Annotated in this window: 100 protein-coding genes, 4 tRNA genes and 1 pseudogene (2 of these 105 only partly in view); 62 read left to right on the forward strand and 43 right to left on the reverse strand. The window is 71.6% G+C overall.

Annotated features, from left to right (window positions below):
- The 8 genes from ACGFWJ_RS10355 to ACGFWJ_RS10390 all read left to right on the forward strand — a co-directional run.
- Positions 1 to 1,201 carry the 3' portion of a hemolysin family protein gene (locus tag ACGFWJ_RS10355; RefSeq protein WP_387643147.1) on the forward strand. It extends 137 nt beyond the left edge of the window, so only the last 1,201 of its 1,338 coding nucleotides appear in the window; its start codon lies off the left edge, out of view; it ends in the stop codon at positions 1,199 to 1,201.
- A gap of 115 nt (positions 1,202 to 1,316) precedes the next feature.
- Positions 1,317 to 1,559, forward strand: coding sequence for a hypothetical protein (locus ACGFWJ_RS10360; RefSeq protein ID WP_392947351.1), 243 nt, complete (start codon positions 1,317 to 1,319; stop codon positions 1,557 to 1,559).
- Positions 1,556 to 2,095, forward strand: coding sequence for a DUF4383 domain-containing protein (locus ACGFWJ_RS10365; RefSeq protein WP_387643149.1), 540 nt, complete (start codon positions 1,556 to 1,558; stop codon positions 2,093 to 2,095). Before ACGFWJ_RS10360 ends, ACGFWJ_RS10365 begins: the two co-directional genes overlap by 4 nt.
- Positions 2,096 to 2,180: 85 nt before the next feature.
- A complete protein-coding gene (locus ACGFWJ_RS10370; protein ID WP_387643150.1) occupies positions 2,181 to 3,167 on the forward strand; it encodes an aldo/keto reductase in 987 nt (328 codons plus the stop codon).
- Between the two features lie 158 nt (positions 3,168 to 3,325).
- Positions 3,326 to 3,679, forward strand: a complete 354-nt coding sequence (locus ACGFWJ_RS10375) for a cytidine deaminase (RefSeq protein WP_387643151.1) — start codon at positions 3,326 to 3,328, stop codon at positions 3,677 to 3,679.
- Positions 3,680 to 3,761: 82 nt separating this feature from the next.
- A complete protein-coding gene (locus tag ACGFWJ_RS10380; RefSeq protein ID WP_387643152.1) occupies positions 3,762 to 3,923 on the forward strand; it encodes a hypothetical protein in 162 nt (53 codons plus the stop codon).
- 48 nt (positions 3,924 to 3,971) lie between these two features.
- Positions 3,972 to 4,904 carry a GTPase Era gene (gene era, locus ACGFWJ_RS10385; RefSeq protein WP_380483267.1) on the forward strand — a complete coding sequence of 311 codons (933 nt, stop codon included), beginning with the start codon at positions 3,972 to 3,974 and terminating at the stop codon, positions 4,902 to 4,904.
- A 36-nt stretch (positions 4,905 to 4,940) separates the two neighbouring features.
- Positions 4,941 to 5,654, forward strand: a complete 714-nt coding sequence (locus tag ACGFWJ_RS10390) for an alpha/beta fold hydrolase (protein WP_392947356.1) — start codon at positions 4,941 to 4,943, stop codon at positions 5,652 to 5,654.
- Between the two features lie 19 nt (positions 5,655 to 5,673).
- On the opposite strand, the gene ACGFWJ_RS10395 is transcribed toward ACGFWJ_RS10390, so the two are convergent.
- Complete coding sequence (locus ACGFWJ_RS10395) at positions 5,674 to 5,940, reverse strand: protealysin inhibitor emfourin (protein ID WP_387643155.1); 267 nt, start codon at positions 5,938 to 5,940, stop codon at positions 5,674 to 5,676.
- Positions 5,941 to 6,278: 338 nt separating this feature from the next.
- Here ACGFWJ_RS10395 and leuA point away from each other — a divergent pair, with 338 nt between their 5' ends.
- The 4 genes from leuA (at position 6,279) to ACGFWJ_RS10415 (ending at position 10,878) form a co-directional block, all read left to right on the forward strand.
- Positions 6,279 to 8,063 (forward strand): 2-isopropylmalate synthase, encoded by a 1,785-nt coding sequence (gene leuA / locus ACGFWJ_RS10400; protein ID WP_392947359.1) that lies wholly within the window; start codon positions 6,279 to 6,281, stop codon positions 8,061 to 8,063.
- Positions 8,064 to 8,536: 473 nt separating this feature from the next.
- Positions 8,537 to 9,082 (forward strand): TerB family tellurite resistance protein, encoded by a 546-nt coding sequence (locus ACGFWJ_RS10405; RefSeq protein ID WP_387643157.1) that lies wholly within the window; start codon positions 8,537 to 8,539, stop codon positions 9,080 to 9,082.
- Between the two features lie 210 nt (positions 9,083 to 9,292).
- Complete coding sequence (gene recO / locus ACGFWJ_RS10410) at positions 9,293 to 10,039, forward strand: DNA repair protein RecO (RefSeq protein ID WP_387643158.1); 747 nt, start codon at positions 9,293 to 9,295, stop codon at positions 10,037 to 10,039.
- 2 nt (positions 10,040 to 10,041) lie between these two features.
- Positions 10,042 to 10,878, forward strand: coding sequence for an isoprenyl transferase (locus tag ACGFWJ_RS10415; protein WP_387643159.1), 837 nt, complete (start codon positions 10,042 to 10,044; stop codon positions 10,876 to 10,878).
- Positions 10,879 to 10,983: 105 nt separating this feature from the next.
- Here the strand turns inward: ACGFWJ_RS10415 and ACGFWJ_RS10420 are convergent, their stop codons facing one another.
- The 4 genes from ACGFWJ_RS10420 to ACGFWJ_RS10435 form a co-directional block, all read right to left on the reverse strand.
- Positions 10,984 to 11,403 (reverse strand): Fur family transcriptional regulator, encoded by a 420-nt coding sequence (locus ACGFWJ_RS10420; RefSeq protein ID WP_387643160.1) that lies wholly within the window; start codon positions 11,401 to 11,403, stop codon positions 10,984 to 10,986.
- Between the two features lie 35 nt (positions 11,404 to 11,438).
- Positions 11,439 to 12,428 carry a metal ABC transporter permease gene (locus ACGFWJ_RS10425; protein ID WP_392947363.1) on the reverse strand — a complete coding sequence of 330 codons (990 nt, stop codon included), beginning with the start codon at positions 12,426 to 12,428 and terminating at the stop codon, positions 11,439 to 11,441.
- Positions 12,425 to 13,252 (reverse strand): metal ABC transporter ATP-binding protein, encoded by an 828-nt coding sequence (locus tag ACGFWJ_RS10430; protein ID WP_387643161.1) that lies wholly within the window; start codon positions 13,250 to 13,252, stop codon positions 12,425 to 12,427. The genes ACGFWJ_RS10425 and ACGFWJ_RS10430 overlap by 4 nt, the downstream gene beginning before the upstream one ends.
- A gap of 139 nt (positions 13,253 to 13,391) precedes the next feature.
- Positions 13,392 to 14,357 carry a metal ABC transporter substrate-binding protein gene (locus ACGFWJ_RS10435; protein ID WP_392947366.1) on the reverse strand — a complete coding sequence of 322 codons (966 nt, stop codon included), beginning with the start codon at positions 14,355 to 14,357 and terminating at the stop codon, positions 13,392 to 13,394.
- A 320-nt stretch (positions 14,358 to 14,677) separates the two neighbouring features.
- Between ACGFWJ_RS10435 and ACGFWJ_RS10440 the strand changes: the two genes are divergently transcribed.
- The gene (locus tag ACGFWJ_RS10440; protein WP_380483249.1) at positions 14,678 to 16,060 is read left to right on the forward strand and encodes a glycine--tRNA ligase; all 1,383 of its coding nucleotides are present in this window, start codon (positions 14,678 to 14,680) and stop codon (positions 16,058 to 16,060) included.
- Between the two features lie 178 nt (positions 16,061 to 16,238).
- Here the strand turns inward: ACGFWJ_RS10440 and ACGFWJ_RS10445 are convergent, their stop codons facing one another.
- The 3 genes from ACGFWJ_RS10445 to ACGFWJ_RS10455 all read right to left on the reverse strand — a co-directional run bounded on the left by ACGFWJ_RS10445 (position 16,239) and on the right by ACGFWJ_RS10455 (position 20,311).
- Positions 16,239 to 17,000 (reverse strand): hypothetical protein, encoded by a 762-nt coding sequence (locus tag ACGFWJ_RS10445; RefSeq protein ID WP_392947369.1) that lies wholly within the window; start codon positions 16,998 to 17,000, stop codon positions 16,239 to 16,241.
- Between the two features lie 1,189 nt (positions 17,001 to 18,189).
- On the reverse strand, positions 18,190 to 18,765 hold the full coding sequence (locus ACGFWJ_RS10450) for an NADAR family protein (RefSeq protein WP_392947371.1): 576 nt from the start codon (positions 18,763 to 18,765) through the stop codon (positions 18,190 to 18,192).
- A 112-nt stretch (positions 18,766 to 18,877) separates the two neighbouring features.
- Positions 18,878 to 20,311 (reverse strand): MFS transporter, encoded by a 1,434-nt coding sequence (locus ACGFWJ_RS10455; protein ID WP_392947374.1) that lies wholly within the window; start codon positions 20,309 to 20,311, stop codon positions 18,878 to 18,880.
- 101 nt (positions 20,312 to 20,412) lie between these two features.
- Between ACGFWJ_RS10455 and ACGFWJ_RS10460 the strand changes: the two genes are divergently transcribed.
- Positions 20,413 to 21,264, forward strand: coding sequence for a helix-turn-helix transcriptional regulator (locus tag ACGFWJ_RS10460; RefSeq protein WP_392947376.1), 852 nt, complete (start codon positions 20,413 to 20,415; stop codon positions 21,262 to 21,264).
- A gap of 457 nt (positions 21,265 to 21,721) precedes the next feature.
- On the opposite strand, the gene ACGFWJ_RS10465 is transcribed toward ACGFWJ_RS10460, so the two are convergent.
- On the reverse strand, positions 21,722 to 22,222 hold the full coding sequence (locus tag ACGFWJ_RS10465; protein WP_387861477.1) for a hypothetical protein: 501 nt from the start codon (positions 22,220 to 22,222) through the stop codon (positions 21,722 to 21,724).
- A 135-nt stretch (positions 22,223 to 22,357) separates the two neighbouring features.
- Between ACGFWJ_RS10465 and ACGFWJ_RS10470 the strand changes: the two genes are divergently transcribed.
- The 8 genes from ACGFWJ_RS10470 to ACGFWJ_RS10505 all read left to right on the forward strand — a co-directional run bounded on the left by ACGFWJ_RS10470 (position 22,358) and on the right by ACGFWJ_RS10505 (position 31,581).
- Complete coding sequence (locus ACGFWJ_RS10470) at positions 22,358 to 23,629, forward strand: histidine kinase (protein WP_392947379.1); 1,272 nt, start codon at positions 22,358 to 22,360, stop codon at positions 23,627 to 23,629.
- On the forward strand, positions 23,617 to 24,264 hold the full coding sequence (locus ACGFWJ_RS10475; RefSeq protein ID WP_387643169.1) for a response regulator: 648 nt from the start codon (positions 23,617 to 23,619) through the stop codon (positions 24,262 to 24,264). The genes ACGFWJ_RS10470 and ACGFWJ_RS10475 overlap by 13 nt, the downstream gene beginning before the upstream one ends.
- Entirely contained in the window at positions 24,261 to 25,154 is an 894-nt protein-coding gene (locus ACGFWJ_RS10480; protein WP_392947382.1) for a hypothetical protein, read from the forward strand. The genes ACGFWJ_RS10475 and ACGFWJ_RS10480 overlap by 4 nt, the downstream gene beginning before the upstream one ends.
- A 317-nt stretch (positions 25,155 to 25,471) precedes the next feature.
- The gene (dusB, locus tag ACGFWJ_RS10485; RefSeq protein WP_387643841.1) at positions 25,472 to 26,578 is read left to right on the forward strand and encodes a tRNA dihydrouridine synthase DusB; all 1,107 of its coding nucleotides are present in this window, start codon (positions 25,472 to 25,474) and stop codon (positions 26,576 to 26,578) included.
- Between the two features lie 371 nt (positions 26,579 to 26,949).
- Positions 26,950 to 29,853 (forward strand): pyruvate, phosphate dikinase, encoded by a 2,904-nt coding sequence (ppdK, locus tag ACGFWJ_RS10490; protein WP_392947385.1) that lies wholly within the window; start codon positions 26,950 to 26,952, stop codon positions 29,851 to 29,853.
- A gap of 255 nt (positions 29,854 to 30,108) precedes the next feature.
- On the forward strand, positions 30,109 to 30,624 hold the full coding sequence (locus ACGFWJ_RS10495) for a ribonuclease (RefSeq protein WP_392947388.1): 516 nt from the start codon (positions 30,109 to 30,111) through the stop codon (positions 30,622 to 30,624).
- Positions 30,625 to 30,682: 58 nt separating this feature from the next.
- Positions 30,683 to 31,252 (forward strand): hypothetical protein, encoded by a 570-nt coding sequence (locus ACGFWJ_RS10500; RefSeq protein ID WP_392947391.1) that lies wholly within the window; start codon positions 30,683 to 30,685, stop codon positions 31,250 to 31,252.
- Positions 31,249 to 31,581, forward strand: a complete 333-nt coding sequence (locus tag ACGFWJ_RS10505; RefSeq protein ID WP_387643173.1) for a transcriptional regulator — start codon at positions 31,249 to 31,251, stop codon at positions 31,579 to 31,581. Before ACGFWJ_RS10500 ends, ACGFWJ_RS10505 begins: the two co-directional genes overlap by 4 nt.
- A 222-nt stretch (positions 31,582 to 31,803) precedes the next feature.
- On the opposite strand, the gene ACGFWJ_RS10510 is transcribed toward ACGFWJ_RS10505, so the two are convergent.
- On the reverse strand, positions 31,804 to 32,559 hold the full coding sequence (locus ACGFWJ_RS10510) for a GNAT family N-acetyltransferase (protein WP_392947395.1): 756 nt from the start codon (positions 32,557 to 32,559) through the stop codon (positions 31,804 to 31,806).
- A gap of 651 nt (positions 32,560 to 33,210) precedes the next feature.
- On the opposite strand from ACGFWJ_RS10510, the gene ACGFWJ_RS10515 reads away from it, so the two are divergent.
- The 3 genes from ACGFWJ_RS10515 (at position 33,211) to ACGFWJ_RS10525 (ending at position 37,999) form a co-directional block, all read left to right on the forward strand.
- Positions 33,211 to 34,152 carry a PAC2 family protein gene (locus tag ACGFWJ_RS10515; RefSeq protein WP_392947398.1) on the forward strand — a complete coding sequence of 314 codons (942 nt, stop codon included), beginning with the start codon at positions 33,211 to 33,213 and terminating at the stop codon, positions 34,150 to 34,152.
- Positions 34,153 to 35,094: an SGNH/GDSL hydrolase family protein gene (locus ACGFWJ_RS10520; RefSeq protein WP_392947401.1), complete on the forward strand. Its 942-nt coding sequence runs from the start codon at positions 34,153 to 34,155 to the stop codon at positions 35,092 to 35,094.
- Between the two features lie 232 nt (positions 35,095 to 35,326).
- Entirely contained in the window at positions 35,327 to 37,999 is a 2,673-nt protein-coding gene (locus ACGFWJ_RS10525) for a hypothetical protein (protein WP_392947404.1), read from the forward strand.
- 51 nt (positions 38,000 to 38,050) lie between these two features.
- Here ACGFWJ_RS10525 and ACGFWJ_RS10530 read toward each other — a convergent pair whose 3' ends face one another.
- Both ACGFWJ_RS10530 and ACGFWJ_RS10535 read right to left on the reverse strand, forming a co-directional pair.
- Complete coding sequence (locus ACGFWJ_RS10530) at positions 38,051 to 39,523, reverse strand: MFS transporter (protein WP_392947407.1); 1,473 nt, start codon at positions 39,521 to 39,523, stop codon at positions 38,051 to 38,053.
- Positions 39,520 to 40,143 (reverse strand): helix-turn-helix domain-containing protein, encoded by a 624-nt coding sequence (locus ACGFWJ_RS10535; RefSeq protein ID WP_392947410.1) that lies wholly within the window; start codon positions 40,141 to 40,143, stop codon positions 39,520 to 39,522. Before ACGFWJ_RS10535 ends, ACGFWJ_RS10530 begins: the two co-directional genes overlap by 4 nt.
- Before the next feature lie 137 nt (positions 40,144 to 40,280).
- On the opposite strand from ACGFWJ_RS10535, the gene ACGFWJ_RS10540 reads away from it, so the two are divergent.
- From ACGFWJ_RS10540 to ACGFWJ_RS10550, 3 genes are all read left to right on the forward strand, one after another.
- Positions 40,281 to 41,555, forward strand: coding sequence for a deoxyguanosinetriphosphate triphosphohydrolase (locus ACGFWJ_RS10540; RefSeq protein ID WP_392947413.1), 1,275 nt, complete (start codon positions 40,281 to 40,283; stop codon positions 41,553 to 41,555).
- Positions 41,556 to 41,621: 66 nt separating this feature from the next.
- Positions 41,622 to 43,532 (forward strand): DNA primase, encoded by a 1,911-nt coding sequence (gene dnaG / locus ACGFWJ_RS10545; RefSeq protein ID WP_387643181.1) that lies wholly within the window; start codon positions 41,622 to 41,624, stop codon positions 43,530 to 43,532.
- 178 nt (positions 43,533 to 43,710) lie between these two features.
- On the forward strand, positions 43,711 to 44,868 hold the full coding sequence (locus ACGFWJ_RS10550; RefSeq protein WP_387861464.1) for a sigma-70 family RNA polymerase sigma factor: 1,158 nt from the start codon (positions 43,711 to 43,713) through the stop codon (positions 44,866 to 44,868).
- A 19-nt stretch (positions 44,869 to 44,887) separates the two neighbouring features.
- Here ACGFWJ_RS10550 and ACGFWJ_RS10555 read toward each other — a convergent pair whose 3' ends face one another.
- The 3 genes from ACGFWJ_RS10555 to ACGFWJ_RS10565 form a co-directional block, all read right to left on the reverse strand.
- Entirely contained in the window at positions 44,888 to 46,297 is a 1,410-nt protein-coding gene (locus ACGFWJ_RS10555) for a glutamate decarboxylase (RefSeq protein WP_387861463.1), read from the reverse strand.
- Positions 46,298 to 46,397: 100 nt separating this feature from the next.
- Positions 46,398 to 47,837, reverse strand: a complete 1,440-nt coding sequence (locus ACGFWJ_RS10560; protein ID WP_387861461.1) for an FGGY family carbohydrate kinase — start codon at positions 47,835 to 47,837, stop codon at positions 46,398 to 46,400.
- Positions 47,838 to 47,978: 141 nt separating this feature from the next.
- Positions 47,979 to 48,272, reverse strand: coding sequence for a hypothetical protein (locus ACGFWJ_RS10565; RefSeq protein WP_387643185.1), 294 nt, complete (start codon positions 48,270 to 48,272; stop codon positions 47,979 to 47,981).
- 299 nt (positions 48,273 to 48,571) lie between these two features.
- On the opposite strand from ACGFWJ_RS10565, the gene ACGFWJ_RS10570 reads away from it, so the two are divergent.
- Together ACGFWJ_RS10570 and ACGFWJ_RS10575 are read left to right on the forward strand one after the other, a co-directional pair.
- A tRNA-Asn gene (locus ACGFWJ_RS10570) sits at positions 48,572 to 48,644 on the forward strand.
- Positions 48,645 to 48,649: 5 nt separating this feature from the next.
- A tRNA-Asn gene (locus ACGFWJ_RS10575) sits at positions 48,650 to 48,722 on the forward strand.
- 124 nt (positions 48,723 to 48,846) lie between these two features.
- Here ACGFWJ_RS10575 and ACGFWJ_RS10580 read toward each other — a convergent pair.
- Positions 48,847 to 49,605, reverse strand: coding sequence for a trypsin-like serine peptidase (locus tag ACGFWJ_RS10580; RefSeq protein WP_392947419.1), 759 nt, complete (start codon positions 49,603 to 49,605; stop codon positions 48,847 to 48,849).
- Between the two features lie 120 nt (positions 49,606 to 49,725).
- The gene (locus ACGFWJ_RS10585) at positions 49,726 to 50,640 is read right to left on the reverse strand and encodes a trypsin-like serine peptidase (RefSeq protein WP_392947422.1); all 915 of its coding nucleotides are present in this window, start codon (positions 50,638 to 50,640) and stop codon (positions 49,726 to 49,728) included.
- A gap of 242 nt (positions 50,641 to 50,882) precedes the next feature.
- Between ACGFWJ_RS10585 and ACGFWJ_RS10590 the strand changes: the two genes are divergently transcribed.
- Positions 50,883 to 50,956 (forward strand) — tRNA-Ile (locus ACGFWJ_RS10590).
- A 460-nt stretch (positions 50,957 to 51,416) separates the two neighbouring features.
- Here ACGFWJ_RS10590 and ACGFWJ_RS10595 read toward each other — a convergent pair.
- The gene (locus tag ACGFWJ_RS10595; RefSeq protein ID WP_392947425.1) at positions 51,417 to 53,693 is read right to left on the reverse strand and encodes a collagenase; all 2,277 of its coding nucleotides are present in this window, start codon (positions 53,691 to 53,693) and stop codon (positions 51,417 to 51,419) included.
- A 478-nt stretch (positions 53,694 to 54,171) separates the two neighbouring features.
- On the opposite strand from ACGFWJ_RS10595, the gene ACGFWJ_RS10600 reads away from it, so the two are divergent.
- Positions 54,172 to 54,798, forward strand: coding sequence for an ankyrin repeat domain-containing protein (locus ACGFWJ_RS10600; protein WP_392947428.1), 627 nt, complete (start codon positions 54,172 to 54,174; stop codon positions 54,796 to 54,798).
- Positions 54,799 to 55,053: 255 nt separating this feature from the next.
- Positions 55,054 to 55,965: a 1-aminocyclopropane-1-carboxylate deaminase/D-cysteine desulfhydrase gene (locus ACGFWJ_RS10605; RefSeq protein ID WP_392947430.1), complete on the forward strand. Its 912-nt coding sequence runs from the start codon at positions 55,054 to 55,056 to the stop codon at positions 55,963 to 55,965.
- A gap of 34 nt (positions 55,966 to 55,999) precedes the next feature.
- On the opposite strand, the gene ACGFWJ_RS10610 is transcribed toward ACGFWJ_RS10605, so the two are convergent.
- Both ACGFWJ_RS10610 and ACGFWJ_RS10615 read right to left on the reverse strand, forming a co-directional pair.
- The gene (locus ACGFWJ_RS10610) at positions 56,000 to 57,541 is read right to left on the reverse strand and encodes an LCP family protein (RefSeq protein ID WP_392947432.1); all 1,542 of its coding nucleotides are present in this window, start codon (positions 57,539 to 57,541) and stop codon (positions 56,000 to 56,002) included.
- A 221-nt stretch (positions 57,542 to 57,762) separates the two neighbouring features.
- The gene (locus tag ACGFWJ_RS10615) at positions 57,763 to 58,227 is read right to left on the reverse strand and encodes a MarR family winged helix-turn-helix transcriptional regulator (RefSeq protein ID WP_387643194.1); all 465 of its coding nucleotides are present in this window, start codon (positions 58,225 to 58,227) and stop codon (positions 57,763 to 57,765) included.
- 94 nt (positions 58,228 to 58,321) lie between these two features.
- Here ACGFWJ_RS10615 and ACGFWJ_RS10620 point away from each other — a divergent pair, with 94 nt between their 5' ends.
- Both ACGFWJ_RS10620 and ACGFWJ_RS10625 read left to right on the forward strand, forming a co-directional pair.
- Complete coding sequence (locus ACGFWJ_RS10620; RefSeq protein ID WP_392947436.1) at positions 58,322 to 59,341, forward strand: NADP-dependent oxidoreductase; 1,020 nt, start codon at positions 58,322 to 58,324, stop codon at positions 59,339 to 59,341.
- Between the two features lie 291 nt (positions 59,342 to 59,632).
- Positions 59,633 to 60,127: a DUF3145 domain-containing protein gene (locus ACGFWJ_RS10625; protein WP_387643196.1), complete on the forward strand. Its 495-nt coding sequence runs from the start codon at positions 59,633 to 59,635 to the stop codon at positions 60,125 to 60,127.
- Positions 60,128 to 60,236: 109 nt separating this feature from the next.
- Here ACGFWJ_RS10625 and fabF read toward each other — a convergent pair whose 3' ends face one another.
- The 5 genes from fabF to ACGFWJ_RS10650 form a co-directional block, all read right to left on the reverse strand.
- Positions 60,237 to 61,505, reverse strand: a complete 1,269-nt coding sequence (gene fabF / locus ACGFWJ_RS10630; RefSeq protein ID WP_392947439.1) for a beta-ketoacyl-ACP synthase II — start codon at positions 61,503 to 61,505, stop codon at positions 60,237 to 60,239.
- Between the two features lie 105 nt (positions 61,506 to 61,610).
- Positions 61,611 to 61,853 (reverse strand): acyl carrier protein, encoded by a 243-nt coding sequence (locus ACGFWJ_RS10635; RefSeq protein WP_073812203.1) that lies wholly within the window; start codon positions 61,851 to 61,853, stop codon positions 61,611 to 61,613.
- A gap of 79 nt (positions 61,854 to 61,932) precedes the next feature.
- Positions 61,933 to 62,961, reverse strand: a complete 1,029-nt coding sequence (locus tag ACGFWJ_RS10640; protein ID WP_387643198.1) for a beta-ketoacyl-ACP synthase III — start codon at positions 62,959 to 62,961, stop codon at positions 61,933 to 61,935.
- Positions 62,958 to 63,896, reverse strand: a complete 939-nt coding sequence (locus ACGFWJ_RS10645) for an ACP S-malonyltransferase (protein WP_387643199.1) — start codon at positions 63,894 to 63,896, stop codon at positions 62,958 to 62,960. Before ACGFWJ_RS10645 ends, ACGFWJ_RS10640 begins: the two co-directional genes overlap by 4 nt.
- Positions 63,897 to 63,986: 90 nt before the next feature.
- The gene (locus ACGFWJ_RS10650) at positions 63,987 to 65,183 is read right to left on the reverse strand and encodes a PucR family transcriptional regulator (protein ID WP_387643200.1); all 1,197 of its coding nucleotides are present in this window, start codon (positions 65,181 to 65,183) and stop codon (positions 63,987 to 63,989) included.
- Positions 65,184 to 65,430: 247 nt separating this feature from the next.
- Here ACGFWJ_RS10650 and ACGFWJ_RS10655 point away from each other — a divergent pair, with 247 nt between their 5' ends.
- On the forward strand, positions 65,431 to 66,255 hold the full coding sequence (locus ACGFWJ_RS10655; protein ID WP_392947443.1) for a pirin family protein: 825 nt from the start codon (positions 65,431 to 65,433) through the stop codon (positions 66,253 to 66,255).
- Between the two features lie 156 nt (positions 66,256 to 66,411).
- Here the strand turns inward: ACGFWJ_RS10655 and ACGFWJ_RS10660 are convergent, their stop codons facing one another.
- Entirely contained in the window at positions 66,412 to 67,242 is an 831-nt protein-coding gene (locus ACGFWJ_RS10660) for a serine hydrolase domain-containing protein (RefSeq protein ID WP_392947446.1), read from the reverse strand.
- Positions 67,243 to 67,351: 109 nt separating this feature from the next.
- Between ACGFWJ_RS10660 and ACGFWJ_RS10665 the strand changes: the two genes are divergently transcribed.
- Together ACGFWJ_RS10665 and ACGFWJ_RS10670 are read left to right on the forward strand one after the other, a co-directional pair.
- Positions 67,352 to 67,861 (forward strand): MerR family transcriptional regulator, encoded by a 510-nt coding sequence (locus ACGFWJ_RS10665; protein ID WP_392947449.1) that lies wholly within the window; start codon positions 67,352 to 67,354, stop codon positions 67,859 to 67,861.
- Positions 67,858 to 68,868, forward strand: a complete 1,011-nt coding sequence (locus tag ACGFWJ_RS10670) for an aldo/keto reductase (RefSeq protein WP_392947451.1) — start codon at positions 67,858 to 67,860, stop codon at positions 68,866 to 68,868. Before ACGFWJ_RS10665 ends, ACGFWJ_RS10670 begins: the two co-directional genes overlap by 4 nt.
- Before the next feature lie 7 nt (positions 68,869 to 68,875).
- Here ACGFWJ_RS10670 and ACGFWJ_RS10675 read toward each other — a convergent pair whose 3' ends face one another.
- The 7 genes from ACGFWJ_RS10675 to ACGFWJ_RS10705 form a co-directional block, all read right to left on the reverse strand.
- Positions 68,876 to 70,066, reverse strand: a complete 1,191-nt coding sequence (locus ACGFWJ_RS10675) for an alpha/beta hydrolase (protein ID WP_392947453.1) — start codon at positions 70,064 to 70,066, stop codon at positions 68,876 to 68,878.
- A 144-nt stretch (positions 70,067 to 70,210) separates the two neighbouring features.
- Positions 70,211 to 70,546 carry an MmcQ/YjbR family DNA-binding protein gene (locus tag ACGFWJ_RS10680; protein WP_387643206.1) on the reverse strand — a complete coding sequence of 112 codons (336 nt, stop codon included), beginning with the start codon at positions 70,544 to 70,546 and terminating at the stop codon, positions 70,211 to 70,213.
- A 51-nt stretch (positions 70,547 to 70,597) separates the two neighbouring features.
- Positions 70,598 to 71,806 carry an acyltransferase gene (locus ACGFWJ_RS10685; protein WP_392947456.1) on the reverse strand — a complete coding sequence of 403 codons (1,209 nt, stop codon included), beginning with the start codon at positions 71,804 to 71,806 and terminating at the stop codon, positions 70,598 to 70,600.
- A gap of 21 nt (positions 71,807 to 71,827) precedes the next feature.
- Positions 71,828 to 72,922 carry an alpha/beta hydrolase gene (locus ACGFWJ_RS10690; RefSeq protein WP_392947459.1) on the reverse strand — a complete coding sequence of 365 codons (1,095 nt, stop codon included), beginning with the start codon at positions 72,920 to 72,922 and terminating at the stop codon, positions 71,828 to 71,830.
- Between the two features lie 132 nt (positions 72,923 to 73,054).
- Positions 73,055 to 73,729, reverse strand: coding sequence for a response regulator (locus tag ACGFWJ_RS10695; RefSeq protein WP_392947462.1), 675 nt, complete (start codon positions 73,727 to 73,729; stop codon positions 73,055 to 73,057).
- Entirely contained in the window at positions 73,726 to 75,012 is a 1,287-nt protein-coding gene (locus tag ACGFWJ_RS10700; RefSeq protein WP_392947464.1) for a sensor histidine kinase, read from the reverse strand. Before ACGFWJ_RS10700 ends, ACGFWJ_RS10695 begins: the two co-directional genes overlap by 4 nt.
- A gap of 84 nt (positions 75,013 to 75,096) precedes the next feature.
- Complete coding sequence (locus ACGFWJ_RS10705) at positions 75,097 to 75,762, reverse strand: TetR/AcrR family transcriptional regulator (protein WP_392947467.1); 666 nt, start codon at positions 75,760 to 75,762, stop codon at positions 75,097 to 75,099.
- A gap of 127 nt (positions 75,763 to 75,889) precedes the next feature.
- On the opposite strand from ACGFWJ_RS10705, the gene ACGFWJ_RS10710 reads away from it, so the two are divergent.
- Positions 75,890 to 77,479: an MFS transporter gene (locus ACGFWJ_RS10710; RefSeq protein ID WP_392947470.1), complete on the forward strand. Its 1,590-nt coding sequence runs from the start codon at positions 75,890 to 75,892 to the stop codon at positions 77,477 to 77,479.
- Between the two features lie 148 nt (positions 77,480 to 77,627).
- On the forward strand, positions 77,628 to 79,151 hold the full coding sequence (locus tag ACGFWJ_RS10715) for a hypothetical protein (RefSeq protein ID WP_392947473.1): 1,524 nt from the start codon (positions 77,628 to 77,630) through the stop codon (positions 79,149 to 79,151).
- 94 nt (positions 79,152 to 79,245) lie between these two features.
- On the opposite strand, the gene aceE is transcribed toward ACGFWJ_RS10715, so the two are convergent.
- On the reverse strand, positions 79,246 to 81,996 hold the full coding sequence (gene aceE / locus ACGFWJ_RS10720; protein WP_387643215.1) for a pyruvate dehydrogenase (acetyl-transferring), homodimeric type: 2,751 nt from the start codon (positions 81,994 to 81,996) through the stop codon (positions 79,246 to 79,248).
- A 458-nt stretch (positions 81,997 to 82,454) separates the two neighbouring features.
- Between aceE and ACGFWJ_RS10725 the strand changes: the two genes are divergently transcribed.
- The 3 genes from ACGFWJ_RS10725 (at position 82,455) to ACGFWJ_RS10735 (ending at position 84,259) form a co-directional block, all read left to right on the forward strand.
- Entirely contained in the window at positions 82,455 to 82,892 is a 438-nt protein-coding gene (locus ACGFWJ_RS10725; protein ID WP_387643217.1) for a DUF3052 domain-containing protein, read from the forward strand.
- 203 nt (positions 82,893 to 83,095) lie between these two features.
- Positions 83,096 to 83,554: a peroxiredoxin gene (locus tag ACGFWJ_RS10730; RefSeq protein WP_392947476.1), complete on the forward strand. Its 459-nt coding sequence runs from the start codon at positions 83,096 to 83,098 to the stop codon at positions 83,552 to 83,554.
- Between the two features lie 129 nt (positions 83,555 to 83,683).
- Entirely contained in the window at positions 83,684 to 84,259 is a 576-nt protein-coding gene (locus ACGFWJ_RS10735; protein ID WP_392947977.1) for a TerD family protein, read from the forward strand.
- A gap of 102 nt (positions 84,260 to 84,361) precedes the next feature.
- Here ACGFWJ_RS10735 and ACGFWJ_RS10740 read toward each other — a convergent pair whose 3' ends face one another.
- The gene (locus tag ACGFWJ_RS10740; RefSeq protein WP_392947478.1) at positions 84,362 to 84,661 is read right to left on the reverse strand and encodes a hypothetical protein; all 300 of its coding nucleotides are present in this window, start codon (positions 84,659 to 84,661) and stop codon (positions 84,362 to 84,364) included.
- 689 nt (positions 84,662 to 85,350) lie between these two features.
- Between ACGFWJ_RS10740 and ACGFWJ_RS10745 the strand changes: the two genes are divergently transcribed.
- Together ACGFWJ_RS10745 and ACGFWJ_RS10750 are read left to right on the forward strand one after the other, a co-directional pair.
- Positions 85,351 to 85,926, forward strand: coding sequence for a TerD family protein (locus tag ACGFWJ_RS10745; protein ID WP_392947481.1), 576 nt, complete (start codon positions 85,351 to 85,353; stop codon positions 85,924 to 85,926).
- A gap of 48 nt (positions 85,927 to 85,974) precedes the next feature.
- Positions 85,975 to 87,063, forward strand: coding sequence for a DUF475 domain-containing protein (locus tag ACGFWJ_RS10750; protein ID WP_387643224.1), 1,089 nt, complete (start codon positions 85,975 to 85,977; stop codon positions 87,061 to 87,063).
- Between the two features lie 109 nt (positions 87,064 to 87,172).
- Here ACGFWJ_RS10750 and ACGFWJ_RS10755 read toward each other — a convergent pair whose 3' ends face one another.
- On the reverse strand, positions 87,173 to 88,279 hold the full coding sequence (locus ACGFWJ_RS10755) for a DUF2637 domain-containing protein (RefSeq protein WP_392947484.1): 1,107 nt from the start codon (positions 88,277 to 88,279) through the stop codon (positions 87,173 to 87,175).
- Positions 88,280 to 88,512: 233 nt separating this feature from the next.
- Between ACGFWJ_RS10755 and ACGFWJ_RS10760 the strand changes: the two genes are divergently transcribed.
- Entirely contained in the window at positions 88,513 to 89,253 is a 741-nt protein-coding gene (locus tag ACGFWJ_RS10760; protein WP_387643227.1) for a Tellurium resistance, read from the forward strand.
- Positions 89,254 to 89,337: 84 nt separating this feature from the next.
- On the opposite strand, the gene ACGFWJ_RS10765 is transcribed toward ACGFWJ_RS10760, so the two are convergent.
- Complete coding sequence (locus tag ACGFWJ_RS10765) at positions 89,338 to 90,453, reverse strand: TerD family protein (protein WP_392947487.1); 1,116 nt, start codon at positions 90,451 to 90,453, stop codon at positions 89,338 to 89,340.
- A gap of 277 nt (positions 90,454 to 90,730) precedes the next feature.
- Here ACGFWJ_RS10765 and ACGFWJ_RS10770 point away from each other — a divergent pair, with 277 nt between their 5' ends.
- From ACGFWJ_RS10770 to ACGFWJ_RS10780, 3 genes and pseudogenes are all read left to right on the forward strand, one after another.
- A complete protein-coding gene (locus ACGFWJ_RS10770) occupies positions 90,731 to 91,903 on the forward strand; it encodes an HpcH/HpaI aldolase/citrate lyase family protein (protein ID WP_392947489.1) in 1,173 nt (390 codons plus the stop codon).
- Between the two features lie 303 nt (positions 91,904 to 92,206).
- Positions 92,207 to 94,741: pseudogene (locus tag ACGFWJ_RS10775) on the forward strand (phosphoribosyltransferase).
- Between the two features lie 30 nt (positions 94,742 to 94,771).
- Positions 94,772 to 95,614 (forward strand): HAD family hydrolase, encoded by an 843-nt coding sequence (locus ACGFWJ_RS10780; protein ID WP_392947492.1) that lies wholly within the window; start codon positions 94,772 to 94,774, stop codon positions 95,612 to 95,614.
- 77 nt (positions 95,615 to 95,691) lie between these two features.
- Here ACGFWJ_RS10780 and ACGFWJ_RS10785 read toward each other — a convergent pair whose 3' ends face one another.
- Both ACGFWJ_RS10785 and ACGFWJ_RS10790 read right to left on the reverse strand, forming a co-directional pair.
- Positions 95,692 to 95,910, reverse strand: a complete 219-nt coding sequence (locus ACGFWJ_RS10785; protein WP_387643234.1) for a zinc ribbon domain-containing protein — start codon at positions 95,908 to 95,910, stop codon at positions 95,692 to 95,694.
- Positions 95,911 to 96,006: 96 nt separating this feature from the next.
- Complete coding sequence (locus ACGFWJ_RS10790) at positions 96,007 to 97,266, reverse strand: hypothetical protein (protein WP_392947495.1); 1,260 nt, start codon at positions 97,264 to 97,266, stop codon at positions 96,007 to 96,009.
- A gap of 175 nt (positions 97,267 to 97,441) precedes the next feature.
- Here ACGFWJ_RS10790 and ACGFWJ_RS10795 point away from each other — a divergent pair.
- Positions 97,442 to 97,513: transfer RNA gene (locus ACGFWJ_RS10795), tRNA-Val, on the forward strand.
- A 138-nt stretch (positions 97,514 to 97,651) separates the two neighbouring features.
- Here ACGFWJ_RS10795 and ACGFWJ_RS10800 read toward each other — a convergent pair.
- On the reverse strand, positions 97,652 to 98,302 hold the full coding sequence (locus ACGFWJ_RS10800) for a response regulator (protein WP_392947497.1): 651 nt from the start codon (positions 98,300 to 98,302) through the stop codon (positions 97,652 to 97,654).
- Entirely contained in the window at positions 98,290 to 99,540 is a 1,251-nt protein-coding gene (locus ACGFWJ_RS10805; protein ID WP_392947500.1) for a sensor histidine kinase, read from the reverse strand. Before ACGFWJ_RS10805 ends, ACGFWJ_RS10800 begins: the two co-directional genes overlap by 13 nt.
- 345 nt (positions 99,541 to 99,885) lie before the next feature.
- Here ACGFWJ_RS10805 and ACGFWJ_RS10810 point away from each other — a divergent pair, with 345 nt between their 5' ends.
- The 8 genes from ACGFWJ_RS10810 to ACGFWJ_RS10845 all read left to right on the forward strand — a co-directional run bounded on the left by ACGFWJ_RS10810 (position 99,886) and on the right by ACGFWJ_RS10845 (position 106,273).
- Positions 99,886 to 100,380, forward strand: a complete 495-nt coding sequence (locus tag ACGFWJ_RS10810; RefSeq protein WP_392947503.1) for a hypothetical protein — start codon at positions 99,886 to 99,888, stop codon at positions 100,378 to 100,380.
- A gap of 213 nt (positions 100,381 to 100,593) precedes the next feature.
- Positions 100,594 to 101,205, forward strand: coding sequence for a class I SAM-dependent methyltransferase (locus ACGFWJ_RS10815; RefSeq protein ID WP_392947506.1), 612 nt, complete (start codon positions 100,594 to 100,596; stop codon positions 101,203 to 101,205).
- 766 nt (positions 101,206 to 101,971) lie between these two features.
- Positions 101,972 to 102,325 (forward strand): hypothetical protein, encoded by a 354-nt coding sequence (locus ACGFWJ_RS10820; RefSeq protein ID WP_392947509.1) that lies wholly within the window; start codon positions 101,972 to 101,974, stop codon positions 102,323 to 102,325.
- Positions 102,326 to 102,425: 100 nt separating this feature from the next.
- Entirely contained in the window at positions 102,426 to 103,181 is a 756-nt protein-coding gene (locus ACGFWJ_RS10825; protein WP_392947511.1) for an ATP-binding cassette domain-containing protein, read from the forward strand.
- Positions 103,178 to 104,434 carry a hypothetical protein gene (locus tag ACGFWJ_RS10830; protein ID WP_392947514.1) on the forward strand — a complete coding sequence of 419 codons (1,257 nt, stop codon included), beginning with the start codon at positions 103,178 to 103,180 and terminating at the stop codon, positions 104,432 to 104,434. The genes ACGFWJ_RS10825 and ACGFWJ_RS10830 overlap by 4 nt, the downstream gene beginning before the upstream one ends.
- Positions 104,435 to 104,444: 10 nt before the next feature.
- Complete coding sequence (locus ACGFWJ_RS10835; RefSeq protein ID WP_392947517.1) at positions 104,445 to 105,053, forward strand: hypothetical protein; 609 nt, start codon at positions 104,445 to 104,447, stop codon at positions 105,051 to 105,053.
- 300 nt (positions 105,054 to 105,353) lie between these two features.
- Entirely contained in the window at positions 105,354 to 105,680 is a 327-nt protein-coding gene (locus tag ACGFWJ_RS10840; protein WP_392947519.1) for a hypothetical protein, read from the forward strand.
- A 125-nt stretch (positions 105,681 to 105,805) separates the two neighbouring features.
- On the forward strand, positions 105,806 to 106,273 hold the full coding sequence (locus ACGFWJ_RS10845) for an NUDIX hydrolase (RefSeq protein WP_392947521.1): 468 nt from the start codon (positions 105,806 to 105,808) through the stop codon (positions 106,271 to 106,273).
- 185 nt (positions 106,274 to 106,458) lie between these two features.
- Here the strand turns inward: ACGFWJ_RS10845 and ACGFWJ_RS10850 are convergent, their stop codons facing one another.
- Positions 106,459 to 107,214 carry an SDR family NAD(P)-dependent oxidoreductase gene (locus tag ACGFWJ_RS10850; protein ID WP_392947524.1) on the reverse strand — a complete coding sequence of 252 codons (756 nt, stop codon included), beginning with the start codon at positions 107,212 to 107,214 and terminating at the stop codon, positions 106,459 to 106,461.
- Between the two features lie 345 nt (positions 107,215 to 107,559).
- Between ACGFWJ_RS10850 and ACGFWJ_RS10855 the strand changes: the two genes are divergently transcribed.
- Genes ACGFWJ_RS10855 through ACGFWJ_RS10865 form a run of 3 tightly spaced genes read left to right on the forward strand, consistent with a single transcriptional unit; the run spans position 107,560 to position 109,036 of the window.
- On the forward strand, positions 107,560 to 108,132 hold the full coding sequence (locus tag ACGFWJ_RS10855; RefSeq protein WP_392947527.1) for a flavoprotein: 573 nt from the start codon (positions 107,560 to 107,562) through the stop codon (positions 108,130 to 108,132).
- On the forward strand, positions 108,132 to 108,479 hold the full coding sequence (locus ACGFWJ_RS10860; protein WP_392947529.1) for a DUF6193 family natural product biosynthesis protein: 348 nt from the start codon (positions 108,132 to 108,134) through the stop codon (positions 108,477 to 108,479). The genes ACGFWJ_RS10855 and ACGFWJ_RS10860 overlap by 1 nt, the downstream gene beginning before the upstream one ends.
- Positions 108,476 to 109,036: a class IV adenylate cyclase gene (locus ACGFWJ_RS10865; protein WP_392947531.1), complete on the forward strand. Its 561-nt coding sequence runs from the start codon at positions 108,476 to 108,478 to the stop codon at positions 109,034 to 109,036. Before ACGFWJ_RS10860 ends, ACGFWJ_RS10865 begins: the two co-directional genes overlap by 4 nt.
- Positions 109,037 to 109,115: 79 nt before the next feature.
- Here ACGFWJ_RS10865 and ACGFWJ_RS10870 read toward each other — a convergent pair whose 3' ends face one another.
- Positions 109,116 to 110,462, reverse strand: a complete 1,347-nt coding sequence (locus ACGFWJ_RS10870; protein ID WP_392947534.1) for an acyltransferase — start codon at positions 110,460 to 110,462, stop codon at positions 109,116 to 109,118.
- A 339-nt stretch (positions 110,463 to 110,801) separates the two neighbouring features.
- Here ACGFWJ_RS10870 and ACGFWJ_RS10875 point away from each other — a divergent pair, with 339 nt between their 5' ends.
- A protein-coding gene (locus tag ACGFWJ_RS10875; RefSeq protein ID WP_392947536.1) for an APC family permease crosses the window boundary here: on the forward strand, positions 110,802 to 112,116 show its 5' portion. It continues 251 nt past the right edge of the window; the window shows 1,315 of its 1,566 coding nt (coding positions 1-1,315); it begins with the start codon at positions 110,802 to 110,804; its stop codon lies beyond the right edge, outside the window.

Here is a 112,116-nt window from a genome sequence, read left to right on the forward strand (position 1 = left end):
CGGTTCGGACCGGCTGCTGACGCTGGCCTCGGACAACATCCGCTACCTGAACCTGGCGATGCTGATCCGGGTGGCCGCCGAGATGGCCGCCGCGGTGCTGGTCACCGTGGTGTGCGTGCGCAGCTTCCAGCAGACCTGGCTGGCCGTGCTGGTGGCGGTGGGTGTGATGGTGCTGGTGTCGTTCGTGGCGGTCGGGGTCTCCCCGCGCACGATCGGCCGTCAGCACCCGCTGAGCACCGTCACCGCGGCGTCCTACGTGCTGCTGCCGCTGGCCCGGATCCTCGGTCCGATCCCGCGGCTGCTGATCCTGCTCGGCAACGCGCTGACGCCCGGCAAGGGCTATCGGGAGGGCCCGTTCGCCTCCGAGGCGGAGCTGCGGGCGCTGGTGGACCTCGCGGAGAAGGACGACCTGATCGAGGACGAGGAGCGCCGGATGGTGCACTCGGTCTTCGAGCTGGGCGACACCATCGTCCGCGAGGTGATGGTGCCGCGCACCGACCTGGTGATGATCGAGCGGCACAAGACCGTCCGGCAGACGCTGACGCTGGCGCTGCGCTCGGGCTTCTCGCGGATCCCGGTGGTCGGCGACAACGAGGACGACGTGGTCGGCATCGTCTACCTGAAGGACCTGGTGCGGCGCACCCACATCAACCGGGACGCCGAGTCGGAGCAGGTGGACTCGGTGATGCGCCCGGCGGTGTTCGTGCCGGACTCCAAGCCGGCCGCGGACCTGCTGCGCGAGATGCAGCAGATGCGCTCGCACGTGGCGATCGTGATCGACGAGTACGGCGGCACCGCCGGACTGGTCACCATCGAGGACATCCTGGAGGAGATCGTCGGCGAGATCACCGACGAGTACGACCGGGAGATCGCCCCGGTCGAGGACCTCGGCGACGGCTCGTTCCGGATCACCGCCCGGCTCACCGTCGAGGACCTCGGCGAACTGTTCGGCATCGAGCTGGACGACGAGGACGTGGAGACCGTCGGCGGCCTGCTGGCCAAGTGCCTGGGCCGGGTGCCGATCCCCGGATCGTCCTGCGAGGTGCCGGTGCCGGAGGGCAGCGGGCTGGCCGCGATCAGCCTGACCGCGGAGAGCTCCGCGGGCCGCCGCAACCGGATCGGCACCGTGGTGGCCGCGCCGGTGCGCGCCGAGGAGTACGCGAAGCACGCCGAGGAACCGGCCGAGGAGCACGCTCCGTAGTCCGCCGTACCCGCAGCGGGCCCTGGACGGGCCGTCCCAACCGGCTTGCCGGGTCGGACGGTTCGGCCCGGGGCCCGTTTGCCTGACCGCCCCCGGCGTGCCGACCATGGGAGACATGGCACATCTACTGCGCGCGGAATACGGCCCCACCGGGCCGGCCGGCGGGGTGGCCAGGTGGCATGTGGTCCGTGACACCGACCTCTCGTACGGCATGTGCGGCGCCGAGATCGCCTCGGACGCCGAGAGCAAGCCGGAGGAGGCCTGGGGCACCGGGCTGCACTGCTGCCAGCAGTGCGGGTCGCTGTACCTGCACGAAGTGCCGTTCCTCCGGTCCGACCATGCGGGGAGGACCCGATGAGACTCCACGACGAACTCCCGGTCGACCACCGGCTGGGCCAGGTGTACCGCTACGGTGCCGGGCTGGGCGGAGTGTTCCTGGTGGTGTTCGGCATCCTCGGGCTCACCGGCGGCACCCCCGGCTTCATCGACACCACGGGCAAGCAGGTGCTGGGCATGTCCAGCAACGGCGCGCTGAGCGTGCTGTCGCTGGTGGCCGGCGGAATCCTGATCCTGGGTGCGATCATCGGCGGAAACTTCGCCTCCGACCTCAACATGATCATGGGCGTGCTGTTCGTGCTGGCCGGCTTCGTCGGCCTGATGGTGCTGGACTCCAGCGCCAACCGGCTCGCCTTCCACATCGGCAACGTCGTCTTCAGCTTCGTCTTCGGCTTCGTGATCCTGACCTTCGGCATGTACGGCCGGGTCAGCAGCCACCTGCCGCAGGACAACCCGTACTGGAAGCGGCGGCACGAGCACGACGCCGAGCGGCCCGACGGCCCGCCGGTGCTGGTGAAGGTTCTGCGTCCGGGGCCGCCGAACCCGACCGGGCACTGATCGTTCCGTCATAGAGTGAACCGCACTTGGCCCGACGGATCGTCAGATCCGTTGGGCCGCGGTCGGCTTGGAGGGGAAGAGGCACATGACGGAGCGCATGCTCGGGGCGCTGGCCAGTTCGCCGATCGGGTTCGGGGCGATGGTGCTCTCACCCGGCGTGTACGGCGAGATCGACGAGGCGCGCGGCCAGGGCGCGCTGCACGCCGCGATCGACGCCGGCGCCCGGCTCATCGACACCGCGGACGGCTACGGCCGCGGACACAACGAGGAACTGATCGGCCGGGCCCTGCGCGGCCGGCGCGACGAGGTGGTGCTGGCCACCAAGTTCGGCTTCCGGATCCCGGAGGGCGCCGAGGCGCATCGCTTCCCGGTGCACTTCGCGTTCGAGGAACTGGCGGTGAACTGCGAGCCCAAGTACGTGCGCGGCTACGCGGAGCAGTCGCTGCGCAACCTCGGCACCGATGTGATCGACCTGTACTACCCGCACTTCCCGGACCCGCAGGTGCCGTTCGAGGACACCGTCGGCGCGGTCGCCGAACTGATCGCCGACGGCAAGGTGCGGCACCTCGGGCTCTCCAACGTGACGGCCGCGCAACTGCGCGCCGCGCACGCGGTGCACCCGGTGGCGGCGGTGCAGGTGCAGTGGTCGATGTGGCAGCCGATCGACCCGGAGCTGCTGGCCGTCACCCGTGAACTGGGCGTCGGCGTGGTGGCCTGGAGCCCGCTCGGTGGCGGCTTCCTGACCGGCACCGTGCAGCAGGTCTCCGAGGGTGACTTCCGGCAGAACATCGCCCGGTTCTCCGCCGAGAACCTGGCCGCGAACAACGACCGGTACGCCCCGGTGCGCGCGATCGCCGCCGAACTGGGCGTCACCCCCGGCCAGTTGGCGCTGGCCTGGCTGCTGCGGCAGGACGAGCACGTGGTGCCGATCCCGGGCAGCCGCACCCCCGCGCACATCGCGGAGAACCAGGCCGCCGCCGAACTGGTGCTGGACGAGGCCGTGCTGGCCCGGATCGACGCCGCGCTGGCGGAGTTCGTGCCGGCGGGGGAGGGTGCGCTGCTCAAGGACTGAGCCTCCGGCGAGGGGCGGCTGTTCGGAGGGGTCCTGTTCAAGGGTTGAGCCGGTGAATGGCCGAGGGCCGGAGGGGTCCTGTTCAAGGGTTGAGCCGGCGAATGGCCGAGGGCCGGACGCCCGGGCCGGTGCGCCGGTGGGCGACCTATGCTCGGGCCATGACCGAGATTTCCGAGCTGGACCCCGAGGACAAGAAGATCATCACGCTGGCCCGCTCGGCCCGCGCCCGCAACGGCGTGGCCGAGGGCGCCGCGGTCCGCGACGAGACCGGCCGCACCTACGTGGCCGGGACGGTCGCGCTGGAGTCGCTGAAGCTGAGCGCCCTGCAGACGGCGGTGGCGATGGCGGTGGCCAGCGGGGCGAAGAGCCTGGAGGCGGCGGCCGTGGTCTCCGCGGCGGACGAGCCGGCGGCGGACGACCTGGCGGCGGTGCGGGACCTGGGCGGGGCCGGCACGCCGGTGCTGCTGGCCGGGCCGGACGGGACGCTGAAGGTGGCCGCCGAGGCGCGGTGAGGCGCTGAGTACGCCCCTCGACAATCCCTCGGCCGGTGCGATAATCGCCCCGGCCGAGGGATTTCCCGGCGGGGGAGGGGTCATGGGGATCGCCGCGTTCTTCTGCGGACTGCTGCTGTGCGTCATGGGCTTCGGCCGCTGGCACGAGACCGGCTCCGTGTGGTGGCTGGCCGGCACCCTGGTGCTGCTGGCACTGGTTCTGGTCGGCGGCATCATGGGCGGCGGGAAGAAGAAGGCGGGCTGAAACCCCCACTGGCCGGGTCGGCCCGGCCGATCGGGGACAATGGGTGCCATGAATGCCCCTTCCTCCCCGTACCGCTCCGGGTTCGCGTGCTTCGTCGGCCGTCCCAACGCGGGCAAGTCGACCCTGACCAACGCCCTGGTCGGGACGAAGGTCGCGATCACCTCCGACCGTCCCCAGACCACCCGGCACACCGTGCGCGGCATCGTGCACCGCCCCGACGCCCAGCTCGTGCTGGTGGACACCCCCGGGCTGCACAAGCCCCGCACGTTGCTCGGCGAGCGCCTCAACGACCTGGTCCGCACCACCTGGGCGGAGGTCGACGTGATCGGCTTCTGCGTGCCCGCCGACCAGAAGCTCGGCCCCGGCGACAAGTTCATCGCCAAGGAACTCGCCGAGATCAAGAAGTCCACCCCGAAGGTGGCACTGGTCACCAAGACCGACCTGGTGGACTCCAAGCGGCTCGCCGAGCAGCTGATCGCCGTCCAGCAGCTGGGCGCCGAACTCGGCATCGAGTGGGCCGAGATCATTCCCGTCTCGGCGGTCGGTGACAAGCAGGTGGAGCTGGTCGCGGACCTGCTGACCAAGCTGCTGCCCGAGGGCATGCCGCTCTACCCGGACGGCGACCTCACCGACGAGCCCGAGCAGATCATGGTCGCCGAGCTGATCCGCGAGGCCGCGCTGGAAGGCGTGCGCGACGAACTGCCGCACTCGCTGGCCGTGGTGGTCGAGGAGATGATCCCGCGCGAGGACCGGCCCGCCGACCGTCCGCTGCTGGACATCCACGCCAACGTGTACATCGAGCGGCAGAGCCAGAAGGCCATCGTGATCGGTGCCAAGGGCTCCCGGCTCAAGCACGTCGGCACCACCGCCCGCAAGCAGATCGAGGCGCTGCTCGGCACCCCGGTCTACCTCGACCTGCACGTCAAGGTCGCCAAGGACTGGCAGCGCGACCCCAAGCAGCTGCGTAAGCTCGGCTTCTGACGGAGCATCGAACAGGCGGACAGGGGCGGCCCGGTCGTGAAACTGCACACCCACGAGTGGAGCGGGGGCGACCGGACCGCCCTGCTGATCCACGGCCTCCAGTCCAACCACCACACCTGGCGGGTGATCGGCCCCGCCCTCGCCGAGCGCGGCTACCGGGTGATCGGCGTGGACCTGCGCGGCCACGGCGCCTCACCGGCCGGTGAGGGCGCCACCCCCGCCGACCGGTACGGCCCCGAGCAGTTCGCCGAGGACCTCGTCGACACGCTGCCCTCCGGGGCCGCGCTGGCCATCGGCCACTCGATGGGCGCGCTCGCGCTGTGGCGCGCCCTGGACCGGCTCAAGCCCGACCGGGCCGTCTACAGCGACCCCGCGTTCGTCTACGACCGGCCCGGGATCGGCCCGGAGCCGTTCGTCGACTTCAAGCGCTTCGGCACCCGGAAGTTCATCACCACCATGCACCCCGACTGGGCCGACGAGGACGTGGACGCCGAGCTGGCCGGCCTTGCCGCCTGGGACAGCGACACCGCGATCGGCCTGTGGGCGCACCCCGAACTCTCCGTGCTGCCGGGGCCCCCGGCCGTCCCCTCGCTGGTCCAACTCGCCGACCCGAGCGTCCTGGTGTCGCCCGAGGAGGCTGCCGAGCTGCGCCGCCGCGGCTTCGAGGTGCGCACCGTCCCGGGCGCCGGGCACTGCATCCACCGGGACGACCCGGCCGGGTTCCTGGCCTCGCTGGACGGCTGGATCTGAGCGGCCCGGGCGGTGGCCGTCAGGCGCCTTCGCGGAGCACCAGACTGACCAACTCGCGCTGGGAGTCGGACAGTTTGGGGTCGGCGCAGTGCACGGTGCGGCCGTCGACGGTGATCTCGTAGTGGAAGCCGTCGGGCACGCCGTACGCGGGCGCGCGCAGCCCGCCGGCCATCGCCTCGCGGGCCAGCGCGTGCACGTGCGGGGCGTCCGGGCGCTCCTCGGTGTCCATCTCGGCATACCGGAGCAGGCCGGCGAACCCGCCGGTGCGGGTGACCTGGATACGCATGGATGCCAGTGTGCAGGGCGGCGAACGGGTTTGCCGAGGCTTTCGCCAACTTGCCGCACCCGCCCGGCGGCCGGAGGCCGTCTCACTGGTTGGGATCGTGGCGGGGCTCACTGCGGCCGGGTCGCCGCCCGGGTTACAGTGACGGCATCATGCGTATCCGGCTGCTTCTTCTTAGCTGCCGCGGCGAGGGCCTGTAGTCCAGTGAAGGCCGGCCCCCTCGCCGCGGGGAGTCCTGTTGCGCCCAGCGTGATCCGCGGCGGTGCATCCAGTCGGCCGAGTCGGGTGTGTGTCCCCCGACCGCAGACCGCCTTCGACAAGGGAAGCCGAGAGCCCCAGCCATGACCGAACAGTCCTCCGTCGCCCGCGCGTTCGTCGACCGTCCCACCCCGATCACCGCCGCGACCGTGCAGCAGAAGACCTCGGGGATGCCGTTCCAGCGGTACGTACCCTTCGGTACCGTGGACCTGCCGGACCGCACCTGGCCGAGCAAGGTGATCACCCAGGCCCCGCGCTGGCTGTCCACCGACCTGCGCGACGGCAACCAGGCGCTGATCGACCCGATGTCGCCGGCCCGCAAGCGCAAGATGTTCGACCTGCTGGTGCAGCTGGGCTACAAGGAGATCGAGGTCGGCTTCCCGTCCTCCGGCGCCACCGACTTCAACTTCGTCCGCTCGCTGATCGAAGAGAACGCGATCCCCGAGGACGTCACCATCTCGGTGCTGACCCAGGCCCGCGAGGACCTGATCGAGCGGACCGTCGAGTCGCTGAAGGGCGCGCCGCGGGCCACCGTCCACCTGTACAACGCCACCTCGCCGATGTTCCGCCGGGTGGTGTTCAAGGCGAGCAAGGACGAGATCAAGGCCATCGCGACGGACGGCACCCGGCTGGTGATGGAGTACGCCGAGAAGATCCTGGGCGACGAGACCGTCTTCGGCTACGAGTACTCGCCGGAGATCTTCATCGACACCGAGCTGGACTACGCGCTGGAGGTCTGCGAGGCGGTGATGGACGTCTGGCAGCCCGGCGAGGGCCGCGAGATCATCCTGAACCTGCCGACCACCGTCGAGCGGTCCACCCCGAACGTCTACGCCGACAAGATCGAGTGGATGTCGCGCAACCTGTCGCGCCGCGAGTTCGTCTGCGTGTCCGCGCACCCGCACAACGACCGCGGCACCGGCGTCGCCTCCGCCGAACTGGCCATCATGGCCGGCGCCGACCGGGTCGAGGGCTGCCTGTTCGGCCAGGGCGAGCGCACCGGCAACCTGGACCTGGTCAACGTCGGGATGAACCTGTTCTCCCAGGGCGTCGACCCGATGATCGACTTCTCCGACATCGACGAGATTCGCCGCACCGCCGAGTACTGCAACCAGATGCCGGTGCCCGAGCGCCACCCCTACGCCGGTGACCTGGTCTTCACCTCCTTCTCCGGCTCGCACCAGGACGCCATCAAGAAGGGCTTCGACGCCCTGGAGGCCGACGCCGCCGCGGCCGGCGTCCCGGTCGGTGACTACACCTGGGGTGTGCCCTACCTGCCGATCGACCCCAAGGACGTCGGCCGCAGCTACGAGGCGGTCATCCGGGTCAACTCGCAGTCCGGCAAGGGCGGCATCGCCTACGTGCTGAAGAACGACCACAAGCTGGACCTGCCGCGCCGGATGCAGATCGAGTTCTCGAAGATCATCCAGGCCAAGACCGACGCCGAGGGCGGCGAGGTCACCCCCGGCGACATCTGGGCGGTCTTCCAGGACGAGTACCTGCCCACCCCCGCCAACCCGTGGGGCCGGATCTCGCTGAGCGGCTCGCGCAGCCTGACCACCGAGGACGGCCGCGACGCGCTGACCACCGAGGCGGTCGTCGACGGCACCCCCGCCACGCTGACCGGCACCGGCAACGGCCCGGTCTCCGCCTTCGTCAACGCGCTGGGCTCGATCGGCATCGACGTACGCGTGCTGGACTACGCCGAGCACGCGCTGAGCGAGGGCGGCGACGCGCAGGCCGCCGCGTACGTCGAGTGCGCCGTGGGCGACAAGGTGCTGTGGGGCGTGGGCATCGACGGCAACACCGTGCTGGCCTCGCTGAAGGCGCTGGTCAGCGCCGTCAACCGGGCCGCGCAGCGCGGCTGACGCGGGACGGCGGGCCGCTCTCCGGCGGCCCGCCCGGCCGGTGCCCGACGTGGCGTTTCGGCCGGTGTCCGACGTGCCGATCGAGCGGTGTCCGACGTACCGCTCGGCCGGTGCTCGATGTGGCGTTCGGCCGGTGCCCGACGTACCGTCAAGTAACGTGCGGGGCCATGCCTTTGGCGTGTGTCCCCGGTCACAAATTTTCCCCTCGGCACCCGTTCAGGGTGCTGACACGAGCCGGTAACCGTGGCAACATCGACGGACCGGAACCGGGGTCGGTGGGACGGCCGTGGCGTCCGGTCGCGTGACCTGCCCATTGATGTGCAGGCCGCCTGCCATGTCTGGGGAGTGGCGCCGTGACAGGGTTGTGGGGTGTCCGCCCTCGTTGGCGGACGGACGTTCTCGGTGAATTCTTCTGCCCGGGCTGCGGTGGGGACCGCAACTACCGTCGGCAGCACGGTCGGCGGTGGCTGCGGTTGTTCGGCACCCCGGTCCTGCCGCTCGGCGGCGTGGTCCGCAGCGTCCAGTGCACCTCCTGCCGCGGCCGCCACAGCACCGACACGCTGGAGGAGTTGACCTCGGTCCGGCTCGGCGCGATGCTCCGCGACGCCCAGTACACCATCGCCCTGGCCGCGCTCGCCGCCGGCGGCACCGGCAGCCGCAGCGGACGCGAAGCCGCCTGCACCGTCATCAAGGAAGCCGGCTTCGAGGACTGCGGCGAGGCCCAGGTACTGGCCGCGCTCGCCGCGCTCTCCGGACACAGCGGCGGTGAACCCCTCGACGTGGACGTCGAAGGCGGCGGACTGGCCGTCGAACTGCACGCCGCACTCGAACCGCTCGCCCCGCACCTGCTCGTCCAGGGCCGCGAACGCCTGGTCACCCTCGGCGCGATGGTCGCCCTCGCCGACGGCCGCTACCTCCCGCAGGAGCGGGCCGCGCTCGGTGTGGTGGGCCACTGCCTCGACCTCACCACCGCGCAGGTCGACCGGCTGCTGGAGGCCGCCACCCGCGCCCCGCACTGACGTTTTTCGCCGTTCTTCCCGAGCCGGGCCCGAACTCCCCCTCCCGGGCCCGCCGTGTCCCGCACCGCACGGGTGAAAGCCCCACCGCCCCGGTGCGGGTTCACGGCTGCGCGCCGCCGCCCGCTGCCGTCGTCCGCCGTCGTTCGCCGTCGTTCGCCGCTGTTCGCCGCCGCCGGGCTGTCGGTGGGGTACGGGACAATGGGAACCACCATGAGTCTCTTCCGCGACGACGGCATCGTGCTGCGCACCCAGAAGCTCGGCGAGGCCGATCGGATCATCACCTTCCTGACCCGCCAGCACGGCAAGGTCCGGGCGGTGGCGCGCGGCGTACGCCGGACCAAGTCGAAGTTCGGCGCGCGTCTCGAGCCGTTCTCGCACGTCGACATCCAGTTCTTCAGCCGCGGCAGCGACCTGGTCGGCCGCACCCTGCCGCTGTGCACCCAGGTGGAGACGCTCGCCCCCTACGGCGCCCGGATCGTCGACGACTACACCCGCTACACCGCCGGCACCGCGATGCTGGAGACCGCCGAACGCTTCGCCGAGAACGAGGGCCAACCCGCCGTCCAGCAGTACCTGCTGCTGGTCGGCGGCCTGCGCACACTGGCCGGCGGCACCCACCAGTCGCACCTGGTGCTGGACGCCTTCCTGCTGCGCTCGCTCGCCGTCAACGGCTACGGGGCGAGCTTCACCGACTGCGCCCGCTGCGGACTCCCCGGCCCCAACCGGTTCTTCTCCCTCCAGGCCGGCGGAGTGTTGTGCGGCGACTGCCGGGTACCCGGAAGTGCCGTACCCTCCCCTGAGACACTGGTACTGCTCGGCGCGCTGCTGTCCGGGGACTGGCAGACCGCCGACGCCTGCGAGCCGCGGTACTGGCGCGAGGGCAGCGGGCTGGTGGCCGCCTACCTGCAGTGGCACCTGGAGCGGGGCATCCGCTCGATGAGATACGTGGAGAAGTGAACATGGTCGCGCGACGCCTGTTCGGCAGCAAGCAGCGGACGTACGAAGTCCCGGCCCCGCACCCCAGCGGCGCCAAGCCGCCGAAGATCCCGGCCGAGCTGGTCCCCAACCACGTTGCCTGCGTCATGGACGGCAACGGACGCTGGGCCAAGGAGCGCGGCCTGCCCCGCACCGAGGGCCACAAGGTCGGCGAGGGCGTCGTCCTCGACGTGCTGCGCGGCTGCCTGGAGATCGGCGTCAAGAACCTCTCGCTGTACGCCTTCTCCACCGAGAACTGGAAGCGCTCCCCGGACGAGGTGAAGTTCCTGATGAACTTCAACCGGGACGTGATCCGCCGCCGCCGCGACGAGATGGACGCCATGGGCATCCGGATCCGCTGGGTCGGCCGGATGCCGAAGATGTGGAAGAGCGTCGTCCAGGAACTCCAGGTCGCCCAGGAGCAGACCAAGAACAACGACGCCATGACGCTGTACTTCTGCGTCAACTACGGCGGCCGGGCCGAGATCGCCGACGCCGCCCTCGCCATCGCCCGCGACGTGGCCGCCGGGAAGCTCAACCCGGAGAAGGTCAACGAGAAGCTGTTCGCGAAGTACCTGTACTACCCCGACATGCCGGACGTGGACCTGTTCCTGCGCCCCAGCGGCGAGCAGCGCACCTCCAACTTCCTGGCCTGGCAGTCCGCATACGCCGAGCTGGTGTTCCAGGACGTGCTCTGGCCCGACTTCGACCGCCGCGACCTGTGGCGCGCCTGCGAGCAGTACGCCCGCCGCGACCGCCGCTTCGGCGGGGCCATCCCCAACGACCCCGCCGGCGGGGCCGAGGTGCCGCCGCAGCGGTGACGCGAGGTTGACGCTGACGCACGAGGCCCGGATCGGACGGTTCCGATCCGGGCCTCGTGCGTGCGGCGGGCCGGGTGGCCCGAAGTGCTGCTGGGGGAGCTGCTGTTACGGGAGTTGCTGCTTCGCGGCGCATTCGCCGCAGGTGCCGAAGATCTCCAGGGTGTGCGCGATGTCGCTGAACCCGTGCTCGGCGGCGACCGAGTTGGCCCAGCGCTCGACCGCCGGACCCTCGACCTCGACGGTCGCCCCGCAGTGCCGGCACACCAGGTGGTGGTGGTGCCCGCTGCTGCACCGGCGGTAGACGGCCTCGCCCTCGGCGGTGCGCAGCACGTCCACCTCACCGGCCTCGGCGAGGGACTGGAGCGTCCGGTAGACGGTGGTCAGACCCACCGAGTCGCCCCGGTGCTTGAGCATGTCGTGCAGTTCCTGCGCGCTGCGGAAATCCTCGACCTCGTCCAGGACCGCTGAGACGGCGGTGCGCTGCCGAGTCGATCGCGCGCGCGGCGACGGGCCTGCGGTGGTCACCGGGGTCCTCCTGCTGATCGGCTGGGTTTCGCACATCATTGTGCCAGCCCCCGACTTGACAGCGTCTCCCCCGACAGCGGGGCCTTCGGCCGCGGGGCTTCCGCCGCGTCGTCCCCGTTCGGGCCCTGGGCGTTCGGGTCCTGGCCGTTCGGGTTTTGGCCGGGCAGGACGACGTCGCAGACCGCCGGGCCGTGTTCGGTGGCGGCCCGGTGGCGGCGCTTGGCCAACGGCGCGGCGATCGCGCTGAACAGGGCGAAGGCCAGGATCGCCAGGATCACGATGGTGGGGCCGGACGGCAGGTCGGCCTGGTACGAGGTGCCGACGCCGAGCAGGGCCGTCACCACGCCGACGCTCACCGCGGCGGCCTGGGTGGCCGCGAAGGAGCGGGTCAGCTGCTGGGCCGCCGCGACCGGGACCACCATCAGCGCGCTGACCAGCAGCAGGCCGACCACCCGCATGGCGACCGTCACGGTGACCGCGGCCATCACTGCCAGCAGCAGGTTGAGCACCCGCACCGGCAGGCCGGTGACCCGGGCGAACTCCTCGTCCTGGCAGACCGCGAACAGCTGACGGCGCAGACCGGCGGTGACCGCGACGACGACCGCCGCCAGCCCGCCGATCACCGCCAGGTCGCCGGGGGAGACGGTGAGGATCGAGCCCCACAGGTAGCTCTCCAGGCTGCCGGAACCGGCCTGGCTGCTCATCGAGACCAGCAGCTTGCCGCCGGCCATGCCGCCGTAGAACAGCATCGCCAGCGCGATGTCGCCGCGCTGGTTGCCGCGCGCGCGGACCAGTTCCATCACGATCGCGCCGAGGACGCAGACCAGCACGGCCATCCAGATCGGGTTGGCCTGGAACAGGAAGCCGAGGCCGACACCGGTCAGCGCGACGTGTCCGATGCCGTCGCCCATCAGCGCCTGGCGCCGCTGCACCAGGTAGATGCCGACCGAGGGGGCGGTGATGCCGACCAGCACGGCGGCGAGGAACGCCCGCTGCATGAAGTCGGGTTGGAACATCTCGATCATGCCAGCAGCCCCTGGGTGGTGCGGTGGTGGTGGTCGTCGGCGTGCGGGTGGACGTGGTCGTGGCCGGGCAGGGCGTGCTGGCCGACGCCGCGGGGCGGCGGCCCGTCGTGCGCGACGCAGCCGTCGCGCAGCACCACGGCCCGGTCGATCAGCGGCTCCAGCGGCCCGAGTTCGTGCAGCACCAGGAGCACCGCACAGCCGCGCTCCACCTCGCTGCGCAGGATGTCGGCGAGCACCTGCTGGCTGTCCACGTCGACGCCGGCCATTGGCTCGTCCATGATCAGCAGGTCGGGCAGGCCGACCAGGGCGCGGGCGATCAGCACCCGCTGGTGCTGCCCGCCGGACAGGTTGGTCACCCCGTCACCGGCCCGGTCCAGCATGCCGACGGAGGTCAGCGCCCGGTCCACCGCGGCGCGGTCCTTGCGGCGGAACGGCAGCAGCCCGTGCTGCGGCAGCCGCCCGGTGGAGACCACCTCGCGCACCGTGGCCGGCACGCCGCCCGCCGCGGTGGTGCGCTGCGGCACGTACCCGATCCGGTGCCAGGCCCGGAACTTGCGCAGCGGCCGCCCGAACAGCTCCAGGCTGCCCTGCTCCAGCGGCACCGACCCGATGACGCTCTTCACGGTGGTGGACTTGCCGGACCCGTTCGCGCCCAGCAGCGCCACCACCTCGCCCGGCCGGACGGTGAGATCGACACCGCGCAGCACCGGCCGTCCACCGACAGTGGCGACCGCGCCCCGGAGGCTGACGACCGCCGGCCCGGAGTCCTCACCGGAGGACGGCCGCAGCCGGTCGGAGTCTGCCGTGGAGATGACAGTACTCATGGTGTTCCTCGCTCGGCTCGTGCCGGTTGGTTCGGGTCGGGTGGGTGGTTCGGGTGGGTGGATCCGGTCGGGTGGGTGGATCCGGTCGGCCTGAGTGGTCGGGCCTGAGTGGTCGGGCCCGGTGGTCGGGGCGGGCTGATCAGCTCGCGCCGAGGGCGGCCTTCAGATTGTCGAGGTTCTGCCGCATGACGGAGAAGTAGTCGTTCTCGGCCTGATCCTTGACCCCCTCCAGGGGGTCGAGCACGGCGGTCTTCAGCCCGAGGTCGGAGGCCACGGTGTTGGCCAGCTTGGGACTGACCAGGGCCTCGAAGAACACGGTGGTCGCGCCGTTGTCCTTTGCGGCACGCTGGATCGCGGCCAGCCGGGACGGGGTGGGCTCGGCCTCCGGGTCGACGCCGTTGATCGCCACCTGGTTCAGGCCGTAGTGGTCGGCGAGGTAGCCGAACGCGGCGTGGCTGGTGATGAAGGTCTTGGTCTTGACGTTCTGCAGACCGTCCCGGAACTCCTGGTCCAGGGTGGCCAGTTGGGCGACCAGAGTGTCGGTGTTGCGCTGGTACTCGGCGGCGTTCGCCGGGTCGACCTCGGCGAGTTCGGCGCCGACGCTCTTCGCGACCGCCGCGTACCGGGTCGGGTCCAGCCAGATGTGCGGGTCGCCGGCGGCATCGGTGTGCTCGTGGTCGTGCTCGGCGCCGTGGCCGTCGGGCTCGGTGGTGCCCTCGTCCAGGTGGTGGTCCACCAGGGGGGAGGCGGCGGTGGCGTCCACCACGTGCTTGGGGTGGGTCTGCGCCACCGCCTTGTCCACGGTCGGCTGCAGGCCCTTGAGGTAGATCACCGTGTCGGCCCGCTGCACCGCCGCGACCTGCTTGGCCGTGAGCTCCAGGTCGTGCGGCTCGACGCCGGCGGCGGTCAGGTCGGTGACCTTGACGTGCTCGCCGCCGATCTGCCGGGCCAGGAATTCCATCGGGTAGAAGGACGCCACCACGTTCAGCTTTCCGCCGTCCTTGCCGGCCGCGCTGCTGGTGCCGCCGCAGGCGGAGAGCAGGAGTGCGCCGACCGTGGCCGTGGCGGCGAAGGCTATCGAGGTCGACAGGCGGCGAATCTTCATGACAACCATTCTCATCTTATGTGGAAATGATTGTCAACTTGCTTTCGGGGGGATCGGGGTCACACTGCGGCCCCGGCGACCTCCCGCGAGCGGGTGTCAGCAGCCCCGCGCGCCGCTGTCCGCCGGCCGTGCGCCGGGCGTCGGGCCGGTCGCCAACACGCCGGGACGTGTACGGCCGTTCACTCCGGCAGGGCCGCCCGGCCGCCCGTCCTTGCCACTATCGAGTTGAATCCCGCCCCTGCATCCCCGGTACTCTGAGTTTCTTCGGGCGCGCGCAACCAGCCGTGCCCTGACCGCGCCGTCGTACTGAAGAGAGCACTGTGGCCGCCGACAAGATCGACACGATCGTCAGCCTGAGCAAGCGCCGTGGCTTCGTCTACCCCTGCAGCGAGATCTACGGCGGTACTCGCGCCGCCTGGGACTACGGTCCGCTGGGAGTCGAGCTGAAGGAGAACATCAAGCGCCAGTGGTGGCGTGCGATGGTCACCGCTCGGGAGGACGTCGTCGGTATCGACTCCTCGGTGATCCTCGCCCGCGAGGTCTGGGAGGCCTCCGGCCACGTCGCGACCTTCAACGACCCGCTGACCGAGTGCCTCTCCTGCCACAAGCGCTTCCGCGCCGACCACCTGGAAGAGGCCTACGAGGCCAAGCACAAGAAGCTCCCGGCCAACGGCCTCGCCGACATCAACTGCCCGAACTGCGGCAACAAGGGCGCCTTCACGGAGCCCAAGGAGTTCTCGGGCATGCTGAAGACGCACCTCGGTGTCACCGAGGACGCGTCCGGCCTGGCCTACCTCCGCCCGGAGACCGCGCAGGGCATCTTCACCAACTTCCGCGCCGTGCAGACCACTTCGCGCAAGAAGCCGCCGTTCGGCATCGCCCAGGTCGGCAAGAGCTTCCGCAACGAGATCACGCCCGGCAACTTCATCTTCCGCACCCGCGAGTTCGAGCAGATGGAGATGGAGTTCTTCGTCAAGCCCGGCGAGGACGAGACCTGGCACGAGTACTGGCTCGAGCAGCGCTGGAACTGGTACGTGGACCTCGGCCTGCGCACCGAGAACATGCGCTTCTTCGAGCACCCCAAGGAGAAGCTGTCCCACTACGCCAAGCGCACGGTGGACATCGAGTACCGCTTCAACTTCGGTGGCAGCGAGTTCTCCGAGCTCGAGGGCGTCGCCAACCGCACCGACTACGACCTGACGGTGCACAGCGAGGCCTCCGGCCAGGACCTGAAGTACTTCGACCAGGACGCGAACGAGCGGTACTACCCGTACGTCATCGAGCCTGCCGCCGGCCTCAACCGCGCCATGCTGGCCTTCCTGATCGACGCCTACTTCGAGGACGAGGCGCCGAACGCCAAGGGCGTCATGGAGAAGCGCGTCGGCATGCGGCTCGACCCGCGCCTGGCCCCGGTCAAGGTCGCGGTGCTCCCGCTGTCCCGCAACGCCGACCTCTCCCCGAAGGCCCGCGGCCTGGCCGCCGACCTGCGCTCCGCCTGGAACGTCGAGTTCGACGACGCCGGTGCGATCGGCAAGCGCTACCGCCGCCAGGACGAGATCGGCACGCCGTTCTGCGTCACCGTCGACTTCGACACCCTCGAGGACAACGCGGTGACCGTCCGCGAGCGTGACACCATGGCGCAGGAGCGAGTGTCGCTCGACCAGGTGAAGTCCTACCTGGGCGCCCGCCTGATCGGCTGCTGACGCCGCAACACCCGGTGAAGCACCACTGGCTGAGTCTCACCGGCTGAGCATCAACCCCGGCTCCCGGCCCGCGAATTCGAGTTCGCAGGCCGGGAGCCGCGGTTTTGCGGCGGGCGGTGGTTCTGCTGGCGGCGTTCGGGTTCGGTGTTCCCCTGCGCGCGGCCGGCCCGCAGGGGAGTCAGCGGCGCTGGCGGGACCGGGACCGGGGGCGTGGTGTCAGCTCGGTCGGCAGTCCGCCGGTGCGCAGCGCCGTGAACACGCTGCGGGCCCGGCTCTCCTCCAGGTCGTCGGCGGCGAACAGCAGGGTGTCGTACAGCTCGCTCGACCCCTGGATCGCGGCACCGAACCGGCTGATGTCGCTCGCGGACCGGATCCGTGCCAGTTCGCCGATCAGCTCCGCGGCGGTCTCCTCGCTCAACGCGCCCACGATCGCGGCGACTTCGTTGATCGGCCGCCCGGCGGCCTGCCGCAGCAGGTGGCGTACGTCGGCGGTCCGTCCGGCGGCCTTCAAGTGCTGCGCCAGCTCGGCGAGTTCCTCGGCCGGCGCGGAGGCGCGTTCCCACAGCAGGGTCTGGCCGTCGGCCGACTGGCCGGACTGCTCCAGGGCGGCCAGCAGCGCCGGCAGGGCCGCCGAACTCGCCGACCACAGGGTGTGGAAGAGGTCGGCCGCCTCGTTGATCATCCCGTCGCGGCGCAGCACCGCGAGGGTGGCCGCCGCGTGCTCCGGTGCCCCGGTGGAGGCCGAGCGGGCCAGGTAGGTGGAGGAGCCCGCCGGACCGTTCTGCTGCAGCATCGCGGCCAGCCGGGCCACGTCCTCCGGTGTGATCATCACGGCCACCTGGCGCACGATGGCCGCCGACTCGTGTGTCGCGCCCTGCTGGTGCAGCCCGCTGATGCGCTGCACCAGGGCCACCAGCTCCACCGTCGTCCGCGCCCGCATCTGGCCGGGCGCCTGCGTGGCGTCCTCGACACCGTGGGCCCCGCCCCGGTGCGGCGTGGCGGGGCCGCGCCCCGAAGCGGCCGAGCGGAAGCGCTCGCCGTTGGGGCCGCCGACCTGCGGGGCTTGCCGGGCCTGCTGGGCCTGTGCGGTCGGGGCTGATGGCCTGTCGGCTGGGGCGGTGCCCGGTGCGGCAGTGCCGGGCCGGGTGTTCCAGGCGCTGGTTGTGCCCTGGTGCGGACCAGGGCGTTCTGTGCTGGGGCGTTCCGCGTGGGGGAGCCCTGGGCCGGGGCGCCCTGCACTGGTGGGCCGGGGGCCGTCGGCGGCCTGGCCCGGTATGCCTGTCCTGGCCCAGGAGGCCTGTCCCGGTGCGGTTTCGGGACGGCCGGCGCCGGAGCGGGTGCGGATCGGCAAGGGGCCGGCGGTCGAATCGGTGGGCGCCGGGCCCGGTCGTCCTGCGGGCGTGCTGCGGCCCGGGGGAGTGCCGTGTCCGATGGGCGTTCCGTGCTGGCTCGCGTCGAAGCCGGACGTGGGCGAACGCGGCCGCTGCGGGGGGATCGGGGCGGCGTCCCAGCCGACCGGGGGTTCCGTGCGGGCTGTCCCTGCGAAGCCCGCCGGGGCGTGGCCCTGGTGGCGGGGCGGCTCAGCGGCCGAGCGACTGGGCAGCAGGCGGTCCTCGGCGGCCAGCAGTCGGTCGCTCAGTTCGAGGCAGCGTGCGCCGAGGCCTTCGCGCAGGTTCTGGGCCTGGGCGAGTTGCCGGAGCAGTTCGGGGTCGGGCTGTCGGGTCGGGCGGCCGGATCCTGGGGCGTGGTCGGCCCGAAGTTCTTCGCTGAGTCGGCGCTCGCGTTGTGCGGCGAACTGCCGGGCCCGGAGCAGTTCGTCCAACTCCGCTCTGAGTGTTTGGACATCGGCCGACTCCGGCCCCCGATCGCGTACGGTCATCGCGCCCCGCCCTGGTTTCTCCACGGGGTCCCCCGATTGGCCCCCGACACTACGACTGGTGGCCATCCTGGTGCTGCCATACGGCGGCCACGTTACGGGAGTAAGTCATAACGTTTTCGAGACGGAAATGCGAGTGGCGACGCGGCGGGAGATCGACGGGTTTTTCGAGCGCGGGCCAATTCCCATCCGACTCGCCCTACTTGTGAGGGTACGGGGTGTTCGTTCCCGGTGGATGCGGGCTGATGGAGCGTCAATCTGCCAGTTGGGCCCGCGCTTCCATCAGCGCGAAGCCGAGCAGGTTCAGCCCGCGCCACTGCGTCGGCGAGTTCGCCAATTCGTTGTCGGCTGCCAGGCCGATGCCCCAGACCCGGTCGAGCGGGCTGGCCTCCACCAGGACCCGCTTCCCGGTGCGGAGCAAATAGTCGCGAAGCCGTTCGTCCTGCCCGAACTTGGCGACGTTGCCCGCCACTACCAGTTCGGAGCGGTGCGCCACCCAGGTGTCCTGGTCGAAGTCTTTGACCAGGCGGCCCAACTTCTTTGCCTCGGCGGGCGTTCGGGCCCGGAGGATGCGCGGGACGATCTCCTCGTCGCCGAACAGTCGCGCCTTGCCGGCCATCATCCAGTGCTCGGCGGTGGCGTACTCGACCCCGTCGACGGTGAACGGCGACGGCCACCACTGGCTGAGCGAGCCGGACCCGATCCGCCCGTCCCGTTCGGGCCGGTGACCCCAGAAGTGCAGGTACTTGGGGCTGCTCCCGGACGTGATTGCGGCCACCAGCTGCTCGCGGGAGCGGGTGTCGCTCGGAAGGATGGTCGGATTCGTCATGACGCCATCCTGTCAGTGTCCCTGGAGGCCGGGCCCGTCATTTTCCGCAGGCCGCGGCCTCCTCCGTTGCGGAGCTGTGTTTGCTCCGGGCCTGGTTGGCGGGATGTGGCCGTCATCCGACCGAGCGCGGCAGCCGGATGCTCAACCAGCAGATGATCAGGGAACCGAGCGCCTGGATGCCGAGCACCAGAGCCAGCGCGTTCGCCATTCCCAGGGTGGGGACGAGCCCGATGAAGAGGGTGCCGAGCGTGGCCACTCCCAGGGCCAGGCTGGACTGTTGGGTGGTCGCCAGCACGCCGCTGCCGACCCCCGCGCGTTCGGCGGGAACCCGGGAGAGCACCACCCGGAACAGGGGCATGCCCACCAGCCCCTGTCCGATGCCGGCGAGCGCGACGCCGGGAAGCATCCGGAGCAGGGAGAAGTGCGACCAGTCGCCCAGTGCGGTGGCGATCAAAGTGATCAGGCCGGCTCCCTGGACCACTGCGCCGGCCGTGATGACCCGGCTGCCGAAGAGGCCGACCAGCCGCGGCCCGGCCAGTGAGGCGCCGAAGTAACCGACTGCCATCGGCACCAGGGCCCAACCTGCGGCGACCGGACCCTGGTGCAGCCCGTTCTGCAGCAGCAGGGCGATCACGAACATGAATCCGCCGAATCCGGTGAAGTAGGGCACCGCCACGCCGAGGCCGCGCCGCATCTCGGGAATCCGCAGGAGCGAGAGCGGGACGAGGGGGACTCGCCCTTCCCGCTCGGCCCGTCGTTCCACCGCCACGAATGCCGCCGCGAGGGCGGGAAATGCTGCCAGGGACACCCAGGTCCAGAGCGGCCAGTCGACCGCCCGGCCCTCCATCAGGGGAACGAACAGGGCCAGCAGTGTCGCCGTGAGCAGCAGGGTGCCGGGCAGGTCCACGCCCGCGGCCCGCTCCGCCCGGCTCTCCGGGACATGACGTGCTGCCAGGACTGCGGTGAGCAGCGCGAAGGGGACGTTCAGCAGGAAGACGGCGCGCCAGCCGGTGCCGAAGAGGTCCGCCGAGACCAGGAGTCCACCGAGTACCTGGCCGATCACCACCGAGATGCCGCCGACGGCTCCGTAGATGCCGAGGGCTCGGGCGCGCTGCTGACCGCTGGTGGTGGCGGTGATGGTGGCGAGGACCTGGGGGAGCAGCAGAGCGGCGGAGGCTCCCTGGGCGACCCGGGCGGCGACCAGGGTCCAGGCGGTGGGGGCGGCACCGCAGGCGAGTGAGGTGAGGGTGAAGGCGACGGCTCCGGCGATGAACAGCCGCCGTCGGCCGAAGGCGTCGCCCAGCCGCCCGCCCAGGACGAGCAGGACGGCGAAGGCGATGCCGTAGCCCGCCGCCACGAGTTCCAGGACGGCGGGCCCGGCGACCAGATCGTGGTCGATGGTCGGCAGCGCGACATTCACTATGAAGAAGTCAAGCATCGGAAGGAAGGCGCCCAGAAGGACGGTGATCAGGCCGGCGGCACCCAGTTCGGGAGCCGCGGGCCGGACCGGCGACGAGATCTGCGGTAGCACTGTCTGCTGAGTCACGGGTACTACGATGAGGCTCCTCTCAGCCTGGTACCAGGCGGTCTTTATCCAGGTATAAGGAGTACCTGGCAACAGGATCTGCGGTGGTACACCCTGGTGCTATGGCTACCTCCACGGACCTTCACACCCCCGCCGACGATCGGCGGCGCGAACTGGCCACGTTCTTGCGCAGCCGCCGGGAGCGCATCTCGCCCGAACAGGTCGGCCTGCCTGCCGTCGGACGCCGCCGTACCCCAGGGCTGCGCCGCGAGGAGGTCGCCGGCCTCGCCGCGGTCGGAATCACCTGGTACACGTGGTTGGAACAGGGACGGGACATACAGGTCTCGGCCCAAGTCCTGGACGCGGTGGCCCGGGCCCTGCTGCTCGATCGCAACGAGCGGTCGCACCTGTTCACGCTGGCCGGTTCCGAGGACCCGGCGCCGGTGAAGGAGTACCCCACCGTCTCCCCGGCGATCGCGGCCATGGTGGACCAACTCGACCCGTTTCCGGCCGTGGTGATCAGCAGCCGGTTCGACATCCTTGCGAACAACCGGGCATACACCTGGCTGGCCGGGGACTTGGACACGATCCCCGAAGAGGACCGCAACGTCATGTGGATGATCTTCACTGACACTCCAATCGCGAGGAACCTGGCGGACCTGGCGGCCGCCAGAGCAGGGGTGGTGGCGCGCTTCCGGACCGTGATGGCCGACCATGCGGCGGAACCCGGGTGGAAGGCGTTGGTCGCCCGGCTGCGCAAGGCCTCTCCGGACTTCGAGGAGGCTTGGGAAAGGCACGAGGTGTCGGGGATGGTCAACGGGTTCAAACAGTTCGTGCTGCCCGAAGTCGGCCTGCTGCGCTTCGAGTACACGAACATGTGGCTGGGCCCCAGGAGCGGCACCCGACTGGTCGGATACGTGCCCCACGACCGGGAGACCCTGGACCGGCTCCACCAACTGGCCGGCGCCGCCTGACCGCTGACCGGGCGCCGACGCGCGGACGGCGATCCGGCCGGACCAGGGCCGGATCGTCCGAGCACTATCGACCAGCACAGGGCGGCGAGCGGAAGCTCCGCGCAGAGGGCCATCAGCAGGGCCACCACCAGCTCGGGCCCGCGCGCCGCTGTCGCCACGTCGCACCCGGCATCGACGACCAGCAGCACGGCAGCCAGCCCGGCCGTCCAGCGCGGACTCCTGCCCTGCCGCAGCAGCACGGCACTTGCCGACAGCGCAGCGGACTCGACCACATCGAGCACGGCCCAGGTCGTCCCGCCGGGCAGCGTGGCCAGCAGCGCCGCCCAGGGCAGCAGGACCAGCCCGCAGCCCAGGAACAGCAACCCCACCGGCACCGGCCCGACCCGCAGGCCCACCCGCCCGGACCGGACCGGACGCACCCCGCCGCCCACCCGGACGAGGGGCGAAGCGAGCACACTCATGCCGCCCTCCCCGACTCCGGGTGCTCCGTGCAGCCCGACGACCAGCACACCTGCGCCCAGCGGAACTCCCCGGCCACCGAGGCGAACCAGAAGCTGCCCGCCGTCCGCACCGCATCGGCCGGCACTGTGCGGCGGCGCAGTCCGCCCGGGCGGAACAGCACCGGCCGGGGTGCGGTGCCTGGTGGCCACCGGCCCCACGCGCAGGAGACCGGCCCTTCTCCCGGCCCACCGGCCCGGCCGCGCCGCGCACCGCGCAACCGGGTATCAGCCAGCGAGGACTCGACCACCACATCGAGCAACTCGCCGTACTCGTACACCTCCATGGCCGGGCGGCGGCCGGCGCGCAGGCGCACCGACCAAGGGCCGACCGAGGCGAGCAGGCCCACCATGCCCACGCCGTCGAGGAGTTCGGACCCGGCCATCGGGAACTCCAGGGCGGCGCCAGGGGTGGCAACGAGCGGGCTGCGGCCACAACGCATCAGGTTCGTATTCGTCATGCCGTCAAGAATCGTCAGCGGCAAGGATCTTGTCGGTAGCGCGCGGCTCCGTCTTTGGGGTGTAGCCAGCTACACCCCAAAGACGGAGGCCCAGGCCATGGAAGCTGAGATCGGCGCGGCCCTACGCTGTGCCGCATGTTCCAGTCGAAGATCCAGTCGCGCCCCGTCCGGGCGGCCGGCCCCGCAGCGGCCCGCCGCGCAGCGCTCCGTGCTGCGCTGGCGCATGCGCCGTGGTCCGCGGGCACTCGACGGGATTCGCTGTTCCTGGCAGCCGGCCTCCCGCTCGGCTTGCCCTGCATCATCGTGCTCAGCATTCCGGGCAAGTCGCTGATGGTCTGGCTGCTCTTGCTGGTGGTCCTGTTCGACCTGCTGACCACTGTCCAGCGCAGCCGGGTCCGCAGCCTGCGCGGCCTGGAGATCCCGAGCCGACTGGCGTCGGACGCAGCCTGGCTGCCCCGTCTCCGCGCCGGGTTGACGTGGCGTCAGGCTGTGTACCACCTCGTCATCGCCCCGATCCAGACCTTCTGCGCCGCCCTGGTCCTCAGTCTCTGGGGCACCGCCCTGGTGTTGTTCACCTTCTTCGGCTGGGTCTGGCTGCTTCCGATGGACAACCCCCTTCGTTCCGGCTTCGGTTGGACGGTAGACGGCACGGTGGCCACCCTCGGCGGCCTGCTCCTGCTGTTCCTCACCCCATGGCTGGTCGCCCTGCTCGCCGCGCTCGACCTCTGGACGGTCCGCGCCCTGCTCGGCCCCAACCGCGCGGAGGTGCTGGAGCGCCGCGTCGAGCACCTCACCCAGAGCCGGGTGGATGTGGTGGACGCCGCCGACGCCGAACGCCGCCGGATCGAACGGGACTTGCACGACGGCGCACAGCAGCGCCTGGTCTCGCTCGCGATGAACCTCGGCCTCGCCCGGCGCACCCTGAGGAACATTCCGCCCGAGGCGATGGAGGTCATCGTCACCGCGCACGAGGAGGCCCAGGCCGCCATCAAGGAACTCCACGACCTGGTCCGAGGCCTGCACCCCGCCGTACTGGAGGACCGCGGGCTCGACGCGGCGCTCTCCGGCATCGCCGCGCGCAGTCCCGTCCCCGTGCACCTCGCGGTCGACCTGCCGGGCCGGATAGCCCCCACCGTGGAGGCGGTCGCGTACTTCACGGTCTCCGAGGCACTGGCCAACGCTGCCAAGCACGCCAAGGCATCCCGGGTCGATCTCGCCCTGCGTCGGGTCTCCGACCGGCTACTCATCACCATCACCGACGACGGCATCGGCGGAGCGGACGCCACCCGCGGCAGCGGGCTCACCGGCCTGCGCAAACGGGCCGCGTCCGTGGACGGATCACTTGCCATCACCAGCCCCCGCGGGGGCCCCACCACTATCACCATGGAGCTGCCATGCGAGCTGTGATCGCCGAGGACTCCGTCCTGCTGCGGATCGGCATTGTCAAGGTCCTGGAGAGCGAAGGCTACGAGGTGGCCGCCGCCGTGGAGGACGCCGAGGCGCTGCTCGCCGCCGTGGAGGAGCACCGTCCCCAGATCGTCGTCGCGGACGTCCGGATGCCCCCCGGCTTCACCGACGAGGGAGTCCGCGCCGCCCTGATGATCCGCCAGCAGTGGCCGGGCACCGCGGTCGTGCTGCTCTCCCAGTTCGTCGAGGAGCGCTACGCAGCCGATCTGTTGGCCAAGAACACCAGCGGTGTCGGCTACCTGCTCAAGCAGCGGGTCGCCAACGTCGACGAATTCGTGGAGGCGCTCCAGCGAGTCGCCGAGGGCGGCACCGCCCTGGACCCCGAAGTGGTCGCGCAACTGCTGCTGCGCCGTGACAAGGATCCGCTGCACCGCTTGACGCCCCGCGAGCGGGACGTGCTGGCGCTGATGGCCGAAGGACGCTCCAACACCGCGATCGCCGAATCCCTGGTGGTCAGCGACAGCGCGGTCTCCAAGCACATCAACTCGATCCTCACCAAGCTCGACCTTCCACCCGCCGAGGACACCCACCGGCGCGTACTCGCGGTACTTCGCTTCCTGGAGGTCAGCCAATGACACGACGATCGACCACAGGGGCGGAGCCGGAGCTGCGGCCCGCCGGCAAGGGCCGGTTCGCCCGATGGCTGCCGAAACCCGGCCCGGACGTCCCGGCCGGCGAGCTGCGCACGGGAGAGCGGCGCATCTGGCGGGTCATCGGAGTGCTGGCACTCGCCTGCGCCATGGTGGGCGGAGCGGCAACCACCGGCGCTTCCCTGGTCCAGCGCGACAGTGTCCGTGAGAAGACGTTCTTCGAGGCGATCGACCGGCTCGACATCAACTCCGGTCCGGCCATGGTCACCGTGCGGGCCGGTGGCACCGATCGGGTGATCGTCACCGAACGCGTTGGCTGGGCCGTGCGCATGCCCGTTGTGAGCAAGCAGGTCGAAGCGGACACACTGTCGATATCCGTCGACTGCCCAGAAGCGAGCATGCTGTTCGGCTGCGCCGTCGCCCTGGAGATACAGGTCCCGGCAGCGACCGCGATCAAGTCCCGCAGCGGTTCCGGCTGGACGGAGATCCTCGGCATGTCCGGGGCCACCTCGGCGGAGACCGGTTCCGGGCAGATCGAGCTGAGCCGGGTCAGCGGCGCCATCTGGGCCAAGGCCGGCTCCGGTCAGATCGTCGGCACCGGGCTGACGTCCGCGGAGGCCAGAGTGGTCTCCTCCTCGGGCCAGATCACCCTTCAGTACGACCGGCCGCCGACCTTGGTGACGGCCCGATTGGCCTCCGGCAATTTCGTGCTGAAAGTCCCCGACGACGGCAGTCAGTACCGGATCGACCTCAGCGCCGCAGCCGCCGGCCTGGTGATGGATCCGTCCCTGCAGAACTCAGCCTCCTCGCGGGTGCTGGACATCCTCACTGCCTCCGGCGACGTCAACATCAATCGGACCGGCAGCCACCACTGACCGAGCGCCGCGCCGCCGCGCATCCGGCCGGCCCGCGCCGCAGTCGCTCCCGACCGCCAGCGCGCGACCGCTGGCGCGACCGCCAGCGCGCGACCGCCCGGCGCCCGACCAGCGCCCGACCAGCGTCCGACCGGGGCTGTCCCGCAGCGCGGGGCGGCCTGCCCGGTCGGTGGGGGAGAATAGAGAATCCGGAACTCCCGCCGTTGGGGCCCTACCCGTTTGAGGATCTGCCGCGCATGACCATCACGCCCGACTTCGCCCAGGCAACCCCGGCAGCGCCCGAAGCGCCCGAGTTCGCCCCGCTGAACATCGGGCCGATGCAGGTGTGGCCGCCGGTGGTGCTGGCCCCGATGGCCGGTATCACCAATGCCCCGTTCCGCACCCTGTGCAGGGAGCAGAGCGGCGGCCGCGGCCTGTACGTCTCCGAGATGATCACGACCCGGGCCTTGGTCGAGCGCAATGCCAAGACCATGCAGTTGATCAAGTTCGACGCAAGTGAGAAGCCTCGCTCGATCCAGCTGTACGGCGTGGACCCGGAGACCGTCGGCAAGGCGGCGCGGATGATCTCCGAGGAGGGCCTTGCCGATCACATCGACCTCAACTTCGGCTGCCCCGTCCCCAAGGTGACCCGCAAGGGCGGCGGCTCCGCGCTGCCGTACAAGCGCAACTTGCTGCGAGACATCCTGCGGCAGGCGGTCGGGAACGCGGGCGACCTCCCGGTCACCATGAAGATGCGCAAGGGCATCAACGACGACCACCTCACCTATCTCGACGCCGGCCGGATCGGCGCCGAGGAGGGCGTGGCCGCGATCGCCCTGCACGGTCGTACCGCCGCCCAGCACTACGGCGGCACCGCCGACTGGTCGGCCATCGCCCGGCTGCGTGAGTCCGTCCCGACCGAGATCCCGGTGCTCGGCAACGGCGACATCTGGTCCGCGGACGACGCGGTCCGGATGATGCGCGAGACCGGCTGTGACGGCGTGGTGGTCGGCCGTGGCTGCCTCGGCCGGCCGTGGCTGTTCAAGGACCTGGTGTCGATCTTCGAGGGCGACGTCGACTACGCCCGCCCCACCTTCGCCTACGTGGCCCGGGCCATGGTCCGGCACGCCCAACTGCTGGGGGAGTGGCTCGGGGACGAGGCCCGCGGCGTCATTGACTTCCGCAAGCACGTCGCCTGGTACACCAAGGGTTTCTCGGTCGGCTCCGAGCTGCGGGTAAAGCTCGCCAATTCCAGCTCGCTCACCGAACTCGCCGAAACCCTCGCGCTGGTCGACCAGGAACAGAGCTGGCCGATCGGCGCCGACGGTCCGCGCGGCCGAACCAGCGGCAACAACCGGGTGGTCCTGCCCGAAGGCTGGTTGGACGATCCGTATGAGTGCGCCCGACTCGGCGAAGATGCCGAATCGGACACCTCTGGCGGATGATCTGTACGGTTCGGCAGAAATGACCTCCACTGGCCGCTGGCCGAACTGGACCAGGCTAGTTATCCAAAGTGGACAGCAGGGCTCCTCAAAGGCGAAATTCCGCCACTCGGAGTAACCGACCGCTCAGCAGAAAGCGACGCGCGACGTAGAGTTCCCGGGCTCGACAGTTGAGATGCGCTCGTGACGCTGGCCACATATCGTGGCGGATGACGGCCAGTCAGCGGACTTCGCCAAGGTGTACAAGTCCGGATCGCTTCCCGAACGGGCTCCGGGGTGGATGGCTGCGGCTGGTTGCAGGAAATCAAGCCGGGGAAACGCGGCGGGGTCGATGCCGTCACTGTGTGTCCGGTTCGCATGAGCTTCACGTGGCGATGTCTTCACTTCTTGAAGGCTCGCTAGCGTCACCCGGACGATTTCAGCAACGCAGGCAAACGCCCATTCAGGCATTCGATCTGCTGGTCAATGACCCGCCTCGCAGCTCGTACGACCTATTCGCTCCCCTAAACAGCCTTCGAAATGGGTATGTTCTCCGGCGTCAGGGCAACCGTGTGCGAGGAGAACGACCCGTGGCGGCGCAGCAGAAGTTTGTTTACTCCTTCACCGAAGGAAACAAGGACCTCAAGGATCTTCTCGGCGGGAAGGGTGCGAACCTCGCCGAGATGACCAACCTGGGCCTCCCCGTCCCTCCGGGGTTCACCATCACCACCGACGCCTGCAAGGTGTTCCTCGAGACCGGCTCCGAGCCGGCCTCGCTGAACGAGGAGATCACCGGCCACCTGGTCGCTCTCGAGGCCCGGATGGGCAAGCAGCTCGGCCAGGCGGACAACCCGCTGCTGGTCTCGGTGCGGTCCGGTGCCAAGTTCTCCATGCCCGGCATGATGGACACCGTCCTGAACATCGGCCTCTCCGACGCCTCGGTGACCGGGCTCGTCGCCCAGTCCGGCAACGAGCGCTTCGCCTGGGACTCCTACCGTCGCCTGGTCCAGATGTTCGGCAAGACCGTGCTGGGCGTCGACGGCGAGCTGTTCGAAGAGGCGCTGGACGAGGCCAAGCACGCCAAGGGCACCGTCAACGACCTTGACCTCACCGCCGAGGATCTCAAGATCCTGGTCGAGACCTTCAAGGCGATCGTGCTCCGGGAGACCGGCCGCGAGTTCCCGCAGGAGCCGCGCGAGCAGCTGGACCTGGCGATCCACGCGGTATTCCACTCCTGGAACGGCGACCGGGCCCGCCTGTACCGTCGCCAGGAGCGCATCCCGAACGACCTGGGCACCGCCGTCAACGTCTGCACCATGGTCTTCGGCAACCTCGGCGAGGACTCGGGCACCGGTGTCGCCTTCACCCGCGACCCCTCCACCGGTACCCAGGGCGTCTACGGCGACTACCTGCAGAACGCCCAGGGCGAGGACGTGGTGGCGGGCATCCGCAACACCCTCCAGCTGGCCGACCTCGAACAGCTCGACAAGAAGTCGTACGACGAGCTGATGTCCATCATGCAGACCCTGGAGAACCACTACCGGGACCTGTGCGACATCGAGTTCACCATCGAGCGCGGCAAGCTCTGGATGCTGCAGACCCGCGTCGGCAAGCGCACCGCCGCCGCCGCATTCCGAATTGCCGTCCAGCTGGTCGACCAGGGCCTGATCGACCTGGACGAGGCGCTTCACCGGGTCACCGGCGGCCAGCTCGCCCAGCTGATGTTCCCGCGCTTCGCCCCCACCGCCGAGACCCGGCCGGTCGCCTACGGCATCGCGGCCTCGCCCGGCGCCGCGGTCGGCAAGGTGGTCTTCGACTCCTACACCGCTGTGAAGTGGTCGCGCTCCGGCGAGAAGGTCATCCTGGTCCGCCGTGAGACCAACCCGGACGACCTCGAAGGCATGATCGCCGCCGAGGGCATCCTTACCTCGCGCGGTGGCAAGACCTCGCACGCGGCCGTGGTCGCCCGCGGCATGGGCAAGACCTGTGTCTGCGGCGCCGAGGAGCTGGAGGTCGACACCAAGAACCGCAAGTTCACCACCGCCGACGGCCAGGTCGTCCAGGAGGGTGACCTGGTGTCCATCGACGGCGCCAACGGCAAGGTGTACCTGGGCGAGGTCCCGGTGCTGCCGTCCCCGGTGGTCGAGTACTTCGAGGGCACCCTGCACGCCGGCGCCGACGTCCAGGGCGGGCTGGTCCAGGCCGTGCACCGGCTGATGTCGCACGCCGACGGCCGCCGCCGCCTCGCGGTCCGCGCCAACGCCGACAACGCCGAGGACGCGAACCGCGCCCGCCGGTACGGCGCCCAGGGCATCGGCCTGTGCCGCACCGAGCACATGTTCCTCGGTGAGGAGCGCCGCAAGGAGGTCGAGCACCTGATCCTGGCGGACAACGACAAGGACCGCGAGGCCGCGCTGTCCAGCCTGCTGCCGCTGCAGAAGGGCGACTTCCTGGAGCTCTTCCAGTCGATGGACGGGCTTCCGGTCACGGTCCGCCTGCTCGACCCGCCGCTGCACGAGTTCCTGCCCGACTTCACCGAACTGTCGGTGCGCGTCGCCCTCGCCGAGGCCCGCAAGGACCCGAACGAGAACGACCTGCGCCTGCTCCAGGCCGTCCACCGCCTGCACGAGGCCAACCCGATGCTGGGCCTGCGCGGCGTCCGCCTCGGTCTGGTCATTCCCGGCCTGTTCGGGATGCAGGTCCGGGCGATCGCCGAGGCCGCGGCCGAGCGCAAGCTGGCCGGCGGCGACCCGCGCCCCGAGGTGATGATCCCGCTGGTCGGCACCGTCCAGGAGCTGGAGCTGGTCCGCGACGAGTGTGAGCGAGTGCTCGCCGAGGTCGCCGCCTCCACCGGCGTCAACCTCGACATCAAGCTCGGCACCATGATCGAGTTGCCGCGCGCCGCCGTGACGGCCGGGCAGATCGCCGAGGCCGCCGACTTCTTCTCCTTCGGCACCAACGACCTGACCCAGACCGTGTGGGGCTTCTCCCGCGACGACGTCGAGGCCTCGTTCTTCACTGCCTACCTGGAGAAGGGCATCTTCGGCGTCAGCCCGTTCGAGACCATCGACCGCGACGGCGTCGGCTCGCTGGTTCGGAGCGCCGCGCAGGCCGGCCGGGCCACCCGCCCCGACCTCAAGCTCGGCGTCTGCGGCGAGCACGGCGGCGACCCCGACTCGGTCCACTTCTTCCACGAGGTGGGGCTGGACTACGTATCCTGCTCCCCCTTCCGGATTCCGGTGGCGCGCCTGGAGGCAGGCCGCGCCGCCATCGAGACGGCGGGAAGCGACTCGCGCTGACACGAAGCAGCGCGGATCACTGACCGCACCCCTCCGTAAGAAGAGGGGCGTACGGCGGAGCTCGGCGCAGGAGAGCCGCCGTACGGAGCAGCCGGGGCGGGAACGGACAATGGCGTCCGCTCCCGCCCCGGCGACGTTTACCCGGTCCGACCTCGCGGTGCTCCTGCGCCCTCGGCCCACCGCTGTCGGCGCGACCCTCGCCCGGTGCGCGCTGGTTACGCCGTCCGGGTGAGTCGGTACGGCAAGCTAGACGTCATGACCAGCCGCAATCGCCTGATCAGCCTCGCCGTCCTGATCGTCGCGGGCCTTATCGCCGCAGTGACCGCCCTACTGAACGGCGGGGGCGACACCGGCAGCCCGAGCGCCGACAAGTCCCCTTCCGCGCCCGCCGCCACGGCTGCCCGGAACGGCACCACGAGCGCCCCCAAGCCGTCCGCCCCGGCAAAGTCGCCCGCCGACCAGCCCACCTGGGTGCCCACCAACACCGCGCTGGCCGACGTCTGCCGCAGCAAACTGCCCTCGCAGGCCCTCGACACCCTCGGGCTGATCGCCAAGGGCGGCCCCTACCCGTACCGCTCGGACGGCATCGTCTTCGAGAACCGGGAGAGTCGCCTGCCGCGCCAGAACAACGGCTACTACCACGAGTTCACCGTGGTCACCCCGGGCTCGGACGACCGCGGAACCCGGCGGGTGGTGACCGGAAGCGCCGGTGAGCAGTACTGGACCGCCGACCACTACGCCTCCTTCCAGGAGATCGACTCGCGCTGCTGACAACACTGCCGGCGACACGCCGGTAAATTACTTTCCATCGCGGAAAGTATGTGCCAGAGTGGCAGCAATTGATTCGGCAGAAGGCTGGATCGATGTCGCGCTGCCCGGGGGTTCGATGGCCGAGGAAAAGCAGTTCACGTACGGAGAGGTCGAAGGGTTGCCGCCCGGAGACACTCTGACCCCCGCCGAGGCGCTCGCCCTCGCCGGGCGGGCCGAGGCCGCCGCACGGCGGCCACAGCCGCTTCCCTGGTGGTACGGGCCAGGTGTGGGCCTCTCGTTCGCTGCCTACGGGGCGGCGATCGGGAAGTCCTTCGGGCAGCAGGCGCAGTGGCTGATACTGCTGTGCCCGCTCGGGCTGGTGCTGGTGCAGGCCGCGATAGTGCGGGCAGCCGTCCGCGCCCGCGGCGTTGCCGGGCTCGTCGAACGCGGGCTCCCGCCGCAAGCCCTGCGGGCGTTCGGCGCCGTCGTCCTGGCGGCGGTGCTGTCCGGCCTCGTCGCCTGGCTGGCCACCGGAGATCCGGGCTGGGCCAGTGCGGCCGCCGGTGTCGGCGGCGGACTGGCGATGTGGGCCGGCATCGCCCTGATCAACCGTCACGTCAAGGAGCAGAGCATGAGCAGCGCGCAGTGAACGGGCTTGACCCAGCCCTCCATCAACCGACCAGGCTCACCGTCCTGGCCTTCCTCAGTGGATGCCAGGAGGCGGAGTTCTCCGTGGTCCGCGACTACTGCCAGGTCTCGGACTCGGTGCTCAGCAAAACCGCGGCGAGCCTGGAATCGACCGGCTACCTGCGGGCCCGCAAGGGCTACGTGGGCAAGCGGCCGCGCACCTGGCTCTCCGCGACCCGGCAGGGCCGGGCCGCGCTGGCCGCCCACCTTGCCGCACTCCAGCAGTTGGCCGCCGCCGCCGAGGCGGCCGGCTCGGAGTCCGACACCGGGGGCGGTTCGAGCGAGGGCTGAGTCGGAGGGGCGGGTCGGACCTGGCGCAGTATCAGAAGGATCACACCCCGGAGCGGAGGTGGAGCCAACGCACGTGAGGCCCACGCTCCTTGACAACTCGACAGAGTGTCGCAGCCCCACTACGGCAGAAAGCCGTCCGGGGAAGGCGTTCGGGGGCCGACCCCGCCGTACGCCCGCCCCGGACGGGCCGGCTCCCGCCGGAACGGGAGCCGGAAGGCCGTCTCAGGCGGCCGGGAGCAGCGAACTGCCGATCACAGGCTCGCCGACCAGGGAGCCGCCGTGTCTAAGGCACTCCTGGTTGAGCGGCGCCGGATCCGGTGCGCTGGGCGAGGTCGCGGCGGCGATCCGCAGCTCGATGATGTCGCGGACGGCCGGCCACTCCTCGTCCAGGATCGAGTAGAACGCGGTCGACCTGACTACGCCGTCCAGGCCGCGCGAGTGCGCCCGGCGGACTCCCTCGGAGGTGGCACCCAGCCGCTCGATGGCAATCCGGGAACGGGCGTTGCGGGCGTCGGCCCGCAGCGAGATCCGCTGCACGCCCCAGACCTCGAAGGCGTGCCGCAGCATCAGCAGCTTCGCCTCCGTGTTGATGCCGGTGCCCTGCGCCCGCGGGGACAGCCAGGTGTTCCCGATCTCCGCGGCGTCCGGCACGGCTTCCAGCGGATCGCCGTACGGGATCCCGGGCACGGGCGGCCAGACCAGCGGCCCCTGCCAGTAGTCCAGTTCCAGGAATCGGGTCGAGCCCACGACGCGACTGTCGGCCGTACTCACGGTGGCGTACGGCATTGACCGGCCCGCCGCCTGGTCGGCGAGGGCACGCGCGATGTACTCCCGGGCGGCTTCAAGGCCGTGCGGGACAGGGGTGAAGGCGTAGGTCGTACGGTCCTCGGCGCCGGCCTCGGCAAGGGCCGCGGCGTGGTGCTCGGCGAGGGGCTCCAGCCGCACGGTGCGGCCGTAGAGGGTGACGGGTACGGGCACGGATCCTTCGGTCCTTCGGCTCGTCGGGGTCCCGCGTGCCGGGTTCGCGGCGCGTGGGCAGTGGTCGTTCGCCCCGGCCCCGGACAAGCGGCCGCCCGGGTGCGCTACGCCAGAGGCTCGGGCGTGCGGCGGGTCGGCAGCCCGGAGGCGGGCAGCGCGGTGCCGGTACGGACACGGGTCGACGGACCGATCCGGCGGGATGAGCGACGGGACAGTGTGCGTCCGCGAGATGGCCGAGGGAGAAACGAGATCACGAAGCGAAGCAGGCGGCCAGGTGAAGGCAAGGTGCGCAATGGATGGCTGGCATCACAACGGACCGGGGCGTGGCCCACGACGTGACAGACGGCGTGGCGCGACGACGCGACGATGCGAGGCAGCGAGAGGACGATACCCGCCAGAAGGCGGTGCGTCACTTCGCGGCGCGCCAACGAGGACGCGCAGGTCCTTTCGGCACGCCGAGACGCTCCGTCATATTAGCGCTCGGCCCGCTCGCCACGTCCACCACCAGCGGCTTTGCCGGGAGGTGAGAGGATTCCCGAGACGGAGTGAAGACTCGCGCGCGGACGGGAATTCCGGCGAGCCGTCGCACGCTGGACAGATCAGATCCGAAAACATTCCGAGACGACGAGACGGAACGGGGTTGGGTGCGCTGTGCGTGATCCCAAGGAGCTGTACGAGCTGGAACCGCAGGGCGTGACCGCCCTGGCGGCGGCCCGCGCCGCCGCGGAGGCCGGTGCCGGCCTGGTGCTGCTGTACCACTTCGAGGGCTTCATGGACGCCGGCGAGGCCGGAGGCCAGGTGGTGGCGCACCTGCTGGAGCACGGTTCCCCGCAGGTGGTCGCCAGGTTCGACCACGACCGGCTGGTCGATTACCGGGCCCGCCGTCCCGCGATGACCTTCGACCAGGAGAGCTGGACGGCCTACGACCCGCCGGAAATCCTCCTCCAATTGGTGCGTGACTCCGTCGGCGCGCCGTTCCTGGTGCTCACCGGCCCCGAGCCGGACACCGAGTGGGAGCTGTTCGCCGCCGCCGTACGGGATTTGGTGGAGCGGTTCGAGATCCGTCTGGCCGTCTCCTTCCACGGCATCCCGATGGGTGTGCCGCACACCCGGCCGGTCAGCCTCACCCCGCACGGCAACCGCGTCGACCTGGCGGCGGGGCACCCCAAGTGGTTCGACCAGGCGCAGGTCCCCGGCAGCGCTCAGGCGTTGGTCGAGTACCGGCTCGCCGAGTCCGGCCACGACGTGCTGGGCTTCGCCGCGCACGTCCCCCACTACATCGCCCGCTCCGCGTACCCGGCTGCCGCAGTGGTGATCCTGGAGGCCGTGCAGTCCGCGACCGGCCTGGTCATGCCCGGCAGTGAACTGCGCGCGCGGGTCAACGAGGTCTACGCCGAGATCGAGGACCAACTCTCCCAGGGCGACGGCGAGCTGCGCTCCGCGATCCAGGGCATGGAGAGCCAGTACGACGCGGTCTCCGGCCCCGCCGATCGCGAGAGCCTGCTGGCCGAGACCACCGACCTGCCCTCGGCCGACGAGCTCGGCCGACGCTTCGAGGAGTTCCTCGCCGAGCACGAGCGCGGCGCGGAGTAGGTGCGCCGCCGCCTGCTGGCCGCCACCACGGCGGTGCTGATCAGCACCGCAGCGTGCAGTGCCGCCGAGACTTCCCCGAAGCCCGGCCCCGACCGGGCAGCGACCCCCAGCCCCTCCGCGACGCCCATCACCGGGCCGTACGTGGCACTCGGGGACAGCTATACCTCCGGCCTGCGGATCCCGCCGCAGAGCGGCTCACCGCTGGGCTGTGGCAGGTCCGGCGTCAACTACCCCTCCCTGGTGGCCCGGCAGCTCGGCCTGCAGGACTTCACCGACGTCAGCTGCAGCGGCGCACGGACCGGAGACCTGACGGCCGCGCAGAAGACCGACAACGGGGTCAACCCGCCCCAGCTGGACGCCGTTGGCCAGGCGACCCGCCTGGTCACACTCGGCGTGGGCGGGAACGACGCCGGATTCCTCGACGTCCTGGGCCGCTGCGCGTTGGAGAACGTCCGGCACAGCCTGATCGGCGGTGGCAGCGACGCGCCCTGCCGCAGTTACTACACCACCGGTGGTGGGCGCGGTGAGGTCCAGCGGAAGGTGCAGGACACCGGCGAGCGGCTCACGACCGCCCTCGGCGAGGTCAAGCGGCGGGCGCCACAGGCCAAGGTCCTGCTGATCGGCTACCCGGCGCTGCTGCCGCAGGACCCGGCCCGGTGCTCCAAGACGCTGGGGGACGGCATCGCGGCAGCCGACATCGGATTCGTCACCGAGCAGGAGCAGCAGCTGAATGCCATGCTCCGCCAACGGGCCGAAGCGGCCGGGGTGACTTTCGTCGACACCTATGCTTCGTCCACCGGCCATGACATGTGCGAGGCGGAAGGCACTCGCTGGATCGAACCCCTCGGTGCGGCAGGTGGCCTGGCCCCGATCCATCCGAACGCCCAGGGCCAGCAGGGCATGGCCGATGCCGTTCTGACGGCTCTGCGGCAGCGGCACTGACCCGGTCGCCCGGCGGTCCGACCGGGCGCGCGTTTCTTGCGCGCGCCCACACTCACCGAGTCATGGGGCGGTCCGAGGGTCCCATAGCAGGTCACGGGCCTGGATGGGGGCAGGATCGCCGATCCCGCAGGTGATTCCCGGAGAACTCGGTACGACGGGGTGCCGGAATGCGTACCCTGCACGCAGAGGGACGGATTCGAAGATCTGCCCCGAGTCCGGCCGGGGAGCTGGCATGGCAGTTGACGTGCGGATGAGGGGACGTGCCGCCCACTCCGCGGTGCTGCGCGAACTGCTCATGCTCTGGGAAGCGGCCCGCCGGTCCGGAGGCCGGACGATCACTCAGAGAAGCCTGGCCCGGCTGGGCGGGATCGGCCCGTCCACTCTCAACGGGTGGCTGTCCGGGCGCTCCGTGCCCCGCGAGATCGACCGGCTGGCCATCGTGGCAGGGGAGTTGGCCCGTGCCGCCGGCCGCCCGGTGCGACGGGCCCGCTACTGGGCCGCCCTGAGGGACGCCGACCGGGCCCACCACGGCACTGGTGCGACGAGGCCGGGCCGATCCGGGCGGAAGTCGGCACCGGACACCCGGTCGGCTGCCGAGACCCCGACCGACGGCGACGCCCAGCCCACCGGACGTCGTCGCACCCGCGACGGAGCCGAACCGGCCGGCCCTCGGCTGGTGCACCGTTACCGGTCGGGGCCGCCCGCCGCCAGGGCGCTGGTCGATGCCGCACTGGACACACTGCGCCTCGGCCACCGTTCCACCCTGCCTGCCGCCCTGCTGACGGCCGCCGCCCCGCACTACCTGACGGAGTGCGAGCGGGGCGCCCTCGGAGCAGGTTGGGCCGCCGAAGCATGGGCGTACCTGCGCGTCGATGGCCTGGAGACGGGCGGCGCGCTGGTGACGGCCGGCCGGATATCGGGCGGTCCGGCGTTGACCGGAGGCGGCGACGAAGACGCCGAGGTACGCCTGGCCGAGGCGCTGGTGCGGGAGTTGCGGCCGGAACGGGAGAGCCGCGCCGTGCCGCCCGGCCTCTGGGAGTGCCTGACGCGGCACGCCCACCCCGCCGACCAGCCTGTCCTCGCCCGCGCCGCAGCGCTGCGCGGGCACGCACAGGAAGCACTCGGCCTCTTCGCCTCGGCCGCCGCAGCGGGCCACCACACCGCGCTGCTGGAGGCCGCCGCCCTGCTCGCCGATTCCGGCCGGACGGCGGAGGCCGTCGACCGGTGCGGCGCGGCAGCCGAAGTCGGCGTGCCGGGGGCGCTGGTGACAGCAGCCGAACTGCTGGAACGCGACGGGCAGCACGAACGGGCCGTCGGCTGGTACGAACGGGCCGCCCGGGCCGGGGACACCGAAGCACTCTGCCGGAGTGCCGAACTCCTCGGCCGCACCGGCGAGATCGACGCGGCACTGGAGCGGTTCGACACCGCCGCCGGAGCCGGCCATCCGGCCGCCCACTACCGGGCCGGGCGGCTACTCCTCGGGCTCGACCGCACGGACGAGGCCCTGGGCCGGTTCGAGCGGGCAGCGGCCGACGGACATCCCGAGGCACCCGCCGCCTGCGCCAGGATCTGCGCGGCGGCCGGGAGAACGGACCAGGCAATCGCCTGGTGGGAACGCGCGTGGGAACAGGGGGTCACCACGGTGCATGAGGCAGCAGACGTGTGGGAGAGGGTGGGCCGGATCAACGAGGCCGCGGCCTGGTACGAACGGGCCGCGGCCACCGGCGACGAGACGGCCTGGTACGAGGCCGCGGCGCTGTTCGCGAGAGACGGCCAGTACGGCAATCTGCCCTGGTACGCGCACATCGGCGACCACCACGCCCTGCGCGAGCGCGGCGAACAGTGCGAACGGGACGGTGACCTGGCCGGGGCGCTGAGCTGGTACCGCAGGTCGGCCGAGGCCGGTGGCGAGGCGGCGCTGTTCCAGGCGGCCGACATGCTGGAACGGAACGGCGACCGCGACCGGGCGGTGCACTGGTACACGCTCGCCGCCAACCGGGGCGACACCTACGCGATGCGTGAACTCGGCCGGCTGCTGGGCGAACTCGGTCGGTCGCGGGAGTCCGCCACCTGGCACCGCGCCGCCGCCAGGGCCGGCGGGTGTCGCGTACTGCCGGAGGCGGCCCGCGTGGTGGAGCAGCTCGACCGGCGGTCGGCCACGGTCTCCGACCGGCCCCGCTCCCGTTCCCATCCGCTCCCCGGACCGGCCGTAGCAGCCGCACCGGCCGCACCCGCCGAAGACGCCGAGGCCACCGCCGCGTTCTTGCTCGATGCGGTGGAACTGCTGAAGGCCGGCGGCCGGTACTTCGAAGCGAACCTGCTGCTGAGCTCGGCGGACCGGCCCGGTCAGGCCAGTCTGCGCGAGGCGTCCCGGATGCTGTCTGGCTCGGTGAGTACGGACGCGGCCATCGGATGGGTGCAGCGGTTCGCCGACTCCGGGGACCGGCAGGCGGTGTCGGAAGCGGCCGAGATGCTGGAGGACCGGGGCCGGATCGACGAGGCGCTCGACTGGTACGCGAAGGCCGCCGAGGTCGGCGAGCGGGACGCCCTGCTGGCGGCCGCCCGCATGCTGGCCGATCGCCGCCAGACCGAGCGCGCCCTGGACTGGTACCGGCGGGCCGCGGAGGCGGGTGTGCCGTTGGCGCACGACGAGGCGATGCTGCTGCGTCAGCAGGCAGACGAGGCCGAAGCGGAAGCCGCCCGGCGCCGCACCGGCCGAAAACTGCAGGCCCTGCCTGGCACGCCTGGAGCGACGGTGGTGCCCGTCCAGCGGGTGCAGGTTCCGGCGGAGACCGGCAGCCCCCGTCCCGAAGCCGTGCCGGTCGTACCCCCTGCACCCGCGCCGGCCACCCGCCGGGCACGTATCCCCCGCCAGTCGGCGGCCTCCGGTCGGGCCAGGAACTGACCGGCCGGAGGCGGCCGGTCAGTCAGGTCGTTGTGGGGCGGTGAGGGGAAGTCAGCCTGCGCAGACGAGAGTTGCGGGCTGGCCGGCGGTGTCCAGCGGCCGGCGCTCGGTGGGCAGCTCGCGGACGCGGCGCATCGGGGAGCACCAGAGGATCAGCGCAGCCAGCGGTACTCCGATGGTCATCAGCCACATCGCGGGGCGCACGCCCAGTTCGGTGCCGAGGAAGCCGGCCAGCACGGCGCCGAGCGGGATGGAGCCGAAGTTGAGCACCGCGCCGCTCGCGGAGAGCCGACCGAGCAGTTCCGGCGGGCAGTAGCGCTGCTGGAAGGTCGACTTGATGACGTTACCGGCGACCACGCCGGCGGAGGCGCCGAAGCCGCCGATCAGGTACCAGGCCAGCCCGAGGCCGCGGCCGGTGAGCGGGATGAGGACGGTCAGGGCAGGCAGGAAGAGTTCGAGCATCAGCATGGCGCGGGAGGTGCCGAGCCGGGCGGCGATCCGGCGGGCGAAGGCCGCGCCGACGATGCCGCCGGTGGAGGCCAGGCCGACCAGTAGACCGACGGTGCCCTCCGCGATCCCGACCTCGCGGATCAGGAAGACGACCAGCAGGGACTGGTAGCCGGTCAGCACCAGGTTGGAGGCGGCGCCGAACAGGGTGAAGGTGCGGAACCAGACGTCGGAGCCGAGCAGCCGCAGGCCTTCGCCGATCTCCTTGCGCAGCGCCCGGCGGGGCCGGTCGGCGCGGCCGGTCTCGTGGTGGCCGATTCGGGCGGTGCACCAGAGCGAGAGCAGGAACGTCGCGGTGTTGGCGAGCAGGCCGTTGACCGGTCCGGCGAGCTGGGCGATCAGGCCGCCGCTGCCGAGTCCGACGATGCCGGCGGCGGAGGCGCTGCCGTGCAGTTTGGCGTTGCCTTCGGGCTGGTCCGCGGGGTCGAGCAGCTGCGGCAGGTACGCGGTGTACGCGGTCTGGAAGAACACCCCGGCGGCCCCGGCGAGCAGGGCCACGGCCAGCAGGTGCCACAGGGTGAGGGTCCCGGCGAGGGCGGCCAGTGGGACGGTGGCGTACAGGACCAGCGAGATCGCGGTCGCGGTGAGCATGATCGGTCGGGCGCGCAGCCGGTCCACCCACACCCCGGCGGGCAGGCCGATCAGCAGCCAGGGCAGCCAGCCCGCCGCGCCGAGCAGGCCGACCTGGAAGGTGCTCGCGTGCAGGGTGCTGACCGCGATCAGCGGCAGGGCCAGGCCGGTGACGGCGGAGCCGTACTTGTTGGCGGTCTCGCCGATCCACAGCATCCGGAAGTCCCGGTGGCGCCGCAGCAGCCCGGCGCGGCGGCGGGCGGTCGGGTCGGCGACCACGTAGCCCGGCCGGCGGGACCCGGCGGTGACGGGCTCCGCGACGGGCTCCGCGACGGGTTCCGCGGCGTGTTCCGTGACCGCCTTCGCAGCTGGCCCGACGACTGGCCCGGCGGCCGACCCGGCGACCGGCTCGGCGGGGTGGGACTCGGTGGAGGCGGTCGAGGTCATGGCCGGTCGGGTTCCTTTCGGGGCAGTACCTGGATCTGGACGATGGCCGGTCGCGCGTCGGGGTCGGGGGCGGCGTCCGGGTCGGGGGTGTGGCGGGCGACGACGGCGGCCAGTTCGTCGCCGAGGGCGCGGAGCTGAGCGGGCGTCAGGACCAAGTTGCTCCAGTCGCTCACGAGGCCCGTGTTGCGCCAGTCGTCCCCCCACTCGGCGGCCAGCGAGTCCGCGACCCGCTGGTACTGACGGCGCAGGTTCTCCGCCTGGTAGACGGAGACCGCCGCCTTGGCGCCGGGGTCCTGCTCGAAGTCGGCGGCGGCCAGCGTGATCGCACCGCGAACGGCGCGCCACCAGCGTTCCCGCTTGGTACCGCGGCCGGCCTCCTCCTCGATGAACCCGTGCTCGGCGAGGTGCCGCAGGTGCCAGCTGATGGTGCCGGTGGACTCGCCGGTGCGCTCGGCGAGCCGTGCGGAGGTCGAGGGTCCGTGCAGGCGGAGCTCGTCCAGCAGTTGCATCCGCAGCGGATGGGCCAGCCCGCGCAGGCTGTTGGCGTCGAGTCGGCGTCGCGGGGGCTCGCCCTTCGGTGAGGGGGTGACGGGGTGTTCTTCGGGGCGGTGCTCGTTCATGACGGCAACACTAGAGTGCAGAGACTTCTCTGCATAGACCTCTTTGCAGAGAAGTCTCTGCAATTTGCCGCGGCGGCGCCGGGTGTTCGCGCGGCGCAGGTCCGAATGTCCGTCATCCGGCGTACCGTGACTGACATATGAAGACCACCACTCCGTACGACCCGCAGTCCGAAGCCCGCTGGGTGCCCGAGCCGGACAAGCGGCCCGGCCGCACCGCCTTCCAGCGCGACCGCGCCCGGGTGCTGCACTCGGCCGCGCTGCGCCGCCTGGCGGGGACGACCCAGGTGGTCGCGCCGATGCGCAGTGATTTCCCGCGCACCCGGCTCACCCATTCGCTGGAGTGCGCGCAGGTCGGCCGGGAGCTGGGCGCGGCGCTCGGCTGCGATCCGGATCTGGTGGAGACCGCCTGCCTGGCCCACGACATCGGCCACCCGCCGTTCGGCCATACCGGCGAGGAGGCACTCGACCAGGCCGCCGCGGCCTGCGGAGGCTTCGAGGGCAATGCCCAGTCGCTGCGCATCCTGACCAGGCTGGAACCCAAACGCTTCGCCCCGCTCGACGAGCCCGAGGTCCGGCTCTCCCCGTGGCCCGGCCGCAGTGTCGGCCTCAACCTGACCCGGGCCGCGCTGGACGCCGCCACCAAGTACCCGTGGGCACGCGGCGGCCACCCCACCGACCCCGCCTCCACCAAGTACGGCGTGTACGGCGACGACCTTCCGGTCTTCCGCTGGATGCGCACCGGCGCGCCGGACGGCCGCCGGTGCTTCGAGGCCACCGTGATGGACTGGTCCGACGACGTCGCGTACTCCACCCACGATGTGGAGGACGGCTTCCAGGCCGGCCACATCGACCCGGAGGCGCTGCGTGCCCCGCAGGAGCGGGCCGAGCTGTTCAAGATCGCCGAGCGGTTCGCCGCCCAGGCCGGGCCGGAGGAGTTCGCCGCAGCCCTCGACCGCCTGCAGTCCGAGGAATGGTGGCCCACTTCCTACGACGGCACCGCCCGTGCCCGGGCCGGCCTCAAGGACCTCACCAGCCAGCTGATCGGCCGGTTCTGCCTGGCCGCCGAGCAGGCCACCCGGGCCCGCTACGGCCCGGGCCGGCTCACCCGGTACGCCGCCGAGCTGGTCGTCCCGCGCGACGTCCGGCTGGAGTGCGCGGTGCTCAAGGCCGTCGCCGTCCGGTACGTGATGCAGCGGGACGAGCAGGCCCAGCTGCGCTCCCGCCAGCGCGTGGTGATCGCCGAACTCGCCGATGCCCTGCTGCGCACCGCCCCGGACGGGCTGGACCCGGTGTTCGCCGCCCAGTACGCGGAGGCCGAGGACGACCGCGCCGCGCTGCGCACCGTGATCGACCAGATCGCCACCCTGACCGACGCCTCCGCCCTGGCCCTGCACGCCAAGCTGACCGGCTGAGCCCGGAGCCGGTGCGACCGCTTCGTGCGACCGCTGGAACGAACGCCGCTCCCGTAGACTTTCCCAGTGGCCGGGAGGATCAGGGACGAGGATGTGCAGGCGGTGCGTGCCGCCCTGCCGATCGACGCCGTGGTCGGCGACTACGTGCAGTTGGCCAATGGTGGCGGCGCCCAGCTGAAGGGCGTGTGCCCGTTCCACGACGAGAAGTCCGCGTCGTTCTACGTGCACCCGGGCAAGGGCGTCTTCCACTGCTTCGGCTGCGGTGAGTCCGGCGACACGATCACCTTCCTGATGAAGATCGAGCACTGCTCGTTCGCGGAGGCGGTCGAGCGGATGGCCGCCCAGGCGGGCGTCACCCTGCGCTACGAGGAGGGCGGCTACAGCCCCCGGCACCAGCAGGGCGAGCGGACCAGGCTGATCGAGGCGCACAAGGTCGCCGCTGCCTGGTTCCAGGAGCAGCTGGCCACTCCCGAGGCGGAGATCGGCCGTCGTTTCCTCGCCGAGCGCGGCTTCGACGAGGCCGCTGCCAAGCACTTCGGGGTGGGTTACGCCCCGGTCGGCTGGGAGCACCTGGTGCGTTTCCTGCGCGGCCGCGGCTTCACCGACAAGGAGATCTCGGTCGGGGGTCTGGCCTCGCAGGGCCAGCGCGGCGGCCTGATCGACCGCTTCCGGGGCCGCCTGGTCTGGCCGATCCGGGACAGCTCGGGCGACGTGGTCGGTTTCGGTGCGCGACGGCTGCGCGAGGACGACAACGGCCCGAAGTACCTGAACACCCCCGAGACGCCGATCTACAAGAAGTCGAACGTCCTGTACGGCATCGACCTGGCCCGCAAGGAGATCGCCAAGTCCGGCCGGGCAGTGGTGGTCGAGGGCTACACCGACGTGATGGCCTGTCACCTGGCGGGCGTCACCACGGCGGTGGCCACCTGCGGCACCGCGTTCGGCGAAGACCACATCAAGATCATCCGTCGGTTGCTGATGGACACCTCCACCTACCGCGGTGAGACGGTCTTCACCTTCGACGGTGACGCCGCCGGGCAGAAGGCCGCCCTGCGGGCCTTCGAGGACGACCAGAAGTTCGCCGCCCGTACCTCCATCGCCATCACCCCGGGCGGCATGGACCCGTGCGATCTGCGCCTCGCCCAGGGCGACGATGCGGTCCGCACCCTGGTCGAGAACCCCGTCCCGCTGTTCGAGTTCGCGCTCCGCTCGGCGGTCGCCCGGCACCGGGTGGACACCGCGGAGGGCCGCGCCGCCGCGCTCGAAGAGGCCGCCGGCATCATCGTCAAGATCAAGGACCGCTCGATCCAGCACGAGTACGCGGTCCAGCTGGCCGGCATGGTCGGCATCCTGGACGAGCAGTTCGTGGTCCGCCGGATCTCCCAACTCGCGCGCTGGCAGCGGGAGAACCAGCAGAACGGCCAGCGCCGGCCGCTGCACCGACCCGACCCCGCAGGGCAGCAGCCGGCCCGTCCGGAGCGCCCGGCGTTCCGGCTCAACCCGCGCGACCCGGCGCAGTTCGTCGAGCGCGAGCTGCTCAAGCTCGCGCTCCAGCACCCCGATCTGGTCAGCCCGGCCTTCGACCAGTACGGCGAGGACGAGTTCCCCACTCCGCCGTACCAAGCCGTCCGCCGCGCCATCGGCCAGGTCGGCGGCACCGCGTACGGCGCGAGCCTGCCGGACTTCACCGCCGCCGTCCGCGAGGCCAGCCCGGACGACCAGGTCCGCGGCCTGGTCACCGAACTGACCGTGGAGCCGATCCGCTCCCGCCGCAAGGCCGACGAGGTGTACGCGGGGGAGTTCCTGGTCAAGCTCCGCCTGCAGGCCGTGGACCGGCGGGTCGACGAGGTGCGGGCCCACCTGCGCCGGCTGGGCGACCGGGCCACCGCCGAGGAACTGCACCCGGTGCAGAGCGAGTTGTGGGCCCTGCAGCAGTACGGCCAGCAGCTGCGCTCGCGCGGCGTCGCCGCCCTCTGACCGGCGCCCGCCCGCCCCGCCGCTCCCTCGACCGCCCCCGCCCGCCCGGCGGCACCCGGGCGTGCGCCGGGTGCCGTTTGTCCGGACCGCGGCCTCCCACAGGTGCCCGGGCCCGCCGGGCTGGGTATCCCATCCGATGTGGCGCGGCACCCCCAGGCCGCGCGCGGCCCCTGGAGGGATGCCCGTGGAGCTCTCAGTCGCCCGCCCGCACCGGACCGCCCCCGCCCGGGACGCCGCGATCCCACGCCAGCCCGGCCCGGCCGGCCCGCAACTCCCCACCGGCGAGCCGCAGTCCGGCCCGACGGACCCCGAAGCCGAAGCCGGGACGGTCCCCGGATCCGAGGGGGCGCAGGAGCCCGAGACCGAGCCCACCGCCGAGGACCTCGCCGACGAGCCCCCGGAAGCCGCCTTGGACGAGGGCGCCGGCCCGGCCGCCGACCTGCTGCGGCAGTACCTGCGCGAGATCGGCCGGATCCGGCTGCTGACCGCCGCCGAGGAGGTCGAGCTGGCCTGCCAGATCGAGGCGGGCCTGTTCGCCGAGGAGGCGCTCGACCGCGCCCCGGACGGGGACGAGCGGCTCACCGACGACCTCGACCGGCTGGTCGTGCTCGGCCGGATCGCCAAGCGCCGCCTGATCGAGGCCAACCTGCGGCTGGTGGTCTCGGTCGCCAAACGCTACGTCGGCCGCGGCCTGACCCTGCTCGACCTGGTCCAGGAGGGCAACCTCGGGCTGATCCGGGCGGTCGAGAAGTTCGACTACGCACGCGGCTACAAGTTCTCCACCTACGCGACCTGGTGGATACGCCAGGCGATGAGCCGCGCCCTGGCCGACCAGGCCCGCACCATCCGGGTGCCGGTGCACGTGGTAGAGCTGATCAACCGGGTGCTGCGGGTGCAGCGCTCCCTGCTGCAGGAGCGCGGCGTGGAACCGACCGCCGCCGAGGTCGGACTGGTGCTCCAACTGCCGCCGGAGCGGGTCCGGGAGATCCTCAAACTGGCCCAGGAACCGGTCTCGCTGCACACCCCGGTCGGCGAGGAGGACGACGTGGCCCTCGGCGACCTGATCGAGGACGCCGACGCCGCCTCCCCGCCGGAGAGCGCCGCGTTCCTGCTGCTGCGCGAGCACCTGGAGGCGGTGCTGGCCATCCTCGGCGAACGCGAACGCCAGGTGGTCCAGCTCCGCTACGGCCTCGACGACGGCCGCCCCCGCACCCTGGAGGAGATCGGCCAGCTGTTCGGCGTGACCAGGGAACGGATCCGGCAGATCGAGGCGAAGACCCTCCGCAAGCTCCGCGAACACGCCTCCGCCGACCAGCTCCGCGGCTACCTGGACTGACCGGACCCCCGGCGGCCCGTCAGTGGTGGAACCCGCTGCGCTGCGGCATGCCCAGCTCGCTGAGCGGCGCGGGCTGGCGCTCAAGCTCGGGCAGCAGCCGCCGCAGGTCGCCGAGCAGCAGGTCCGCCAAGTCCCGGGTGAACCCGTTGCGGCACACCACGCGCAGCACCGCCAGGTCGGTCCGCCCCTCCGGGAAGGTGTACGCGGGTACCTGCCAGCCGCGTTCGCGCAGCCGCCGGGACACGTCGAACACGTCGAAGGAGGCACCCTCGGCCGTGGTGAAGGCGAACACCGGCAGCTGGTCGCCCCGGGTGATCAGCCGGAACGGGCCGAGCTTCTCGATCTGCCCGGCCAGGTACTCGGCGACGTCCCGGCAGGCCTGCTGCACCGCGTGGAACCCGGCCCGCCCGAGCCGCAGGAACGTGTAGTACTGGGCGACCACCTCCGAGCCCGGCCGGGAGAAGTTCAGCGCGAAGGTCGGCATGTCGCCGCCCAGGTAGTTGACCTTGAACACCAGCTCCTCGGGCAACGCCTCCTCGTCCCGCCACAGCGCCCAGCCGACCCCGGGGTACACCAGCCCGTACTTGTGGCCCGAGGTGTTGATCGAGGCCACCCGGGGCAGCCGGAAGTCCCACTTCAGGTCCGGGTCGAGGAACGGCGCGACCATGCCGCCGGACGCGGCGTCCACGTGCACCGGAATGTCGAGCCCGGAGCGTTGCTGGAGGCCGTCCAGTGCGGCGCAGATCTCGGCGATCGGTTCGTACGAGCCGTCGAAGGTGGAGCCGAGGATGCCGACCACGCCGATGGTGTTCTCGTCGCAGTGCGCGACGGCCTGATCGGCGGTCAGGTGGAAGCGGTCGCCCTCCATCGGGACCAGCCGCGCCTCGACCTCCCAGAAGTTGCAGAACTTCTCCCAGCAGACCTGCACGTTGATGCCCATCACCAGGTTGGGCCGCGCCCCGGCCGCGTACCGGTCGGCGTTGCGCCGCATCCAGCGCCGCTTGAGCGCCATCCCGGCGAGCATGCAGGCCTCGCTGGAGCCGGTGGTGGAACAGCCCACCGCCGCCCCGGGATCGGGCGCGTGCCACAGGTCGGCGAGGATCGCCACGCAGCGCCGCTCGAGTTCCGCGGTCTGCGGGTACTCGTCCTTGTCGATCATGTTCTTGTCGCGGCACTCGCTCATCAGCCGGTCCGCGTACTCGTCCATCTGCGTGGTGACGAAGGTCGCCAGGTTGAGCTTGGCGTTGCCGTCCAGCATCAGCTCGTTGTGGATCAGCTCGTACGCGACCGAGGGCGGGATCGCCATCTTGGGCAGCTGGTGCAGCGGCGGGGCCACCTGCATCGCGCCCAGCGGGTCGGTCAGTACGTGCATCGGGCTGAACGGCAGCCGGCGGTTGTCCCCGTGGGCCTGCCCCTTGTGCAACGCCATGACGAACCGTCCCTCCAGTCGTGGAGCCTCCAACGTTGCCACCCCGGACCGCCTGACGCATCTTCAGCGTCGTCTCGCCGGACAGGTTGCGGACGGCCCGTCAGGAGGTCGCGGCGGTCTCCGGGTGGAACTGCTCGCGCACCGCCGCGTACTGCTGGCGCACCGCGTTGCCGACCGCCAGGTCGTGCTCCTGGTCCGGGTTGAGCAGGGTGACGTCCGGCAGTTCCCAGTGCGGGGGCTCGGCCGTTCCGGCGAGCGCCCAGGCGGCCTGGCGGGCCGCGCCGCGCGCCGCGTGGTCGCCGCGCGGCGGCACCACCACGGGCAGCCCGAACACCAGGGGGGCTATCTGCTGGACGGCGGGCAGCCGGCCCGCCGTCCCCAGCAGGAACACCCGGTTCACCGCGACGCCGTGCCCGCGCAGCACGTCCAGCGCCTCCGCCAGGTTGCACAGCATGCCCTCGACGGCGGCCCGCGCCACGTGCTGCGGCGCCATCGACTCGGCCCGCAGCCCGGTCAGGGTGCCCGCCGCCTGCGGCAGCTTCGGGGTGCGCTCGCCGTCCAGGTAGGGCAGGAAGACCATCCCGTACGCGCCCGGCGAGGACTGCAGGGCCAGCTCCGACAGGCCCTCCAGGTCGGTGCCGAGCATCGCGGCGGTGGAGCGCAGCACCTGGGCGGCGTTCAGCGTCGCCACCATCGGCAGGTGCCGGCCGGTGGCGTCCGCGAACGAGGACACCAGGCCGGACGGGTCGACCACCGCCCGCTCGTGCACCGCGAAGATCGTGCCGTTGCCGCCCAGCGACACCACCGCGTCGCCCGGGACCAGCCCCAGGCCCAGCGAGGCCGCCATGTTCTCGCCGGTGCCGGCCGAGATCAGCAGCCCCTCGGGGGTGTGCCCGGCGGGCTCGGCCGGGCCGAGCACGTCCGGGACCTTCAGCTCGTGGCCGAACGCCAGCTTGATCAGGTCCTGCCGGTACTCGCCGGTGATCGGCGACCAGTAGCCGGTGCCGGAGGCGTCGCCGCGGTCCGTGGTGCGCCGCCGGGCGCCGCCCAACAGTTGGGAGACCAGCCAGTCGTGCGGCAGCAGCACCTCGGCGATCCGCTGCGCCGACACCGGCTCGAACTCGGCCAGCCAGCGCAGCTTGGCGATGGTGTACGTGGGGCCCGGTACCGCGCCGATCGCCTCCACCCAGGGCTGCGCACCGCCGAGCGCGTCCAACAGCGCGGCCGCCGATCCCGCCGAGCGGGGGTCGTTCCACAGCAGCGCGGGCCGCACCAGGACGCCGCCGGCGTCCAGGCCGATCAGCCCGTGCTGCTGGGCGGACACCCCGATCGCCCGGACGCCCTCCAGCAGGCCCCCGGCGGCGGCGTCGCCGAGCGAGTGCAGCCAGTTCTGCGGGTCGACCTCGGTGGAGCGGGCGTCGTCGCCCTCGGGCAGCGGATGGGGGGCCCGGCCCTGCCGCAGCACGGCGCCGGTGTCGGCGTCGCACGCGACGATCCGGGTGCGAGTGGTGGAGCTGTCGATGCCCGCGACGATGGCCATGCCGAGATCATGCCGCAGTCGGCGGCCGGGGCGGGCCCGACTGCCGCAAGTGTTGCCCAGTCGGTACCGGAACCAGCCCCGCCTCCGACCCTCCGTGCCTGGTCGGAGGCGGTCCGTGCCGACCGGGGACGTTCGGTGCGATCAGGGGCGGACGGTGCCCCAGCCGTCGTCCTCGCCCTGGTGCTTCGCGAAGTACGGGACGCGCTCGGTCAGCGAGTTCGGCAGCTTCTCGCCGACCTTGTCGGCCACCGCCCCTGCGGCCTTCCCGGCCACCGCGCCCGCCTGCTGCTTGGCCTTGCCGGCCGCGTCCTGCACCCGCGGGTTCTCCCGCAGCTGTCGGGCCGCACCGGCCAGCTGGTCGTACCGTTCCCGCCCGGCCCGGGTACCGAGGACGTACCCGATCCCGATGCCCACGATCAACGACACCTTCCACATGCCCTGGTTCCACCCTTCGTTGCCGCGCGATTGTCTGCCGCGTCTACCCGTCCGGCCGGGCCGTGAACCGCCCTGCCGGTGGCGGGTCCGGGCCAGCCGGAGCCACCGTGCACCAGCATCCCCGTCCGCACCGTACGGCGCGCGCGGGGCACGCCGGACCGGCCCGCGGCCGAGGTGGGGGAGGCCGCTGCCGAAAGCGATTGGCGGAACACCCCCCTGAGTGCGCTAATGTATGTCCCGCAGCGAGCACCGTGGGCCCGGAGAGATCCGGAGACCGGGGTGGTCGAAGCGAAGCACTATCCTCCATAGCTCAATTGGCAGAGCAGCCGACTGTTAATCGGCAGGTTATTGGTTCGAGTCCAATTGGAGGAGCGCGGTCCCCCATAGCTCAATTGGCAGAGCAGCCGACTGTTAATCGGCAGGTTATTGGTTCGAGTCCAATTGGGGGAGCTTCACCGGAAATTACGGTGATCAGTACAGAGCGAAGGCCCTTCGGTGAAGCCGAGGGGCCTTCGTGTTTTCCGCACGCCCGGTACCCCCGGGGCCCGCGCCCCGGAGGCTTACGGCGGGGCGCTCAGCCGCCGGCCTGCCGGTAGAGGTCGGCGAGGCGGTCGCCGAAAGCGACGCTGTAGGAGACCTCCGGGCTGTTCCCGCCCTGCTGGTAACCCCCTATTACGCCGACCACCTGACCCTGCTCGGTCACCCAGGGGCTGCCGCTGGTGCCGTCGGTGAATCCGGCGCAGTCGAAGCGCTGCTGGGTATTGCTGCGCGAGGTGGTGAGGCCCTCGCAGGTGATCGGGGACACGGCGTTGTTGGGATAGCCGGTGACGGTGACGTCCAGCCCGAAGCCGAGTCCGGTGGCGAGCGTGAAGGCGCCCATCGCGTCCTCGATCTGCCGGCCGCGCACCGTGCCGACAGTGAGGAACGCCACGTCGTACCCCTCGTTCTCGTCCGGCCCCCAGCGCGGATCCACCAGCACCGCGTTGACCGGCCAACTCCCGTACGGGGCGCGCTGGTCGCGGTAGCCGGGGGCGAACACCAGACCGTCCAGCGGGACGCCGCGCGGGGCCGCGCAGTGGGCGGCGGTGATCAGCAGATTGTGGCCCCGGCTGTGCACCACGGCGGCCGTGCAGGCCCGCATGCCGTCGGTGTCGTCCACGAACAGCGGCCCGATCCGGTTGCCCAGCGGACCCGCGGGGGCGGGCCGGGCGGTGGGGCCGTTGTTGGTCGGCTCGGCGGAATCGCAACCGGTCGCGGCCGCCCCCAGCAGGAGCAGCAGCGCGCAGGCCGCGGCGGCCGGGCCGCTGCCGATTCGGGGAGAGGTGCGCGGCACCGTCACTCGCTTCCGCTCGACGGGCCCGCCCGGGGGTGCCGGGCGGAGGATGCAGCAAGATCTACCAGGGCCCGCACGGCAGCGGCAAACGCCTCGGCGTGGGGCCCGCCCGACTGGGTGTCAGGAAGCCTGGGACGCTTGCGTGTAGAGCATCCGCACCCGGTCGCCGAAGTAACTGCTGTACGAGATGTCGGCGGTGTCGCCACCCCGCTGGTAACCGCCGATCACGCCGACCACGGTGCCGGTGTGCGTGCTCGGATCCAGCTCGGTCACCCAGGGGCTGCCGCTGGTTCCGCCGGTGTAGTCCGGGCAGTCGATCCGCAGCTGGGTCGGGCTCTGCCGGACGGTGGTGTTGCTGCAGGTGATCGGCTCGTCGGAACTGCTGGGGTAGCCGGTCACCTTCACCGGCAGGGTGGAGCCGCGATTGATGCCGAGCCGGTTGGCGCCCAGCACCTGCTGCACCTGCCGCCCGTTCTGCGGCCGCACGGTGGCGAACGCCACGTCCAGGTCCTGATTGCCGCGGGTGCGCCAGCTCGGGTCGACGGTGACGGTGCCGAGCGGCCAGACACCCGAGGGCGCGTCACCGGAGCGGTAGCCCGGTACGAACACCAGGTCCGTGCGGGAGGTGCCGATTCCGGGATCGACCAGGCAGTGCGCCGCCGTCACGATCAGGTTCCGGGCCGGGCTGCCGACCACGCTGGCGGTGCAGAAGTGGTCGCCGTCCGCGGCGTGCGTGAACACCGCGCCCACCCGGCTGTTCAACGGCGTCGGCAGGGCGGTGTGAGTCGCCCCGGCACGCCTGCCGAGCGCCGCCCGCAGCCGGTCCCGGTTCCAGCCGTGCCCGCCGGTCTGCGAGGCGAGGGCGCCCGACGGCAGCGACGCCGGCGGCTGTGTGGTGCTCTCCCCTCCGGTGGGGCCGGACGGGCCGCAGGCCGCCGCCAGGACCGCCGTTGCCAGCAAGGCCGCCGCGCCCGCCGACCGCTTCATCCCGGCCACCCGCTCCCGCTCGCCACTCGCCGCCAATCCGATGATCAAGCGTCACCCGCGGTGCGGCGCGGTGCCACCGTCGCTCCAGAGCGGTTCGCCCGTCGGGGTGTCCGCCGGACGGCCGTGGCCGGGGCCACGAATGGGCGGCGCGGACGGGACGGGAACGGGCGGGCCCGGATGCGCCCCCGGCGCGCACCAGGGGTGACCGACCGGCTATGCTGCCGGGGGCGTCCCTGAGGGGCCGTCCACTGCTGCCAGGGCCGCGTGTCGGCCCCGGCGGGTCGAGTCGGGGGGCGGTAGCTCAGCCGGTTAGAGCAGGGGACTCATAATCCCTTGGTCGTGGGTTCGAGTCCCACCCGCCCTACCTCGGCCGCTGACCGACCGTCAGCCGATGGAGCTCCCTGGCCAGGCGAAATGCCGGACTTGTCGAGCTCTGAGCGTAGATTAGCGTCCCCGGCAGCTCCTGTGCGCAGCGCCGCGAGCGCGCGCCGAGGAATTCCGGGGAACTCGGGCAGGATCCGAACCCCGGGCGGTGCTTCCGGGTGGCCCCGGCGACCTGGGCCGCATCGCTGTCCGCCCTTGCCGGGGCCCGTGGTTCCCCCTGGACGTCGAAACGGTCCGGTGGTTGGCCGCGGCCGGGAGATTCACCCCATCGGGAATTGCTGCGCGGTGACCGTTTGGGCACGCATGATTCGGTGCGGGTACTCCGGGGGCAGGGACCGCGATCGCCGGGCGCGGAGGGCCGGGGAGTCCGGCGACCGAGCCGGATACGGCGCGAGGCCCGCGGTCCTGGGATCCGCGGGCCTCGGGTGTCACCGGGCGGTTCAGTACTGCGTGGTGACGGTGACTCCGGAGAAGGAGTTCTGGGCGTAGAGGCTGAAGTACACCCAGCCTGCGGGCGGGTTCGTGATGGTCAGGGTCTCACCGTTGCCGCTGTTGGTGGACTTGGCGGCGTAGGAGCCGGTGGTGGCCCAGCCGGCGGGGTTCCAGTAGAGGTCCGCGTTGCCGGTGCCGCCGGTGGTGGTGATGGTGAGCTGCTTCACGCCGGCCGGCAGGTTGAGGAAGCTGTAGCTGTAGTTGCCAGTGGTGGCCGCGACGTTGTCGCGGCGGCAGTTCTGCCCGTACGAGCGGGTGTCCTGGCCGGCGCAGAGCGGGGCGGCGGGCGGCCGGGTGCCGCAGTTGCCGGCGCCGCAGGCGGCCAGGTAGGTGGCGAAGTCGGCGTCGTACGAGGTGCCGATGCGGGTGATGACGGCGCGGGCGCCGGTGAAGTCGCCGCTACGGGTCTTGGCCAGGTAGGCGGCGACGTCCTGCGGGTGCGACTGCAGCATGTAGCGGACGGCCAGGTAGCCCCAGTTGTAGGTTCGGGTGGAGTCGGTGTTCTGGTAGGTGGTGTCGAACAGCGTGCTCAGCTTGTAGGTGCCCTTGGCGGCCTGCGCGATCGCGTCGTCGTAGCGCACGTCCCGGTAGGTGTAGGACATGTACTCGGCGAAGCCCTCGATCCACCAGATGTTGGGGACGGTCTGTCCGGCGTCGTAGTCGCCGTAGAAGTCGAAGCGGCCGTCGAGGTAGTGCGCGTACTCGTGGTTGAGGTTCCAGATCGAGAACGCCGGGCGCAGCCACTCCGCCTCGTGGGCGATGAAGCGGGCCTGGTTGCCGGGCTCGTTGGGCTTGCCCTCCAGGTACATGCCGCCGTTGTCCACGTCGATGTCGAACATCGACCAGGCGTACAGGCGGTAGTCGTAGGAGGAGTCGTAGACCACGACCTCCAACTGGGTGTTGAGGTCACCGGGGACGGGGCCGTTGTCCTTGACCACGCTGTGGAACAGGGCGTCCTCGTTGGCCAGGCTGGAGCAGGTGCTGTCCAGTTCGGCGGCGGTCAGCGCCTGGGCGCGGATGTGCAGGGCCGGGCTGCAGATTCGGTCGACGGTCAGGACCAGCGGGGCGAGCCGGGTCGGCAGGTCGCACAGCCCGTAGTAGGAGCAGTGGCCTTCGTCCTTCTTTTCGGTGAACCAGGCGAGGTTCATCGTGAGCGGGCCGGTGGCGCCGATCAGCGGGAAGGCGTTGACCAGATCCTTGACCAGCGGGCGGGCCTGGGCCTGCAGCACCGGCTGCTCCAGAAAGGAGCCGAGGTCGATGCCTAGGCCGGTGGCCAGGTCGCTGCCGTTGAGCATCGAGCTGTTGCGCTTGACGAAGGCGGAGATCGAGGCGGCTACGGACGGGTCGGCGGCCAGCGCGGCGTTGAAGGAGTCGGTGCCGAGGCCGTTCTCCAGCACCAGCTTGGTGTTGGAGACGGCGGTCCACATGCCGCCGGTCCAGGAGCTGGTGTAGCGGTCCAGCAGGTCCTTGACCACGCCGGTGTAGCGGGCGTTCTCCTGAGCGGAGTCGATCAGGATGACCGCCTCGGAGAGGATCTGGCCGTTGGCCTCGGTGACGTCCTTGGCGTGCGGGGCGGCGTAGAACGCGTCCAGCGCGCCGCGGATCGAGGTCTGCAGTGCGGTGCCGTACGGGCCGACCGCGTCGGCGTGGTTCCACTGGACGTAGTAGCCGGCCCGCAGGAAGGCGATCAGTTGGGCGGCGGACGCCGAGTCGGTGCCGTCGTAGCTCGCCGAGGCGGTGCGCAGGGCGTCGGCGACGGCGACCATCTGCGGCTCGCGGAAGGTGTTCTTCGCGTCGGTGCCGGTGATCGAATAGAGCTTGCCCAGGCAGTCCAGGCCGGCCGACTTGACCGTGTTGACCAGGGTGGTGCCGCCGGTGGAGCCGAACAACGAGGTGTCGCAGCCGGTGGCGTCGGCGGCGAGCGCGCCGAGCTTCTTGACCGACTCGACGGCGGGGGCCTGGGTGGCCGGCCGCGGTGCGGACTTGGTACCGGTCCCGACCTGACCCGGGGTCGGGCGGGCGTCCTTCGGCTCGTCGGCCGACTTCGGGACGGGGTGTGAGGCGGGGGCGGTGGCCGTGTCGGCGGGGGTGGCGCCGGTGGCGGGCTGGGTGGGGGCGGCGAAGGCGCGGCCCTGTGGGGCGAACAGCCCGACGGTGAGGACCAGCGCGAAAGCGAGCGCGAACAGCCGGCCCAACTGGGCGGCAGATATCCGGATATGACGCACGGTGGGGGACTCCGAGCGGTAGTGGCCGAGCCGAGGGGGGCGCCGACCATCTGACGTGTGACATGTAAAATTGCACATAATCCCGGCGGGCGGAAGAGGGAGATCGCCATGGTGATCGAATCTCCACGTTCGCGGCCCTGCCCGGCTTCCTCGGCCGCCTCGCCTGCGTCGACTTCTCAACGCCCGGCCGGTGTCGGCCTCTTGTAGCGGATCGTCAGCATCGTCGACTCTGCGTCGGGTGCCGGAGCCGGCCCCTGCGGATGTCGCGCATCGACTGATCGGATGACGTCGGTATCGACCGGAAGGCTCGCGGGGACTGGCCGGTTCGACGACGAATCGAGCCCGGGGGCGGGGCAAATATGGAGGTGGGAGGTTCGCCGGAGGCAGCCGGCGGGCCCACCGTTCGGCCCGGCCCGAGCTCGCATGTGCCGAGGACCGCCCGTGCCGCACCTGCCGTCCCTTCAGGAGGAGGACCGTAATGACGACCGCGATCGACCAGCGTCTGCTCGGTGCCGCGCACACCGGCGACCTCGCCGCTGTCAGGGCCGCGCTGGCCGCAGGCGCGAACTTGGAGGCGCGCGATCCGCAGGGGCGGACGGCGCTGCTTGCGGCCGCGCTCGCCGACCAGGTGGCCGTCGCCGAGTTCCTGGTCGCGGCGGGAGCGGATCCGGATGCGCAGGACCACCGGGAGGACAGCCCATGGCTGGTCACCGGCGTCACCGGCAGCGTCGCCATGATGCGGGCCCTGCTGGTCGCCGGGCCGGATTTCGGGCTGACCAACCGGTTCGGCGGCGTCAGCCTGATACCGGCCGCCGAGCGCGGTCATGTGGCCTACGTGCAGGCGGTGTTGGAGGAGACCGACCTCGATGTCGACCACGTCAACCGCCTGGGGTGGACGGCCCTGCTGGAGGCCGTGATCCTCGGCGACGGGGGTGGCCCGCACACCGAGATCGTCCGCCTGCTGCTCGCCGCCGGCGCCGACCCGCAGCTCGCCGACGCCGACGGCGTGACCGCGCTCCAGCACGCCGAACGGCGCGGCTTCGGCGGCATTGCGGCCGTGCTCCGCGAGGCCGCATCCGATCCGAGGAAGGAAGTTGCCGAATGACCATCCGTCGACAGCGCCACGTGCCGCTGCTGATGGCCGTCGTGTCCGCGCCGGCCGCGCTTCGGGGCGGAGCGGAGCCCACGAGCGAGGCAGCGCGGTGGGGGCCTGGCAGGGGCGTCCAGCGCGGCGGGGAAGGCATGGTCGGGCGGGGAGCCGTAGCCGATCAGCGGGCCATCGCGCGGCGGCCTGGCGCTGTCGGGGTGCCGGCGTACAGGGGCCGGCGGGGTGCTGCCGGTCCCCGGTTAGGGTGAGTGGATGCTCGTGCCCGCTGACCTGCCCACGCCGTTGACGGTGGTCGACGACCCGGAGCTCGCCGCCGCGGGGGTCGAGCTGCGGCTGAAGCGGGACGACCTGGCGCATCCGACGGTGCCCGGCAACAAGTGGCGCAAGCTCGCACCGAACCTGGAGCGGGCTGTCGCGGACGGCTGCCGGGCGCTGCTCACCTACGGCGGGGCGTACTCCACGCATGTGCGGGCGGTGGCCGCGGCGGCGCGGGCGCTCGGGCTGGAGAGCGTCGGGGTGATCCGCGGGGCCGAGCTGGCGGGAATGCCGCGGAACTGGTCGCTGGCCCGGGCCGAACGGGACGGCATGGTGCTGGAGTTCGTCGAGCGTTCCGTCTACCGCGAGATCGCCTCCGGGCGGCAGGAGCGGCGGGCGGGGCACTTCGTCCTGCCCGAGGGCGGATCGAACGCGGCGGCTGTGCGCGGGGCCGCGGTGGTCGCCGCGGAACTGGCCGACCAACTGCCGGACTTGGGCGCGCGGGACGTGGTCTGCTGCGCGGTCGGTACGGGTGGAACGCTGGCCGGGATCGCCGCCGGTCTGCCGCCGGACGCGCAGGCGCTCGGCGTGGCGGTGCTGCGTGGCGAGGGCTACCTGGAGCGCGAGGTTGCGGCGCTGCAACTGGCCGCGTACGGCCGGGAGTTCGGCAACTGGCGGCTGGAGCACGGCTGGCACGGCGGCGGGTACGGGCGGGTGCCGCAGGAATTGGAACGCTTCGCCGCCGGGTTCGAGCACCGGCACGGGGTGCCGGTGGAGCGCCGGTACGTGGCGAAGGCGCTGTCCGCGGTCTACGGCCTGGCCCGGGCGGGCGAGCTGGCGGACCGGCGGGTCACCCTCGTGGTGACCGGCCTTCCGGGCCCGGACCCGGCCGCGCCCCAGGAGGCGTAGGCGCCGCCGGGCCCGGGGGCCCGGCGGCCGGGGGTCAGCCGAAGCTGAGGTCGGCGCAGAGGTCGCTGTCGGCGGGCCGGGTGTTGTCCGTGATGCCGTTCGGGATGGTGGACGGGATGGTGCCGGCGGAGGCCCCGGCGTCGGGGATGCCGGGGGTGTCGGCGCCGGCCCGGTCCTGGCCGACGGTCAGGGTGATGCCATCGCTGCCGGAGGCGGCGCGGAGTTCCGCGCCGGGGTAGAGCCGGGCCAGGCGTTCGGCGGCGGGGCGCTGGTCGGATGCGTACTCGATCAGCGTGGTGTTCCGGGCGGGCGTGTTCTCGGCGATGGTGACGTTGCGGTACCCGTTGCCGCGCAGCGCGGTCGCGGTGCGTCCGGCCAGCCCGGGCGACTTGGCGGCGTTGTGGACCGTGATCGGCACGTCCAGGTTCGTGCTGTCGGGGCTGCCGGTGGCGGATGGGCTGGCCGAGGCCGAGGGGTCGGCCGACGCGGAGGCGCCTGCCGAGGCGCCGGCGGACGGGCTCGCGGTGTCGCCGGTGAGGCGGCCGTCCAGGGTGCGGTCCTGGCGGAGCAGGTCCCACAGGATGCCGGCGTCCGGCTGCACGATGGCGACCCGGGCGCCCTGGAAGCGCCAGGGCAGGGTGACGAACTGGATGTCGGCGAGCTTGATGTTCTGCAGCGACTGGGCGAACTCGGCGAGCTTGTACGGCGATCCGAGGTCGGGGTCGACGGTGAGCGACTTGGTGGCGGCGTCGGCCAGCGGCAGCAGGGTGGCCAGGTCGAAGCCCTCGCCCTGCACCTTCTTGATCAGCGAGGACATGAACGCCTGCTGACGGCGCATCCGGCCGATGTCGGAGCTGTCGCCGAGGCCGTGCCGGGCGCGGACGTAGTCGACGGCCTGCTGCCCGGCGACGGTCTGCCGGCCCTTGGCCAGCTGGATGCCGTAGGAGTTGACGTCGTTGGGCACGCACACGTCCACGCCGCCGACGGCCTCGGTGATGGAGGCGAAGCCCTTGAAGTCGACGACCAGGGTGTGGTCCACCCGCAGGCCGGTCAGCTCCTCCACGGTGTTCTGCGTGCAGGCGGGGTTGCCGTCCTTGAACTCGCCGATGGTGAAAGCCAAGTTGAACATCTGGTTGGCCCGGGCGGTGGTCCACCGGCCGTCCGCGAGCCGGCACGGCGGGATGGTGACCAGGGTGTCCCGGGGGATCGACACGCCGACGGCGTGTTTGTGATCGGCGTAGACGTGCAGCAGGATCGCGGTGTCGGAGTGCCCGACTCCCACGTCACCGCCGCCGAGGTCGCCGTTGCCGTCGCTCCGGGTGTCGGAGCCGAGCAGCAGGATGTTGACGGGGTGTCCACCGGTGGGCGCGGGAGGCCCGGCCGGCGGGCGGGTGGAGGCGATGCCTTCCGGGGCGAAGGTCGTGATGTTGTGGTCGAGCCGCTGGTAGTACCAGGCGCCGAGTCCCGCGGCGACGACCACCATGACGGCGGCGGTCGCCCCGAGACCCTGGGCTATTCGGCGGCCTCTGCGGCGTCGTGGCGAGGCCGCGGCAGTGCTCTGGGTGGCGTCGGTCATCGATCCGGGATCTCTCTGCGCGCAACGGGAACTGGTGCCCGAGGGCAGGCAGTTGCCGCCTCCGCGAGACTGCGGACGGCGGGGCGTTCGTCACCACTTAGACGGTGCGGTGACGGGAATGGTTACACGCGAACCATCATTTCGGAGAGATTTTTCGACCCTCGAACCGGGGTACCCCCGAATCGTCCGACGCGGAGTCCGGGGGGCGGTCCGGCGGAGGGTCAGTCGCGGGCCGAGGAGTCGAGCATCCGCCGCAGCAGGTCCCGCAGTTGGGCCCGTTCGGGGGCGTCCAGCGCGGCCAGCGGCTCGCGGGCGAAGTTCAGCGATTCGCGCAGTTCGGAGGAGGCGGTGAGCCCCGAGTCGGTGGCGACGACCAGCTTGACCCGGCGGTCCTGCGGGTCGGACTCGCGGGTGACGAAGCCGCGGCCCTCCAGCCGGTCGACGATGCCGGTGACGTTGGACGGCTCGCAGGAGAGGGTCTGTGCGATGTGCCGCATCGGCATCGGCCCGCGCCGTAGCAGCGCCAGCACTTTGGCCTGCGCGCCGGTCAGCGAGCGGGCGGCGGCGGCCTCCTCGTACTCGCGGTGGAAGAGTCCGACCAGGCGTGCCATGAGGTCGACGACCTCCACGGTGATCGGGTCGGCGGTCGGAATCGGTGCCTGCTCCATGACCTGCTCCTTCTCCATGGCGCCGAGTCTAGCTGAACAGTTGACAACATGAACCTTTCATCCACAGGATTACTTGAGCCACTGAATGTTTCAGGTTGATGAGGAGCGTGTGATGGCACAGCAGGACCTTCCCGCCACCGGCCGCGAGTGGCACCTGGCCGCCCGCCCGCAGGGCTGGCCGGCTCCCGGCGACTTCGCCCTGGTCGAGGCCCCCGTCCGGCAGCCCGGCCCGGGCGAGATCACCGTGCGCAACGCCTACCTGTCCGTCGACCCGTACATGCGCGGGCGGATGAACGACGTGAAGTCCTACGTCCCGCCGTACGCGCTGGGCGCGCCGATGGACGGCGGTGCGGTGGGCCACGTGGTCGCCAGCAACGCCGAGGGCTTCCAGGTCGGCGACGCCGTGCTGCACGGGCTCGGCTGGCGTGAGTACGCCACCGTGGACGCGGCGCGCACCGTCAAGGTCGACCCCGAACTCGCCCCGCTCTCCGCCTATCTGGGCGTGCTCGGGATGCCCGGCCTCACCGCGTACGCGGGGCTGCTGGAGGTCGCCTCCTTCCGATCCGGCGACACCGTGTTCGTCTCCGGCGCGGCCGGCGCCGTCGGTTCGCTGGTCGGCCAGATCGCCCGGCTCAAGGGCGCGAAGCGGGTCATCGGCTCGGCCGGTTCCGCCGAGAAGGTCGCCACCCTGGTCGACGACTACGGCTTCGACGCCGCCTTCAACTACAAGGAGGGCCCGGTCGCCGAGCTGCTCGGCCGGGCCGCCCCCGACGGCATCGACGTCTACTTCGACAACGTCGGCGGCGAGCACCTGGAGGCCGCGATCGGCGCCCTGCGGGTGCACGGCCGGGCCACCCTGTGCGGGGCGATCGCCCAGTACAACGACACCTCCGCCCCGGCGGGGCCGCGCAACCTGGCGCTGGCCATCGGAAAGCGCCTTCGCCTGCAGGGCATGCTGGTCAGCGACCACAGTGCGCTGCGCGGCCAGTTCCTCGAGGAGGTCGGCGGCTGGCTGCGGGACGGCTCGCTTCGCTACGACGAGACCGTGGTCGAGGGCGTGGAGAACGCCGTGGAGGCCTTCCTCGGCATGCTGCACGGCGCCAACATCGGAAAGATGGTCGTACAGGTCTGAACGGCGCAAGAGCTGATGATGTGACAGCTTTTGCTGCGTCAACCCGCCCCCACCGGATGCGCGATCCGGTGGGGGCGCGCGTTTAGGTCCGTTCGGGGGAGGTGGGCGCTGTGGGGGTAGACCTCCCGGGGGAACCGACTAGCATGGAGGGAAAGCTTGTCCGTTTTGCTCGATTTGATGACCTAATGTCGAATAAGTTGAGCGTCACGGGGTAGCCACTGGTCCGTACCGACCGGCGACGGCGCGAGGCAGCTGGGGAAGGCGACCCTCGTCCACAGCCAGGAGGTCCCGGTGACGACACGTGGTGTGCTCTACATCCACTCCGCGCCACGCGCGCTGTGCCCGCACGTCGAGTGGGCGGTGGCGGGCGCCCTCGGGGTGCGGGTCAACCTCGACTGGATCCGGCAGCCCGCCGCGCCCGGCCACTGGCGGTCCGAACTCTCCTGGCAGGGAGAGCCCGGCACCGCCTCCAGGCTCGCCTCCGCGCTGCGCGGCTGGCAGATGATGCGTTACGAGGTGACTGGCGAGCCCTGCGCCACGGCCGAGGGCGAGCGGTACTCCTCCACGCCCAGCCTCGGCATCTTCCACGCCGTCACCGGCATCCACGGCGACATCCTGATCCCCGAGGACCGGCTGCGGGCCGTGCTGCTGCGCTCCCGCAGCGAGGGCAGCGACCTGGAGACGGAGATCGGCCGGCTGCTCGGAAAGCCGTGGGACGACGAGCTGGAGCCGTTCCGGTACGCGGGTGAGGGTGCGCCGGTGAGGTGGCTGCACCAGGTGGTGTGACCCGTAGCGGCGCGGAGACGGGACCGGCCCGGCACTCGATCGGAGTGCCGGGCCGGTCGCGCAGTTGTTCGCGCGTGCCTCAGAGGGTGGTGTCTCAGACGGTGGCGTCTCAGACGGTGCGGAAGGCCAGGACCACGTTGTGGCCGCCGAAGCCGAAGGAGTTGTTGAGGGCGGCGATGCGGCCCTCGACCGGGAGCTTGCGGGGCTCGTCGCGGACGATGTCGGCCTCGATGTCGTCGTCCAGGTCGACCACGTTGATGGTCGGCGGGGCGATCCGGTGGTGCAGGGCGAGGACGGTGGCGACCGTCTCGATGCCGCCGGCGCCGCCGAGCAGGTGGCCGGTCATCGACTTGGTGGCGGAGATCGCCACGTGCCCGAGGTGCTCGCCGAGTTCGCGGCTGAGCGCCTTGACCTCCGCGGTGTCACCCTGCGGGGTGGAGGTGGCGTGCGCGTTGACGTGCACGACCTCGGCCTTGTCCAGCTCGTTGCGGTCGAACAGGTCGGCGATGGCGCGGGCCACGCCGGCGCCGGTCGGCTCCGGCTGGGCGATGTGGTGGGCGTCCGAGGACAGGCCCTGGCCGATCGCCTCGCAGTACACGCGGGCACCGCGGGCGGCGGCGTGCTCGGCGGACTCCAGCACCACGACGCCGGCGCCCTCGCCGAGGACGAAGCCGTCACGGGCCTTGTCGTACGGCCGGGAGGCGTGCTCGGGGTCGTCGTTGTTCTTGGACATCGCCATCATGTTGGAGAAGGCGACGATGGGCAGCGGGTGGATCGCCGCCTCGGTGCCGCCGGCCACCACGATGTCGGCGCGGCCACTGCGGATCATCTCGATCGCGTAGCCGATCGCCTCGGCACCGGAGGCGCAGGCGGAGACGGGGGTGTGCACGCCGGCCCGGGCGCCGACCTCCAGGCCGACGTTGGCGGCCGGGGAGTTGGGCATCAGCATCGGGACGGTGTGCGGGGAGACCTTGCGGACGCCCTGCTCCTTGAGCACGTCGTACTGGTCGAGCAGGGTGGTGACGCCACCGATGCCGGAGGCGATGACCGCGCCCAGACGCTCGGGGGTGAGCTCGTTGGAGTCGGCGGTGGCCGGGCCCTCGAAGCCGGCGTCCTTCCAGGCCTCGCGGGCGGCGATCAGCGCGAACTGGGCCGAGCGGTCCAGCTTGCGGGCCACCGGGCGGGGCAGGATTTCGGACGGCTCGACGGCGACCCGGGCGGCGATCCGGACCGGCAGGTCGGCGGCCCACTCCTCGGTGAGCGCGCGGACCCCGGACCGGCCGGCCAGCAGGCCCTCCCAGAATGTGGCGGCGTCGCCGCCCAGCGGCGTGAAGGCGCCGATACCCGTGACGACCACGGTGCGGTTTTCAGCAGTCACTGGTTTCTTCTTCTCTCACGTAGAGCGGGGGGCCGGACGAGCCGGACGGAAAGGGGGACGGTCGGGGCGCGGCTGGCGCGCCCCGACCGGCAGCCTGACGACTGGTCAGACGTTGGCGACGATGAAGTTCACCGCGTCGCCGACGGTCTTCAGGTTCTTGACCTCGTCGTCCGGGATCTTCGCGCCGAAGCGCTCCTCGGCGGCGACGACGACCTCGACCATGGACAGCGAGTCGACGTCCAGGTCGTCGGTGAAGGACTTGTCGAGCTCGACGTCCTCGACCGGAATGCCGGCGATCTCGTTGACGATCTCGGCGAGACCTTCGAGAACCTCGGTCTGGGTAGCCATATCGGCTGCTCCTCTTCGGTGGTGACGGCGGACGGTCCGACGGACCGCCGCGGGTTTCATGTGGTGCGGAGAAAAACGCCTAGGGGAGAGTAACGACTGCTGCGGCGTAGACCAGGCCGGCCCCGAAGCCGATGATCAGCGCCAGGTCGCCGCTCTTGGCCTCGCCGCGCTCCAGCATCCGCTCCATGGCGAGCGGAATGGAGGCGGCGGAGGTGTTGCCGGTCTCGACGATGTCGCGGGCCACCGGGATCTCGGCGGGCAGCTTCAGCGTCTTGATCATGGCGTCGATGATGCGCATGTTGGCCTGGTGCGGGATGAACGCGCCGAGCTGGTCGGCGGTGATCCCGGCGGCGTCCAGCGCCTGCTGCGCGACCTTCGCCATGTCGTACACGGCCCAGCGGAAGACCGTCTGGCCCTCCATCCGGAGCGCGGGCCACTTGATCTCCTCGCCCGCGCCGTTGACGGCGTCGGGCTTGGCGAAGGCGGTGTCCCAGGCCTTGGTCTGCGAAATCACCTCGGACTGCGAGCCGTCCGAACCCCAGACCACCTTGCCGATGCCGGGGGTGTCGGACGGGCCGACGATCGCGGCGCCCGCGCCGTCGCCGAAGATGAACGCGGTCGAGCGGTCCGACTTGTCGGTCAGGTCGGACAGCCGCTCCACGCCGATCACCAGCACGTACTCGGCGCTGCCGCCGCGCACCATGCCGTCGGCCAGGCTCAGGCCGTAGCCGAAGCCCGCGCAGGCGGCGGAGATGTCGAACGCGGGGGCGGTGCCGCAGCCGAGCCGCTGGGCGATCTCGGTGGCGATCGCCGGGGTCTGCTTCAGGTGCGAGACGGTGGCGACGATGACGCCGCCGATCTGCTCCGGAGCGATCCCGGACATCGCGATGGCCCGCTCGGCCGCCTGCACCGACATCTCGGCGACGGTCTCCTCCGGGCCGGCCCAGCGGCGCTCCGCGATACCGGAACGCGAGCGGATCCACTCGTCCGAGGAGTCGATCCAGTTCAGCACCTCGGAGTTCGGGATCACCCGGGTCGGGCGGTAGCCGCCGACCCCGAGGATGCGCGAGAACTGGGCGCCGGTGGCCGGCTTGATGGTGGCAGTCATGCGGACTTCTCCTGCTTGCCGTGCTCGGCCACGAGCTCACGGGCCCGGTCGAGATCGGCGGGGGACTTCAGGGCCAGCGTGGCGACACCCTTGACGTTGCGCTTGACCAGGTTGGTGAGGGTTCCGGCCGGGGACAGCTCGATCACGGCGGTCGCGCCCAACTGCTGCAGGGTCTCCATGCACAGGTCCCAGCGGACCGGGTTGGACACCTGCGAGACCAGACGGGACAGCACCTCGGCACCGTCGCCGACCACCTCGCCGTCCTTGTTGGACACGTACGCCACCGCCGGGTCGGCCGCCGTCAGCGTCGGCGCCAGCTTCTCCAGCCGGGCCACGCCCGGGGCCATGTGCGCGGTGTGGAACGCGCCCGCGACCTTCAGCGCGATCAGCCGCGCGCCGGCCGGCGGGTCCGCCTTCAGCGCGGCCAGCTGCTCCAGCGTGCCGGCCGCGACGATCTGGCCGCCGCCGTTGTTGTTCGCCGCGGTGACCCCGTGCGCGGCGAGCTTCTCGGCGACCGCCTCCGGGTCGCCGCCGAGCACCGCCGCCATGCCGGTCGCGGTGGCCGCGGCGGCCTCCGCCATGCCGAGGCTGCGCTCGCGGACGAAGGCCAGCGCGTCCTGCTCGGACAGCACGCCGGCCAGTGCCGCGGCGGTGATCTCACCGACGCTGTGGCCGGCCAGCGCGCCGACCGACGCGGAAACGCCCTGCGGCAGCAGCGCCTGAGCGGTCACCAGGCCGGCGGCCACCAGCAGCGGCTGGGCGACGGCGGTGTCCTTGATCTCCTCCTCGGAGGCCTCGGTTCCGGCGTGCACCAGGTCGAGGCCGGCTACCTCCGACCACTGGCGCAGCCGGTCGGCGACGCCGTCCAGTTCGAGCCAGGGGTTGAGGAAGCCGGGAGTCTGGGCACCCTGTCCAGGGGCGACGATAACGAGCACGGTTCAACCCTCTCTCGCCGGACGCCGTGGGGCGGGTAGGCGACGATGACGAAGAAAAGCACGTCGGATTGTGGATTCCCTACAGTGCGATCAGCCCTGGTCAGGCCCGGAGCCGAGACGCCCCAGGGCAAGGGCGATGCGCAGGGTGAACGCCGAACGCACGTCCGATGGAGCATAGCCGGTGACATCTGTCACACGACGCAGCCGGTAGCGCACGGTGTTCGGATGGACGAAGAGCATCCGGGCGGCACCTTCCAGCGAGGACGCCTGCTCCAGATAGACACTCAGCGTCTCCAGGAGTGCCGAACCGGCCTCCTCCAATGGTGTGTAGATCTCCTCCACCAGCTGACGGCGCGCCACCTCGTCGCCCGCCAGCGAGCGTTCGGGCAGCAGATCGTCGGCCAGCACCGGGCGTGGCGCGTCCGGCCACGCCGAACACGCCTTCAGGCCCTGCGCGGCGGCATGCGCCGAGCGGGTCGCCGACAGCAGGTCACCGACCGTCGGACCGACCACCACCGGGCCCGGCGCGAACTGACCGATCAGCGCCCGCGCGGCGTGCACCGGCTCCTTGTCGCCGCCGACCACCACCACCAGGCGGCGGCCCAACACCCCCGTCAGCACGTGCAGCTTGGCGTACCGGGCGGCCCGCCGGATGGCCTCCACCACCAGCTCGCTGTCGCCGTCCGGGGCACTGCCCATCACGACCCGCACCTGGCTCGGCTGACCCCAGCCCAGTGCCGCCGCCCGGGACAGCACGCCCTCGTCGGCGTCCCCGGACAGCAGCGAGTTGACGACCAGCGCTTCCAGCCGGGCGTCCCACGCGCCGCGCGCCTCCGCGGCCTGCGCGTACACCTGGGCGGTGGCGAAGGCGATCTCCCGGGCGTAGACCAGCACCGACTCGCGCATGCCCGCCTCGTCGCCGGGCGCGGCCACCTCCTCGATGGCCTCCTCCATCACCTCGATCGTGGTGCGGATCAGCTCCACCGTCTGCCGCAGCGTGATCGCCCGGGTCAACTCCCGCGGGGCGGTGCCGAACACGTCGGTGGAGATCGCCTGCGGCGCCTCCGGGTGCCGGTACCACTCGGTGAACGCCGCGATACCCGCCTGCGCGACCAGGCCGATCCACGAACGGTGCTCCGGCGGCATCCGCCGGTACCAGGCCAGCTGATCGTCCATCCGGGCAATCGCCGCGGACGCCAGCTTGCCCGCCGACTTCTCCAGCCGCTTCAGCGTCGCCGCCCGCAACTCGGCGCGCTCCGACGCGAGTCGGCGCTCCTCGGCGGTCATCCGGCCACGGCCGGGGACCGCCGCGGTACCGTTCGGCCGCGCCGGACGTTTCGCGGACTTCTTATCCGGGCCCCGGTCGGCGGGCCGCTCCTGGGCGGGCGGCTCGCCGGACGTCCGGTCGGATGCTTTGTCGGGTTTCGCTGAAGCGGATGGCACGGCACTAGCCTGCCTCACGCGGACGGGTGCTCGTGCACACCCCGCGCCGAGAAGACCGGTGGCACCCGTCACACCGGCTACCGTGGTGCCCGTGAGCGTGGATTCCTCGCCCCAGGACGGGCACCCCCTCGAAACCGCCGCACCCGCGTCCGGGGCCGGACGGAAGGAACGCGGCCGCGCCGACCTGCGCCGGGCCGGCGAGCGTTACCTGTCGGAACCCGCCGAAGGCATCACCACCCTTCACGCGTTCTCCTTCGCCGGGCACTACGACCCGAAGAACACATCTTTCGGGGCGCTGCTCGCCTGCAACGAGGAGACGCTCGCCCCCGGCGCCGGCTACGACACGCACCGGCACACCGACACCGAGATCGTCACCTGGGTGATCGACGGCGCGCTCGCCCACCGCGACGACGCGGGCCACGCGAGCGTGGTCCGGCCCGGCATGCTCCAGGTGCAGTCCGCGGGGGCGGGCATCAACCACACCGAGCGGAACCTCGGCGGGGCGGACTCGTCCGTGACGTTTCTTCAGATGTGGCTCCAGCCCGATCAGTTCGGTTCGGAACCGGGGTTCGGGCTGCGGTCGGTTGCGATTGAGGACGGGCTGACGTTGCTCGCTTCCGGGCGGCCCGCGGACGACGCGCTGCGCCTGCGACGGGCGGACGCGGCGCTCTGGCTGGTGCGGGCCGGGGCGTGGGCGGCGTTGCCGGAACTCCCCGCCGCCCCTTTCCGATACGTGCACGTGGTGGCCGGCTCGGTCGGCTACCGGACCGTCCCCGGCCCGCAGGGTGGCGGGCGGTCGGCGAGCGCCGGCGACGCGATCCGGATCACGGGGGACGCGTTCGCGGACCCGACGGCGGGGGAGGACGGGGTGGAACTGCTGCTCTGGGAGATGCACAGCCCGTTGCAGTACGGGTGAGACAGCGCGTGGGCGCGAAAACAGGGGCGCGGGGAACTGCGCGACAAGCGCACACCACGTCCGTAAGGTCGCGATCAAGTGCAGGTCATTGTTCTGCGTCGCGATCTTGCAGCTGAGTGCCTCCCGCTTCGCGCAGTTCCCCGCGCCCCTGGACGTTCACTCCTGTTCGGAGAGAATCGCGTCGCTGAGCTGGGGCCAGACCTCTGCTGCCCAGGGGCCGAAGTCGCGGTCGGTGAGGGCGAGGCAGGCGAGGTCGGCGGTGGGGTCGACCCAGAGGAAGGTGCCGGACTGGCCGAAGTGGCCGAAGGTGGCGGGGGAGTTGGTGGTGCCGGTCCAGTGCGGGGTCTTGTGGTCGCGGATTTCGAAGCCGAGGCCCCAGTCGTTGGGGCGGCGGTGGCCGAAGCCGGGCAGGACGCCGCTGGTGCCGGGGAAGGCGACCTCGCGGGTGGCGGTGTGCAGGGTGGCGGGGTCGAGCAGCTTGGGGGACTGGAGTTCGGCCGCGAAGCGGGCGAGGTCGGCGGCGGTGGAGAGGCCGCCCGCGCCGGCGGGCGCGCGGTGGGCGGTGTTGATCAGGGTGGCGTGCATGCCGAGCGGCTGGAAGACGGCTTCGGCCGCGTACTGGGCGAACGGGATGCCGGAGGCGTGTTCCAGGGTGGCGGCGAGGACTTCGAAGCCGGCGTTGGAGTAGAGGCGGCGGTTGCCGGGGGCGGCCATCACGCGGTGTTCGTCGAAGGCCAGGCCGGAGGTGTGGGCCAGCAGGTGGCGGACGGTGGAGCCGTCGGGGCCGGCCGGGTCGTCGAGTTCGAAGACGCCTTCCTCGACGGCGATCAGTGCGGCGTACGCGCTGAGCAGCTTGGTGACGGAGGCGAGCGGGAACAGGTGGTCCTGCGGGCCGTGTGCGCCGAGCAGGGCGCCGTCGCTTCCGCGTACGACCGCCGCAGCGGCGTTCGGTACGGGCCAGTCCTCGATCATCCGCAAGCTCTGCATGGGCCGAACTCTAAACGACGGTCCGGGAGATCCGGTGTGCCAGGCTTGCTTGGAGTGCGCTCCAACTGAGTAGCGTCGGAGCCGTCGTCGAGAGCGGGGGTCGGGCAGGATGGCGGAGTTCGTCCAGCGGAGTGCTCAACTGGCGGGTTGCGAGCGGGCGTTCGGTGCGCCGAGTGCGGTGCCGGACCGGACGCCGCGGCATCCGATCAGCGAGGTGTCCGCGATCAGCGGGCTCACTGCGCACACGCTGCGCTGGTACGAGCGGATCGGGCTGCTGGACCCGGTGGACCGTTCACACGCCGGCCAGCGCCGGTACAGCGACGCGGACCTGGCGCGGCTGGCGTTCCTGACGAAGCTCCGGCTGACCGGGATGCCGGTGGCCGACATGGTCCGGTACGTCGAGCTGGTGCGGGACGGGGACGCCACCCGGGCCGAGCGCCGGCAGCTGCTGGTGGACCACCGCGCGGAGGTCCGGCAGCGGCTCGCGGACCTGCACGCCACGCTCGCCGTGATCGACCGGAAGATCGATCTCTACGGCGAGCCTGCCGCACCGGTCCCGGGCGACGACGCGACTGAGACGACGGCGGACTATCCGATCGAGGACAGGAAGAGCGCATGAGCAGCATCGAGACCACCCGGCTCGGCAGCAACGGCCCCGTCGTGGGTGTGCAGGGCCTGGGCTGCATGGGGATGAGCGAGTTCTACGGGCCGACCGACACCGAGGAGGCGCTGGCCACCCTCGGCCGGGCGCTGGAGCTCGGGGTGACCCTGTTCGACACCGCCGACATCTACGGTTCGGGCGCCAACGAGGAGCTGATCGGCCCGTTCGTCCGGGCGCACCGCGAACAGGTGGTGCTGGCCACCAAGTTCGGGATCGAGCGACGCGCCGACGACCCGAGCTACCGGGCCGTCAACAACGAGCCGGCGTACATCCGGCAGGCGGTGGACGCCTCGCTGCGGCGGCTCGGGGTGGACGAGATCGACCTGTACTACATGCACCGCCGCAACCCGGAGGTGCCGCTGGCCGAGTCGGTCGGGGCGATGGCGGAGCTGGTCGCGGCCGGCAAGGTGAAGCACCTGGGTCTGTCCGAGGTGACCGGTCCGGAGCTGCGGGAGGCGTACGCGGTGCACCCGATCGCGGCGCTGCAGTCCGAGTGGTCGCTGTTCGCCCGCGGCCCGGAGCGCACCGCGGTGCCCGTGGCGGCCGAGCTGGGCGTCGCGCTGGTGCCGTACTCGCCGCTCGGCCGGGGCTTCCTGACCGGGGCGTTCGCCAACGCCGAGCAGCTGGGCGCGGACGACTTCCGCCGTCACCTGCCGCAGTTCACCGGTGCGAACGCGGCGGACAACGCGGAGCTGGTCGAGCCGATCCGGAAGGTCGCCGCGGAGCGCGGTGTGACGGCCGCCCAGGTCGCGCTGGCCTGGCTGCAGCAGCGGGCCGAGGTGCACGGCCTGACGGTGGTGCCGATCCCGGGCACCCGCAAGCGCAGCCGGCTGGAGGAGAACGCCGCCGCGACCGCGCTGAAGCTGACGGCGGCGGAGCTGGCCGAGCTGGAACCGATCGGCGGCCGGGTGCAGGGCCCCCGCTACGCGGACATGAGCGCCACCTCGGACGCCCGCGAGGTGTGACGTCCGGTCAATTGCCGGAGTTGGTCGGGTGGCTGACGTCGCCGTAGTGGCCGAGGGCGATCGCGGCGAAGTTGTGCCGGCTGGCGGTGCCCTCGGCCAGGTAGCCGTTGTGGCCGCTGGCGCCGACCGAGGAGACGGTCATCGCGCCGAACGCCTGGGTGGTCGGGTCGGCGCCGTGCCCGAGGCCGCCGACCTCCAGGTAGGGGACGTTGCCGATCCAGTCGGCGGGGTTGCGGGCCGCCCACACCTGGACGCCGGTGCCGAGCTCGGCGGCCGAGTCGACGCCCATCCCGGGGCTGCCGAACGCCACCAGGTCGGTGGGCTGCGTGCCGTGCACGGTCGGCGCGGCGGTGCCGCACACCACCGAGCCGTACGAGTGGCACAGCAGCGTCGGCGGCGCCTCCGGATGGCTGGTCTGCTTCAGCCCGGCGAGCAGCCGTTCCAGGCGGGGCGCGGCGGCCTCGGCGAGCCGGGAGGTGGCCGCGTCCGGGCCGAGGCCCTGCGGGGTGACGTAGCCGGTCCAGGCGATCACCGCGGTGCGGGTGTTCGGGGACTGGGCGTGCTCCTCGGCGAACAGGGCGCGGGCCATGCCGGCGGGGGAGCGCAACGGCTCGACGGCCTGGTCGAAGTGGGCGAGGTCGGCGTCCGAGCCGGGCACCAGGACGGCGACCCGCCGGGCGGCGGCCAGGTCTCCGTACACCTCGGTGACCAGGCCGCGGCCGCGCGGGTCGAAGGCGAGGATCTGCCGGCCGCCGGCCAGCAGCGCCTCGGAGTCGTTGGCGCGGGAGGCGGCCAGCGCGCGGGCGGTCGGGTCCAGGGCGCGGTCCTCGGAACGCTGCCGGGCCCGGTCGCGTTCGGCGGCGATCGCCTCCCGGTTGGCCCGGTACCGGACGGCCGGCGGCGCACCGTCCAAGTTGCCGACCACCAGCGGGTATTCGAGGATCAGCCGGTCGAGTTCGGCGTTCGTCAGCGAGGCGAAGAAGGCGGCGACGGCGGCCGGGTCGGCGGTGGCCGGGTCCGGCAGGGCGCGGCCGAAGGTGTTGTCGGCGACCCAGGCGGCGCTGCCGGCCGGCGGCGTGGTGATGGCCAGCTGCTCGCTGGACGCGGTGGCCTGGGCGACCGCCGCCCCAGCGTCCACCAGGGCCGCACAGCCCGCGAACACGCCGATCAGGATCCGCTTGACCCGCCTGCGCTGCATGGCGTCCACTCCCTCGGGCCGGTACATCGCAGCGGGCCGGGCCCGATGGTGCTACGACTGCCAACTACTAGTCAGCCAGACTAGAGGGCGGCAGACGCGCCGGGCAGGGAGCAAACAGTGTTCCGTGTCACATTCGCCCGGACGCTACCTGTCGTATCCGTCCCGGACGCGCTTCGGAGCGATCGAACGCCAGGCCTCGGTGAGCAGTTCACGCAGCTCCTCCGGCTCGACCAGGGCCAGTTGCACCCGCACCCAGCCGAACCGGCCGGTGTACGGCGCCATCGAGTACACCTCGGGCGCGGCGGCGATCAGTTCGGCCTGATCGGACACCGTGGCCTTCACCGAGACCGCCCCCGACTCCGGGTGCCCCATCGCGAAGATCTTCCGGCCGACCCGGAACGTCTCCTGCTCCCAGGTGGTTTCCTGGTGCGCCTGCGGCAGCTCCAGTGCCAGCGCGATCAGTTCGTCGAAGGTCGCCATGGCCGCCAGGGTACGGCCAGGCTCCGACAACCGAAGCGAATTGACGCAGCGTCAGACCGCGCCGAGCGCGTACACCGCGAACAGTGCCGCGCCCGCCGTCGCCACCGCCCGCCAGGCGCGGGACGGCCACGGGGCGTCGAAACGCCGCGCCCAGCGGCCGATCAGCGCCAGCACCACCGCGAACAACGGCAGCCAGGCCAGTCGGGCCACCGCCCACAGGCCGGAGTCGGGGGCGGCGGTCAGGCCCGGCAGCGTGCCCAGTCGCGAACCGGCCAGCGCGGTCAGGAACATCGCGGTCTGGTGCCAGCAGAAGATCGTCATCGCGCCGAGGTTGACCACCACCACCGGCAGCCACAGCAGCGGCCGGCGCAGCGCCCGGCCCAGCCGGTCCTTCAGCAGCATCGCCGCACCGCCCTGCACCGAGGCCAGCGCCAGCACCAGCAGGGACGGCGGGTGCGAGTTGGTGCGGGCCGCGCCCGGTACGCCGACCATGCTCGCCGGGTAGTGGAACACCAGCAGCAGCACCGCGAACAGCGCCGCCCCGCCGAAGGCCGTCAGCCGCGCCCCGGCCCGGGAGATCCGGCCGTGCGCCCAGTCCACACCCAGCTGGTAGGCGAACAGCCAGCCCGGCAGCAGGTTCAGCAGGCTCAGCCACCCCGGCATCGACGCGCCCCACGGCCCGTACCGCAGCAGGTCCACCGCCGCGACCGCCGCCAGCAGCGCCGCCGAGGCCCAACCCTTCATCCGCGCACCGAACTTGACGCACAGCGGGGTGAGCGCCGTCAGCACCAGGTACATCGCGATGTACCAGAGCGGCTGCACCATCAGCACCGCCCCCGTGCGCACCGTGTCGGCCGGCACCCCCAGCCCGCGCAGCACCGGGATCAGCGCCGCCCACACCGCGGCCACCCCCAGCACCGGCCGGGCCAGCCGCAGCACCCGGCCGCGCAACCACTCCCCGGTACCCACCCCGCGGTCGGCCGCCCGGCGCAGCGACAGCGCCGACGCCCGGCCGCCGACCAGGAAGAACACCCCCAGCATCTGCAGCACCCAGCTCAGCGGCGCCATGAACGACAGCGCCGTCAGCGGACTCGCGTTGTGCAGCACGCCGTCGGAGAGGGTGAACCCGCCGAGCAGCCAGTGCCCGAGCGGCACCGAGAGCAGTGCGACGGCGCGCAGGCCGTCCAGTGCGCGGTCACGGGTGGCGGGGGTCTTGGCATCGACGGTCGCCGCGGCGCGGCGAACGGAAACAGGCAGCATCGGACGTCTCCTCGACAGTCGTCAGGCGGTGGTGGGGGCGCCGGTCGCGGCGAGCGCGGCGAAGGCCGCGAGCGAGGCCGAACCGGGGGCGAAGTAGTCGCTGTGGCCGTGCGAACCCGTCGACGGCAGCAGGCGGGCGTGGAAGCCCGGGGACGTCGGGTCGGCGCCGTGCCCGAAACCGAACACCGAGACGTTCGGGACGTTCGAGATCCAGTCCTCCGGATTGCGGGCCACCGCCCACACCGGCACCTTCAACTCGTCCGCCCGCTCCAGGCCCAGCCCCGGCGAGGCGAACACCACCAGTCCCGAGACCCGCGCCGGATCCGGCGCGGACTGCCCGCACACCACCGAGCCGTAGCTGTGGCAGAAGAGAGTGACGGGCCCGGTCAGCGGGGCCAGGCCGGCGACCAGACGCTCCAGCCGCGGGGCCCCCGCCCGGGCGAGCTCCTCCCGGGCGGCGTCCAGCCCCACGCCGACGGGCGTGGTGTAGCCGACCCACGCCACCACGGCGACCTGGTCCTTGGCAGCGGCGCGCAGTTCCTTCGCCATGGCGGCGAGGCGGTCGGACGAGGCCAGATCGACGTCCGATCCGGGCACGAGGACGGCGGTGCGGGCGTCGTGGGCCAGATCGCCGAACACCTCGGCGAGTTGGCCGCGGCCGCGAGGATCGAAGGCGAGAAGTTGGCGGCCGGTCAGTTCGGCGTAGCGGGCGGCCTTCCGGGCGGCCTGCTCGCGCTCTTCCGGCAGGAGCGAGGTGTCGGTGGCGCGGGCCTGCTCACGGGCGCGTTCCTGGGCGAGGGCCAGGGAGTTCGCCAAGTAGCGGAGGGGGACCGGCGCGCCGTCCAGATTGCCGAGAACCTGCGGGTGCCGGAACGCGAGCTGCCGCTGCTGGTCCGGGGCCAACGCGTCGAAGAACGCCGCCACTTCGGCCGGGGAGGCGTTCGTCGGATCGGGCAGCCGCACCCCCAGCCCGGTGTCCGCCACCCACTCCGCGGACCCCGGCGGCGGCCCCGTCAGCGGCGTCTGCGCATCCGCCGACGTCCACGACCCCACCCCCAGCACCGCCGCCAGCACCAACCCCGCGACGGCCGTCCCTCGACGCAGACGCCCCAGCATCGCTTCCTCCTCCCGTTCGGTGACGAGGAGGAAGGTAGGAACGAGGTGCGTGGCGGGGCGTCACCCTGCGGAGCCAAGACGCACGTCATACCTGGGTGGGAGTGCGGGCAACCAGGGGCGCGGGGAGGTTGCTCAGGTGCCGGGCTGCACCAAGCCGCTCTCGTAGGCGAGGACGACGGCCTGCGCGCGGTCGCGCAGGTTGAGCTTGGCGAGGATGCGGCCTATGTGGGTCTTGACGGTCTGTTCGGCGAGGATCAGGTGGGCGGCGATTTCCTGGTTGGAGAGGCCGCGGGCGATGAGTTCGAGGACTTCGGTCTCGCGGGGGGTGAGCCCGTTGAGGCGGAGGCGGGGGTCGCGGCGGGGGGTGGGGCGGTTCTGGGCGAAGTCGGCGATCAGGCGGCGGGTGACGGAGGGGGCGAGGAGGGCGTCGCCGGCGGCGACCACGCGGACGGCGTTGATCAGGTCGGCGGGTGGGGCGTCCTTGAGGAGGAAGCCGGAGGCGCCGGCGCGGAGGGCCTCGTACACGTAGTCGTCGACGTCGAAGGTGGTGAGCATCAGGACGCGGGGGCGGTGGATCACGCCGGGCGGGGGGTCGAGGAGGTGGCGGGCGGCTTCGAGGCCATCCATCTCGGGCATGCGGACGTCCATCAGGACCACGTCGGGGTGGGTGTGCCGGCTGACTTCCAGGGCCTGGAGGCCGTTCGCGGCGTCGCCGACCACGTCGATGTCGCTCTGGGCGCCGAGCAGGGCGGCGAAGCCGGCGCGGACCATCGCCTGGTCGTCGACGATGAGGACGCGGATGGTCATGCGGTGTTCTCCCCTGGGGCGGTGCCGACCGCCGTTGCGGGGCGGTCGATCGGCAGGACGGCGGCGACCCGGTAGCCGCCGTCGGCGGTCGGGCCGGTGTCCAGGGTGCCATCCAGCAGACGTACGCGTTCCCGCATTCCGGTCAAGCCGTGTCCGGTGGAGGCGGAGACTTCGACGGCGGTGGCCTTGCCGGAGGCCGGGTCGTTGTGGACGTCCACGGTGAGGGCGCCGTCGGCCGCCGCGACCCGGACCCGGGCGGTGGCGCCGGGGGCGTGCCGGACGACGTTGGCCAGGGCTTCCTGGACGATCCGGTACGCGGACAGGCCGACCGCCTCGGGGACGGGGCCGAGGGCCCGGACGTCGTCGGCGAGGTCGAGTTCGGCCCGGACGCCGGCCTGGGCCACGGTGGCGAGCAGGCCCGGCAGGTCGTCGAGGCCCGGTTGCGGGGCCTTGTCGGCCTTGGTGTCGGCGGCCCGCAGCACGCCGAGCAGGCGCCGCATCTCGGCGAGCGAGCCGCGGGCGGCGGAGGCGATCTGCCCGAATTCGGCGACGGCGGGCTCGGGCAGGCCCTCGATGCGGTACGGGGCGCTGTCGGCCTGGACGGCGATCACCGACATGTGGTGGGCGACCACGTCGTGCAACTCGCGGGCGATCCGGGCGCGTTCCTCCAGCAAGGTGCGCCGGGCGCGTTCGGTCTCGGAGATCTGTTCCTGGGCGGCGAGCAGCCGCTTCGCCTCGTCGCGGCTGCGCAGGCTCCAGCCGAGCATCAGGATCACCCCGGAGAGTGCGGTGACCACCACCGAGGTGCCGTCGAAGTGCTCGGCGAAGACGGACCAGCTGAGGCTGTTGCCGACGAAGGTGACCGCCCAGACGGCGAGCAGGGTGCGTCCGCTTTCCCGGATCGCCAGGAACACCATCAGGAACAGGTAACTCAGCAGGGTGGGGACCGGCCACGGCCAGGCCTGGGTGGCGGCCTCGCCGTGGGTGACGACCGCGCCGACCAGCACCGACGGTGCCACCAGCTGCCAGGCGGTCAGCGGCCGGACCAGGGCCAGTGCCAGCGCCCCGGCCTGGACCGTGGCCAGTGCGGCGGCGAGGCCCCCGTTCACCCCGTAGAACTGCGTCAGCGCGACGATGCCGGTGGGCAGCAGCGCACCGATCATGGCCAGCACCACCACGAAGGGCAGCGCCCGCATCCATGCTTTGCGGGCATTGGCCAGCGGCGGTCGGTGGCTCGGGACGGGTTCGACGAGGGCGCTGAGGAAGGTCTTCCAGGTGGTCACCGGGCCGAGGGTAGAACGGGGCGGGGCCGGTGTCCTCATACTCCGGTCGGGCGACGGGGGTGATACCGGAGTACTACTCCGGTATCAGCGCCAGGAGCCGGCCAGCGCCGGTCCGAGTTCGTCGAAGTGGCGCTCCAGCAGGGCCAGCATGCCGTCCGTGCAGTGGCTGTGCTGGTCGGCACTGGCGGCGTACGACAGGTGCGAGATCCGCACCACGGTGCCGAATACGGCGGCGAGCAGCCGGGGGCGAAGGTCGGTGTCCGGGTCGAGTGCCTCGCGTTCGGCGAGGATCCGGGCCACTTCGCCCTCCTGCTGGAAGGAGTGCCGCAGGTGGGCGGCGAGCAGGGTGGGGGTGGACTCGATCAGTTCGAACAGCTCCAGGACGGCGGTGACGGTGCCGTAGCGGGCCCCGCGGTCCTGGTCGATGGCCTGCCAGACCTCGTGCACCGCGCCGCGCATCGCCTGGAGCGGGTTCTCCTCGGCGGGCCGGGTGCGCAGCCGCTCGAGGAACTCTTCCTCGACGTCGGCGAGCACCGCGAGGGCGACCTCCTCCTTGTTGGCGAAGTACCGGAAGAAGGTGCGCTGGGAGACCTCCACGTCGGCCGCGATCTCGTCCACCGTGGTCCGTGCGAAGCCCTGGCCGAGAAACAGTCGGTGCGCGGCGCCGATCAACGCGTCGCGGGTGCGCTGCTTCTTGCGTTCGCGCAGGCCAGCGGTGGGCTGGACGGCGGCGGGGAGCGGGGTGGCCATGCTTCTACGATAGCGTCCTGCCATTTGTCATCAAGTGGCACAAGTCACGGCATGTCGATTGTCAGCGACTGACATAATGGCGGGGCCGCTCTCTCGCCACACCACACGAACGGGGAAGTCCCGAGCCATGAGCCAGTCCGTCGTACTCGACAAGGAGGCGGCCCCGGCCGCCGGAGGGAAGCTGCGGGGGCACCCCTGGCTGACCCTCCTCACCGTCGCCGTCGGCGTCATGATGGTGGCCCTCGACGGCACCGTCGTCGCCATCGCCAACCCGGCGATCCAGACCGACCTGAAGGCCAGCCCCGCCGACATCCAGTGGGTCACCTCCGGCTACCTGCTGGCCCTGGCGGTCTTCCTGATCACCGCCGGCAAGATCGGCGACCGGTTCGGCCACAAGTCGACCTTCCTGGTCGGCGCGGTCGGCTTCGCCGCCACCTCCGCTGCGATCGGCTTCGCCGGTTCGATTCAGCAGGTGATCTTCTTCCGGGTGCTGCAGGGCCTGTTCGGCGCGCTGCTCCAGCCCGCCGCGCTCGGCCTGCTGCGCGGGGCGTTCCCCGCCGAGAAGCTCAACATGGCGATCGGCATCTGGGGCGGCGTCATCGGTGCCTCCACCGCGGCCGGTCCGATCGTCGGCGGTCTGCTGGTCGAGCACGTCAACTGGGAGTCGGTGTTCTTCATCAACATCCCGGTCGGCATCGTCGCGCTGGTCCTGGGCCTGCTGATCCTCAAGGACGTCCGCGCCGAGAACGCCGCCAAGTCCTTCGACATCCCCGGCATCGTGCTGCTCTCCGGTGCGATGTTCATGCTGGTCTGGGGCATCATCAAGGCCCCGACCTGGGGCTGGGGCGACCCCGCCACGCTGCTCTTCCTCGGCGGCGCGGTGCTCGCGCTGGTGGTGTTCGCGGTCTGGCAGAACTTCGCCAAGGAGCCGCTGATCCCGCTGTCGCTGTTCCGCTCGGTGCCGCTGTCGGCCGGCACCCTGCTGATGGTGCTGATGGCCTTCGCGTTCTTCGGCGGCATCTTCTTCGTCACCTTCTACCTGCAGAACGTGCACGGCATGGCGCCGGTCGACGCGGGCGTCCACCTGCTGCCGATGACCGGCATGATGATCGTCGGCGCTCCGGTGGCCGGTTTCCTGATCGGCAAGATCGGCCCGCGCATCCCGATCATGGTGGGCATGCTGCTCACCACCGGCGCGATGCTCGGCATGTCCACCCTGGACATCCACTCCGGCAACGGCGTGATGTCGCTCTGGTTCCTGCTGATGGGCCTCGGCCTCAGCCCCGTCATGGTCGGCGCCACCGAGGTCATCGTCGGCAACGCCCCGCTGGAGCTGTCCGGTGTGGCCGGCGGCCTCCAGCAGGCCGCGATGCAGGTCGGCGGCAGCCTCGGCACCGCCGTGCTCGGCGCGGTGATGGCCTCCAAGGTCACCAGCGTGCTCCCCGACAAGTGGACCGCCGCCACCGGCCAGCCGCTGCCGGGCGGTGAGCAGGGCGAGGGTCTCAAGCAGCTCGCCCAGCTGGGCATCGCCCCGCCGGCCCAGCCCGGCGTCCCCGCCGAGGTCACCCAGGGCATCGCCGACGCCGTCCACTCGTCCTTCGTCAGCGGCATGGGTCTGGCCTTCACCGTCGCCGCGATCGTCGCCGCCGTCGCGGCGGCCCTCGGCCTGCTCACCAAGCGCGGCGCGAACGACGCCGGTCCGGCCGTGCACATCTGACGCACCGCCAAGGCCCGTCCGGGGGAAGGAGGTTCTTCCCGCGGACGGGCCGCTCCGTTTTCCGGGGTTTCCCGCGCGGTTTTGCGATCTTTTTGCCCCCCTCCTGACACTCGATTCGATATTGGATTACTGCACTAAGGTGCGGTCCGTGACTGAGCAGAGAACACAGGGGCGCCAGGCGGTGCGGCGGCGCCGAAGAACGGAACGGGTGGCGGCGTTCCTCGGGCGCTGGTGGGTGTTCGGCCCGCTGGTGGGGCTGGCCGCCGCCGCGGCGATGGTCGTCCGGATCTTCCACAACGGCCCGATCGGCCTCGCCGACAACGGCGACGGCCCGAGCCGGATGTGCGCCCTGGACGCCAAGGTGCACCTCGACGAGGGCTCCTGGTGGTGGTTCAAATGGGCCAACTTCCGTTACGACCACGCACTGCCCGGCGAATGCCCCCCCGGCAACCGCTACCCCGGCAGCGGCCAGTGGATGCCGGAACTGGCCCGGCCGATCAGCCGACTGCTCGGCTACCACGGCTACCTGGACCTGCGGGCACAGGCACTGCTCTGGTGCGCCCTTGTGGGCCTGGCGTTCGCGGTCTTCGCGGTCGCCCTGCGCGGCCGCCTGACGCTGCGCCTGCTGGTCTGCGCGGCGCTGTTCGTGGTCGTCGGCGACTCGGTGGTCGCGGACTACGCCGCCTCGCCGTTCAGCGAGCTGGCCGGGCTGACCGGCCTGCTGTTCGCCACCGCCGGAGCGATGCACCTCGGCGGCTCGCGCCGGGCCCGGGTACTGGGCCTCGCGGTGTTCACCGTCGGCGCGGTGACGGTGTGCGCGTCCAAGATGCAGGCGCTGACGATGGCCGTCCCGTTCCTGGTACTGCTGCTGACGTCCCGCGTCCCGATCGGGCGGTGGACCGGCCGCCTCGGCTCCCGGGCCCTGCCGCTGGCCGCGGCGGCGGTCGTCGGCGCGGCCGGGCTGCACACGCTGATGTTCCAGATGGACTCGTTCAAGGAAATCAACCGGACCGAGATGATCTTCGTCGGGATCATGGGCAAGAGCCCCCACCCCGAGAAGGACGCCGTCGCGCTCGGCCTCCCCGCCGACTTCGGCCAGTACGCCGGACTCAACTGGTGGGGCGAGAAGGCCCCGCAGAAGGACCCGCGCTGGCCGGAGGTCAAGGACAGGATCACCTACGGCAACATCGGCGGCTACCTGCTGCGCCACCCCGGCGTCGCACTCCGGATCGCCGACGGCGGACTGGACGACTTCGCCACCTCCCGCCCCGAGAACCTCGGCACCTACCCGGTCGGCGCCGGAAAGCCGGCCGGCGCGCAGGAACACCGCCTCTCCCTCTACACCGGCTTCCTGCGGACCTTCGGCGGCGGCTTCGTCCTCGGCCTCCAGCTCGCCCTCGCCGCGGCCGGCGCGTGGTGGCTGCGCCGCAGCGCGGGCAACCCGCGACGCCGGGCGTTCCTGGCGCTGATGATCTGCCTCGCCGGGGTGACCCTGACGCAGTTCGTCACCGCGATGTACGGCGAGGCGATCGAGAACACCAAGCACCTGATCTACGGCATCTTCGCCACCGGCCTGGCCTTCGTCCTGGCCCCGGCAGCGCTACTCGCCGCCCCGGCGACGAAGCCCGCGGAGCGCGACGCGAGCGAGAGCAGGCCGCTGGCCCACGTCTGACGCGACGTCCACCGCGCGAAGCGGAGGGCCGCAACGCAAAGATCCGCCCGAGAAGGGGAGTTCCCTCCTCGGGCGGATCTCTATGTCAGAGCGATCAGGCGTCGCCGCCCGCGGCACCCGGCTCGGCCGCGGCCACGTCGAGCAGCTGGTAGCGGTCGATCGCGGACTTCAGCGCCGAGCGGTCGATCTTGCCCTGCTTGGCCAGCTCCGTGAGGGTGGCCAGGACGATCGACTGGGCGTCGATGTGGAAGAAGCGCCGGGCCGCGCCGCGGGTGTCGGCGAAGCCGAAGCCGTCGGCGCCCAGGGACTGGTACTGGCCGGGCACCCAGCGGGAGATCTGGTCCGGGACGGCCCGCATCCAGTCGGAGACGGCCACGAACGGACCCTCGGCCCCGGAGAGCTTCGACGTCACGTACGGGACGCGCTGCGGCTCCTCCGGGTGCAGCAGGTTGAACTCCTCGGCCTCGACGGCGTCGCGGCGGAGCTCGTTCCAGGAGGTGGCCGACCAGACGTCCGCCTTGACGTTCCACTCCTCGGCGAGGATGCGCTGCGCCTCGAGGGCCCACGGCACCGCCACGCCGGAGGCGAGCAGCTGCGCGGGGATCTGGCCGGCGCCGCCCTCGGCGAGCTTGTAGAGGCCCTTGAGGATGCCGTCGACGTCCACGCCCTCCGGCTCGGCCGGCATCTTGATGGGCTCGTTGTAGACGGTCATGTAGTAGAAGACGTCCTCGCCGTGCGGGTGCTCGGCGGAGGAGCCGTACATGCGGCGCAGGCCGTCCTGGACGATGTGGGCGATCTCGTACCCGTAGGCCGGGTCGTAGGCGACCACACCGGGGTTGGTGGAGGCCAGCAGCTGGGAGTGGCCGTCGGCGTGCTGCAGGCCCTCGCCGGTCAGCGTGGTGCGGCCGGCGGTGGCGCCGATCACGAAGCCGCGGGCCAGCTGGTCGGCCATCTGCCAGAACTGGTCGCCGGTGCGCTGGAACCCGAACATCGAGTAGAAGACGTAGACCGGGATCAGCGGCTCGCCGTGCGTCGCGTAGGACGAGCCGGCGGCGATCAGCGAGGCGGTGCAGCCGGCCTCGGAGATGCCGTCGTGCAGCATCTGGCCGGACGGGGACTCCTTGTACGCCAGCAGCAGCTCGCGGTCGACCGACTCGTAGGTCTGGCCGAGCGGGTTGTAGATCTTGGCGGACGGGAAGAGCGAGTCCATGCCGAAGGTGCGGTACTCGTCGGGCGCGATCGGCACGAAGCGGTTGCCGATGCCCTTGTCCCGCATCAGGTCCTTGAGCACCCGGACGAACGCCATGGTGGTGGCGATGGTCTGGTTGCCGGAGCCCTTCTTGACAGCCTTGTACGCGTCGTCGCCCGGGAGTTCGAGCTTGCGCGGGCGGACCTTGCGGGTGGGCACGTAGCCGCCGAGCTCCTTGCGGCGGTCGTGCATGTACTGGATCTCTTCCGAGTTGCGGCCCGGGTGGTAGTAGGGCGGGTAGCCCTCGTCGAGCTGCTTGTCGGTGATCGGCAGGCGCAGCCGGTCGCGGAAGCGCTTCAGGTCCTCGACCGTCAGCTTCTTCATCTGGTGGGTGGCGTTGCGGCCCTCGAAGTTGGGGCCCAGCGTCCAGCCCTTGACGGTCTGCGCCAGGATGACGGTCGGCTGGCCCTTGTGCTCGCGGGCGGCCTTGAACGCGGCGTACACCTTGCGGTGGTCGTGACCGCCGCGGCCCAGGTGCTGGATCTGCTGGTCGGTCATGTTCTCGACCATGGCGCGCAGGCGCAGGTCGCCGCCGAAGAAGTGCTCGCGGATGTACGAGCCGGTCTCGGTGGCGTAGGTCTGGAACTGGCCGTCCGGGGTGGTGTTCAGCTTGTTGACCAGGACGCCGTCGCGGTCCTGGGCCAGCAGCGGGTCCCAGGTGCGGTCCCAGACCAGCTTGATGACGTTCCAGCCGGCGCCGCGGAACTGCGACTCCAGCTCCTGGATGATCTTGCCGTTGCCGCGGACCGGGCCGTCCAGGCGCTGCAGGTTGCAGTTGACCACGAAGGTCAGGTTGTCCAGGCCCTCGCGGGCGGCCAGGGACAGCTGGCCGAGCGACTCGGGCTCGTCCATCTCGCCGTCGCCGAGGAAGGCGTACACCTGCGAGTCGGAGGTGTCCTTGATGCCGCGGTGCTCCAGGTAGCGGTTCATCCGGGCCTGGTAGATCGCGCCGAGCGGGCCGAGGCCCATCGAGACGGTCGGGAACTCCCAGAAGTCCGGCATCAGCCGCGGGTGCGGGTAGCTGGACAGGCCGTACGGCGCCTTGGACTTCTCCTGGCGGAACGCGTCGAGCTGCTGCTCGGTCAGTCGGTCCAGCAGGAAGGCGCGGGCGTAGATGCCCGGCGAGGCGTGGCCCTGGAAGAACACCTGGTCGCCGGACTCGCCGTCGGCGTCCTTGCCGCGGAAGAAGTAGTTGAAGCCCACGTCGTACAGCGACGCGGACGAGGCGAAGGTGGCGATGTGGCCGCCGACGCCGATGCCGGGACGCTGGGCGCGGGAGACCATGACGGCCGCGTTCCACCGCGTCGCGTTGAGGATCTTGCGCTCGATCTCCTCGTTGCCGGGGAAGAACGGCTCGTCCTTGGTGGCGATGGTGTTGACGTAGTCCGTGCTGCGCATCTCGGGCACGGCGACACGCTTTTCACGGGCGCGCTCGATCAGCCGCAGCATCAGGTAGCGGGCACGCTCGCGCCCGCGCTCGTCGATGGCAGCGTCAAGCGACTCCAGCCATTCCGCGGTCTCCTCGGGATCGAAGTCCGGGACCTGGCTCGGGAGGCCGCCAATGATGATCGGGTTGCGATCGGATCCGGAAGCCACGCTGTTCCTTCACTGTCGGTCGAAACTGAGTTGTCGCGCCGCCTCCATCGTGCTACCGCGTTCGGAGATCCGTCATCTCTACCGATCGGTAACCGTTCCGCCGGTTGGGCGGTACGGTCAGGAGGTGGTCCGACCTGGGACCCCGGCCGGACGATGGCGGCCGGCCGGGATGAGGGCCAACAGGAGACTTTACGCCCGCACACACGGCTGGCCCGAATGCCGTTCGTATCTCGGGCAGGCGTACGGTCTGCGTGTGGGTGGGCGACGAAGCGTCCCGGTCCGGTACGGATACGGACATTTCGGCGCAATTGGCCACACGGAGGGCGGCGTGTCGGCCCCCGACGCGTCAACCTTTGGGTGGGATCGGGGGTCGGGTACTTGCGCGAACCGCCGCTCCCGTGTGGACTACGGCCACAGCCTCGGCATGGATGCCGAGCCGAATACTGGAGGTTATTCCCGTGAGCGCGACCGCGGACCCCGCGGACAAGTCCAACCCGGCTCTTCGTCTCGGCTTCGAACAGGGCCAGATCATTCAGGAGATCGGGTACGACGAAGACAGTGACCAGGACCTCCGCGAGGGGATCGAGGACATCACTGGCTCCGAACTCGTCGACGAGGACTACGACGACGTCGCAGACGGCGTCCTGCTGTGGCACCGCGACGAGGACGGGGATCTCACCGACGCCCTGGTCGACGCCCTGGAGTACCTGGCGGAGGGCGGCCTGATCTGGCTGCTGACGCCGAAGACCGGCCGTGACGGGCACGTCGAGGCGCACGAGATCGCCGATGCCGCCAAGACCGCCGGCCTGTCGCAGACCAGCTCGGTGGCGATCGCCAAGGACTGGGCGGGTACCCGCCTGGCCACCCCGAAGGCCTCGAAGACCGGCAAGCGCTGAGCTTCGGACCGCGACCGAAACGCGGGCCCCGGCGGAGAAGACTCCGCCGGGGCCCGCGTTTCGTTGCCACCGCCACCTTGTTCGCTCAGGGCTGAACGACGCCTCGAACGGCCCCGCCGCCTCACCCGAACGGCCGAACGGGGATGTGCGAGTGGGAGGATTTCCCTGCCCGCACCACCAAGACCCGGCAGGAAGGTCCCCTCATGGCCATCGAGATCGGCGCCCAGGCCCCCGACTTCGAGCTGAAGAACCAGCACGGCGAGTCGGTGAAGCTGTCCGACTTCCGCGGCGAGCAGAACGTCGTCCTGGTCTTCTACCCGTTCGCCTTCACCGGTGTCTGCACCGGCGAGGTCTGCGAGATCCAGAAGGAGCTGCCGCGCCTGCAGAACGACGAGGTGCAGGTGCTCGCCGTCTCCGTCGACTCGCCGTTCTCGCTGCGGGTCTTCGCCGACCAGCAGGGCCTCGAGTACCCGCTGCTGTCGGACTTCTGGCCGCACGGCGAGGTCTCCCGCGCCTACGGCGTCTTCAACGAGGAGAAGGGCTGCGCCGTCCGCGGCACCTTCGTCATCGACAAGGAGGGCGTGGTCCGCTGGAGCGTCGTCAACGGCCTCCCGGACGCCCGTGACACCCAGGAGTACCTGGCCGCCCTCGGCGCGCTCTGACACCACCCTCGGCCGGGCGCCGGGCCGATTTTCGGCGCGGCGCCGGGCCGAGTCGCCACCCCCGGCCGGGAACCCCGCACTACGATCGGGCCGTTGACGGATCGGGAACCCGACTTCTTGGAGGACCACGTGGGTGTCAGCCTGAGCAAGGGCGGCAATGTCTCGCTCACCAAGGAGGCGCCCGGCCTGACCGCCGTGGTTGTCGGCCTCGGTTGGGACGTACGCACCACCACCGGCACGGACTTCGACCTGGATGCCAGCGCGCTGCTCTGCACCGAGCAGGGCCGGGTCCGCTCCGACGCCGACTTCATCTTCTTCAACAACCTGAAGAGCGCCGACGGCTCGGTCGAGCACACCGGCGACAACCTCACCGGCGAGGGCGAGGGCGACGACGAGGCGATCAAGGTCAACCTGGCCGGCGTCCCGGCCGACGTGGCCAAGATCGTCTTCCCGGTGTCGATCTACGACGCGGAGAACCGGCAGCAGAGCTTCGGCCAGGTCCGCAACGCCTTCATCCGGGTGGTGAACCAGGCCGGCGGCGCCGAGATCGCCCGCTACGACCTGTCGGAGGACGCCTCGACCGAGACCGCGATGGTCTTCGGCGAGCTGTACCGCAACGGCGACGAGTGGAAGTTCCGCGCCATCGGCCAGGGCTACGCCTCCGGCCTGCGCGGCATCGCGCAGGACTTCGGCGTCAACGTCTGAGGCTGCGCCGGGCGCAGTGCGGGCCGGGTCCGTTCGCGGGCCCGGCCCGTCGCCGTCGCTGCTCCGCGGGGAGCGCCATCACGCGGTCGCCCTGGACGGCGATCAGCAGGTCGTCGTTGCCGGCCAGGTGCCAGGGCAGGTCGATCGAGGCGCCGGTCCGCGGTCCGCGGTGGGCACCTCGGACGGCAGCTCCAGGTGCCACGGTTCGGCGCCGTCTGCCGCGTTGAAGGCCACCACCCGGCTCGGGGCGGCAGGGGTGTCGGTGGTGCCCCGGCAGGTCATGGTCAGGCCGCCGAGTGTCGAGTAGACGACGTGCTTGCCGGCCGCGGGAGCCGAGTACCACACGTGGGTGGAGCGGTCGGAGGTCTTCGCCCACACCTGCTCGCCGTCGGCGATCCGCACGCCCTGCAGGCCGTTCGGCGTCCACCGCCGGGGCGGTGAAGGTGCCGCCGGCGGGCCGGGCGGCCGTCACCTCGCGGCGGAAGCGCTCGCGGAACTCGGCGTTGCCGGCGAGCTCGGCGCGCACCACCTTGACCGCGACGGTCCGGCCGGCGGCCGAACGGGCCGGGTGGACCCGTCCCTCCCTCCTTGCCCGCCGCCGGGCAGGAGGGACCCATCGCCGACGCCGAGGCGCGCCAACAGCCGGTAGGGGCCTACGGATTCGGGGTCGGTGCGGTCGAGCGGTTCGAGCGGCATCGTTGCGATGCTCCCGCTGTCCGTCCTGGTGCGTCCGTGCCCGCGCGACGGTTCGTCCGGCGGTCCCGGCAGCGTACCGGGCGGGTTCCGGCCGGTCCCGGTCGGAGCGGAACCGGGGCGGGGGCTTGATAGATTCGGCCGCGATCCGCCCCCGGCCGGGGTGCGCGCGGGCGATTTCGGGCCCGCGGGGCGCGGCGGCCGGGCCGGGCGGAGAGAGCGGAGTTCAGGAAGTTCAGTCGGGTGTGCAGCACTGTACGGCCGTCGAGGGGCGTAGATCTCTTGGTGTGCGTCCTTCGGGCGCGCCCCGTCGGACCGGCCCTCCCGGGCGGCTTCGACGGCAGACCGCCGCTGTACACCCCGGGAGCCCCGGAGACGGGAGCTGGGAGGAAAGTCCGATGACCGTCACCCTTGCCAAGGGCGGAAACGTCTCGCTGACCAAGGCCGCGCCGAACCTGACGCAGGTTCGGATCGGCCTCGGCTGGGACGCCCGGTCCACCACCGGCGCGCCGTTCGACCTGGACGCCAGTGCACTGCTGTGCTCCGGCGGCCGGGTCCTCGGCGACGAGTACTTCGTGTTCTACAACAACCTGCGCAGCCCCGAGGGCTCGGTCGAGCACCAGGGCGACAACCTCACCGGCGACGGTGACGGCGACGACGAGGTGGTCGACGTCCACCTCGACCTGGTGCCGGTGCAGATCGACAAGGTCGTCTTCGCGGTGTCCATCTACGACGCCGACGCCCGGCTGCAGAGCTTCGGCCAGGTCTCCAACGCCTACATCCGTGTGGCCAACGTGGGCGACGGCAGCGAGATCGCCCGCTACGACCTCTCCGAGGACGCGTCCGGCGAGACCGCGATGATCTTCGGCGAGCTGTACCGCTACCAGGGCGAGTGGAAGTTCCGTGCCGTCGGCCAGGGCTACGCCTCCGGCCTGCGCGGCATCGCGCTCGATTTTGGCGTCAACGTTCAGTAAGCAGCCCGGAATCGGTCAATTCCGGTAGCCAGAAAGGTAACTGACCCCGTGTTCCTCCGTACGTTCGGATGGTCCTTCGCCATCACGATCGCCGGCCTGATTGCCGCCGGCCTGATCTGGGGGGCCGAAGGATTCGGCGTCGTCCTGATCCTCTCGATCCTCGAGATCTCCCTGTCCTTCGACAACGCCGTCGTCAACGCCACCGTTCTCAAGCGGATGAACGCCTTCTGGCAGAAGATCTTCCTGACGGTCGGTGTGCTGATCGCGGTCTTCGGCATGCGGCTGGTCTTCCCGCTGCTGGTGGTGGCCCTGACCGCGCACCTCAACCCGGCGACCGTGGTGCAGCTGGCGCTCGACTCCAGCAAGACCCACGACGGGCACACCTATGCGCAGTACCTGGAGATGGCCAACCCGGCGATCGCCGCGTTCGGTGGCATCTTCCTGCTGATGATCTTCCTCGACTTCATCCTGGAGGAGAAGGAGTTCAACTGGCTGCGCTGGATCGAGAAGCCGCTGGAGAAGATCGGCAAGCTGGAAGCCCTCTCCTCGGTCATCGCGCTGGTGCTGCTCGCCGTGTCGGCCCGGCTGTTCGCCGGTGACCGCGCCGAAACGGTCCTGCTGGCCGGTGTCTGCGGTCTGGCCACCTACCTCGCCGTCAACGGCCTCTCCGGGGTCTTCGAGGCCGGCCTGGAGGAGCAGGAGGAGGCCGAGCACGAGGCCGAGCGCAAGGGCAAGTCGATCGTCCAGGTCGGCGGCAAGGCCGCGTTCTTCCTCTTCCTCTACCTGGAGGTGCTGGACGCGTCCTTCTCCTTCGACGGCGTGGTCGGCGCGTTCGCCATCTCGCAGGACATCTTCCAGATCACCCTGGGCCTCGGCATCGGCGCGATGTACATCCGTTCGCTGACCGTCTACCTGGTCCGCAAGGGCACCCTGGACGACTACGTGTACCTGGAGCACGGCGCGCACTACGCGATCGGCGCGCTGGCGCTGATCCTGCTCGCCTCGATCAAGTACCACATCCCGGAGCTCGTCACCGGCCTGGTCGGCGTCGCCTTCATCGGCGCGGCACTGGCCAGCTCGATGGTCCGTAACAAGCGGGAACAGGCGCTGGAGGGCGCCTCGCCGGCCGAGAGCTAGCCGGCGCACCGCACGCAGAGAGCCGCCCACCGGGAAACTTCCCGGTGGGCGGCTCTCGTTTGTGGCGGGTCCCGGTCGCGCTGCGGGGTTCAGACCGAGCTGCCGGGCCTCAGCCGAGCTGCTGCTCGATCGCCCGGAGCTTGCGCTCCAGCGAGTCCAGCTTCGGCATCGACAGGGTGTCCTCGTCCATCGTCAGGTCGATGCTCGACGAGTACGAGCTGCTGGACGAGTACGAGCCGCTGCCGGTGGTGGGCGACTCGACGGCGGCGCGGGGGCGACGGCCGGCGTTCAGGGCGGCGGGTTCCAGGGCGGAGGCGCCGACCCGGTCGAGAGCGGATTCCTCGGCGGCTAGGGCAGGCTCCGTAGCGGACGACGGGGAGTCGCCCGCGGCGGCCAGGGCGGGCACCTGCCGGCCGTGCCGGGAGCGGCCCAGCATCCCGTTCTGGCGGGAGATCGCCTTCAGCTCGGCCCGCTCGCGGCGGTCGGCGCTGCGCGCACGGATCTTGGCGTCCATCTTGGCCTGGCGCTCCTCGCGCACCTCCTCGACGGCCTCGTCCAGGCTGCGGACGTTCTCCAGCAGCATCAGCGACCAGGCGGCGTAGGTCTCGCGCGGGGCGCGCAGCCAGCGGACCACGCGGATCTGCGGCAGCGGACGCGGGACCAGGCCCTGCTCGCGCAGCGCCGCCCGGCGGGTCTGCTTCAGCGCCCGGTCGAACAGTACGGCCGCCGAGATCGACATGCCGGCGAAGAACTGCGGCGCACCGTCGTGCGAGCCGCCGCGCGGGGCGTGCACCCAGTTGAACCAGGCCGAGGCGATCGCGAACAGCCACACCAGCATGCGGGAGCCGAGCGCCGCGTCACCGTGGCTGGCCTCGCGCACCGCGAGCACCGAACAGAACATCGCCGCGCCGTCCAGGCCGAACGGAACCAGGTACTCCCAGCCGCCGGACAGGTTCAGGTTCTGCTGGCCGAAACCGACCAGACCGTGGAAGGACAGCGCGGCAGCGACACCGGCACAGCAGAACAGCAGGACGTACGAGGCGCCGCCGTAGATGGCCTCCTTGCGGCGGCGGCGCTCCTCGCTGCGCTCCCAGGAGTCGTCGGACCCCTCGGCCTTGTTGTTCTTGAAGCGCAGGAAGGCCACCAGGATGGCGGTGAACAGCAGGGCTGCGCCGCCGACCACGGCCCAGACCAGCTGTATGGAGGAGAGGTTCATCGCGGGGAGGGCCTCGGCTTTCCGCAGGGCAGGGGAAGTTGGAGGTGACGTGGCGCACGGGACAACGCACGGGACACCTGTGCGGAGAGACGATATCGCGTCCTGGGGGCGGGCATCGTACGGGAGTGACGAACCCTCTGCCAGCGGTCCGTACCAGCGGGTTGACGTTGACTCAGGACCCCGTGGGTGGGTATTGGAGAGCTAGGACAGAACCGGCGCTGGGGGAGGACACGATGGTCTCGGTGTGGGAGTTCCTGAAAGGGGACCGCAACAGCTTCGACACCGGAGGGCAGTTCAAGGTCACACTGACCAAGTCGCAGCCACAACACGCGATCACGGGCTCGGCGGCCACCACCGGTTACCTGTACATCAACCTGCACTGGTCGACCCGCAGCGCTGACCGGCCCACCGCGGGCAACGCGTTGCGCCGGTTCTTCGACCCGCGGATCCTGCGCCCGCTGGCGCCCACCGCCGGCGGCTCCGCCCCGCTGAACGTCGACCTCGACCTGGCCTGCCTGTACGAACTCGCCGACGGCACCCGGGGCGTGGTGCAGCCGCTCGGCCGGCTCTTCGGCGACCTGAACCGGCCGCCGTACATCAAACTCTCCGGTGACGACGTGTCAGGCGCCTCGTCCGGCGAGACCATGCACATCAACCTGGAGAAGAAGGACCAGTTCAAGCGGCTGCTGGTGTTCGTCTACATCTACGACGACACCCCCGCGTTCGACCGCACCCAGGCGGTGGTCACCATCGTTCCGCAGAGCGGCCCGCGGATCGAGATCAAGCTGGACGAGCGGGCCGCGGCGGCCCGCTCGTGCGCGGTGGTGCTGATCGAGAACGACGGCGAGGGCAAGCTGACGATCCGCCGCGAGGTGAAGTACGTGCACGGCTTCCAGTCGGACCTGGACCGGCTGTACGGCTTCGGCATGCAGTGGGAGCGGGGGTACAAGACCCCCGACCGGCCCGGGAGTTGACGCTTCGGCGCCGTGACGTTGCGGCGCTTTGGCGCTCTGGTGCTTGGCGTTGCGGTGCTTTGGCGCTTTGGTGCGCCGGTGCGGTCAGCGCGGTTGGAACTGCGGGCCCTGCGGCGGCAGTGCGAACGGCGCGCCCGGCTGCGGGGGTGCCGGGGGCTGCTGGGCGGGCTGCTGCGGTACGGGTGCGGGCTGCTGCTGCACCGGCTGCTGGTGGGTGGGCGGCGCGGGCGGCTGCTGCGGGTAGCCGTAGCCGCCCGCCTGCGGTTGCGGGTGGCCGTAGCCGGGGGCGGCCGGGTGGGGGTAGCCGTAGCCGCCCGCCTGCGGCTGGGGCTGAGCCGGCGGGTAGCCGTAGCCCTGCTGCTGCGGCTGCGGGTAGCCGTACCCGGCGGCCTGCGGGACGGGGGGCTGCGCGGCGTGGTGGACGGTCGGCGGCAGCGCCGGCGGCGGCGGGGCGACGATCGGGGCGGGCTGCGCGGCGACCGGCGCCGGGGCGGGGGCCTGGGCCTGGGTGGGCAGGGCCGGGGCGATCGTCCAGTCGTCCTCGTCCACCGGGAGCGGGGCGGGCGCGGACACCGGCGGCTCGGTGGCGGCCGCGGGTGCGGTGGCCGGGTCGGGCAGGCGGGGGTCGGCGGACAGCGGGGTGCCGCCGTCGCCCGTGGAGTCCTCGACGGTGATGCCGAAGTCGGTGGCCAGCGCGATCAGCCCGTTCAGGTACCCCTGGCCGACTGCGCGGAACTTCCAGCTGCCGGAGCGGCGGTACAGCTCGGCGGCGACCAGCGCCGTCACCTGCTCGTACTCGTCGACGGCGAACTCGGCCAGCGCGGGCGTCCCTTCGGGCAGGCCGGCGTCGAACAGCAGCACCCGCAGGCCCGGCACGGCGGGGAACGCCCCGCCCTCGGCGGAACCGGCCAGCACCACCCGGTCCACCCCGGCGGGCAGCTTCGCGAGGTCGATCTCCACCGCGTCCCAGATCCAGCCGTCCGCGGCCTGCTTGGGCAGGTGGCGGACCAGACCGGACGGGTGCCGGGGCTGGTTGTAGAACACGAAGTCCAGGTCGTCGCGGACCCTGCCGTCCTCGGCCAGCAGCAGGGCCGAGGCGTCCACGTCCGGGATGCCCGGGGTGTCCGTCCAACGCAGGACGGCACGGACGGCGTTGGCCGTCAGCGGGATGTTGGCGCCCTTCGCCATCACGTGCGTCATAACGCACCATCCTGCCGCCTGCCCGGGGCCTGGGACAACGCGGGCGCGGCATCGGCGAGTCCGGGCGGTGGCGGCCGGCCGGTGGGGCTCGGGCTTTCGAACTGCTTCCCCGGTGTTGCCCGGTCGTACGATGGGCGGCCGGCGGCCCGGTGCTCCCGACCCCACCGCGGCGACCGCCGCCGCGGTGAACTATCCGGCCACGCCAACCGTCCATGAGTCGAGGCGTCAGCCGTACGCGGCCCCGAGCGGGCCCCACAGATCAGAGCGGGAGAGCACTTTGCGCCACTTCGGGCATCTCGCGGACGACGTCCGCAACCGGCTCTTTCACGAGCAGCCCGTCGCCTTCGACCGGGACAGCGGGGCGGACGTCCTGGCCACCGCGCTCGGCGCCACGCTCTACAGCCCCGCCACCCGTCCCACCCTGGCCCGCGACATCCGGCGGCAGGCCGCCCGCGGCGTGATCTCCATGGTGCTGTGCCTGGAGGACGCGATAGCCGACCACGAGGTGGACGACGCCGAGCACAACCTGGTCGCCCAACTCACCGGGCTTGCCCTTGATGACGCCGCCTCGCAGCTGCCGCTGCTGTTCGTCCGGGTCCGCGCTCCCGAGCAGATCACCGACCTGTCCCGGCGGCTCGGGCCCGCGCTGCGGCTGCTCAGCGGCTTCGTGGTGCCCAAGTTCACCGAGGACAGCGGGCGGCCCTTCCTGGAGGCGCTGGCCCGCGCCGAAGAGACCGGCGGGCAGCGGCTGTTCGTGATGCCGGTGCTGGAGTCGCCCGAACTCGCCCACCTGGAGAGCCGCCACGAGCAGCTGTTCGGCATCGCCCGGCTGCTCGACAAGCACCGCGACCGGGTCCTCGCGGTCCGGCTCGGCGTCACCGACCTGTGCTCCGCGTACGGGCTGCGCCGCTCGCCCGACCTGACCGCCTACGACGTGGCGCTGGTCGCCCAGGTGATCGGCGACGTGGTCAACGTGCTCGGCCGCGCCGACGGCACCGGGTTCACCGTCACCGGTCCGGTCTGGGAGTACTTCCCGCTCCAGGAACGGATGTTCAAGCCGCAGCTGCGCCGCACCCCGTTCGCCGAGGTCACCCCGCCCGCCGACCAGGTCCGGCAGCGGCTGATCGAGCACGACCTGGACGGGCTGATCCGGGAGATCGAACTCGACCGGGCCAACGGCCTGTTGGGCAAGACCTGCATCCACCCCAGCCATGTCGCTGCCGTGCACGCGCTGTCCGTGGTCACCCACGAGGAACTGTGCGACGCCAGCGACATCCTGCAGCAGCACCGGGGCGGCGGCGGGGTGAGCCGCTCCGCGTACACCAACAAGATGAACGAGGCCAAGCCGCACCGGGCCTGGGCCGAGCGGGTGCTGCTGCGCGCCGGGGTGTTCGGCGTCGCGCGGGCCGACGTGTCGTTCGCCGAACTGCTCTCGGCCTGTGTGTCCTGAGTCCTGCGCGTCCTGAGTCCTGCGCGTCCCGGGCCCTGCTTCCTGCGCCCTGCCTCCTTCGTCCTGCTTCCTGCGCCCGTTCCTGGGTCGGTTTCTGATCCGGTGTCAGCCGATCGGACGATGCCGGTGTCCACCGGACGGTCATCCGATTCGCGCCGATCGGTGTGCGGAGGTTGGCCGGTCGGCCGATCCGCGGGCGGTTGCGCTGCCCGTACGCTCGAACCCGGACGTGCAGCCGTGCGTCCTTCCAGGCACCAGCAGCACCACCCGCACCACCCGTCGTCGTGATGAGAGGAGCCCCCGATGACCGTAGACACCACCACCCCCGGGCCGGTCGGGGCCGACCCCTGGACCGGCCAGTGGGTCACCGACCGGCTGGGCCTGCGCCTGACCGGCGGGCCGGAACTCACCGCGCTGATCGGCCTCGCGCTGCGCCGCAACCCCAAGCGCGCGCACCTGCTGGTCTCCCAGGTGCTGGGCAAGCACGTCCCGCAGCGGCCCGAGGTGGTGCACGGCGCCGGGCTCGAACTCGGCCGCCGGGTGGCCGCGTTGCTCGGCCCCGCGGAGGCGGCGCGGGCCGTCGTGCTCGGCTACGCGGAGACCGCCACCGCCCTCGGCCACAGCGTTGCCGACGGCCTCGACGCGCCCTACCTGCACTCCACCCGCCGCCCGGTGCCCGGCCTCGTCCCGCTCGGCGGCTTCGAGGAGGAGCACTCGCACGCCACCAGCCACCTGCTGCTGCCCGAGGATCCGGGGCTGCTCGCCGGGGACGGGCCGCTGGTGCTGGTCGACGACGAGTTCTCCACCGGCACCACGGTGCTGAACACCATCCGCGCCCTGCACGCCGCGCACCCCCGTGAGCGGTACGTGGTGGTCGCCCTGGTCGACCTGCGCACCCCCGCCGACCGCGCCCGCCTGGAGGTCGCCGCCGCCGAACTCGGCGCCCGGCTCGACCTGGTGGCCACCGCCGGCGGCGGCGTCCAGCTGCCGGAGGGCGTCCTGGACCGCGCCCGGGAACTCATCGATGCCGCCCCCGAGCAGCCACAACCAGCTGAGCCCGCAGGCGAGTTGACGCAGCTCCGGCTGCCCTGGCCGGACGGCCTGCCGGACGGCGGCCGGCACGGCTTCACCCCCGCCCACCGCCGCCGACTGGACGACGCGCTCCCCGCGCTCGGCGCCGCCCTCGCCGCTGCCGTCGGCCCCCGGCCCCGCCGGGTCCTGGTGCTCGGCTGCGAAGAGCTGATGTACGCCCCGCTGCGGCTCGCCGACGCCCTGCAACACCAACTCCCGGACGCCGAGGTGCGGTTCTCCACCACCACCCGCTCCCCGGTGTTCGCCCACGACCACCCCGGCTACGCGATCCGCACCCGGCTCGCCTTCACCGCCCACGACGATCCGGCCGGCGACGACGCCACCGAGCGCTACGCCTACAACGTCGCCCCGGGCAGCGACCCGGCCCGTCGCTTCGACACCGTCGTCCTGGTCGTCGACGACCCCGCCGACACCCCCGCCCTGCACCACGGCCCCGACGCCCTGCTGCCCCGCCTGCGCACCGCCACCGACCACGTGGTGCTCGCCGTTCTCCCGTCGTACCGCCCAGCGCCACCCGCCTGACGCCCCGCCGACCACCCGCTGCCAGAGCATCACCCCTGCGCACCCCACCGAAGGCCCGGCATGACCGCACACACCGCCCCCTCCCCGCCCGCCGCCCGCCCACTGCACGGACCGGCCTTCTCCAGCTACCCGGCCACCGACGTCACCTGGCTGCTCAAGGACCTCTCCGACGTCCACCTCGAAGCACCCGTCGAGGAACGCGAGGAGGCCGTGCAGTCCGGCGGCGCCCACTACGCCGAGTCGCTGCCGGTCGAGTACCAGCCCAGTCCCGAGTACCAGCAGCTGTTCCACACCGCGCTGGCCGCCTCCGCGACCAGGCTGGCCACCGCCGTCGGCGCCGTCGCCGAAACCCTGCTGCGCGAACGCGGACCGCACCTGGTGCTCGCCTCGCTGGCCCGGGCCGGCACCCCCGTCGGCATCCTGATCCGCCGCTGGCTCGCCCACGCCCACGGCCTCGACGTGCCGCACTACACCGTCTCCATCGTCCGCGGCCGCGGCATCGACCAGGTCGCGCTGAAGCACCTCGCCGCCCACCACCGCGCCGCCGACGTGGTCTTCGTCGACGGCTGGACGGGCAAGGGCGCCATCACCCGCGAACTCGACCAGGCACTGGCCGGCACCGGCTTCGACCCCGGCCTCGCCGTCCTCGCCGACCCCGGCAGCTGCGTGCGCACCTACGGCACCCGCGACGACTTCCTGATCCCCTCCGCCTGCCTCAACTCCACCGTCTCCGGCCTGGTCTCCCGCACCGTGTTGCGCGCCGACCTGACCGGTCCCGGCGAGTTCCACGGCGCCAAGTACTACCGGCACCTGGCCGAGGCCGACGTCTCCGCCCGGTTCGTCGACACCGTCGCCGCCGAGTTCCCGGCCGTCGCCGACGCCGTCGCCGCCGAAACCGCCCGCCTCGCCACCGCCGACCGCACCCCCACCTGGGAGGGCTGGGCCGCCGTCGAACGAATAAGCGCCGAGTACGGCATCGACAGCGTCAACCTGGTCAAGCCCGGCGTCGGCGAGACCACCCGGGTGCTGCTGCGCCGCGTCCCCTGGCGGATCCTCGCCCGCCGCGGCACCGGCGCCGACCTCGACCACGTCCGGCTGCTCGCCGCCCAACGCGGCGTCCCCGTCGAGGAGATCGACCACCTGCCGTACAGCTGCGTCGGTCTCATCCACCCGCGCTACACCCGTGGCGCCACCGGCGCGGACGGCACCGCCGTCCACACCTGACCCTGCCCCCGACCGAAGGAGACCCCGCCCGTGCCGCAGTTCCTGGTCGCCAGCGACCTCGACCGCACCCTCGTCTACTCCAACCGCGCGCTCGCTCTGGACGTGCCCGACCGGCTCGCCCCGCGACTGCTCTCGGTGGAGGTGCACGACGGCAAGGCGCTCTCCTTCATGACCGAGACGGCCGCCGAACTGCTCGCCGAACTCGCCGAGCAGACCCCCGTCGTCCCGATCACCACCCGCACCCGCACCCAGTACGAGCGGATCAACCTCCCCGGCCCCACCCCCGGCTGGATCCCCCCGTACGCGGTCTGTGCCAACGGCGGCCACCTACTGGTCGACGGCGTGCCCGACCCCGACTGGCAGCACGAGATCCGCACCCGGCTGGACGCCGCCAGCGCCCCGCTGCCCGAGGTCGTCGAACACCTCGCCATCGCCGCCGACCCCGAGTGGACGCACAAGCGGCGGGTCGCCGACGACCTGTTCGCCTACCTGGTGGTCGAACGCGCCGAACTCCCCGCCGGCTGGATCGACGAACTCACCGCCTGGTGCGCCGACCGCGGCTGGACGGTCTCCCTCCAGGGCCGCAAGGTCTACGCGGTGCCCGCACCGCTCTCCAAGAGCGCCGCACTGGCCGAGGTCCGCCGCCGCACCGGCGCGCGGACCGTCCTCGCCGCCGGAGACTCAGTGCTCGACGCGGACCTGCTGCTCACCGCCGACCACGGCTGGCGACCCGGCCACGGCGAACTCGCCGAGACCGGGTGGAGCGCCGAGGGCGTCACCGCGCTCACCGAGATCGGCGTCGCGGCGGGCGAGGAGATCATCCGGCAGATGCTGGCCCGGGTCCGCGCGGGGGAGGTTGCGGTCGTGAGCTGACCCGTGGCCCGTGGCCGGTGGGCCGTGACGCGTGACCGGTGGCCCGTGACGCGTGGCCCGTGGCCGGTGGGTGTCGGTCAGCCGCAGCAGCCGCCCCCGCAGCAGCCGCCGCCCCCGCCGCTCGGGGCCGGGGCGGCAGCGCCGGACGCGCCGCCGGTCACGGCGACGGTCGACAGCAGCTTCACGGTGTCGGGGTGGCCCTCCGGGCAGACGGCCGGATCGTTGGCCTGGGCCATCGGGCGGCTGAGTTCGAACGTGGCGCCGCAGGAGCGGCAGCGGAAGTCGTAGCGAGGCATGGGCAGCAGGGTACCGAGGGGTGACCGGGCCGGTGCCCGGTCGGTCCGCCCAGTAGCCGGTCGGGGACGGCGGGGCGCCCAGCCGGTGTCGGCCGTTCAGTGGCCGCGGATCATCGAGACCACCTCGGCCGCCGTCTCCCGCACCGCCGCCAGTTCGGTCAGGAACTGCCAGTAGTCGGGGTGCCGGCCGGCCTGCTCCAGCGAGGCGACCGCACGGTCCAGGCGGCCCACCGCCGCGTCCAGCGGGCCGGCGTGCCGCGGGTCCGGCGCCTGCCGGCCGGCCATCGCCAACCGCTGGGCGTCGCGCAGCGCGAACCGGGCCCGCTCGATCTCGCGCTGCGGATCGTGCTGCACCTCGTTCAGCTGCCGCAGCCGCTCGTTGACGGCCGTCACCGACCCCTCGGCGGTGTCCAGCAGCGCCCGCACGGTGCCGATCGCCGTCGTGGCGTCCGCCCACCGCTGCTCGCCCCGGGCCCGCACCGCGTCCGTCAGCCGCGACCTGGCCGTCCGCACCGCGTCCGCGGTCTGCGCCGACACGTGCTGCAGGTCCTGCCAGCAGGCCGCCGAGAACCGCCGCCGCAACTCGCTCAGCGCGGGCTCCACCGTGCCGGCCCGGTTCTCCAGCGCGTCGATCCTGGTCCGCAGGGTGCCCACCCGGCGGTCGATCTCGCCGGCCCGCTCAGGCAGCTTCGCCGCCTCCGCCCGGACCTCCTCCGCCCGCCGCACCACGTCCTCCGCACGCTGCAGCGTGGCCGGCACACCGTGCTGCGAGACGCCCTGGTTCAGCCTGGTCAGCTCCGGCGCGAGCTCGGCCAGCCGCGCCGCCAGGTCGTCCGCCCGCAACCCCGCGCCCCGCGCCTGATCCAACGCGACACTCGCCGCCAGCAACGCCTGCCGGGCCCGCTCCACCGCCGGCGTCACCCGGATCAGCTGCGCCTCGGCATGCTCCACCAGCGGCTGCAACCGGCTGACGAAAGTACCCAGTTCCGCACGCTTGGAGTCCAGCTCGCGCTTGGCCTGCTCCAACTGCTGCTTGGCCCGGAACGCCGCCGACGGGTCCAGCTCGGCCGCCTCCAGATCGACCGCGTCCAGCGCCCCCAGATACGCCACCGTCACCTGGTCGATCCGGGCCACCAGCTCGGCGTACTCCCGCTCCACCCGGCGCGCGGTCGACGGCTCACCCGCCGACTTCACCGTCTCCACCGCGAGCAGCGCGTCCCGCTGCGCCGAATCCAGCTCGTAGAACGACTCCTGCGCCGCCTCCCGGGCCGCCCTGGCATCCGCGCGCGCGCCGTCCCGCCGGCCGCCGCCCCACCAGCCGCCCCGCCCCCCGCCACCGCCGCCGGCCACCCTCACCACGTGCTCCCTGCTCCGTCCCGTCCCACCACTCCACTCGCCATTCTTCCCGATCACCCACCCCGCACGGCACCCCCCGACGACACCCCCTCTCCCCAGGGGGCGGCGAACCACTCCCGGGACCAGGTAGTCTGTCCACTCGTCGTGCGACCGGCCCACCGGTCCACTTCGGCGCGGGCGCATAGCTCAGCGGTAGAGCGCCGCCCTTACAAGGCGGATGTCGGCGGTTCGAAACCGTCTGCGCCCACTCAGAAGTTGCAGGTCAGAGGCCCTTCCGCCCACCCGGCGGGAGGGCCTCCGACGTTGCCGCACACATTCGGCACACATCGTTGACCCGAAGATCCCCCGGTACTCCAGCCGTAGATCGTGATCACCGACGGGAAGGTCAGGCCCGGGACGCTCCGAGGAACCGCAGCACGGCCAGGACGCGGCGGTGGTCCGCGTCGACCACGGGCAGGTCGAGCTTGGCGAAGATGTTGTTGATGTGCTTCGCCACGGCGCTCTCGCTGACCACCAGCGCCTGCGCGATGCCGGCATTGGAGCGCCCCTCGGCCATCAGACCGAGCACCTCCCGTTCGCGGGGGGTCAGCCGTGCGAGCGGGTTGCTGTCGCGCCGCAGCAGCAACTGGGCGACGACCTGCGGGTCAAGGGCCGTGCCCCCGTCCGCCACCCGCCGGACCGCCGCCACGAAGTCGGCGACATCGGCAACCCGCTGCTTGAGCAGGTAGCCCACACCGCTGGTGTTCGCAGACAGCAGGTCAGCCGCGTACCGCTCCTCCACGTACTGCGAAAGCAGCACCACCGCCGTCCCCGGCCAGCGCCGGCGGATCTCCATCGCCGCTCGCACCCCCTCGTCGGTGAAGTCCGGCGGCATCCGGACGTCGATCAGGGCGAGTTCGGGCCGGTGCTCCGCCACCGCCGCCAACAGCCCTTCCGCATCGCCGGCTTCGGCGGTCACCTGGAACCCGCCGATCTCCAGCACCTTGATCAGGCCGACCCGCAACAGCACCGAGTCCTCGGCGATCACCGCGCGCACGGCAGCTCCGCGGTGATGGTGGTGGGCCCGCCGGCGGGGCTGCTGACGTGGAAGGCCCCGTCGAGGGAGCCGACCCGCTTGGCCAGCCCGGTCAGCCCCGTGCCGGAGGCGGCATCGGCACCGCCCAGCCCGTCGTCGGTGACGCGCACTCGCAGCACCTCGCCGACCTGGCGGACTATCACCTCCGCCTGCATCGCGTGGGCGTGCTTCGTCGCATTGGTCAGCGCCTCGGAGATCACGAAGTACGCGACCGACTCCACGTTGGGCGCCACCCGCTCCTCCAGATCGACCCGCAGCCGCACCGGCAGGGGCGTCCGGGCAGCCAGCCCGGACAGCGCCGCGTCCAGACCTCGGTCCTCGAGCACGGCCGGGTGCAGCCCCCGCACCAGGTCATTGAGTTCGGCGATCGCCTCCTTCGCCTCCAGGTGCGCTCCCGCGATCACCTCGCGGGCATCACTCGGCAGGTCCGGGCGGGTGGCAATGGCCAGACCCAGATTGACCGCGAGAGACACCAACCGCTGCTGGGTGCCGTCGTGCAGGTCGCGCTCGATCCGGCGGCGCTCCGCGTCGACGGCCTCGATCAAGTCGGTCCGGCTCACGGCCAGCTGATCGACCCGCTCCTGGAGCCGCTGCGCCTGGCTGGGCCCGAGCAGGCCCAACGCCAGCCGCGCCTCGGCCCGGGCTGCTGCCCGCGCGGTCCAGGGCAGGGCGCACAGGAGGAGGAGGAGGCCGGCCGCTGTGTAAGCCGGCAGCTGGGTCAGGTAGCCGAACCAGTCCTGGCGGATTCCGGTCGGCAGCGCCCACGACCAGGCGCAGGCGGTGGCGCCCGCCAGGCATGCCGCTGCCACCGCGAGCACCAGCAGCTCCAGCAGCGCGAGCAGCGGGCCCAGCACGAGGTGGTAGCCGATCTTGCGCCAAGGCCGCGTCGCCGCGAGCCACCGGGCGGCCGAGGCCCACGTCCATCGTTCCGGCGCGGTGGGGGTGAGCCGGGGGACGTTCACACCGATGAGCACCCGGTAGCGAACCCGCTGAACGGCCGTCAGCACCGGGGTGCCGAGCAGGACCAGGGCGGTCGACACGGAAACCGTGAAGAGCCAGTTCCCCGTCCTGGCGGTAGTCGTCGCCGCCCAGGCCCACACGGGCACCAGCGCCAGGTGCGGCAGCACGCCGGCGGCAAGAAAACCGGTGTCCCGCTGCGCCCGGAGGACCGTGCGTCTCAGTCCAGCTGGAATCGTCATGGCACGACGCTAGGGCACCGCAGGAGGACGGCGCCATGAAGCCTGTACCCGATCTCATGGTGAACCTAGTACCACCTGTAGATCTTGATCCCGGCCTGTCGGCGGACAGCATCTCGGGTCGGTAGGCCGGCTTCTGCTGGCCGTCACGGGGCTCATGGAGGGAAATCGACCAGCGTTCGAACTGCTTCCGGCGGGGCAGACCGGATCACCTCGCAGTGTCGCCGGATGCGGAAGGTGTACCTAGCGCCACCATCAAGTCGGATAGGAGGGCTACTGCCTCGGGTGTGCGCGATCGACATGCTGATGTTGTGCCCGAGGGGCGGGCACGGGAGGGAGTCACGTGTCATGGCGAGCACTCAGCTGACCGGTGTTCATTCGCTCCGTCCGGTCCGGGTGGACGCCGGTTCGGGCTCCGGTGTCCCGCGGATCACGCCGAAGGCCGCAGCCGCTTCGCCGTTCCCTCTGCTGCTTCGCCGGGCGGGCACGGTCCTCACCGTGTTCGGGCTGGCGATGATTCCCTGGCTGGTCTTCCTGCACACCGGGCTGCCGGCCACCGCTCAGGCCTCGCACTGGGCCTGGACGTGGACGGGTCTGGACAGCTTCGAGGCGCTCGGCCTGCTCTCCATAGGACTGCTCCTCAGGCGCGGCGACAGCCGGGCCTGCCTGACCTCCGCCGCGACCTCGGCCCTGCTGCTGGTCGACGCCTGGTTCGACACCATGACGGCTGCCCCGGGTTCGGACTTCAAGCAGGCGGTGCTGATGGCGGTCTTCGCCGAGTTGCCGCTGGCGGTGGCCTGCGCGGTTCTCGCGACCCGGACCTTCCCTCGGCCGGGCCGCTGAGTGGAAGAGCTCCTGACGAGATCGGCGCTTGCGGTCCGGTCCGTTCCGGGAAGGCCCCGGCCTGCCGCAACGGCGGTCCACGGGCGGTTCGTCCGGCCCGCTCGGGTCGACTGCCGACAGATTCGGCACCGGCGCAAACGGATTGCACACAAACACAACTGATTGACCATCGGGGATGCTCCGAGGGTCCAATCGGATATTTGGGGAGGAATTATGAGGAATTCGCGGGCATTGATCGGCGCGGGTGCTGCCGCCGCCGTCGCCACCTGGTGGTTCACCGACTCCGCGCCGTACCCGTACTCTCAGCGCTGGCTGCTCGACCTGCCGCTGCCGTTCCTGACTCTGAAGCGTTTGGACCACGTGCTGCAGGCCCGGGAGGGCGAGAGGATCCTGGAGATAGGCCCCGGAACCGGCCTGCAGTCGCTGCACGTCGCGCCGCAGCTGGGCCCGAACGGCCGGCTGGACATCGTGGACATCCAGCAGGAGATGCTCGACCACGTGGGCCGCCGGGCCAAGGAGCAGGGCGTCGACAACATCGTGCCGAACTGCGCCGACGCACATGAACTTCCTTTTGCGGATGGCTCGTTCGACGCGGCCTACGTGGTGACGGCGCTGGGCGAGATCTCGGATCCGGCGCGTACGCTGGCCGAGCTGCGCCGGGTGCTGAAGCCGTTCGGGCGGCTGGTGGTCGGCGAGTTCTTCGACAGGCATCAGATCCGGCCGTCCTCGCTGATCAGCCTGGCGGAGGGTGCCGGGCTGCGGGTCGCCCGGCTGTACGGTCCGCCGTTCGCGTACTACGCGGTGCTGCGTCCGATCGACGCCTGACAAAGGCGCTCACGGGCTCCCTTCCGCTTCTCCCGGATCGTGTTGAACGTCCAAGCACCGAACGTGACAAGCCCAGCGGCGGCCAGGGAACCGGTGCACTCGGCGCCGGCGGACAGCAGCAACTCCCTCCGCACTGGGCACCGCCGGGGGCCAGAGGGTGGTCGAGCCGTTAGCGCGCTGTTGGTCGCGGCGCCCGAGCTCAGTGACGGTGCGGCGGATTTGCGTCGGACTGTCTCGCCGTTTCTCGTCCGGCTGGGTGCTGCCCGCAAGCTCGGCGGCGTCGGCCCAGGTCACCACACTGGGTGGCCGAACGCGAGGACGGCGGAGTTCCGCAGGTCAGAGCCTTGCCTGGAGAGCACTTCCAAGCCGGATGTCGGCGGTTCGAAACCGTCTGCGCCGACTCGGGAGTTGCGGGTCAGGGGCCCTTCTTCCGATCCGGTGTGCGGTATGCCAAGAGTAGGCAATGGAACTGTTGCGTAAACGTGACGTTACGCTCCGGAGTTGCCAATCGGGGAATTGCCTGGCCAGCGACCGCCGATGTGGCGGACTGTCATATTCGACGGCACGCCTATGCAGAATTTATGGGATGAATTGGGGCGAAGATCGCCAACCTTCGCCCTTGTTTGGATCGGCCGCATGCGGAAGGCTCCCGGTGGACCGGGTGGCGCCACCTCGGATCACCCGGTGTCCAGGCCAAGGGTGCGGGGGTTCCGCGCTGCAACGCGAAACCCCCTCCCCGCCATCGTGATGAGTTTGGGAGAACATCATGGCGAAGACCGCAACCCCGGTTGACGGGGTGCGTTCGACGATAGTAAGGCTCGGTGTCGTCGCGTCGTTCGCGGCGGTGGCGTTGGTAGGCGCTGCGCCGCTCGCCGTCGCCTCCGGTCAGAGTGGCTCGGTCAACAACTGCTACTCGACCTGGGGCAGCACCGGCACGTCGGCGCACTGCTACAACACCAACGACACGGGCTACTACCAGAACGAGGCCTACTGCGGCGGCGTGGACCACGACCGGGCCTCTGGGTGGAACTACATCACCAAGGGCTCGACGGTCAGCAACTGGGGTCAGCTGGACTGCACTTGGTCCATCCGATACTCCGACGTGTGGTTCAAGTACTAGAGATCTGAACCGCCCCGAAAAGGGTGGTGGCAAGCACTGTGAGGCACGGCTGTGCGCCCCCCTTTCCAGGGGCGCACAGCTCCGGTGGGAAAGGCGCGGCGTGGAGCCGAGGGTGCGGGTGGTCGGCCTGGTGCAGGGGTACCGGGGGCGGCGGGTGATCGATGGGCTCGACCTGTCGGTCGGGGAAGGCGTGCTGGGGCTGCTCGGTCCGAACGGGGCGGGAAAGAGCACCCTGTTACGGACCCTCGCCACGGTGGCGCCGCCGCTCGGCGGGACGCTGGAGGTGTGCGGGGAGCCGGTCCGCTCGGAGCGGACGGCACGAGTGTTGCGGCGACAAATCGGCTACCTGCCACAGGACTTCGGGTACTTCCCCGGGTACACGGTGGAGGAGTTCGTCCGCTACTGCGCCTGGTTGCGCGAGATGCCCGACGCGCAGGCCGCAGAGGCTACCCGGCAGGTCGTCGAGGCGGTCGGGCTCGGTGACCGGGCGCGCGCCCGGATGAAGTCGCTGTCCGGCGGGATGCTCCGCCGGGCCGGGATCGCCGCTGCGCTGGTGGGTGAACCCGCGCTGGTTCTGCTGGACGAACCGACGGTGGGTCTGGACCCGGCACAACGGTTGGAGTTCCGCGCCCTGATCCGGACGCTGTCCGGGGCGGGCGTGGTGCTCAGCACCCACCTGGTGGAGGACGTCGCGGCCGTCTGCGACCAGGTCGCAGTGATGAACGAAGGACGTCTGGTCTTCCGGGGCACGCCGGGGGAGTTGGCGGCGTTGGCGCATCCGGGCGATCCGGGTGACAGCCCGCTGGAGCGCGGCTACATGCGCGCCCTCAGCGGCCGGCAGGCGGTGCGCCGATGAGCCGGGCGTACCGGACGGAGCTGCGCCGCTCGCCGCTGCGGTGGGTGTTTCCCGTGCTGGTGGCGGTGGTGCTGCTGGTGCTGTTCGGGCGCGGCAGGTCGTGGATCGGGGTGTGGTCGCAGGCCAGTGCCGCGGCGCAGATCCCGGCGTTCTACCTCGGCCCGGCGATGGCGGGTGCGGCGGCCTGGTCCGCGGCTGCCCGCCGCCGTGCCGGTGTGGAGGTCGGCCTGGGTGCGGCCCGGCCGTCGTGGCGGATCGAGGCCGTCCAAGTGGCTGCGGTACTGACGTACGGTCTGGGCGCCTACCTGGTCGGCGTCCTGGCCGCGATCGCGGTGACCGTGCGGGACGGCGGGCCGAGTTTCTGGTGGCCCGGCTACGTGCTGCTGGGGGCGGTGCTGATCACCGGTTGCGCGGCGTTGGGGCACCTGGTGGGGCGCAGGACCCGGTCATTGTTCGCCGTACCAGTGGTGTGCACGCTGGGGTCCCTGGTGTTCCTCGGGCTGGTCGGGTTCGTTCCCCAGGGCACGTCACCGGGCATCGGCCTCGCGGTCCTGTCTGGCCATCCCGGGCGGACGGTCTCGGCGTGGCCACTGATCGTCCGGGCTGCCGCTGCCCTGTCGCTGGTCTGGCTCGCGATGGTTGCCGGACGGCAGGTGCGTACCAGGACGGACGGGCCGGAGTGGCGGCGCGCCAGGTCGTTTGGCACGGCGGGAGGGGTGCTGGCCCTGGCCGGTTCGCTGGTGCTGTGGGCGCTTGCCGGACCGCTGGTGGTGCAGCGGTCTGCGCCCTCCCGTCCGCTGTGCACCGACGGGGTGCCGAAGATCTGCGTGTGGCCGGAGAGCCGGCGCTACCTGCCCGAGCTGCAGGAGATGGCCGGGCGGGCGGCGGCGCTTCCCGCCGGGCGGTTCCGGGTGCCGGCGCAGTTCGCGGAGGACGGAGTGGACGGGCGCCCGCTCGATGGCGGGAACGGGTTCGTCCTGCGGGAGGGGGAGACCTGGGAGGCGGCGACCTCGATGGCGATCGCGACTGCCGAGGCGACGATCCCGCTGTCGTGTCGGCGGGCGGGCGCGGACCAGTGGGAGCTGATCGCCTGGCTCACGGCCCGGATCGCCGGCCATGGCGCTCCGGTGAGCGTCCACGGCGGGCCGCCGGGCGTCGACCAGGAGGCGGTCGGACGCCTGGTCGACCAGCCGGAGGAGGCCCAACTCGCGTGGGTGAACCAGCGGTTGCCGCACGGCGGCGAATGTGCCTGAACCCACCCTGATGCTGTTCGCGCGCCCGCGCCGAGCCGGCCAGGCAGTGCTTGCCGCAGCGGGGCTGACGGCCCTTCAGCTGTGGCTCGGCTCGATCGCACTGAGACTTCCCGGAGCGAACGGCGACAGCACGCTTCAACTCCGAATGGCGCTGGCCGCCGCCTGGGCCGCACTGGCGGCAGCGTCGCTGCACAGCGGGATGAACGGCTGGGAAGCCGCCGGCGGCCCCCGGGTCCGTCGGGCCGAACGAGCCCAGCTGTTGGCCGCCGGGGCGGTGGCGCTGGGCCTGGCGGTCGGCACGGAGACGATCGCCTCCGGTCCGGCGAGCGCGGCCGCGGTGGGACGGGCTCTGCTGATCTGGTGGGGGATCGCAGTGCTCTCCGGTCGCGTGTTCGGGCGTCAACAGTGCTGGATTCTGCCGATAGTGACGATCTTTCCGCTGACCTACCTCGGCTGGAGTCCGTCCGGCACGGTCTACTGGTGGAACTGGCCGTGGGCGGATCTGTGGAGTTCGGCCTGCTGGGCACTGGCAGCGGGCTCGCTCACGGCGGGCGCGGCGGCCTGGTGGCTGACACCGTGGCGGCTGCGAGCGCTGACCCGCCGACGGTATACCTCGTAGGTCGGCGGCTTCTGTCCAGGGCCGGCAAGGATGCTGACTGCCCAGCAGGCTGCAATTCCTGGCCGACCTGCGGTGTCGGCAGGGCCGCGAAGGGGCGATGGGCCTGCGATACTGGCGGGGGTGCGGTGAGGTCGATCGGCAGGTGCAGGCGCCGGCGACCAGGAGGTCCGCAGCCGGCCTCGCAGCACGGCACCCCGGATCAGGGGCCTGTTGGGCGACGTTTCTGCAGACCGGAAGCCCTTTCGTCGATCCGGTGGAGAGGCTCTGGCATTCGGTGGACCTACCAGGAGGGCGCGGACGGTGAGTGAGTTCCTCATGAGGGCGGACGAGGAGATGCTGGAGTTCTTCTCCCAGATCGCCGACGTGCTCCAGACCTTCGGCATCTCCCGGGCCGAGGCCGTGGCCCGGGTGAACCGTGCCTGGGGTCACGAGACGTTCGATCCCTATCCCGACCTGATGTGCCACGAGTCGCCCGAATATTGGGCTCACGGCATGTATTACCACGACGGCTTGGACCAGGGCGGGACGGTGCCGTACTGGGAAGAGAACCCCGACCGCAGCAGCTGGCTGATCACACCGCCGCCGCCCGCCGACTCCCCGGCCTGGACCCTGCCCCGGGAGCCGTGACCGCACAGGCTCTCGCCGGGCGGCGGCCCCGGGGCATGGTGTTTTCGGCCGATTCGCCGCACACCCCGACGAACTCCGGGCGCGCGGCCGTAACGTGTGGACGACCCCGACGACGGAGGTGGCCCGTGCCGAGGCGTGACTACGAGGACGATCCGAACGCACCGAAGGCCAACAGCCTCGTCCCGGCGGCAAGCGTCGTGGTCGTCGGCGAGGACGGCCGGGTGCTGCTCCAGCGCCGCACCGACAACGGCATGTGGGCCCTCCCCGGCGGCCGGATGGACGTCGGAGAGTCCCTGGCCGGGTGCGGCATCCGGGAGACCCGGGAGGAGACCGGCCTCGACATCGAGATCACCGGGATCGTCGGCACCTACACCGACCCCGGGCACGTCTTCGCCTACGACGACGGCGAGGTCCGCCAGGAGTTCAGCATCTGCCTGCTCGGACGGCCGACCGGCGGTCAACTCCGAGTCTCCGCAGAGTCGTTCGAGGTGGCCTGGTTCACGTCCGAGCAGACCGACAGCCTGCCGATGGTGCCCAGCATCCGCAAGCGCCTGTCGGACTGGCGGTCGGGGCGGTTCCCGGTCGTTCGCTGATTCCGGATATGACGAACCGCCACGGGTCAGTCGCGCTGACGGATGATCAGGTCGGCGAGTTCGGCCAGTGAGTCGACCGTCCAGTCCGGGTTCGGCGAGCCGTGATCCACTGCCCGAGATCACGGGGCGACGCCGTGACGGACTGAGCGCCAAGGACTACCTGGCCTGCGTCGGACCGTGCGGGCTCAGACTGCGAAGCCACCGTCCACCGCCAGCTCCGCGCCTGTGACGTATCGGGCGCTCTCGCCGGCCAGGTATGAGACGGCGTCCGCGACCTCCGCCGCCGTGCCGTAGCGGCCGAGCGCGGTGAAGCCACGCTGGAAGTCGGCGGAGTCGCCGTCGCCCGGGTTCATGTCGGTGTCGATCGGGCCCGGGTGGACCAGATTGACGGTGATCCCGTGCGGGCCGAGTTCCCGGGCCATGCCCTTGGTGAAGCCGATCAGAGCGGCCTTGCTGGTCGCGTAGAGCGCGCTTCCGGGGAAGGCCACCCGCTGGGCGATGCAGCTGCCGATGCTCACGATCCGTCCGCCCTCCACCAGGTACTGCAGCGCCGCCTGGGCATAGAGGTAGGGCGCGCGAACGTTCACTGCCAGCACCCGGTCGATCTGGTCGCATGTCACCGCCTCGATCGGTCCGACGGCGCCGACACCCGCGTTGTTCACCAGGATGTCCAGCCGCGTGAACCGCTCGGCGACCGCCGCCACCGCGCCGTACACCGCCTCCGGGTCTGCGCTGTCCGCGCGGACGGCCCAGCCGCTCCGCCCCATCGCGGTGATCTTGGCGACCACCTCCTCGGCCAACTCGGCCGAGCCCTGGTAGGTCAGCGCCACGTCTGCGCCGTCCTCGGCCAGCCGCAGCGCGACCGCCGCCCCGATCCCCCGGCTGCCGCCCGTCACCAGCGCCACCTTGCCGTCGAGCGCCGTCACACCGTTCATCGTCATCTCCGTAAAGCTTCCTGTTCCGGTCTTGGACACGCTCAATCCAAGATCGGAACGCCTTGCGGATCCGGCGGTATTCAGACGTCACGTTCAATCTTCAACGACGACTCCGTACACCCCGGAAGTACGGACCGACCCTGGCTGCTCGGTCCAGTGCGGTCCGCCCGCCGGATCGGCAGCCACGTGGACCAAGGGGCAGCTCGGCCGGCGGACCGCCGCCGTCCAGCACCGCGCGCCGAGCTGGTCAACGTCGGTCAGCTCGGCCTCCGCGGGTAGGTCCCGGCCGGACGGCGCGAGTTTGAGGACGGGCCCTGGCGCCGGTGGGTGGTGGGCCGGTTGCATGGGGGGATGGAGACTGGTGAGGCCGGGCGGCCGGTGGTGTATCTGTTCGGGGCGGCGGCGGGGGCGGTGTTCGGGCTACCGGAGGTGGTTCGGGAGGCGCGGGGGCGGGGCTGGGAGGTGGCGGTCGGGCTGACGCCGACGGCGCGGGGGTGGCTGGAGGCGCGGGTGCCGGGGCTGGAGGAGTTGACGGGGTACCCGGTGAAGTCGGCGTACCGGTGGCCGGGCCAGCCGGATGTGCTGCCGGTGCCGGACGTGGTGCTGTTCGCCCCGGCGACGTTCAACTCCTTCAACAGCCTGGCGCTCGGTCTCACCACGTCCTGGGTGGTCGGTTACGCGGCGGAGGCGCTCGGTAAGGGCATTCCGGTGCTGGTCATGCCGTGCGTGAACACCGCGCTCGCCGCGCACCCCCAGTTCGCCCGCAGCGTGGCCACGCTGCGCGAGGCGGGCGTGCACGTCCTGCTCGGCGAGGACGGTTTTGTCCCGAACGAGCCGGGCACCGGCGACGCCCTCCCGTTCCCGTGGGACGCCGCGCTGCGGGCGGTGGAGCGGGTGCTGGGCGGGCAGGAAAGCAGCGACTGATGGAGGAGAAGGAGGAACGCCGTGCGGCGTGGACGGCCCTCGCGGAGTGCTGGGGTCCGGCGAGGGACCACGGCTGGATCGGGACGTCGATGGGAGATCTGCTGCGCCTGGCTCTCGCCGAGCCGAGGCTGGCGGAGTTCTGGCCGTGGACGGGGATGAACGAGCTGCACCTGTCGACCAGCCAGGACTTCCGCGACTTCGGGAAGGACTCGTTCCCGGCCGTCGCCGCCTGGCAGGGCGGCTACCGGGTCCTGGCCGCGCCGGCGCGGCAGGGGGCGGAGACGGTGCTGGAGACGACCGATCCGGCCGAGGCGCTGGCGTGTCTGCTGGAGTTGATGGGCCGATGACGATCGAGGCGGAGCTGAAGGCCCGGGTGCGGGAGCCGGTGGAGTTGGTGGCGCGGCTGACAGCGGCGGCCGGGGCGGCCGGGCGGGTGGAGGTGTACCGGGACGTGTACTTCGATCGGCCCGGTGGGGAGTTGGGGGCGGTCGGTGCCGAGCTGCGGGTGCGAACGGTGACGGGCCCGGCCGGGATGCGGACGGTGCTGACGTACAAGGGGGCGGCGCTGGACGCGGGCTCCAAGCCGGAGACCGAGACACTGGTGGCCGATCCGGTGGCGTTGCGGGCGATCCTGCGCGGCAGCGGGCTGGTGGAGACGATCGCCTTCGAGAAGCGGTGCCGGAACTGGGAGCTGACCGAGGACGGCCGCCCGCTGCTGGCCACCGTGGTGGAGGTGCCGGAGCTGGCCGGGGTGTTCCTGGAGGTGGAGACCCCGGCGGCGGACGCGGCGGAGCTGCCGTCCGCGCTGGCGGCCGTCCGCCGTGCGGTGCGCCGGCTCGGGGTCGCGGACGCGGAGCTGACCACCGAGCTGTACACGGACGCCGTCGCCAGGGCGAGGGAATGACGCGAGTCGGAGCAGCTTGCGCTTCTTGACCCGGCCGGGTCTGCCCGTCCCGCACGGCGCGGTGAGTGAGTGACGCGAGTCAGAGCAGTTTGCGCGGGCCGACCGAAGGAAGGGGATCGGAGGGGTCGCGGTAGGGGTGCAGCAGGGCGGACGCGCCGCGCAGCTTCGCCGCGAGGCGGGCCGGCAGCACGAGTGTCCAGAGCAGGCCCTCGCCGCCGGGGCCCTCGACCAGCCAGGAACTCCAGGGGAGCTGGAGGGTGGCGGCGGGGCTGAAGGCGATCGGGCGGTGGCCGGCCAGGGGGAGGTCGTGCAGGCCGAGGCGGCACCAGCTGGAGATGGTGAGGGTGCGGCGGGCGGGGTCGAAGCCGGCGGGGACGCAGTCGGTGATCCGGTCGCGGCCGATGTGCTGGAGGAAGCGCTGGTTGCTCCGCAGGGAGAGGTGCCGGGTGGTGAAGTCCTCGACGGCGGTGCGCAGCTCGGCGGCGTAGCGGGCGGGGGTGGTGCCGGGCCGCCAGGGCAGCCGGATCTCGCCGAGCAGGTTGCCGAGGGCGCCGTCGGGGAGGCCGAGGGGGCGGCGCAGGTTGACGGGGAGGGTGAGGGTCTGTTCGGCGTCCTGGTGTCCGTCGAGTTCGCGCAGGACGTGCAGCAGGTGGGCGCAGAGCGCGTCGTTGGTTGAGAGCGGGCGGCCGGCCTCGGCGGTGAGTGCGGCGCGCAGGCGCTGGAGCTCGGCGGGGGCGAACCAGATCTGCACGGTGCGGTTGGCGAGGCCGGCGGCGGCGATGGTGCGTTGCAGTTCGGCGGCCTCGGCGGGGTCGGGCAGCCGGAGGGAGGGGACTCCGCTGTCCTCGGCGGGGAGGTGGGCGTCGAGCTGGAGTTCGCGGTCGGCGGTGGGGGAGAGTGCGGGCGGCTCGGTGCCTTCGGTGCAGGCGGACCAGGTGCGCAGCAGCAGGGCGAAGGTGTGCATGTCGCCGACGGCGTGGTGCCAGGAGATGCCGAGAGCGCCGGTGCCGTCGGCGAGGCGGGTGAGTCGGACGGTGAGCAGCGGCAGGCGGGTCCGGCGGGCTTCGGTGGCGCGGACGTGGTCGACCAGGCCGTTCGCGGGCAGCGCCATCCGGTCGAGGGCCTCGGTGAGGGTGTGGGGGGAGTCGGCGACGGTGAAGGGGACGCCGGTGTCGTCGGTGTCGATGCAGAGGTCGCCGTCGGCGGTGGTGCGCAGGCGGCCGGCGAATTCGGGGAGCCGGGCGAGGGCGCGGGCGAGGCCGTCGGCGAGGGCGTCGGCGTCGAGCGGACGGTCGTGGAAGAGGACCACGGAGACGGGGAGGTCGGCGAGCAGCAGGTCGCCGACGGAGCAGCGGACGGGCCCGGGTCCGGGGCGGCCGGCCCGGACGGTGCGGATTTCGGCGTCGGACGTCGGCGTGCCGGTCATACCGGTCCCCTCCCTGGAGTGACGGGGGAACCATAGGGGCCTGCGGGTGGGGGAAACCAGAGGTGTCCGAACGGTCGCTGACGCGTCGTCCGGGCGGCCGGTTCCGATCCCGGGCAGGTATGTGTCGTTTCTCATACTGATGCCCGAAAGGGTCGAAAGGTGGTGAGCTGCGGTTTTCGTCCCGGGTTAATACGCCGTTCACGGGGGTGAAACGAAGGCGTTAGCCGCTAAAGGATCATGCAATCGACGAAAATTGAGCCTATCAGCTGACGAAACGCAGGTGAACCGCAGGCTTCTGCCGTGGTCTGCTGCGGAAACAGTGGGAGTTACGGTTCCCGCATGGTTCAGCTCGACAATCGCCCGGGAGCCGGCGCCGACGTCGCCACCGGCTCGGACGCCCCTGGCGGCGTCCGCTCCAAGGGCCTCAACAGCAACTCGATAGGTCTGCTCGGCAACGCCGTGATCGGCGTCTCCACGGTCGCCCCGGTGTACTGCCTGACGACGACGCTGGGCACCACCGTGGCCGCCGTCGGCCTGCAGATGCCGGCGCTCTTCCTGGCCGGCTTCCTGCCGATGCTGCTGGTGGCCTTCGCCTACCGGGAGCTGAACAAGGCGATCCCCGACAGTGGCACCTCCTTCACCTGGACGGTGAAGGCGTTCGGCCCGAAGGTCGGCTGGATGTGCGGCTGGGGCCTGGTGATCGCCACGATCATCGTGCTGTCCAACCTCGCGGGCGTCGCCACCGAGTACCTGTACCTGCTGCTCGGTGAGATCACCCGCAGCGACTCGGTCGCCGCGCTCAACGACAACAAGCTGGTGCACGTGGTCACCTGCCTGGGGCTGATCGCGATCGCGACCATGATCAGCTACCGCGGCATGACCGCCACCAAGGGCGTCCAATACGCCCTGGTGGGTCTTCAACTGGTCGTTCTCGCCGTGTTCGGCGTGATGGCGATCGTCAAGGCCACCGGCAACGGCGATGCCGGGTCGCTGCACTTCTCCTGGAGCTGGTTCAATCCGTTCGAGGCCAGCTCCTTCACCGCGTTCGTGGCCGGTCTGTCGCTCTCGCTGTTCATGTACTGGGGCTGGGACGCCTCGCTGAGCGCCAACGAGGAGACCGGCGGCAGCGAGAAGACCCCCGGCCGGGCCGCGATGCTCGCCATGGTGGTCCTGGTCGGCTCCTACCTGTTCACCGCCGTCGCGGTGCAGATGTACGCGGGCGTCGGCACCACCGGCACCGGCCTCGGCAACCCGGAGACCTCCTCCAACGTGCTCGCCGTGCTGGCCGGCCCGGTGATGGGCCCGGCCCTCGGCGTGATGCTGTTCGTCGCCGTGCTGGCCTCCGCCTCCGCCAGCCTGCAGACCACCTTCATCCCGGTCAGCCGCACCGTGCTGGCGATGAGCGTGTACGAGGCGCTGCCGTCCTCCTTCACCGAGGTCAACGAGCGCTACAAGACGCCGGGCCGGGCGATCATCACCGCCGGTGTCGGCACCGGCGCGTTCTACACCGTGATGACCATGGTCAGCTCGCACGTGCTGGCCGACACCATCGCTGCGCTGACGCTGATGATCTGCTTCTACTACTCGCTGACCGCGTTCGCCTGCGCCTGGTACTTCCGCGGCGACTTCCGCAACTCGGTCCGCGACGCGGTGC

This window comes from Kitasatospora sp. NPDC048407 (genome assembly GCF_043200475.1).
Classification (GTDB): domain Bacteria; phylum Actinomycetota; class Actinomycetes; order Streptomycetales; family Streptomycetaceae; genus Kitasatospora.

What these genes read in the sequence shown, in the direction of transcription:
- ACGFWJ_RS10360 (WP_392947351.1), top strand. Translation starts at nt 1,317, where the DNA reads ATGGCACATCTACTGCGCGCGGAATACGGCCCCACCGGGCCGGCCGGC.
- ACGFWJ_RS10365 (WP_387643149.1), top strand. Translation starts at nt 1,556, where the DNA reads ATGAGACTCCACGACGAACTCCCGGTCGACCACCGGCTGGGCCAGGTG.
- ACGFWJ_RS10370 (WP_387643150.1), top strand. Translation starts at nt 2,181, where the DNA reads ATGACGGAGCGCATGCTCGGGGCGCTGGCCAGTTCGCCGATCGGGTTC.
- ACGFWJ_RS10375 (WP_387643151.1), top strand. Translation starts at nt 3,326, where the DNA reads ATGACCGAGATTTCCGAGCTGGACCCCGAGGACAAGAAGATCATCACG.
- ACGFWJ_RS10380 (WP_387643152.1), top strand. Translation starts at nt 3,762, where the DNA reads ATGGGGATCGCCGCGTTCTTCTGCGGACTGCTGCTGTGCGTCATGGGC.
- era (WP_380483267.1), top strand. Translation starts at nt 3,972, where the DNA reads ATGAATGCCCCTTCCTCCCCGTACCGCTCCGGGTTCGCGTGCTTCGTC.
- ACGFWJ_RS10395 (WP_387643155.1), bottom strand. Translation starts at nt 5,940, where the DNA reads ATGCGTATCCAGGTCACCCGCACCGGCGGGTTCGCCGGCCTGCTCCGG.
- leuA (WP_392947359.1), top strand. Translation starts at nt 6,279, where the DNA reads ATGACCGAACAGTCCTCCGTCGCCCGCGCGTTCGTCGACCGTCCCACC.
- recO (WP_387643158.1), top strand. Translation starts at nt 9,293, where the DNA reads ATGAGTCTCTTCCGCGACGACGGCATCGTGCTGCGCACCCAGAAGCTC.
- ACGFWJ_RS10415 (WP_387643159.1), top strand. Translation starts at nt 10,042, where the DNA reads ATGGTCGCGCGACGCCTGTTCGGCAGCAAGCAGCGGACGTACGAAGTC.
- ACGFWJ_RS10425 (WP_392947363.1), bottom strand. Translation starts at nt 12,428, where the DNA reads ATGATCGAGATGTTCCAACCCGACTTCATGCAGCGGGCGTTCCTCGCC.
- ACGFWJ_RS10430 (WP_387643161.1), bottom strand. Translation starts at nt 13,252, where the DNA reads ATGAGTACTGTCATCTCCACGGCAGACTCCGACCGGCTGCGGCCGTCC.
- ACGFWJ_RS10435 (WP_392947366.1), bottom strand. Translation starts at nt 14,357, where the DNA reads ATGAAGATTCGCCGCCTGTCGACCTCGATAGCCTTCGCCGCCACGGCC.
- ACGFWJ_RS10445 (WP_392947369.1), bottom strand. Translation starts at nt 17,000, where the DNA reads ATGCGGGCGCGGACGACGGTGGAGCTGGTGGCCCTGGTGCAGCGCATC.
- ACGFWJ_RS10450 (WP_392947371.1), bottom strand. Translation starts at nt 18,765, where the DNA reads ATGACGAATCCGACCATCCTTCCGAGCGACACCCGCTCCCGCGAGCAG.
- ACGFWJ_RS10460 (WP_392947376.1), top strand. Translation starts at nt 20,413, where the DNA reads ATGGCTACCTCCACGGACCTTCACACCCCCGCCGACGATCGGCGGCGC.
- ACGFWJ_RS10465 (WP_387861477.1), bottom strand. Translation starts at nt 22,222, where the DNA reads ATGACGAATACGAACCTGATGCGTTGTGGCCGCAGCCCGCTCGTTGCC.
- ACGFWJ_RS10470 (WP_392947379.1), top strand. Translation starts at nt 22,358, where the DNA reads ATGTTCCAGTCGAAGATCCAGTCGCGCCCCGTCCGGGCGGCCGGCCCC.
- ACGFWJ_RS10475 (WP_387643169.1), top strand. Translation starts at nt 23,617, where the DNA reads ATGCGAGCTGTGATCGCCGAGGACTCCGTCCTGCTGCGGATCGGCATT.
- ACGFWJ_RS10480 (WP_392947382.1), top strand. Translation starts at nt 24,261, where the DNA reads ATGACACGACGATCGACCACAGGGGCGGAGCCGGAGCTGCGGCCCGCC.
- dusB (WP_387643841.1), top strand. Translation starts at nt 25,472, where the DNA reads ATGCAGGTGTGGCCGCCGGTGGTGCTGGCCCCGATGGCCGGTATCACC.
- ppdK (WP_392947385.1), top strand. Translation starts at nt 26,950, where the DNA reads ATGTCTTCACTTCTTGAAGGCTCGCTAGCGTCACCCGGACGATTTCAG.
- ACGFWJ_RS10495 (WP_392947388.1), top strand. Translation starts at nt 30,109, where the DNA reads ATGACCAGCCGCAATCGCCTGATCAGCCTCGCCGTCCTGATCGTCGCG.
- ACGFWJ_RS10525 (WP_392947404.1), top strand. Translation starts at nt 35,327, where the DNA reads ATGGCAGTTGACGTGCGGATGAGGGGACGTGCCGCCCACTCCGCGGTG.
- ACGFWJ_RS10530 (WP_392947407.1), bottom strand. Translation starts at nt 39,523, where the DNA reads ATGACCTCGACCGCCTCCACCGAGTCCCACCCCGCCGAGCCGGTCGCC.
- ACGFWJ_RS10535 (WP_392947410.1), bottom strand. Translation starts at nt 40,143, where the DNA reads ATGAACGAGCACCGCCCCGAAGAACACCCCGTCACCCCCTCACCGAAG.
- ACGFWJ_RS10540 (WP_392947413.1), top strand. Translation starts at nt 40,281, where the DNA reads ATGAAGACCACCACTCCGTACGACCCGCAGTCCGAAGCCCGCTGGGTG.
- ACGFWJ_RS10550 (WP_387861464.1), top strand. Translation starts at nt 43,711, where the DNA reads ATGCCCGTGGAGCTCTCAGTCGCCCGCCCGCACCGGACCGCCCCCGCC.
- ACGFWJ_RS10555 (WP_387861463.1), bottom strand. Translation starts at nt 46,297, where the DNA reads ATGGCGTTGCACAAGGGGCAGGCCCACGGGGACAACCGCCGGCTGCCG.
- ACGFWJ_RS10560 (WP_387861461.1), bottom strand. Translation starts at nt 47,837, where the DNA reads ATGGCCATCGTCGCGGGCATCGACAGCTCCACCACTCGCACCCGGATC.
- ACGFWJ_RS10565 (WP_387643185.1), bottom strand. Translation starts at nt 48,272, where the DNA reads ATGTGGAAGGTGTCGTTGATCGTGGGCATCGGGATCGGGTACGTCCTC.
- ACGFWJ_RS10600 (WP_392947428.1), top strand. Translation starts at nt 54,172, where the DNA reads ATGACGACCGCGATCGACCAGCGTCTGCTCGGTGCCGCGCACACCGGC.
- ACGFWJ_RS10605 (WP_392947430.1), top strand. Translation starts at nt 55,054, where the DNA reads ATGCTCGTGCCCGCTGACCTGCCCACGCCGTTGACGGTGGTCGACGAC.
- ACGFWJ_RS10610 (WP_392947432.1), bottom strand. Translation starts at nt 57,541, where the DNA reads ATGACCGACGCCACCCAGAGCACTGCCGCGGCCTCGCCACGACGCCGC.
- ACGFWJ_RS10615 (WP_387643194.1), bottom strand. Translation starts at nt 58,227, where the DNA reads ATGGAGAAGGAGCAGGTCATGGAGCAGGCACCGATTCCGACCGCCGAC.
- ACGFWJ_RS10620 (WP_392947436.1), top strand. Translation starts at nt 58,322, where the DNA reads ATGGCACAGCAGGACCTTCCCGCCACCGGCCGCGAGTGGCACCTGGCC.
- ACGFWJ_RS10635 (WP_073812203.1), bottom strand. Translation starts at nt 61,853, where the DNA reads ATGGCTACCCAGACCGAGGTTCTCGAAGGTCTCGCCGAGATCGTCAAC.
- ACGFWJ_RS10640 (WP_387643198.1), bottom strand. Translation starts at nt 62,961, where the DNA reads ATGACTGCCACCATCAAGCCGGCCACCGGCGCCCAGTTCTCGCGCATC.
- ACGFWJ_RS10650 (WP_387643200.1), bottom strand. Translation starts at nt 65,183, where the DNA reads ATGACCGCCGAGGAGCGCCGACTCGCGTCGGAGCGCGCCGAGTTGCGG.
- ACGFWJ_RS10660 (WP_392947446.1), bottom strand. Translation starts at nt 67,242, where the DNA reads ATGCAGAGCTTGCGGATGATCGAGGACTGGCCCGTACCGAACGCCGCT.
- ACGFWJ_RS10665 (WP_392947449.1), top strand. Translation starts at nt 67,352, where the DNA reads ATGGCGGAGTTCGTCCAGCGGAGTGCTCAACTGGCGGGTTGCGAGCGG.
- ACGFWJ_RS10670 (WP_392947451.1), top strand. Translation starts at nt 67,858, where the DNA reads ATGAGCAGCATCGAGACCACCCGGCTCGGCAGCAACGGCCCCGTCGTG.
- ACGFWJ_RS10675 (WP_392947453.1), bottom strand. Translation starts at nt 70,066, where the DNA reads ATGCAGCGCAGGCGGGTCAAGCGGATCCTGATCGGCGTGTTCGCGGGC.
- ACGFWJ_RS10680 (WP_387643206.1), bottom strand. Translation starts at nt 70,546, where the DNA reads ATGGCGACCTTCGACGAACTGATCGCGCTGGCACTGGAGCTGCCGCAG.
- ACGFWJ_RS10685 (WP_392947456.1), bottom strand. Translation starts at nt 71,806, where the DNA reads ATGCTGCCTGTTTCCGTTCGCCGCGCCGCGGCGACCGTCGATGCCAAG.
- ACGFWJ_RS10690 (WP_392947459.1), bottom strand. Translation starts at nt 72,922, where the DNA reads ATGCTGGGGCGTCTGCGTCGAGGGACGGCCGTCGCGGGGTTGGTGCTG.
- ACGFWJ_RS10695 (WP_392947462.1), bottom strand. Translation starts at nt 73,729, where the DNA reads ATGACCATCCGCGTCCTCATCGTCGACGACCAGGCGATGGTCCGCGCC.
- ACGFWJ_RS10705 (WP_392947467.1), bottom strand. Translation starts at nt 75,762, where the DNA reads ATGGCCACCCCGCTCCCCGCCGCCGTCCAGCCCACCGCTGGCCTGCGC.
- ACGFWJ_RS10710 (WP_392947470.1), top strand. Translation starts at nt 75,890, where the DNA reads ATGAGCCAGTCCGTCGTACTCGACAAGGAGGCGGCCCCGGCCGCCGGA.
- ACGFWJ_RS10730 (WP_392947476.1), top strand. Translation starts at nt 83,096, where the DNA reads ATGGCCATCGAGATCGGCGCCCAGGCCCCCGACTTCGAGCTGAAGAAC.
- ACGFWJ_RS10745 (WP_392947481.1), top strand. Translation starts at nt 85,351, where the DNA reads ATGACCGTCACCCTTGCCAAGGGCGGAAACGTCTCGCTGACCAAGGCC.
- ACGFWJ_RS10755 (WP_392947484.1), bottom strand. Translation starts at nt 88,279, where the DNA reads ATGAACCTCTCCTCCATACAGCTGGTCTGGGCCGTGGTCGGCGGCGCA.
- ACGFWJ_RS10760 (WP_387643227.1), top strand. Translation starts at nt 88,513, where the DNA reads ATGGTCTCGGTGTGGGAGTTCCTGAAAGGGGACCGCAACAGCTTCGAC.
- ACGFWJ_RS10765 (WP_392947487.1), bottom strand. Translation starts at nt 90,453, where the DNA reads ATGACGCACGTGATGGCGAAGGGCGCCAACATCCCGCTGACGGCCAAC.
- ACGFWJ_RS10785 (WP_387643234.1), bottom strand. Translation starts at nt 95,910, where the DNA reads ATGCCTCGCTACGACTTCCGCTGCCGCTCCTGCGGCGCCACGTTCGAA.
- ACGFWJ_RS10805 (WP_392947500.1), bottom strand. Translation starts at nt 99,540, where the DNA reads ATGACGATTCCAGCTGGACTGAGACGCACGGTCCTCCGGGCGCAGCGG.
- ACGFWJ_RS10810 (WP_392947503.1), top strand. Translation starts at nt 99,886, where the DNA reads ATGGCGAGCACTCAGCTGACCGGTGTTCATTCGCTCCGTCCGGTCCGG.
- ACGFWJ_RS10815 (WP_392947506.1), top strand. Translation starts at nt 100,594, where the DNA reads ATGAGGAATTCGCGGGCATTGATCGGCGCGGGTGCTGCCGCCGCCGTC.
- ACGFWJ_RS10820 (WP_392947509.1), top strand. Translation starts at nt 101,972, where the DNA reads ATGGCGAAGACCGCAACCCCGGTTGACGGGGTGCGTTCGACGATAGTA.
- ACGFWJ_RS10830 (WP_392947514.1), top strand. Translation starts at nt 103,178, where the DNA reads ATGAGCCGGGCGTACCGGACGGAGCTGCGCCGCTCGCCGCTGCGGTGG.
- ACGFWJ_RS10835 (WP_392947517.1), top strand. Translation starts at nt 104,445, where the DNA reads ATGCTGTTCGCGCGCCCGCGCCGAGCCGGCCAGGCAGTGCTTGCCGCA.
- ACGFWJ_RS10850 (WP_392947524.1), bottom strand. Translation starts at nt 107,214, where the DNA reads ATGACGATGAACGGTGTGACGGCGCTCGACGGCAAGGTGGCGCTGGTG.
- ACGFWJ_RS10855 (WP_392947527.1), top strand. Translation starts at nt 107,560, where the DNA reads ATGGAGACTGGTGAGGCCGGGCGGCCGGTGGTGTATCTGTTCGGGGCG.
- ACGFWJ_RS10860 (WP_392947529.1), top strand. Translation starts at nt 108,132, where the DNA reads ATGGAGGAGAAGGAGGAACGCCGTGCGGCGTGGACGGCCCTCGCGGAG.
- ACGFWJ_RS10865 (WP_392947531.1), top strand. Translation starts at nt 108,476, where the DNA reads ATGACGATCGAGGCGGAGCTGAAGGCCCGGGTGCGGGAGCCGGTGGAG.
- ACGFWJ_RS10870 (WP_392947534.1), bottom strand. Translation starts at nt 110,462, where the DNA reads ATGACCGGCACGCCGACGTCCGACGCCGAAATCCGCACCGTCCGGGCC.